The sequence below is a fragment of the Burkholderia sp. BE17 genome (genome assembly GCF_009362305.1).
Classification (GTDB): Bacteria; Pseudomonadota; Gammaproteobacteria; order Burkholderiales; family Burkholderiaceae; genus Burkholderia; species Burkholderia pyrrocinia_C.
Window position 1 is genome coordinate 57,672 of the sequence record NZ_WHNU01000014.1, and the last position, 104,351, is coordinate 162,022.

The 104,351-nt window shown below is 67.1% G+C and carries 95 protein-coding genes, 3 tRNA genes and 1 pseudogene (1 of these 99 only partly in view); 42 read left to right on the forward strand and 57 right to left on the reverse strand.

Annotated features, from left to right (window positions below):
* Together GD429_RS14160 and GD429_RS40440 are read right to left on the reverse strand one after the other, a co-directional pair.
* Positions 1 to 1,057, reverse strand: the 5' portion of a protein-coding gene (locus GD429_RS14160; protein ID WP_321574601.1) for an ATP-NAD kinase family protein. Its footprint begins 2 nt before the window's first position; the window shows 1,057 of its 1,059 coding nt (coding positions 1-1,057); the start codon lies at positions 1,055 to 1,057; only part of the stop codon is in view: it crosses the left edge, with 1 base visible at position 1.
* Positions 1,054 to 1,347 (reverse strand): hypothetical protein, encoded by a 294-nt coding sequence (locus GD429_RS40440; RefSeq protein ID WP_193727110.1) that lies wholly within the window; start codon positions 1,345 to 1,347, stop codon positions 1,054 to 1,056. Before GD429_RS40440 ends, GD429_RS14160 begins: the two co-directional genes overlap by 4 nt.
* 235 nt (positions 1,348 to 1,582) lie before the next feature.
* Between GD429_RS40440 and GD429_RS14165 the strand changes: the two genes are divergently transcribed.
* Positions 1,583 to 3,499: a sigma-54-dependent Fis family transcriptional regulator gene (locus GD429_RS14165; protein ID WP_152857482.1), complete on the forward strand. Its 1,917-nt coding sequence runs from the start codon at positions 1,583 to 1,585 to the stop codon at positions 3,497 to 3,499.
* A 19-nt stretch (positions 3,500 to 3,518) separates the two neighbouring features.
* Here GD429_RS14165 and GD429_RS14170 read toward each other — a convergent pair whose 3' ends face one another.
* Entirely contained in the window at positions 3,519 to 3,953 is a 435-nt protein-coding gene (locus tag GD429_RS14170; protein ID WP_152857483.1) for a carboxymuconolactone decarboxylase family protein, read from the reverse strand.
* On the reverse strand, positions 3,937 to 4,398 hold the full coding sequence (locus GD429_RS14175; RefSeq protein WP_152857484.1) for a MerR family transcriptional regulator: 462 nt from the start codon (positions 4,396 to 4,398) through the stop codon (positions 3,937 to 3,939). Before GD429_RS14175 ends, GD429_RS14170 begins: the two co-directional genes overlap by 17 nt.
* 285 nt (positions 4,399 to 4,683) lie before the next feature.
* Between GD429_RS14175 and GD429_RS14180 the strand changes: the two genes are divergently transcribed.
* Together GD429_RS14180 and GD429_RS14185 are read left to right on the forward strand one after the other, a co-directional pair.
* Positions 4,684 to 5,295, forward strand: coding sequence for a ComEA family DNA-binding protein (locus tag GD429_RS14180; protein ID WP_152857485.1), 612 nt, complete (start codon positions 4,684 to 4,686; stop codon positions 5,293 to 5,295).
* Positions 5,296 to 5,383: 88 nt separating this feature from the next.
* Positions 5,384 to 5,821 (forward strand): YidB family protein, encoded by a 438-nt coding sequence (locus tag GD429_RS14185; RefSeq protein WP_152857486.1) that lies wholly within the window; start codon positions 5,384 to 5,386, stop codon positions 5,819 to 5,821.
* A 129-nt stretch (positions 5,822 to 5,950) separates the two neighbouring features.
* On the opposite strand, the gene clpB is transcribed toward GD429_RS14185, so the two are convergent.
* Both clpB and GD429_RS14195 read right to left on the reverse strand, forming a co-directional pair.
* Positions 5,951 to 8,548, reverse strand: a complete 2,598-nt coding sequence (gene clpB / locus GD429_RS14190; protein ID WP_152857487.1) for an ATP-dependent chaperone ClpB — start codon at positions 8,546 to 8,548, stop codon at positions 5,951 to 5,953.
* A 147-nt stretch (positions 8,549 to 8,695) separates the two neighbouring features.
* A complete protein-coding gene (locus tag GD429_RS14195; protein WP_152857488.1) occupies positions 8,696 to 9,214 on the reverse strand; it encodes an Rrf2 family transcriptional regulator in 519 nt (172 codons plus the stop codon).
* A gap of 252 nt (positions 9,215 to 9,466) precedes the next feature.
* Between GD429_RS14195 and GD429_RS14200 the strand changes: the two genes are divergently transcribed.
* Positions 9,467 to 10,027 carry a group III truncated hemoglobin gene (locus tag GD429_RS14200; protein ID WP_152857489.1) on the forward strand — a complete coding sequence of 187 codons (561 nt, stop codon included), beginning with the start codon at positions 9,467 to 9,469 and terminating at the stop codon, positions 10,025 to 10,027.
* 66 nt (positions 10,028 to 10,093) lie between these two features.
* Here GD429_RS14200 and GD429_RS14205 read toward each other — a convergent pair whose 3' ends face one another.
* The 6 genes from GD429_RS14205 to GD429_RS14235 form a co-directional block, all read right to left on the reverse strand.
* Entirely contained in the window at positions 10,094 to 10,570 is a 477-nt protein-coding gene (locus GD429_RS14205; RefSeq protein WP_152857490.1) for a molybdenum cofactor biosynthesis protein MoaE, read from the reverse strand.
* Between the two features lie 108 nt (positions 10,571 to 10,678).
* Positions 10,679 to 10,936, reverse strand: coding sequence for a molybdopterin converting factor subunit 1 (gene moaD, locus GD429_RS14215; protein WP_011352296.1), 258 nt, complete (start codon positions 10,934 to 10,936; stop codon positions 10,679 to 10,681).
* Positions 10,937 to 10,955: 19 nt separating this feature from the next.
* Positions 10,956 to 12,203: a gephyrin-like molybdotransferase Glp gene (glp, locus tag GD429_RS14220; protein ID WP_152857491.1), complete on the reverse strand. Its 1,248-nt coding sequence runs from the start codon at positions 12,201 to 12,203 to the stop codon at positions 10,956 to 10,958.
* A 291-nt stretch (positions 12,204 to 12,494) separates the two neighbouring features.
* A complete protein-coding gene (thrC, locus tag GD429_RS14225; protein WP_152857492.1) occupies positions 12,495 to 13,946 on the reverse strand; it encodes a threonine synthase in 1,452 nt (483 codons plus the stop codon).
* A 14-nt stretch (positions 13,947 to 13,960) separates the two neighbouring features.
* Positions 13,961 to 15,289 (reverse strand): homoserine dehydrogenase, encoded by a 1,329-nt coding sequence (locus tag GD429_RS14230; RefSeq protein WP_152857493.1) that lies wholly within the window; start codon positions 15,287 to 15,289, stop codon positions 13,961 to 13,963.
* Positions 15,290 to 15,342: 53 nt separating this feature from the next.
* Complete coding sequence (locus GD429_RS14235) at positions 15,343 to 16,581, reverse strand: pyridoxal phosphate-dependent aminotransferase (RefSeq protein ID WP_321574602.1); 1,239 nt, start codon at positions 16,579 to 16,581, stop codon at positions 15,343 to 15,345.
* Positions 16,582 to 16,897: 316 nt separating this feature from the next.
* On the opposite strand from GD429_RS14235, the gene GD429_RS14240 reads away from it, so the two are divergent.
* The 9 genes from GD429_RS14240 to GD429_RS14280 all read left to right on the forward strand — a co-directional run bounded on the left by GD429_RS14240 (position 16,898) and on the right by GD429_RS14280 (position 25,259).
* Positions 16,898 to 17,272: an Mth938-like domain-containing protein gene (locus GD429_RS14240; protein ID WP_034181247.1), complete on the forward strand. Its 375-nt coding sequence runs from the start codon at positions 16,898 to 16,900 to the stop codon at positions 17,270 to 17,272.
* Positions 17,273 to 17,395: 123 nt separating this feature from the next.
* The gene (locus tag GD429_RS14245; protein WP_152857494.1) at positions 17,396 to 19,072 is read left to right on the forward strand and encodes a glycosyltransferase family 39 protein; all 1,677 of its coding nucleotides are present in this window, start codon (positions 17,396 to 17,398) and stop codon (positions 19,070 to 19,072) included.
* Positions 19,073 to 19,085: 13 nt separating this feature from the next.
* Positions 19,086 to 19,457, forward strand: coding sequence for an SMR family transporter (locus GD429_RS14250; RefSeq protein WP_034181245.1), 372 nt, complete (start codon positions 19,086 to 19,088; stop codon positions 19,455 to 19,457).
* A gap of 130 nt (positions 19,458 to 19,587) precedes the next feature.
* Positions 19,588 to 20,739: a DegT/DnrJ/EryC1/StrS family aminotransferase gene (locus GD429_RS14255; protein WP_034181244.1), complete on the forward strand. Its 1,152-nt coding sequence runs from the start codon at positions 19,588 to 19,590 to the stop codon at positions 20,737 to 20,739.
* 6 nt (positions 20,740 to 20,745) lie between these two features.
* Positions 20,746 to 21,783 carry a glycosyltransferase gene (locus GD429_RS14260; protein WP_152857495.1) on the forward strand — a complete coding sequence of 346 codons (1,038 nt, stop codon included), beginning with the start codon at positions 20,746 to 20,748 and terminating at the stop codon, positions 21,781 to 21,783.
* On the forward strand, positions 21,780 to 22,727 hold the full coding sequence (locus tag GD429_RS14265) for a formyltransferase (RefSeq protein WP_152857496.1): 948 nt from the start codon (positions 21,780 to 21,782) through the stop codon (positions 22,725 to 22,727). The genes GD429_RS14260 and GD429_RS14265 overlap by 4 nt, the downstream gene beginning before the upstream one ends.
* Positions 22,724 to 23,779 (forward strand): bifunctional UDP-4-keto-pentose/UDP-xylose synthase, encoded by a 1,056-nt coding sequence (locus tag GD429_RS14270; protein ID WP_152857497.1) that lies wholly within the window; start codon positions 22,724 to 22,726, stop codon positions 23,777 to 23,779. Before GD429_RS14265 ends, GD429_RS14270 begins: the two co-directional genes overlap by 4 nt.
* Before the next feature lie 13 nt (positions 23,780 to 23,792).
* Positions 23,793 to 24,689: a polysaccharide deacetylase family protein gene (locus GD429_RS14275; RefSeq protein WP_152857498.1), complete on the forward strand. Its 897-nt coding sequence runs from the start codon at positions 23,793 to 23,795 to the stop codon at positions 24,687 to 24,689.
* Positions 24,690 to 24,797: 108 nt separating this feature from the next.
* On the forward strand, positions 24,798 to 25,259 hold the full coding sequence (locus GD429_RS14280; protein WP_321574604.1) for a peroxiredoxin: 462 nt from the start codon (positions 24,798 to 24,800) through the stop codon (positions 25,257 to 25,259).
* A gap of 192 nt (positions 25,260 to 25,451) precedes the next feature.
* On the opposite strand, the pseudogene GD429_RS41830 reads toward GD429_RS14280, so the two are convergent.
* Positions 25,452 to 25,696 (reverse strand): annotated as a pseudogene (locus tag GD429_RS41830) (hypothetical protein); the annotation flags it as partial.
* Here GD429_RS41830 and GD429_RS14290 point away from each other — a divergent pair.
* Complete coding sequence (locus tag GD429_RS14290) at positions 25,592 to 27,394, forward strand: PhoH family protein (RefSeq protein WP_152857499.1); 1,803 nt, start codon at positions 25,592 to 25,594, stop codon at positions 27,392 to 27,394. The pseudogene GD429_RS41830 and the gene GD429_RS14290 overlap by 105 nt on opposite strands.
* A gap of 232 nt (positions 27,395 to 27,626) precedes the next feature.
* The gene (locus GD429_RS14295) at positions 27,627 to 28,715 is read left to right on the forward strand and encodes a C40 family peptidase (RefSeq protein WP_152857500.1); all 1,089 of its coding nucleotides are present in this window, start codon (positions 27,627 to 27,629) and stop codon (positions 28,713 to 28,715) included.
* Between the two features lie 150 nt (positions 28,716 to 28,865).
* Here GD429_RS14295 and GD429_RS14300 read toward each other — a convergent pair whose 3' ends face one another.
* The 10 genes from GD429_RS14300 to GD429_RS14345 form a co-directional block, all read right to left on the reverse strand.
* A complete protein-coding gene (locus GD429_RS14300; RefSeq protein WP_047900879.1) occupies positions 28,866 to 29,876 on the reverse strand; it encodes an inorganic phosphate transporter in 1,011 nt (336 codons plus the stop codon).
* Between the two features lie 10 nt (positions 29,877 to 29,886).
* Entirely contained in the window at positions 29,887 to 30,513 is a 627-nt protein-coding gene (locus GD429_RS14305; protein ID WP_034181237.1) for a DUF47 domain-containing protein, read from the reverse strand.
* 138 nt (positions 30,514 to 30,651) lie between these two features.
* Entirely contained in the window at positions 30,652 to 32,034 is a 1,383-nt protein-coding gene (locus GD429_RS14310; RefSeq protein WP_072437193.1) for a replicative DNA helicase, read from the reverse strand.
* A 139-nt stretch (positions 32,035 to 32,173) separates the two neighbouring features.
* Positions 32,174 to 32,626, reverse strand: coding sequence for a 50S ribosomal protein L9 (rplI, locus tag GD429_RS14315; protein WP_152857501.1), 453 nt, complete (start codon positions 32,624 to 32,626; stop codon positions 32,174 to 32,176).
* Positions 32,627 to 32,653: 27 nt separating this feature from the next.
* The gene (gene rpsR / locus GD429_RS14320) at positions 32,654 to 32,929 is read right to left on the reverse strand and encodes a 30S ribosomal protein S18 (protein WP_034181234.1); all 276 of its coding nucleotides are present in this window, start codon (positions 32,927 to 32,929) and stop codon (positions 32,654 to 32,656) included.
* A 4-nt stretch (positions 32,930 to 32,933) separates the two neighbouring features.
* Positions 32,934 to 33,233: a primosomal replication protein N gene (gene priB, locus GD429_RS14325; protein ID WP_011657069.1), complete on the reverse strand. Its 300-nt coding sequence runs from the start codon at positions 33,231 to 33,233 to the stop codon at positions 32,934 to 32,936.
* Between the two features lie 40 nt (positions 33,234 to 33,273).
* Positions 33,274 to 33,648: a 30S ribosomal protein S6 gene (gene rpsF / locus GD429_RS14330; protein WP_004193673.1), complete on the reverse strand. Its 375-nt coding sequence runs from the start codon at positions 33,646 to 33,648 to the stop codon at positions 33,274 to 33,276.
* A gap of 249 nt (positions 33,649 to 33,897) precedes the next feature.
* A complete protein-coding gene (locus GD429_RS14335; RefSeq protein ID WP_152857502.1) occupies positions 33,898 to 34,779 on the reverse strand; it encodes an anti-sigma factor family protein in 882 nt (293 codons plus the stop codon).
* Positions 34,769 to 35,410: an RNA polymerase sigma factor gene (locus GD429_RS14340; protein WP_321574607.1), complete on the reverse strand. Its 642-nt coding sequence runs from the start codon at positions 35,408 to 35,410 to the stop codon at positions 34,769 to 34,771. Before GD429_RS14340 ends, GD429_RS14335 begins: the two co-directional genes overlap by 11 nt.
* A gap of 177 nt (positions 35,411 to 35,587) precedes the next feature.
* Positions 35,588 to 36,499: a LysR family transcriptional regulator gene (locus GD429_RS14345; protein ID WP_152857503.1), complete on the reverse strand. Its 912-nt coding sequence runs from the start codon at positions 36,497 to 36,499 to the stop codon at positions 35,588 to 35,590.
* A 166-nt stretch (positions 36,500 to 36,665) separates the two neighbouring features.
* On the opposite strand from GD429_RS14345, the gene gcl reads away from it, so the two are divergent.
* The 4 genes from gcl (at position 36,666) to lysM (ending at position 41,158) form a co-directional block, all read left to right on the forward strand.
* Positions 36,666 to 38,441, forward strand: a complete 1,776-nt coding sequence (gcl, locus tag GD429_RS14350; protein ID WP_152857504.1) for a glyoxylate carboligase — start codon at positions 36,666 to 36,668, stop codon at positions 38,439 to 38,441.
* A 43-nt stretch (positions 38,442 to 38,484) separates the two neighbouring features.
* Positions 38,485 to 39,294 (forward strand): hydroxypyruvate isomerase, encoded by an 810-nt coding sequence (hyi, locus tag GD429_RS14355; RefSeq protein ID WP_152857505.1) that lies wholly within the window; start codon positions 38,485 to 38,487, stop codon positions 39,292 to 39,294.
* A 25-nt stretch (positions 39,295 to 39,319) separates the two neighbouring features.
* The gene (locus GD429_RS14360; RefSeq protein ID WP_321574618.1) at positions 39,320 to 40,228 is read left to right on the forward strand and encodes a 2-hydroxy-3-oxopropionate reductase; all 909 of its coding nucleotides are present in this window, start codon (positions 39,320 to 39,322) and stop codon (positions 40,226 to 40,228) included.
* Between the two features lie 459 nt (positions 40,229 to 40,687).
* Complete coding sequence (gene lysM, locus GD429_RS14365) at positions 40,688 to 41,158, forward strand: peptidoglycan-binding protein LysM (RefSeq protein WP_152857507.1); 471 nt, start codon at positions 40,688 to 40,690, stop codon at positions 41,156 to 41,158.
* 97 nt (positions 41,159 to 41,255) lie between these two features.
* Here lysM and GD429_RS14370 read toward each other — a convergent pair whose 3' ends face one another.
* Positions 41,256 to 42,278, reverse strand: coding sequence for an asparaginase (locus GD429_RS14370; protein ID WP_152857508.1), 1,023 nt, complete (start codon positions 42,276 to 42,278; stop codon positions 41,256 to 41,258).
* Positions 42,279 to 42,549: 271 nt separating this feature from the next.
* Here GD429_RS14370 and GD429_RS14375 point away from each other — a divergent pair, with 271 nt between their 5' ends.
* The 3 genes from GD429_RS14375 to GD429_RS14385 all read left to right on the forward strand — a co-directional run bounded on the left by GD429_RS14375 (position 42,550) and on the right by GD429_RS14385 (position 44,448).
* Positions 42,550 to 42,840, forward strand: coding sequence for a PsiF family protein (locus tag GD429_RS14375; RefSeq protein ID WP_034181226.1), 291 nt, complete (start codon positions 42,550 to 42,552; stop codon positions 42,838 to 42,840).
* Between the two features lie 329 nt (positions 42,841 to 43,169).
* Positions 43,170 to 43,619 (forward strand): hypothetical protein, encoded by a 450-nt coding sequence (locus GD429_RS14380; RefSeq protein WP_050013249.1) that lies wholly within the window; start codon positions 43,170 to 43,172, stop codon positions 43,617 to 43,619.
* Positions 43,620 to 43,860: 241 nt separating this feature from the next.
* Positions 43,861 to 44,448: a YSC84-related protein gene (locus tag GD429_RS14385; protein ID WP_152857509.1), complete on the forward strand. Its 588-nt coding sequence runs from the start codon at positions 43,861 to 43,863 to the stop codon at positions 44,446 to 44,448.
* Between the two features lie 97 nt (positions 44,449 to 44,545).
* Here the strand turns inward: GD429_RS14385 and GD429_RS14390 are convergent, their stop codons facing one another.
* The 9 genes from GD429_RS14390 to mltG form a co-directional block, all read right to left on the reverse strand.
* Positions 44,546 to 45,610 (reverse strand): glycosyltransferase family 4 protein, encoded by a 1,065-nt coding sequence (locus tag GD429_RS14390; protein ID WP_152857510.1) that lies wholly within the window; start codon positions 45,608 to 45,610, stop codon positions 44,546 to 44,548.
* Positions 45,611 to 45,890: 280 nt separating this feature from the next.
* On the reverse strand, positions 45,891 to 47,066 hold the full coding sequence (locus GD429_RS14395; protein WP_152857511.1) for an AAA family ATPase: 1,176 nt from the start codon (positions 47,064 to 47,066) through the stop codon (positions 45,891 to 45,893).
* A gap of 33 nt (positions 47,067 to 47,099) precedes the next feature.
* Entirely contained in the window at positions 47,100 to 48,272 is a 1,173-nt protein-coding gene (locus GD429_RS14400; protein ID WP_152857512.1) for a mechanosensitive ion channel family protein, read from the reverse strand.
* 96 nt (positions 48,273 to 48,368) lie between these two features.
* Entirely contained in the window at positions 48,369 to 48,725 is a 357-nt protein-coding gene (locus tag GD429_RS14405) for a Rap1a/Tai family immunity protein (RefSeq protein WP_011885036.1), read from the reverse strand.
* A gap of 130 nt (positions 48,726 to 48,855) precedes the next feature.
* Positions 48,856 to 49,563, reverse strand: a complete 708-nt coding sequence (locus GD429_RS14410) for an ankyrin repeat domain-containing protein (RefSeq protein ID WP_152857513.1) — start codon at positions 49,561 to 49,563, stop codon at positions 48,856 to 48,858.
* 41 nt (positions 49,564 to 49,604) lie between these two features.
* Positions 49,605 to 50,384 carry a TatD family hydrolase gene (locus tag GD429_RS14415; protein ID WP_152857514.1) on the reverse strand — a complete coding sequence of 260 codons (780 nt, stop codon included), beginning with the start codon at positions 50,382 to 50,384 and terminating at the stop codon, positions 49,605 to 49,607.
* Positions 50,385 to 50,525: 141 nt separating this feature from the next.
* On the reverse strand, positions 50,526 to 51,554 hold the full coding sequence (locus tag GD429_RS14420; protein WP_152857515.1) for a DNA polymerase III subunit delta': 1,029 nt from the start codon (positions 51,552 to 51,554) through the stop codon (positions 50,526 to 50,528).
* Between the two features lie 19 nt (positions 51,555 to 51,573).
* The gene (gene tmk, locus GD429_RS14425; protein ID WP_047900899.1) at positions 51,574 to 52,194 is read right to left on the reverse strand and encodes a dTMP kinase; all 621 of its coding nucleotides are present in this window, start codon (positions 52,192 to 52,194) and stop codon (positions 51,574 to 51,576) included.
* Positions 52,194 to 53,213 carry an endolytic transglycosylase MltG gene (mltG, locus tag GD429_RS14430; protein ID WP_152857516.1) on the reverse strand — a complete coding sequence of 340 codons (1,020 nt, stop codon included), beginning with the start codon at positions 53,211 to 53,213 and terminating at the stop codon, positions 52,194 to 52,196. The genes tmk and mltG overlap by 1 nt, the downstream gene beginning before the upstream one ends.
* A gap of 77 nt (positions 53,214 to 53,290) precedes the next feature.
* On the opposite strand from mltG, the gene GD429_RS14435 reads away from it, so the two are divergent.
* Complete coding sequence (locus GD429_RS14435) at positions 53,291 to 54,325, forward strand: YgfZ/GcvT domain-containing protein (protein WP_152857517.1); 1,035 nt, start codon at positions 53,291 to 53,293, stop codon at positions 54,323 to 54,325.
* A 76-nt stretch (positions 54,326 to 54,401) separates the two neighbouring features.
* Positions 54,402 to 55,247, forward strand: coding sequence for an NRDE family protein (locus GD429_RS14440; protein ID WP_152857518.1), 846 nt, complete (start codon positions 54,402 to 54,404; stop codon positions 55,245 to 55,247).
* Between the two features lie 16 nt (positions 55,248 to 55,263).
* Here GD429_RS14440 and GD429_RS14445 read toward each other — a convergent pair whose 3' ends face one another.
* The 4 genes from GD429_RS14445 to GD429_RS14460 form a co-directional block, all read right to left on the reverse strand.
* Positions 55,264 to 55,704 carry a GNAT family N-acetyltransferase gene (locus tag GD429_RS14445; RefSeq protein WP_152857519.1) on the reverse strand — a complete coding sequence of 147 codons (441 nt, stop codon included), beginning with the start codon at positions 55,702 to 55,704 and terminating at the stop codon, positions 55,264 to 55,266.
* Positions 55,705 to 55,747: 43 nt separating this feature from the next.
* Positions 55,748 to 56,707, reverse strand: a complete 960-nt coding sequence (locus tag GD429_RS14450) for an alpha/beta hydrolase (protein ID WP_152857551.1) — start codon at positions 56,705 to 56,707, stop codon at positions 55,748 to 55,750.
* A gap of 199 nt (positions 56,708 to 56,906) precedes the next feature.
* On the reverse strand, positions 56,907 to 57,386 hold the full coding sequence (locus GD429_RS14455) for a PaaI family thioesterase (RefSeq protein ID WP_152857520.1): 480 nt from the start codon (positions 57,384 to 57,386) through the stop codon (positions 56,907 to 56,909).
* Positions 57,383 to 57,697, reverse strand: a complete 315-nt coding sequence (locus GD429_RS14460; RefSeq protein WP_321574611.1) for a Dabb family protein — start codon at positions 57,695 to 57,697, stop codon at positions 57,383 to 57,385. Before GD429_RS14460 ends, GD429_RS14455 begins: the two co-directional genes overlap by 4 nt.
* Positions 57,698 to 58,648: 951 nt before the next feature.
* On the opposite strand from GD429_RS14460, the gene GD429_RS14465 reads away from it, so the two are divergent.
* Entirely contained in the window at positions 58,649 to 60,790 is a 2,142-nt protein-coding gene (locus tag GD429_RS14465) for a hypothetical protein (RefSeq protein ID WP_152857521.1), read from the forward strand.
* 159 nt (positions 60,791 to 60,949) lie between these two features.
* Here the strand turns inward: GD429_RS14465 and GD429_RS14470 are convergent, their stop codons facing one another.
* From GD429_RS14470 to GD429_RS14495, 5 genes are all read right to left on the reverse strand, one after another.
* On the reverse strand, positions 60,950 to 62,350 hold the full coding sequence (locus GD429_RS14470) for a GGDEF domain-containing protein (RefSeq protein WP_152857522.1): 1,401 nt from the start codon (positions 62,348 to 62,350) through the stop codon (positions 60,950 to 60,952).
* Between the two features lie 265 nt (positions 62,351 to 62,615).
* Positions 62,616 to 63,794 carry an acetyl-CoA C-acyltransferase gene (locus tag GD429_RS14475; protein WP_152857523.1) on the reverse strand — a complete coding sequence of 393 codons (1,179 nt, stop codon included), beginning with the start codon at positions 63,792 to 63,794 and terminating at the stop codon, positions 62,616 to 62,618.
* Positions 63,795 to 63,840: 46 nt separating this feature from the next.
* The gene (gene pncA / locus GD429_RS14480; protein WP_152857524.1) at positions 63,841 to 64,473 is read right to left on the reverse strand and encodes a bifunctional nicotinamidase/pyrazinamidase; all 633 of its coding nucleotides are present in this window, start codon (positions 64,471 to 64,473) and stop codon (positions 63,841 to 63,843) included.
* A gap of 129 nt (positions 64,474 to 64,602) precedes the next feature.
* Positions 64,603 to 66,687 carry a 3-hydroxyacyl-CoA dehydrogenase NAD-binding domain-containing protein gene (locus GD429_RS14485; RefSeq protein WP_152857525.1) on the reverse strand — a complete coding sequence of 695 codons (2,085 nt, stop codon included), beginning with the start codon at positions 66,685 to 66,687 and terminating at the stop codon, positions 64,603 to 64,605.
* A 229-nt stretch (positions 66,688 to 66,916) separates the two neighbouring features.
* Positions 66,917 to 68,560, reverse strand: a complete 1,644-nt coding sequence (locus tag GD429_RS14495; RefSeq protein ID WP_152857527.1) for a 3-(methylthio)propionyl-CoA ligase — start codon at positions 68,558 to 68,560, stop codon at positions 66,917 to 66,919.
* Between the two features lie 193 nt (positions 68,561 to 68,753).
* Here GD429_RS14495 and GD429_RS14500 point away from each other — a divergent pair, with 193 nt between their 5' ends.
* The 5 genes from GD429_RS14500 (at position 68,754) to GD429_RS14520 (ending at position 72,584) form a co-directional block, all read left to right on the forward strand.
* Positions 68,754 to 70,322 (forward strand): protein adenylyltransferase SelO, encoded by a 1,569-nt coding sequence (locus GD429_RS14500; protein ID WP_152857528.1) that lies wholly within the window; start codon positions 68,754 to 68,756, stop codon positions 70,320 to 70,322.
* Between the two features lie 46 nt (positions 70,323 to 70,368).
* On the forward strand, positions 70,369 to 70,800 hold the full coding sequence (gene msrB / locus GD429_RS14505; protein ID WP_152857529.1) for a peptide-methionine (R)-S-oxide reductase MsrB: 432 nt from the start codon (positions 70,369 to 70,371) through the stop codon (positions 70,798 to 70,800).
* Positions 70,801 to 70,942: 142 nt separating this feature from the next.
* Positions 70,943 to 71,473, forward strand: a complete 531-nt coding sequence (locus tag GD429_RS14510; protein ID WP_069745154.1) for a septation protein A — start codon at positions 70,943 to 70,945, stop codon at positions 71,471 to 71,473.
* A gap of 1 nt (position 71,474) precedes the next feature.
* Entirely contained in the window at positions 71,475 to 71,783 is a 309-nt protein-coding gene (locus tag GD429_RS14515) for a BolA family protein (protein WP_047900921.1), read from the forward strand.
* 18 nt (positions 71,784 to 71,801) lie between these two features.
* Positions 71,802 to 72,584, forward strand: coding sequence for a peptidylprolyl isomerase (locus GD429_RS14520; protein ID WP_034181200.1), 783 nt, complete (start codon positions 71,802 to 71,804; stop codon positions 72,582 to 72,584).
* Positions 72,585 to 72,748: 164 nt separating this feature from the next.
* Here the strand turns inward: GD429_RS14520 and GD429_RS14525 are convergent, their stop codons facing one another.
* Both GD429_RS14525 and purL read right to left on the reverse strand, forming a co-directional pair.
* Positions 72,749 to 73,294: a GNAT family N-acetyltransferase gene (locus GD429_RS14525; RefSeq protein ID WP_152857530.1), complete on the reverse strand. Its 546-nt coding sequence runs from the start codon at positions 73,292 to 73,294 to the stop codon at positions 72,749 to 72,751.
* Between the two features lie 5 nt (positions 73,295 to 73,299).
* Positions 73,300 to 77,364 (reverse strand): phosphoribosylformylglycinamidine synthase, encoded by a 4,065-nt coding sequence (gene purL, locus GD429_RS14530; protein WP_152857531.1) that lies wholly within the window; start codon positions 77,362 to 77,364, stop codon positions 73,300 to 73,302.
* Positions 77,365 to 77,692: 328 nt separating this feature from the next.
* Between purL and GD429_RS14535 the strand changes: the two genes are divergently transcribed.
* The 3 genes from GD429_RS14535 (at position 77,693) to pgi (ending at position 82,329) form a co-directional block, all read left to right on the forward strand.
* Complete coding sequence (locus GD429_RS14535) at positions 77,693 to 78,994, forward strand: FAD-dependent oxidoreductase (RefSeq protein ID WP_152857532.1); 1,302 nt, start codon at positions 77,693 to 77,695, stop codon at positions 78,992 to 78,994.
* Positions 78,995 to 79,047: 53 nt separating this feature from the next.
* On the forward strand, positions 79,048 to 80,595 hold the full coding sequence (locus GD429_RS14540; RefSeq protein ID WP_152857533.1) for an NAD(P)H-hydrate dehydratase: 1,548 nt from the start codon (positions 79,048 to 79,050) through the stop codon (positions 80,593 to 80,595).
* 111 nt (positions 80,596 to 80,706) lie between these two features.
* On the forward strand, positions 80,707 to 82,329 hold the full coding sequence (pgi, locus tag GD429_RS14545; protein WP_152857534.1) for a glucose-6-phosphate isomerase: 1,623 nt from the start codon (positions 80,707 to 80,709) through the stop codon (positions 82,327 to 82,329).
* 60 nt (positions 82,330 to 82,389) lie between these two features.
* Here pgi and GD429_RS14550 read toward each other — a convergent pair whose 3' ends face one another.
* The gene (locus GD429_RS14550) at positions 82,390 to 83,103 is read right to left on the reverse strand and encodes an ABC transporter ATP-binding protein (RefSeq protein WP_152857535.1); all 714 of its coding nucleotides are present in this window, start codon (positions 83,101 to 83,103) and stop codon (positions 82,390 to 82,392) included.
* On the opposite strand from GD429_RS14550, the gene GD429_RS14555 reads away from it, so the two are divergent.
* The gene (locus GD429_RS14555; protein ID WP_152857536.1) at positions 83,102 to 83,776 is read left to right on the forward strand and encodes an arylesterase; all 675 of its coding nucleotides are present in this window, start codon (positions 83,102 to 83,104) and stop codon (positions 83,774 to 83,776) included. The two genes, GD429_RS14550 and GD429_RS14555, sit on opposite strands and share 2 nt — an antisense overlap.
* 75 nt (positions 83,777 to 83,851) lie before the next feature.
* Here the strand turns inward: GD429_RS14555 and GD429_RS14560 are convergent, their stop codons facing one another.
* The 7 genes from GD429_RS14560 to tig form a co-directional block, all read right to left on the reverse strand.
* Positions 83,852 to 85,786 (reverse strand): SurA N-terminal domain-containing protein, encoded by a 1,935-nt coding sequence (locus GD429_RS14560; RefSeq protein ID WP_152857537.1) that lies wholly within the window; start codon positions 85,784 to 85,786, stop codon positions 83,852 to 83,854.
* Between the two features lie 137 nt (positions 85,787 to 85,923).
* Positions 85,924 to 86,000: transfer RNA gene (locus GD429_RS14565), tRNA-Asp, on the reverse strand.
* A gap of 23 nt (positions 86,001 to 86,023) precedes the next feature.
* Positions 86,024 to 86,099 (reverse strand) — tRNA-Val (locus GD429_RS14570).
* A gap of 207 nt (positions 86,100 to 86,306) precedes the next feature.
* On the reverse strand, positions 86,307 to 88,730 hold the full coding sequence (gene lon / locus GD429_RS14575) for an endopeptidase La (protein ID WP_152857538.1): 2,424 nt from the start codon (positions 88,728 to 88,730) through the stop codon (positions 86,307 to 86,309).
* Positions 88,731 to 88,927: 197 nt separating this feature from the next.
* Positions 88,928 to 90,199, reverse strand: coding sequence for an ATP-dependent Clp protease ATP-binding subunit ClpX (gene clpX, locus GD429_RS14580; protein ID WP_006489345.1), 1,272 nt, complete (start codon positions 90,197 to 90,199; stop codon positions 88,928 to 88,930).
* 166 nt (positions 90,200 to 90,365) lie between these two features.
* Entirely contained in the window at positions 90,366 to 91,019 is a 654-nt protein-coding gene (clpP, locus tag GD429_RS14585; RefSeq protein ID WP_010092137.1) for an ATP-dependent Clp endopeptidase proteolytic subunit ClpP, read from the reverse strand.
* A 140-nt stretch (positions 91,020 to 91,159) separates the two neighbouring features.
* Entirely contained in the window at positions 91,160 to 92,506 is a 1,347-nt protein-coding gene (gene tig / locus GD429_RS14590; RefSeq protein ID WP_034181190.1) for a trigger factor, read from the reverse strand.
* 386 nt (positions 92,507 to 92,892) lie between these two features.
* Here tig and GD429_RS14595 point away from each other — a divergent pair, with 386 nt between their 5' ends.
* Positions 92,893 to 94,038 carry a glycerate kinase gene (locus GD429_RS14595; RefSeq protein WP_152857539.1) on the forward strand — a complete coding sequence of 382 codons (1,146 nt, stop codon included), beginning with the start codon at positions 92,893 to 92,895 and terminating at the stop codon, positions 94,036 to 94,038.
* A gap of 62 nt (positions 94,039 to 94,100) precedes the next feature.
* On the forward strand, positions 94,101 to 94,550 hold the full coding sequence (locus GD429_RS14600) for a MarR family winged helix-turn-helix transcriptional regulator (RefSeq protein ID WP_129512350.1): 450 nt from the start codon (positions 94,101 to 94,103) through the stop codon (positions 94,548 to 94,550).
* 193 nt (positions 94,551 to 94,743) lie between these two features.
* Here the strand turns inward: GD429_RS14600 and GD429_RS14605 are convergent, their stop codons facing one another.
* Positions 94,744 to 95,742 carry a 2-dehydropantoate 2-reductase gene (locus tag GD429_RS14605; protein WP_152857540.1) on the reverse strand — a complete coding sequence of 333 codons (999 nt, stop codon included), beginning with the start codon at positions 95,740 to 95,742 and terminating at the stop codon, positions 94,744 to 94,746.
* Positions 95,743 to 95,840: 98 nt separating this feature from the next.
* The gene (locus GD429_RS14610) at positions 95,841 to 96,986 is read right to left on the reverse strand and encodes a helix-turn-helix transcriptional regulator (RefSeq protein WP_321574614.1); all 1,146 of its coding nucleotides are present in this window, start codon (positions 96,984 to 96,986) and stop codon (positions 95,841 to 95,843) included.
* A gap of 302 nt (positions 96,987 to 97,288) precedes the next feature.
* On the opposite strand from GD429_RS14610, the gene GD429_RS14615 reads away from it, so the two are divergent.
* From GD429_RS14615 to GD429_RS14630, 4 genes are all read left to right on the forward strand, one after another.
* A complete protein-coding gene (locus tag GD429_RS14615) occupies positions 97,289 to 98,335 on the forward strand; it encodes a porin (RefSeq protein WP_321574615.1) in 1,047 nt (348 codons plus the stop codon).
* Between the two features lie 21 nt (positions 98,336 to 98,356).
* Complete coding sequence (locus GD429_RS14620) at positions 98,357 to 99,565, forward strand: MFS transporter (RefSeq protein ID WP_152857541.1); 1,209 nt, start codon at positions 98,357 to 98,359, stop codon at positions 99,563 to 99,565.
* Positions 99,566 to 99,581: 16 nt separating this feature from the next.
* Positions 99,582 to 100,691 (forward strand): class II histone deacetylase, encoded by a 1,110-nt coding sequence (locus tag GD429_RS14625; RefSeq protein WP_152857542.1) that lies wholly within the window; start codon positions 99,582 to 99,584, stop codon positions 100,689 to 100,691.
* Positions 100,692 to 100,809: 118 nt separating this feature from the next.
* Complete coding sequence (locus GD429_RS14630; RefSeq protein ID WP_152857543.1) at positions 100,810 to 101,040, forward strand: hypothetical protein; 231 nt, start codon at positions 100,810 to 100,812, stop codon at positions 101,038 to 101,040.
* 527 nt (positions 101,041 to 101,567) lie between these two features.
* Here GD429_RS14630 and GD429_RS14640 read toward each other — a convergent pair.
* Positions 101,568 to 101,810: a hypothetical protein gene (locus GD429_RS14640; RefSeq protein WP_321574617.1), complete on the reverse strand. Its 243-nt coding sequence runs from the start codon at positions 101,808 to 101,810 to the stop codon at positions 101,568 to 101,570.
* A 227-nt stretch (positions 101,811 to 102,037) separates the two neighbouring features.
* Here GD429_RS14640 and GD429_RS14645 point away from each other — a divergent pair, with 227 nt between their 5' ends.
* On the forward strand, positions 102,038 to 102,307 hold the full coding sequence (locus tag GD429_RS14645) for a hypothetical protein (protein WP_060050907.1): 270 nt from the start codon (positions 102,038 to 102,040) through the stop codon (positions 102,305 to 102,307).
* Positions 102,307 to 102,627, forward strand: a complete 321-nt coding sequence (locus GD429_RS14650) for a hypothetical protein (protein ID WP_152857544.1) — start codon at positions 102,307 to 102,309, stop codon at positions 102,625 to 102,627. The genes GD429_RS14645 and GD429_RS14650 overlap by 1 nt, the downstream gene beginning before the upstream one ends.
* A gap of 233 nt (positions 102,628 to 102,860) precedes the next feature.
* Here GD429_RS14650 and GD429_RS14660 read toward each other — a convergent pair whose 3' ends face one another.
* Together GD429_RS14660 and GD429_RS14665 are read right to left on the reverse strand one after the other, a co-directional pair.
* Positions 102,861 to 103,877 (reverse strand): tyrosine-type recombinase/integrase, encoded by a 1,017-nt coding sequence (locus GD429_RS14660; protein ID WP_152857546.1) that lies wholly within the window; start codon positions 103,875 to 103,877, stop codon positions 102,861 to 102,863.
* Between the two features lie 161 nt (positions 103,878 to 104,038).
* Positions 104,039 to 104,125: transfer RNA gene (locus tag GD429_RS14665), tRNA-Leu, on the reverse strand.
* Between the last annotated feature and the right edge of the window lie 226 nt (positions 104,126 to 104,351).

Here is a 104,351-nt window from a genome sequence, read left to right on the forward strand (position 1 = left end):
AGTCACGCCACGCGCCGGCGTCGCGCAGCAATTGCCGCGAAGACGCGTAGCGCAGCGTGCGGCCGACGTCGACGGTAAGCGGCCCGCGCCAGTCGAGCGAAATCTCATAGCGATCGCCGCGCGCCACCTCGATCTCGCGCTCGCCGTCGAACGCGAGCGTGCCGCGCTCGAACGGGATCGTCTGCCATGCGCCCGGTTCGAGCCGCTCGCAACTGCGCATCACGACGCGGTCGACGCGGCCCGGCGCAATCGGCGCGACGAGCGGCGTGCCGGCCGTCTTGCCTTCGTCCGCGAAGCGCATTGCAAGCCCGTGCGGCGCGCTGCGCTCGAGCGGCGCCCATGCGCCGCCGAGCGCGGACAAACCGATGCCGTCCGGTTCCGCGAACGTCAGGTAGAGCGAGTCGATATCGTCGGGCCCCGAAATCGCGCGGGCGCCGATGAAGCGCTGTCGCGCCGCGCACACGTCGACGAGCGCAATTTCTTCGCGCCCCGGCTGTGCGCCCGCCACGCAGCGCACGACGAGTCGCTTGTTGCGCGTGAACGCGACCTCGGCCGGCACTGCGCCGGTCGCGGCGAGTCCTGCCGCGACGCCTGCGACGGTCGCCTCGCGATGTTCGGGAAATGCGTTGTTGGTGCCGGTGGACAGCGCGACGAGCGGCGTCGCGCCGCAAAACGCGGCAACCGCGCGATGGGTGCCGTCGCCGCCGAGCACGACGATCAGCGCGACTTCCATCCGGTGCAGGTACGCGCCGCCGGCCTGCGTGTCGGCGACGGTATCGGTGATCGGCAGGTCGACGAACTCGACCTCGGGCCAGCGCTCGTGCGGCGCGACCGCGCGATGCGTGTCGAGCGCGCGCAGCAGCAGCGTCGCGATGCCCGTCCGGTCGCGCAGCGTCAGCACGCGCTCGATGCCCATCGCGCCGAGGCCGGCCAGCAGGCGCACGATCATGTTCGCCTTCTCCGCCGTCGGAAACACGGATGCATGCGTCGTGAGGCGGCGGATGTCGCGCCCCGAAGCGGGGTTCGCGATCACACCGACGGTAACTGGCGTCGTCACGGGTTTGTCTCCATCCAGTTGACCGGCACCGGCGCATTGGCGCCCGCTCCGGCCCTGCCTGTTTCGTCCGCGGCCATCGACGGGCTGCGGATCGTCGTCGCCGACGCGACCGCGCCGGACTTGCCCGTGATCTCTGCAAGCGGCGTGCCACCGTGCGCGCGATGACCGCGAAACCCGCGCCCGCGCTGGCGCGGCGGGCATGCCCGTGTTCCGGATTCGCGGCCGTGACGACGCAGCGCGCGGCGAATCTGCCCGCGCGTCTCACGTCGTCGATGCGACGACGCGCTCATCGCGGCGACTGCCCAAGCGCGCCGCGCTGCCTGCAAACCCTGCGTTGACGCGGCGTGGCGCATGCCGCGACAAGCCGAACGCCACGCTGTGGGCGTCTCAACTGCGCGAGACCGGACGAGAGACACATGAGACGAACGTCTCACGCCTGCCGCGTGCTGCGATGCAATGTGATCCGCCGGACCGGATGTGCTACAAGAGCATCGAATTCCCCGCCGTACGGAACCGGAGCCGACCATGCCCTACGCCGTCCCCCAGGCCCAGCACGCCGACCGTGTACTCGGCGCGCTCGCCGGACGCCTGCCCGCGCCGGCCGATTCCGCGCGCCTCGTGTCGTCGTGGCAACGTTCGCTGGAGCGCTACTGTCTCGACCCCGCTTCGTCGATCGGCCCGCGCGTGCTGACCGCGTCCGAGCTGCGCGAAGTGCGCGACAAGGAGGAAGCCTTCCTGCGTGCGTCGGGCCAGTGCCTGACGCGGCTGCACGACATGATCCGCGTCGCCGACTACTGCGTGATGCTGACCGACGCGCACGGCGTGACGATCGACTACCGGATCGACCGCGAGCGCCGCAACGACTTCCGCCATGCGGGGTTGCACATCGGCTCGTGCTGGTCCGAAAGCGAGGAAGGAACGTGCGGCGTCGCGAGCGTGCTGACCGATCTCGCACCGATCACCGTGCACAAGACCGATCACTTTCGCGCGGCGTTCACGACGCTCACCTGCAGCGCGGCGCCGATCTTCTCGCCCGGCGGCGAGCTGATCGGCGTGCTCGACGCGTCGGCCGTCCATTCGCCCGACGGCCGCGACAGCCAGCGCCTCGTCTACCAGCTCGTGCGGCAAAGCGCGGCGCTGATCGAGGACGGCTACTTCGTGCACAGCACCGCGCAGCACTGGATATTGTTCGGGCATCCGAACCGTCACTACGTCGAAGCGCAACCCGAGTGGCTGATCGCGTTCGACGAATGCGGCAATATCGTCGCCGCGAACCGGCAGGCGCGCGATGCGCTGCCGGCGCTGCGCGAACCGCGCCATATCGACGAGATCTTCGACGCAACCGAGATGCCGCTGCGCGATGCCGCGCGGCTCGATACGATCGTCGCGCTGCGGCTGCGCGCGACCGGCGCACCGCTCTATGCGCGGCTGCGTGCGCCGCTACGACGCGCCGGCCGCGAGCCCGGCACGGTATCGCGGCGCGCGGGCACCGCGACGCGCCACGTCGGCGCGCTGACGCCGTTCCTGCACAGCAGCGACACGCACATCGCGCAACAGGCGGAGCTCGCGCTGCGGGTCGCGAGCAAGCGGCTGCCGATTCTCGTGCTCGGCGAAACCGGTGCGGGCAAGGAAGTGTTCGCGCGCGCGATCCACGATGCCGGTGCGCGGCGCGCGCGGCCGTTCGTTGCCGTCAACTGCGGCGCGCTGCCGGAAGCGTTGATCGAGAGCGAACTGTTCGGCTATGCGGCCGGCGCGTTCACCGGTGCGCGCAAGCACGGCGCGCGCGGCAAGATCGCGCTCGCCGACGGCGGCACGCTGTTTCTCGACGAAATCGGCGACATGCCGCTCGCGCTGCAGACACGCCTGTTGCGCGTGCTCGCCGACGGCGAGGTCGTGCCGCTCGGCAGCGATACGCCCGTGCGCGTCGATCTCGACGTGATCTGCGCGACGCACCGCGATCTCGCGCGCATGGTGGCCGACGGCACGTTCCGCGAAGATCTGTACTACCGGCTGAGCGGCGCGACGTTCGAACTGCCGCCGCTGCGCGAGCGCGCGGACGTGCGCGACGTGATTGCCGCCGTATTCGCCGAGGAAGCGCAGGCGACCGGCCACGTGCTCATGCTCGACGCGACGCTCGCCGAACAGCTCGCCGCCTATCCGTGGCCCGGCAACGTACGGCAACTGCGCAACGTGCTGCGTTATGCGTGCGCGGTGTGCGACACAGCGCGCGTGACTCGACGCGACCTGCCTGCCGACATCGCCGCCCAGCTCGGCGCCGCGCCGGCCGGCGCGCTGCCCGACGACGAGCGCGGCCGCATCGTCGCGGCGCTCACCGCGCACCGCTGGCGGCCCGACGCGGCCGCGCAGGCGCTCGGCATCTCGCGCGCGACGCTGTACCGGCGAATCGCGAAACACCGGATCGTCGCGCCGCACCGCGCGTGACGAGCCGGCGCGACCACCATCACGCGGCCTGCGCGGCCGCTTCGCTTGCTTTCCCGGCCTCACCGGCCGCTTCGTCGCGCCGCACGAACACCTCGTGCGCGGCGAACAGCGCGTTCAGCGCGGCCGGGAAACCCGCGTAGACGGCCATCTGCATGAACACCTCGACGATCTCGTCGCGCGTGCAGCCGACGTTCAGCGCAGCCTCGATATGCACCTTCAATTGCGGCTGTGCGTTGCCGAGCGCGGCCAACGCCGCGATCGTCGCGATCTCGCGTGCTTTCAGGTCGAGTTGCGGCCGGCTGTAGATGTCGCCGAAACTGAACTCGACCAGGAGCCGCCCGAAATCCGGTGCGATCGGTGCAAGCGCCGCGATCACGCGTTCGCCCACTTCGCCGTCGATTTCCTTCAGTTTGTTCCAGCCGCGCGTATAACGATCTTCAACGAGTTGTTCCATTGTGTCCGCCCTGTTCCGATTGAGAGTGAGAAAGTGTCGCCCGTCGTTCCGTTTCGCGTTCCTGTGCCTCGTAGTACGCGATCTTGTCGCCGATCGCGTCGAGGCTCGCCTGCAGCTCCGCGATATGCGCGCGCACCGCGTCGCGATGCGCGACCAGCAATCGGCGCCGCGCGCCGAACGTCGGCTCGCCTTGCGCGCGCAGCGCCGCGAACTCCTGCATCTGCGCGATCGGCATGCCGGTCGCCTTCAGGCGCATCACGAAGGCCAGCCAGTCAAGGTCGGCCGGCGCATAGAGCCGGTGCCCGGCCGCCGTGCGCGAAATCGCACGCAGCAGGCCGGCCTGCTCGTAATACCGCAACGTATGCGTCGACACGCCGGTCAGCTCGGCGACTTGCCCGATCGTCAGCGGACCGGCGGCGGAAGGTTTGGATACGGTTTTCGACATGGCAGGAACAAGGTTAGGAGTTAGAGCTAACTCTAAGTCAAGCACTATCGAACGGCCAGCGCGACGACAACCCGCGATGCCCCGCGACACCGTAAAGAATGGTCAAAATCGCCGCCCGGCGCAGCTTTCGGCCTTTACAGCGACGCAAGCCTTCCGCAAGATTCGGTCAGCCTGTCTTAAAAAGGGCACGCATTTGTCCTATGCTTAACGGCGACGTCCGGCCGCGTGCCGCCCCGCCGTCCGTTGCAACAGCCATTCATCCGTCAGAACCAGGGAGCCCTTGCCATGCTGAAAAAGCTGCTGATGCTGTTCGTCGCGCTATCGCTGTCGCTCGCCGCGGGCCTTGCCGCGGCCGTCGAAGTCAACACGGCCGACCAGGCCACGCTCGAATCCGTGAAGGGTCTCGGGCCCGTGAAGTCGAAGGCGATCATCGACGAACGCACCAAGAACGGCCCGTTCAAGGACGCCGACGATCTGGCGAACCGCGTGAAGGGCCTCGGCACGAAATCGGTCGGGCATCTCGAGGAGAACGGCCTGACGATCGGCGGCTCGGCGACGCCGCCGAAGGGCGTGAAGCTGTCGAAGCCGGCCGCGACCGAGCCGGCCACCACGCCGGCAACGACGTCGGCAGGCACCGCGTCGACGTCCACGACCGCGACGGCCGGCACGACGGCCACGGCGCCGGCCCCGGCGGCAAGCGCACCGGATGCGGCCACGAAGCCGGCCAAGGCCAAGCGCGCATCGAAGAAGGAAAAGGCGGCAGCGGCCGCAGCGGCATCCGCCGACGCGGGTGCGAGCGCACCGGCCGCAGCGTCGTCCGCGAAGGCGACGAAGGGTTCGAAGAAAAAGAGCAAGAAGGACAAGGCAGCCTCCGCCGCCGCGGCGTCGGGCGCCTGATATGCGCCGCGCGCGCGACGGCGTGCGCGCGGCATTCGTTCAACGGGCGCCCTTATTGCGGCGCCCTTATCGGTAAAGGTGAAGAACCATGGGTCTCCTCGACATCGTCGGCGGTCTGATCGGCGGCCAGTCCGGCGGCAACTCGCAAAGCGCACTGATCACGACCGCGCTCGAATTCATCAACAATCAGCCGGGCGGCCTGAACGGCCTGATCGAAAAGTTCAAGGCAGGCGGCGCCGGCGACATCATCGGCTCGTGGGTCGGCACCGGCCAGAACCAGCCGATCTCGCCGGATGCGCTGCAGAACGTGCTCGGCTCGGACGCGATCGGCGCGCTGGCAAGCAAGTTCGGCGTCGACCCGTCGATGGCCTCGACCGTCCTCGCGCAGGTGCTGCCGCACGTCGTCAACCACGCGACGCCGGACGGCGCGGTGCCGGCCGATGGCCAGGCCCAGGTCGACCCGTCGAACGTGCTCGGCTCGCTGTCGCAGCTCGCCGGCATGTTCGGCGGCAACAAGCAGGGCTGAGCCCACGCCGCTTCATAGTCCCCGCTTCATGGCCCAATCGGGCCGCTCCATATGCAAACACCCCGCCGAGGCGGGGTGTTTGTTTTTGCGCGCCCGGCGCGAACCGGGCGTGCGGCCGGCGGCCGGCGTTCAGTGAACGACACGGTCGAACACGAACTTGCCGTCGTTGACGTCGACCGGAATCACGTCCTTCGGACCGAAGCGGCCCGCGAGGATGAGCTTCGCGACCGGGTTCTCGATCTCCTGCTGGATCGCGCGCTTCAGCGGCCGCGCGCCGAACACCGGATCGTAGCCGACCTTCGCGATCTGCTCGAGCGCCGCTTCCGACACGTCGAGCGCCATGTCGAGCTTTGCGAGCCGGTCGTGCAGGCGCGCCAGCTGGATCTTCGCGATCGACTCGATGTTGCTGCGGTCGAGCGCATGGAACACAACGACGTCGTCGATCCGGTTCAGGAACTCGGGGCGGAAGTGCTGCTTCACCTCGAGCCACACGGCGTCCTTGATCTCGTCCTGCGGCGCCCCGGTCATCGCCTGGATCACCTGCGAGCCGAGGTTCGACGTCATCACGATCACCGTGTTCTTGAAGTCGACCGTGCGCCCCTGCCCGTCCGTCATGCGGCCGTCGTCGAGCACCTGCAGCAGCACGTTGAACACGTCCGGATGGGCCTTCTCGATCTCGTCGAGCAGGATCACGCTGTACGGCTTGCGGCGCACGGCTTCCGTCAGGTAGCCGCCTTCCTCGTAGCCGACATAACCCGGCGGCGCGCCGATCAGCCGCGCGACGCTGTGCTTCTCCATGAACTCGCTCATGTCGATGCGGATCAGGTGCTCTTCCGAATCGAACAGGAACGACGCCAGCGCCTTGCACAGCTCGGTCTTGCCGACACCCGTCGGGCCGAGGAACAGGAACGAGCCGTACGGACGGTTCGGATCGGCGAGACCCGCGCGCGAACGGCGGATCGCGTCGGCCACCGCGCCGATCGCCTCATGCTGGCCGACCACGCGCTCATGCAGCTTTTCCTCGATGTGCAGCAGCTTCTCGCGTTCGCCCTGCATCATCCGCGACACGGGAATCCCCGTCGAACGCGACACGACTTCCGCGATTTCCTCGGCGCCGACCTGCGTGCGCAGCAGGCGCGGACGCGTCGGGTTGTGCTGCTCCTGCTCTTCGGCCTGCGTGACCTGCTTCAGTTGCGCCTCGAGCTGCGGCAGCTTGCCGTACTGCAGCTCGGCGACCTTCTCCAGCTTGCCGTCACGCTGCAGCCGTGCGATGTCCGCCCGCGCCTTCTCGATCTCTTCCTTGAGCTGCGCGCTGCCCTGCACCGCGGCCTTCTCGACGGTCCAGATCTCCTCGAGGTCCGCATATTCGCGGCCGAGGCGGTCAATCTCTTCCTCGATCAGCTGCAGGCGCTTCTGCGACGCTTCGTCCTGCTCCTTCTTCACGGCTTCGCGCTCGATCTTCAGCTGGATCAGCCGGCGGTCGAGCTTGTCCATCTCTTCGGGCTTCGAATCGATTTCCATCTTGATCTTCGAAGCAGCCTCGTCGATCAGGTCGATCGCCTTGTCGGGCAAGAAGCGATCGGTGATGTAGCGATGCGACAGCTCGGCCGCTGCAACGATCGCCGGGTCGGTAATGTCGACGCCGTGGTGCAGTTCGTACTTCTCCTGCAGCCCGCGCAGGATCGCGATCGTCGCCTCGACGCTCGGCTCGTCGACGAGCACCTTCTGGAAGCGGCGTTCCAGCGCGGCATCCTTCTCGATGTACTTGCGGTATTCGTCGAGCGTGGTCGCGCCGATGCAGTGCAGCTCGCCGCGCGACAGCGCGGGCTTCAGCATGTTGCCCGCATCCATCGCGCCTTCTGCCTTGCCGGCACCGACCATCGTATGGATCTCGTCGATGAAGACGATCGTCTGGCCTTCGTCCTTCGCGATGTCGTTGAGCACGGCCTTCAGGCGCTCCTCGAACTCGCCGCGATACTTCGCGCCGGCGAGCAGCGCGGCCATGTCGAGCGACAGCACGCGCTTGCCCTTCAGCGTCTCGGGCACTTCGCCGTTGACGATCCGCTGCGCGAGCCCTTCGACGATCGCGGTCTTGCCGACGCCCGGCTCGCCGATCAGCACCGGGTTGTTCTTCGTGCGGCGCTGCAGGATCTGGATCGAGCGGCGGATTTCGTCGTCGCGGCCGATCACCGGATCGAGCTTGCCCGAACGCGCGCGCTCGGTCAGGTCGACCGTGTACTTCTTCAGCGCCTCGCGCTGGCTTTCGGCATCCTGGCTGTGCACCTGCGAGCCGCCGCGCACCGCGGCGATCGCGGCTTCGAGCGCCTTGCGCGTGAGGCCGTGCTGACGCGCGAGCTTGCCGGCGTCACCCTTGTCGTCGGACACGGCGAGCAGGAACATCTCGCTCGCGATGAACGTGTCGTTGAGCTTCTGCGCTTCCTTGTCGGCCTGGTTCAGCAACCCGGCCAACTCGCGGCCGATCTGGATATCGCCGCCCGTGCCCGTGACTTGCGGCAGGCGCGAGATCGCTTCGTTCAGCGCGCCTTGCAGCGCCTGCACGTGAACGCCCGCGCGGGACATCAGCGAGCGTGCGGAACCGTCGTGCTGTGCGACCAGCGCCGCCAGTACGTGAACGGGTTCGATGTATTGATTGTCGCGGCCTGCCGCAAGGCTTTGTGCGTCCGCGAGTGCTTCCTGGAACTTGGTGGTGAGCTTGTCGATTCTCATTTTGTCGAGACCTCCAATTTTCGATTAACACCAAGATGAGGATGGTTATGCGCCTTTCAAGCGAAATTCGGGTTGATTCAGCGCAAAAAGTCGCTGGATGGCAATGCCGCGGCCGAGAGGCGGATCGCGGGACGCGGCGCCCGCGTGTCAGCCGGCCGTAGACGGCGGCTCGACGGGCGCGGGCGATTCGTCCGGTGACGGCGCGGCGCGCACGAGCGCGACCGGACGGATGCCGAGCAATGCCATGAGCGGCGACGCGGGTTCGATCAGTTCGCCGAGCGTGTGACGGTCGAGTTCGGCGAAGAACGCATCGCGCGCGGCCGCCAGCACCCCCTTCAGGCGACACTGCGGCTCGATCACGCAGCCGCGCGATTCGCCGCCGTCGGCCGAAAAGCAGCCGACCAGCGCGAAGTCGCTCTCGGTCGCGCGCACGACCTGGCCGACCGTCAGCTGCAGTGATTCGGGGAACAGCCGCAGCCCGCCATTGCGGCCGCGAACCGTGTCGACCCATCCGAGCTCGCCGAGCTGCTGCACGACTTTCATCAGATGGTTCTTCGAGATGCCGTAGGCGTCCGAGATCTCCTGGATCGTCGCGAGCCCCTCGCCGCGCACGGCAAGGTACAGCATCACGCGCAGCGAATAGTCGGTGTAGTCGGTGAGTCTCATGGGCGAATACGGAAAAGATCGATCGTGCCCCGATTACGCGGGCCGGGCCGGTCGGGACGCGCGCCGGGCCGGCTGACGGTCCCGTTCCGCGGCCCCGGGTTGCCCGGATGGCGTGCGCGCAATAAGATGTATGGCGTTCGCACGTTTTCCAGGGGTTGTTGGACGCTATTTTGCGTCAAAATCCTGCCGGCGTCCTGCGCGTTGCCCGCGCCGTCGCTCCGTCGTTGCCTCGATCTCCCGGCCCTTTTTGCCATGACCGACCTGCCCGCCTCGCCCGAAACCGCCCCGGCCCACCCTCGCGATGCCGAGCCGACCGCAGACAACATCCGCGATCTCGTCTACGCGTTTTACGACCGCGTGCGCGCCGATCCGCTGCTCGGGCCCGTGTTCGATGCGAAACTGGCCGGCCGCTGGGACGACCATCTGCCGAAGATGGTCACGTTCTGGTCGAGCCTCGTGCTCGGCACCAAGGGCTATCGCGGCAACGTGCAGCAGGCGCACCAGCCGCTCGACGGGATCGAGCCGGCCCATTTCAGCCGCTGGCTGTCGCTGTTCCTGAAGACCGTCGAGGCGCGCTACGCGCCGCCCGCGGCGATCCGCTTCATGGAACCCGCGCTGCGGATCGCGCAGAGCCTGCAGTTGAGCCGGTTCGGCTGGGATTACCGGATTCCGCCCGAGCAGCAGGCGCTGCTCGATGCGATCGCGCCGCGCCGCCGCGATGCGGGCGACGATCCGCACGCATTGCCGTCGCGCGCCCGCGGCGAGCCGTTTCCGACGAAGATCATCGGGCGCAGCGCAGATCCGGACGCGTAACGCGTACACATCGCGCGCGACGATTGCGCACATGCGGCACATCGCCGCATCGCGCTGACGTGGCGCTCAGCGCGGCGTGTTGCCCGATTCGACGCCCCAGCGCGCGAGCGCCGCGTCGTCGGTGCTGCGCGCATCGACCCAGCGCTCGCCGTCCGGCGTCGTTTCCTTCTTCCAGAACGGCGCTTCGGTCTTCAGGTAGTCCATCACGAATTCGCACGACGCGAACGCATCGCCGCGATGCGCGGCAACCGTCGCCACCATCACGATCTGGTCGAGCGGCAGGAGCCTGCCGACCCGATGCACGATCGCGACGTCGATGCCCGGCCAGCGCCGGCCTGCCTCGGCGGCGATCTTCTCGAGCGCCTTCTCGGTCATCCCCGGATAGTGCTCGAGCTCCATCGCGGCGACCGAATCGCCTTCGTTCAGGTCGCGCACCGTGCCGACGAAGCACGCGATCGCGCCGATCTTCGGGTTGCGCGCGCGCAATGCCGCGACTTCGGCGTTCAGATCGAAGTCGTCGGTCTGGATTCGTATCGTTGCCATCGTCTGCCTCTGTCGACCAGAGTTAGCGCTTCAGCGCTTACTCTGGTCCCATGCTTCGCGGTCGACCGGAGTTGGTACTTCAGCGCTTACTCCGGTCCCATGCAAAGCTCAACCGCCCGTCACCGGTGGAAAGAACGCGACCTCGCAGCCCTCGGTGAGCCGCGTGTCGGGATCGGTCATCTCGTGGTTGCACGCCATGCGCAATGCGCGCCCTTCGGCGAGCGTCTCGGCCCACGCACCGCCGCGCACGCGCAGCCACGCGCGCACGTCGCCGACGGTCGTTACGCTGTCCGGCACGTCGGCCTGCTCGTCGGCGACGCCCAGCGCTTCTCGTACGCTTGCAAAAAATTTCAGTTGAATCTTCATGGTTCGGGAAGCCGCCGCGTTACGACAGCAGTTCGGAAAACGGAATGAAACGCACGGTCTCGCCGGCGCTGATCGCGTGCTGCGGCGGATTGTCGATCAGGCCGTCGCCCCAGACCGTCGACGTCAGCACCGCCGAGCTCTGGTTCGGGAACAGATCGAGGCCGCCGGCCGCATTGACGCGTGCGCGCAGGAATTCGTTGCGCCGGTCGCCCTTGCGTTGCGAAAAGTCGGCACGCAGCGACAGCGCGCGCGGCGCGACGTCGCGCACGCCGGACAGGCGCAGCAGGAACGGCCGCACGAACAGCAGGAACGTGACGAAACTCGATACCGGGTTGCCAGGCAGCCCGATGAAGTGCGCATCGGGGCGATCGTCGCCGCGCCGCACCGCGCCGTACGCGAGCGGCTTGCCGGGCTTCATCGCGATTTGCCACAGCGCGAGCCGCCCTTCGGCCTCGACGGCAGGCTTCACGTGATCCTCGTCGCCGACCGACACGCCGCCGCTCGTCAGGATCACGTCGTGATCGCGCGCGGCCTCGCGCAGCGTGTCGCGCGTCGCGGCGAGCGAGTCGGGCACGATCCCGTAGTCGGTCACATGGCAGCCGAGCCGCTCCAGCAACCCGCGCAGCGTGAAGCGGTTCGAGTTGTAGATCGCGCCGGGCTTCAGCGGCTCGCCCGGCATCGTCAGCTCGTCGCCGGTGAAGAACACCGCGACGCGAAGCCGCCGAGCAACCGACAGTTGCGCGCAGCCGACCGACGCGGCAAGGCCGAGCGCCTGCGGCGTGAGCCGCGTGCCGGCCGGCAGGATCACCGCGCCCTGCCGGATGTCCGCGCCCTGCGCGGTGATCCATTCACCGGCCTTCGGCGTATGCAGGATCTCGACCGCATCGCCGTCGGCCGCCGCCTGCTCCTGCATCACGACGGCGTCGGCGCCGGCCGGCACCGTCGCGCCGGTGAAGATCCGCGCGGCCGTGCCGGCCGCGAGCGGCGCGGCCGGATGACCGGCCGGAATCCGCTGCGACACCGGCAAACGCCGCTCGCCGTGCAGCAGGTCGGCGACGCGCACCGCATAACCGTCCATCGCGCTCGTATGCATCGGCGGCACGTCGAGCGGCGAGCTCACGTCGGCCGCCAGCACGCGGCCGAGCGCGTCGAGCGTGACGACGGTTTCGGTGCCGGGCAGCGGCTTCGCGGCATCGAGCAGCGCGGCGAGCGCCTCGGCGGTCGACAGCATCGGCGCGCGCGGCGCCGCGGGATTCGGGTTCGACATCGATGGAATCGGGGATCGTTGGAGTCAATACGTCATTGTAGCGACGCCGTCGCGCGGGCGCGCGATATGGCCGACATGCGAAAACCGTGATCGGCGCGCACGCGCGGGTCTGGCACCTGTTTCGCGCGACGCTCGACCGCAGACGCGCGGCGGGCTGCAGAACGCCTGCTTATCGCTGCACCGTTGCACCGTTGCACCGCGCCGCCAAACGAAACGGCCGGAACCCCGATCCGTTCGACGAATCGGCATTCCGGCCGTCCTGCGCTGCCGGGCCCGCGGCCCGGCCAGCCGTTACGCGCCCGTATGCGCGACGATGAAGTCCTTCACCTGCTGCGCGTCGGCCTTCACGACTTCGAAGCGCTGCGGCAGCGCCTCGAGCCCGTCGAATGCGGCCGGCCGCTCGGCTTCGCGATCGAGCGCTTCACGGATCGTCTCGCCGAACTTGATCGGCTGCGCCGTCTCGAGCACGACCATCGGCACGCCTGCGTCGAGATGCTCGCGCGCAACCTTCACGCCGTCGGCCGTATGCGTATCGATCATCGTGTCGTAGCGCGAGAACACGTCGCGGATCGTCGCGATGCGGTCCGTGTGGCTGCTGCGGCCCGACACGAAGCCGAACTCGGCAACGCGCGCGAAATCGCCGCTCGCCGCGAGATCGAAACCGCCCTTCTCCTCGACGTCGCGGAACAGCTGCATCACGCGCGCCGGATCGCGGCCGAGCAGGTCGAACACGAAGCGCTCGAAGTTCGACGCCTTCGAGATGTCCATGCTCGGGCTGCTCGTGTGATACGTGTTCTCGGCGCTGCGCACGCGATACGCGCCCGTGCGGAAGAACTCGTCGAGCACGTCGTTCTCGTTGGTCGCGACCACGAGCTTCGCGATCGGCAGCCCCATCATCCGCGCGATGTGGCCCGCGCACACGTTGCCGAAGTTGCCCGACGGCACCGTGAACGACACGCGCTCGTCGTTGGATTGCGTCGCCGCGAAGTAGCCCTTGAAGTAGTACACGACCTGTGCGACGACGCGCGCCCAGTTGATCGAGTTGACCGTGCCGATCTTCTGCTGCGCCTTGAACGCGTGATCGTTCGACACGGCCTTCACGATGTCCTGGCAGTCGTCGAACACACCCTCGACCGCGAGATTGAAGATGTTCGGATCCTGCAGGCTGAACATCTGGGCCGTCTGGAACGCGCTCATCTTCTTGTGCGGCGACAGCATGAACACGCGCACGCCGGCCTTGCCGCGCATCGCGTATTCGGCCGCGCTGCCCGTGTCGCCCGACGTCGCGCCGAGGATGTTCAGCGCTTCGCCGTGCTTCGCGAGCGTGTACTCGAACAGGTTGCCGAGCAGCTGCATCGCCATGTCCTTGAACGCGAGCGTCGGGCCGTTCGACAGTTCGAGCAGCGACAACGCCGCGCCGTTCTCGGTGCCGAGCGTCCTCAGCGGCGTGATGTCGGCTGCGTTCTCGCCGTGGCGCGTGTTGCTGTACACGTCGGCCGTGTACGTGCGGCGCGTGATCGCACGCAGGTCGTCGGCCGGCACGTCGTCGCAGAATTTCGACAGGATCTCGAACGCGAGATCCGCGTACGGCAGCCCGCGCCAGCGCGCGAGCTCGTCGGCGGACACCTTCGGATACTCGGCCGGCAGGTAGAGCCCGCCGTCCTTCGCGAGACCGCCGAGCAGGATGTCGGAAAACGTGTGGCGCTCGCCGATGCCGGCGCCGCGCGTGGAGATGTAGTTCATGTCGTCGTCGATCCTCAGTTCAGCGCTTCCATGCGCAGCTTCGTGACCTTCGACACGACCGTCGCGAGGCTCTCGATCTGCGCGATCGCCGCGTTGACGTTCTTCTCGAGCGTCTCGTGGGTGATCAGAATGATGTCGGTCTCGCCGTTCGCGCCGTCGACCTGTTCCGACTCCTTCTGCAGCAGCGCGTCGATCGAGATGCCCGATTCGGCGAGGATACGCGTGATGGCGGCGAGCACGCCGGTCTGGTCGGCCACCCGCAGGCGCAGGTAGTAGCCGCTCGTGACTTCCTCGATCGGCAAAATCGGCGTGTTCGACAGGCTGTCGGGCTGGAACGCGAGGTGCGGCACGCGATGCTCGGGATCGGCCGTGTGCAGGCGCGTGACGTCGACGAGATCCGCGACCACCGCCGACGCGGTCGGCTCCGCACCCGCGCCCTTGCCGTAGTACAGCGTGGTGCCGACCGCGTCGCCGTGCACGACGACCGCGTTCATCGCACCCTCGACGTTCGCGAGCAGGCGCTTCTCCGGGATCAGCGTCGGGTGCACGCGCAGCTCGATGCCGTTTTCGGCGCGGCGCGCGATGCCGAGCAGCTTGATCCGGTAGCCGAGTTCTTCCGCGTAGCGGATGTCGGTTGCGTCGAGCTTGCTGATGCCCTCGACGTACGCGCGGTCGAACTGCACCGGCACGCCGAACGCGATCGCGCTCATGATCGTCGCCTTGTGCGCGGCGTCGACGCCTTCGATGTCGAAGGTCGGATCGGCTTCCGCGTAGCCGAGTTCCTGCGCGGCCTTCAGCGCGGTCGCGAAGTCGAGCCCGCGGTCGCGCATTTCCGACAGGATGTAGTTCGTCGTGCCGTTGATGATGCCCGCGATGTACTGGATGCGGTTCGCGGTCAGGCCTTCGCGCAGCGCCTTGATGATCGGGATGCCGCCGGCGACGGCCGCCTCGAATGCGACCATCACGCCCTTCGCGCGCGCGGCCTCGAAAATCTCGGTGCCGTGCACCGCGAGCAGCGCCTTGTTCGCCGTCACGACGTGCTTGCCGTTCGCGATCGCGCGCAGCACAAGCTCGCGCGCGATGCCCGTGCCGCCGATCATCTCGGCGATGATCGCGATCGACGGATCGTCGACGACCGAATTGAAATCGTCGGTGATCTGCGCGGCGCCGGCGTCGCCGCCGAGCGCAGCCTGCGCCTTGGCCGGGTTGCGCACGGCAATGCGCGTCACCTCGATGCCGCGCCCCGCGCGTCGCTTGATTTCTTCCTGGTTGCGGCGCAGCACCGTGAAGGTGCCGCTGCCTACCGTGCCGAAGCCCAACAGGCCAACTTTGATCGGTTCCATGCTGCGTGTGATCGATGAGTAAGAAGTAATGGGTTCCGTGTGGTCCTGTCCGCTCAGGCCGAATGGCGCTTGCGGTAGCCGTCGAGGAAGCGTGCGATCCGGTTGATCGAATCGGTCAGGTCGTCGAGGTTCGGCAGGAAGACCACGCGGAAGTGGTCCGGCGTCGCCCAGTTGAAACCCGTGCCCTGCACGAGCAGCACGCGCTCCTCGAGCAGCAGGTCGAGTATGAACTGCTGGTCGTTCTGGATCGGATAGATTTTCGGATCGAGGCGCGGAAACATGTACAGCGCGGCCTGCGGCTTCACGCAGGTCACGCCCGGGATCGACGTGAGCATGTCGTACGCGAGCTCGCGCTGCTTGTACAGGCGCCCGCTCGGCACGATCAGCTCGTTGATGCTCTGGTAGCCGCCGAGCGCCGTCTGGATCGCGAACTGCCCCGGCACGTTCGCGCACAGGCGCATCGACGACAGGATGCCGAGCCCCTCGAGGTAGTCGTTCGCGCGCCGGCGGTTGTCGCCGCCGAGGCCCGACACGGCCATCCAGCCCGCGCGGTAGCCGCACGAGCGATAGCTCTTCGACAGGCTGTTGAACGTGACGGTGATCACGTCCTCCGACAGCGAGCCCATCGCCGTGTGCTCGAGGCCGTCGTAGACGATCTTGTCGTAGACCTCGTCGGCAAACACGATCAGCCCGTGCTGGCGCGCGATCTCGATCAGCTCCAGCAGCAATTCGTCGGAATAAAGCGCGCCCGTCGGGTTGTTCGGGTTGATGACGACGATCGCCTTCGTGTTCGGCGTGATCTTGCGGCGGATGTCGTCGAGATCGGGCATCCACGCGTTCTGCTCGTCGCACACGTAGTGCACGGGCGTGCCGCCCGACAGGCTCACGGCGGCCGTCCACAGCGGGTAGTCGGGTGCGGGCAGCAGCACTTCGTCGCCGTCGTTCAGCAGCCCCTGGGTCGCCATCACGATCAGCTCGGACGCGCCGTTGCCGATGTAGATGTCGTCGAGGCCGACGCCCACGACGCCCTTTTCCTGCGTGTAGTGCATCACGGCCTTGCGGGCCGAGAACACGCCCTTCGAATCCGAATAGCCCGACGACGTCGGCAGGTTGCGGATCATGTCCTGGATGATCTCGTCCGGCGCGTCGAAGCCGAACGGCGCGAGGTTGCCGATGTTCAGCTTGATGATGCGGTGGCCTTCTTCCTCGAGGCGCTTCGCGTGCTCGAGCACCGGGCCACGGATGTCGTAGCAGACGTTGAGCAGCTTGTTCGACTTCTGAATCGGTTTCACGACGACACGGTTCCTGGGTTGGCCTTGCAGCCGGGGGGACGGGATCAAAACTGGAAAGCGGCCGGTCTGTGCGCGCTGTCTAGACTGGGGAAAAGCGGGCGATCGCGCACGACTTGTGGCAGCGCGCGATGCAAGTGGCGCCCGGGGGCGACCAAAAAGTTATAATTTAGCGGATTTTGGCCGACTTTCGCAATGCACCATAGCCGCACCGGGCCGCGCCGTCAGGCGTCCAGCGTGCACCGGGCGCGCGAAACCGGCCGCCCCGGGCCCGTGCGGCCCTGCAACACATTCCCCTACGGAACCGCGGAATACCGATTTGAAACTGCACCAGGACGCGAGCGGCGCGCTCAACACCGTCACCGGCTACGGCCCCGATTATGTCGACGTCAATCTCGAACGCCATGAAACGAGCGTCATCGTGCTGCCCGGCGCGCCGGTCCAGGCATGGCCCGTGTCGTCGTTCGACGCGCTCGCGCCCGAGCATTTCGCGATGCTGCTCGACCCGACGCCCGAACTCGTGATCTTCGGCAGCGGCGCGCGGCTGCGCTTCCCGCACCCGCGGCTGGTCGCCGCGCTCACGGCCAGGCGGATCGGCGTCGAGACGATGGATTTCCAGGCCGCCTGCCGCACCTACAACATCCTGATGGCCGAGGGCCGCAAAGTCGCCGCCGCGCTCTTAATTGAACGTTAATCCCCGATGCGGTAAAACTCGGGCCGGCGCAGCGGGTCGATCCCCGGATCGCCCCGGCCAGGCCGCCCGCCCCCGGCGCAACCCGCCGGCGGCCCGTCACAACAACCAACAGGCTGAAAACCCATGAACGATACGCCGTCGAGGCTACCGCTCAATCGCATCACGCTCGTCCTCCTGCTCGTCGCGCTCGCGATCGTCTGGTTCGCGCCGCTCGGGCTGCGCCACCTGATCCCGAGCGACGAAGGCCGCTACGCGGAGATGGCGCGCGAGATGTTCGTCACCGGCGACTGGATCACGCCGCGCTACAACGGCTACAAGTACTTCGAGAAGCCGCCGCTGCAGACCTGGCTGAACGCGCTGACGTTCGCGTGGTTCGGCATCGGCGAATGGCAGGCGCGCCTCTACACCGCCGTCGTGAGCTTCGCCGGCGTGCTGCTCGTCGGCTTCACCGGCGCGCGCCTGTTCAACCCGCTGTCGGGCTTCCTCGCGGCCGTCGTGCTCGCATGCTCGCCGTACTGGAACCTGATGGGCCACTTCAACGCGCTCGACATGGGGCTCGCGTTCTGGATGGCGCTGTCGCTCTGCTCGCTGCTGCTCGCGCAGCGGCCCGGGCTGCGCCCGGCCGCGGTACGCGGCTGGATGTGGGCGTGCTGGGCCGCGATGGCGTTCGCGGTGCTGTCGAAGGGCCTCGTCGGCGTGATCCTGCCCGGCGCCGTGCTCGTGCTCTACACGCTGATCGCGCGCGACTGGGCGCTGTGGAAGCGCCTGTACCTGGTCAGCGGCCTCGTGATCTTCTTCGCGATCGTCACGCCGTGGTTCGTGCTCGTCCAGCAGCGCAACCCCGAATTCTTCAACTTCTTCTTCATCGTCCAGCAGTTCCGCCGCTACCTGACCCCGGAACAAAACCGCCCCGGCCCGTTGTACTACTTCGTGCCGGTGCTGCTGGTCGGCTTCCTGCCATGGCTGTCGGTCGCGTGGCAGAGCATCCGTCATGCGCTGCGGATGCCGCGCCAGCCGAACGGCTTCGCGCCGATGCTCGTGCTGCTGATCTGGAGCGCATTCATCTTCCTGTTCTTCAGCGCGTCGCATTCGAAGCTGATCTCGTACGTGCTGCCGGTCGCGCCGGCGCTCGCGCTGATCATCGGCGCGTACCTGCCGCTGATGTCGGCCGACCGGTTCCGCCGCCACCTGCTCGGCTATCTCGTGTTCTTCGTCGTCGCGGCATTCGGGATCATCTTCCTCGCGTACCAGGGTGACGCTCGCACGCCGAACGCGCAGTACCGCGCGTTCCAGATGTGGCTGTACGCGGGCCTCGCGGTCTCGGCCGCGCTGACGCTCGCGGCCGCATGGCTGAACCGCCGCGCGGGCGTCGCGGCCGCGATCACCGCATTCGGCGCCGCATGGCTCGCGTTCGGCACGATCGGCGGCACCGGGCACGACGAGTTCGGACGCTACAGCTCGGGCGCGCTGCTCGCGCCCGCCGTGCGCGCCGAACTGGCGAAGCTGCCGCCCGACACGCCGTTCTACTCGATCGAGATGCTCGATCACACGTTCCCGTTCTATATGGGCCACACGACGATCATGGTCCAGCGCCAGGACGAGCTCGCGTTCGGGATCTCGGTCGAGCCGAACAAGTGGATCCCGACCGTCGACGAATGGATCACGCGCTGGAAGCAGGAAACCCAGGCGCTCGCGATCTTGCCGCCCGGCCAGTACGACACGCTGGTCAAGCGAGGCGTGCCGATGCGCGTCATTGCGCGCGACAGCCGCCGCGTGATCGTCGAGAAACCGCAATCCTAAGGACGCCCACCGCATGAATCCCGTTTCGTTCGTCTGCATCATCACCGGCGTGATGCTCAACGCCTGTGCTCAACTTCTGCTGAAAGCCGGCGTCAACGCCGTTGGACACTTCGAATTCAGCCGTGCGAACATCATCCCGGTCGGCCTGAAGATCGCGACCCAGTTGCCGATCATCGGCGGCCTGAGCTGCTACGTGCTGAGCGTCGTCGTCTGGATCCTCGGGCTGTCGCGGGTCGACGTGTCGATCGCGTACCCGATGCTGTCGCTCGGTTACGTCGTCAACGCATTCGCGGCCTGGTACCTGTTCGGCGAGGTGTTGTCGGTCCAGCGGCTCGTCGGCATCGGCATCATCTTGATCGGGGTACTCGTGCTTGCACGAAGCTGAGCATGCCTCGCGGCGTTAAGCGTCCGCCTACAAAAAATCACGGTACGAATCCGCCAACCGGTGTTTAATGCCGGTTTCGGACGGGATTGCCCGACCCTTTTATTACACGCCATTACAGGCCAAAGCGTTCATGAGCCAGACTACCGCTCCGTTTCTGCCGTTCACCCGCCCCGAGATCGATGAGGAAACCATCCAGGGCGTCGTCGAAGTGCTGCGCTCGGGCTGGATCACCACCGGCCCGCAGTGCCAGAAATTCGAAGCGGCGCTGTCCGAATACTGCGGCGGCCGTCCGGTCCGCGCGTTCAACTCGGGCACCTGCACGCTCGAGATCGGCCTGCGCATCGCGGGCGTCGGCGCCGGCGACGAGGTGATCACGACGCCGGCGTCGTGGGTCTCGACCAGCAACGTGATCCTCGAGACGGGCGCGACGCCCGTATTCGCCGACATCGATCCCGTCACGCGCAACATCGACCTCGACAAGCTCGAGCAGGCGATCACGCCGCGCACGAAGGCGATCATCCCCGTCTACCTGGCTGGCCTGCCGGTCGACATGGACCGCCTGTACGCGATCGCGCGCGCGCACAACCTGCGCGTGATCGAAGATGCGGCGCAGGCGCTCGGCTCGACGTGGAACGGCAAGCGCATCGGCGCGTTCGGCGACATCGTGTCGTTCAGCTTCCACGCGAACAAGAACCTGACGACGATCGAAGGCGGCGCGCTCGTGCTGAACAACGAGGACGAAGCGACGCTCGCGCAGAAGTACCGGCTGCAGGGCATCACGCGCACGGGCTTCGACGGGATGGACTGCGACGTGCTCGGCGGCAAGTACAACCTGACCGACGTCGCCGCGCGCGTCGGCCTCGGCCAGCTGCCGCACCTCGAGCGCTTCACCGCGCAGCGCCGTGCGCTGGCGCGCGCGTATTTCGCCGCGTTCGACGGCGGCCCGGCCGCGAAGCTCGGCGTCGGCCTGCCGGTCGCCGAATTCGAGAACGGCAACTGGCACATGTTCCAGATCACGCTGCCGCTCGAGCGGCTGTCGATCCCGCGCGCCGAGTTCATGGCGCAGATGAAGGAACGCGGCATCGGCACGGGCATCCACTACCCGGCGATCCATCTTTTCACGCTGTACCGTGCGCGCGGCTTCAAGGAGGGCATGTTCCCCCACGCCGAACGGTACGGCGCGTCGACCGTCACGCTGCCTCTGTTCACGCAGATGACGGAGGGCGACGTGCGTCGCGTGGTCGACGCCATCAACCAGATTTGCGAACAATACGGAAAATAAGCGTACATGAGTCACCTTGAAGCACGCGCCGGGCATCCGGGCGCCGGGCACCTGGACGCCGGCCGGCCCGAAGTATCGGTCATCATCCCCGTGTACAACGAGGAAGACGGCCTCGCCGCGCTGTTCGCGCGGCTGTATCCGGCGCTCGACGCACTCGACACGTCATACGAAGTGATCCTGATCAACGACGGCAGCCGCGACCGCTCGGCCGCGATGCTCGCCGACCAGTTCCACGTGCGCCCCGACACGACGCGCGTCGTGCTGCTCAACGGCAACTACGGCCAGCACATGGCGATCCTCGCGGGCTTCGCGCAATCGCGCGGCGAGATCGTCATCACGCTCGACGCCGACCTGCAGAACCCGCCCGAGGAAATCGGCAAGCTGATCGCGAAGATGCGCGAGGGCTACGACTACGTCGGCTCGATCCGCAAGCAGCGCCAGGACAGCCTGTGGCGACGCAAGGCATCGCAGATGATGAACCGGCTGCGCGAGCGCATCACGCGCATCAAGATGACCGACCAGGGCTGCATGCTGCGCGCGTACAGCCGCCGCATCATCGACACGATCAACGTGTGCGGCGAAGTCAACACGTTCATCCCCGCGCTGGCCTATACGTTCGCGCAGAAGCCGACCGAAATCGAGGTCGCGCACGAGGAGCGCTTCGCGGGCGAGTCGAAGTACTCGCTGTACAGCCTGATCCGGCTGAACTTCGACCTCGTGACGGGCTTCTCGGTCGTGCCGCTGCAGTGGCTGTCGTTCATCGGCGTGATCCTGTCGCTCGGCTCCGCCGCGCTGTTCGTGCTGCTGCTCGTGCGGCGCTTCATCGTCGGCGCGGAAGTGCAAGGCGTGTTCACGCTGTTCGCGATCACGTTCTTCCTGCTCGGCGTGATCATCTTCGCGCTCGGCCTGCTCGGCGAATACGTCGGCCGCATCTACCAGCAGGTGCGCGCACGGCCGCGCTACCTGATCCAGGCCGTGCTCGAGCAGCACGACGGCATGCCGGCGGTGCCGGCCGGCGCGAACCGCGCGGGAGCCGCGCAATGAAGCCGCGCGCGGTCGTCTTCGCGTATCACAACGTCGGCGTGCGGTGCCTGCAGGTGCTGCTCGCGCGCGGCGTCGACGTCGCGCTCGTCGTCACCCACGAGGACAACCCGAACGAGAACATCTGGTTCGGCAGCGTCGCGTCCGTCGCCGCCGAGCACGGCATTCCGGTCGTCACGCCGGCCGATCCCGCCGATCCGGCACTGCGCCGCGCGGTATCGGATGCGCAGCCGGATTTCATCTTCTCGTTCTACTACCGGCACATGCTGCCGGTGGACCTGCTCGCGATCGCGCCGCGCGGTGCGTACAACATGCACGGTTCGCTGCTGCCGAAATACCGGGGTCGGGTACCGACCAACTGGGCCGTGCTGAACGGCGAGACCGAAACCGGCGCGACGCTGCACGAGATGGCCGCGAAGCCCGACGCGGGCGCGATCATCGGCCAGACCGCGGTGCCGATCCTGCCGGACGACACGGCCACGCAGGTGTTCGACAAGGTCACGGTGGCCGCCGAGCAGACGCTCTGGCGCGTGCTGCCCGCGCTGCTCGCAGGCGAGGCGGCGCACCTGCCGAACGAACTCGCGACCGGCAGCTACTTCGGCGGGCGCAAGCCCGAGGACGGCCGCGTCGACTGGTCGAAGCCGGCCGCGCAGCTCTACAACCTGGTGCGCGCGGTCGCGCCGCCCTATCCGGGCGCGTTCACGGACGTCGGAGGCACGCGTTTCGTAATCGCGCGCGCGCGTCTCGCGGCGCCCGGCAGCGCGGCAGCGGCCGCCGCGGCAGATTTGCCGCCCGGCCTGCACGTAAGCGATAATGCGCTATTCGGCGTCTGCGGCGACAGCCGCGCCCTATCCATTCTCGAGCTGTGGCAGCAGCGCGACGGCAGCGAAACCGTCGTGACGCCCGCGGAATTCGCGCAGTTCATTCATTCTTCCCGTCATTCATGAAAGCAAAAAAAGTCCTGATCCTGGGTGTGAACGGCTTCATCGGCCATCACCTGTCGAAGCGCATTCTTGAAACCACCGATTGGGAAGTGTTCGGCATGGACATGCAGACCGATCGGCTTGGCGACCTCGTCAACCACGAGCGGATGCATTTCTTCGAAGGCGACATCACGATCAACAAGGAGTGGGTCGAGTATCACGTGAAGAAGTGCGACGTGATCCTGCCGCTCGTCGCGATCGCGACGCCCGCCACCTATGTCCAGCAGCCGCTGCGCGTGTTCGAACTCGACTTCGAGGCGAACCTGCCGATCGTGCGTTCGGCCGTCAAGTACGGCAAGCACCTCGTGTTCCCGTCGACCTCCGAGGTCTACGGCATGTGCTCGGACGAGCAGTTCGACCCGGACGCGTCCGCCCTCACCTACGGCCCGATCAACAAGCCGCGCTGGATCTACGCGTGCTCGAAGCAGTTGATGGACCGCGTGATCTGGGGCTACGGGATGGAAGGCCTGAACTTCACGCTGTTCCGCCCGTTCAACTGGATCGGCCCGGGCCTCGACTCGATCTACACGCCGAAGGAAGGCAGCTCGCGCGTCGTCACGCAGTTCCTCGGCCACATCGTGCGCGGCGAGAACATCAGCCTCGTCGACGGCGGCTCGCAAAAGCGCGCGTTCACCGACATCGGCGACGGCATCAGCGCGCTGATGAAGATCATCGAGAACGCGAACGGCGTCGCATCGGGCAAGATCTACAACATCGGGAATCCGAAGAACAACTTCTCGGTTCGCGAGCTCGCGCACAAGATGCTCGAACTGGCGGCGGAATTCCCCGAGTATGCCGATTCGGCCAAGCAGGTGAAGCTCGTCGAAACGACGTCCGGCGCCTACTACGGCAACGGCTACCAGGACGTGCAGAACCGCGTGCCGAAGATCGACAACACGATGCAGGAGCTCGGCTGGGCGCCGCAAGCGACGTTCGACGACGCGCTGCGCAACATCTTCGAAGCGTATCGCGGCCACGTCGCCGACGCGCGCGCGCTCGTCGAACAGCAAGGCTGATCGGGACGCTCGCTTGGCTCGCATCGTCCTCAAGATCGACGTCGACACGCTGCGCGGCACGCGCGAAGGCGTGCCGAACCTCGCGCGCATCTTCGACCGCTTCAGTGCGCGCGCGACCTTCCTCTTCAGCCTCGGGCCCGATCACACGGGCTGGGCGCTGCGGCGCATGTTCCGCCCCGGCTTCCTGAAGAAAGTGTCGCGCACGTCGGTGGTCGAACACTACGGCGTGAAGCAGCTGATGTACGGCGTGCTGCTGCCGGGCCCCGACATCGGCCGCCGTGCGATCTCCGACATGCGCGCGATCCACGAGGCCGGCTTCGAATGCGGGATCCACACGTGGGATCACGTGTACTGGCAGGACAACGTCCGCGCGCGCGATCGCGACTGGACCGCGCGTGAAATGCAGAAGAGCCACGCGCGCTTCATCGAGATCTTCGGCACGCCACCCGTCACGCACGGCGCGGCCGGCTGGCAGATGAACGACTCCGCGTTCGAGCAGATCGACGCATGGGGGATGCGCTACGCATCCGACGGCCGCGGCCACTCGCCGTACCTGCCTGTCGTCGGCGGCCGCACGCTGTCGCACGTGCAGATGCCGACGACGCTGCCCACGCTCGACGAAGTGCTCGGCATCGACGGCGTCGACACGCACAACGTCGCCGCGCACATCCTCAGGTTCACCGAAACCAATCCGCACGACCAGGTGTTCACGCTGCATGCGGAACTGGAAGGCCAGAAGCTCGCGCCCGTGTTCGAGCAACTGCTCGCCGGCTGGCGCGCGCAAGGCCACACGTTTGCGACGATGGGCGACTACCACGCGACGCTGGACCGCGACTCGCTGCCATCGTACCCTGTCACGTGGGGCGAAATCCCCGGCCGCTCCGGCGAACTGATCGTCCAGCCCGACTGAGTTCGCACGCGAGCCGGCGTCGCCCGCAGCGCCCTTGCGGCGCTGCGGCGACGCCCGGCCGAACCGCGCCGCCGCAGCGACGCCTTTCCATAACAACAGGAGAAACACGTGTCCGTCGAAGTTGACCGTCAAGTTCCCGATTTCACTGCACCGGCCACGGGCGGCGACATTTCACTGTCCGACCTGAAGGGCAAGAAGCTCGTGCTGTACTTCTATCCGAAGGACAACACGCCGGGCTGCACGACCGAAGGGCTGCAGTTCCGCGATCTCTATCCGAAGTTCAAGAAAGCCGGTGCCGAAGTCATCGGCGTGTCGCGCGACAGCCTGCGCTCGCATGACAATTTCAAGGCAAAGCTCGAACTGCCGTTCCCGCTGATCTCCGATACCGACGAAGCGCTGTGCGCGCTGTTCGATGTCATCAAGATGAAGAAAATGTATGGCAAGGAAGTGCGTGGAATCGAGCGCTCGACGTTCCTGATCGACGCTGACGGCGTGCTCCGTCAGGCATGGCGCGGCATCAAGGTGCCGGGGCATGTCGACGACGTGCTAAGTGCTGTACAAGCGCTTTGAGGCGCGTTATATTGGGCCGCAATGAATGCCAGTTCGCCCCATATTTCTCGTAGCTGCGCCGGTGCTCGATGCGATGCTTCCCGGCACCTGACGCGCATCACGACGGTATCAGCCGAGCCGCATGTCCCTGTCGACGGGGCAGCGGCTTTTTTTATGGATTGCGCGCCGACCCTCGGGCCGGCCCTCACCCCGTCAAGGAGCTGATCGACACTTAGGCGAACCGGCTAGACGAAATTCCTGTGCGCCACCGCGCGCAAACTGCATGCGTCTACGTCACGCAGGATGCGATCAGCGGCGCACGCCTTGCGACACGATTCCTCCCGAGGGACACCATGCCTTTGCCTACTCCCCCCAGCAAGCTCGGCAGCCTGCTGCCGCCCGACGAATACAAGGCGAAAGCGCGGCCCGCGAAAGCCGCGAAGAAATCCGCCGAAGGGGACGCATCCACAGCCGGTGACTATGGTCCGGCCAGCGTGGCCCAACCGATGATCGAAGCCGCGAACACGGCCGCGCCGCTGCGCGCCGTCGCGTCTTCGGCGCAAGATGCCGCGAGCGCACCCGCACGCGGCCGCAAGACCAGACAGACGGCCGCACTGTTGCAACCGATGCAGGCGCCCGCCGCACCCGCGGCGCCGGTCGTCGCGCGCCACGACAAGCCGGCCGCCGACAAACCGGCCGCGGCTCCCGCGCGCGATGCCGGCGCGGCGACGAAATCGCGTAGCCGCAAGCCCGCCGAAGCCGAACTGCAGAAACTGTTCGTGCTCGACACCAACGTGCTGATGCACGACCCGAGCAGCCTCTTCCGCTTCGAGGAACACGACGTCTATCTGCCGATGATGACGCTCGAGGAACTCGACAACCACAAGAAGGGGATGTCCGAAGTCGCGCGCAACGCACGCCAGGTCAGCCGCACGCTCGACGCGCTCGTCGCCGACGCAGGCGCGATCACGGCCGGCATCCCGCTGTCGCGCCTCGGCAGCCGCGAGGCGCTCGGTCGCCTGTACTTCCAGACGAAGCTCGCCGACATCGCGCCCGTCGAAGGCTTGCCCTCAGGCAAGGCCGACAACCAGATCCTCGGCGTCGTGCGCGCGCTGCAGCGCGACCGGCCCGACCGCCAGGTCGTGCTGGTGTCGAAAGACATCAACATGCGGATCAAGGCGCACGCGCTCGGCCTGCCCGCGGAAGACTACTTCAACGACCAGGTGCTCGAGGATTCCGATCTCCTCTACAGCGGCGTGCGCGAACTGCCGCAGGACTTCTGGACCAAGCACGCGAAGGGCATGGAGAGCTGGCAGGACACGAAGACGGGCACCACGTACTACCGCGTGACGGGCCCGCTCGTCGCATCGATGCTCGTCAACGAGTTCGTCTATCTCGAGCCGCAGAACGGCGAGCCGACGTTCCACGCGATCGTCCGCGAGCTGAACGGCAAGACGGCGCTGCTGCAGACGCTGCGCGACTACAGCCACCACAAGAACAACGTGTGGGGCATCACCGCGCGCAACCGCGAGCAGAACTTCGCGCTGAACCTGCTGATGAACCCCGAGATCGACTTCGTCACGCTGCTCGGCCAGGCCGGCACCGGCAAGACGCTCGTCGCGCTCGCGGCCGGCCTCGCGCAGGTGCTCGACGACAAGCGCTACAACGAGATCATCGTGACGCGCGCGACCGTGCCCGTCGGCGAGGACATCGGTTTCCTGCCCGGTACCGAGGAAGAGAAGATGCAGCCGTGGATGGGCGCATTCGACGACAACCTCGAAGTGCTGCAGAAGACCGACGACGCTGCCGGCGAATGGGGACGTGCCGCGACGCAGGAACTGATCCGTTCGCGCCTGAAGGTGAAGAGCATGAACTTCATGCGCGGCCGCACGTTCGTCGACAAGTACCTGATCATCGACGAGGCGCAGAACCTGACGCCGAAGCAGATGAAGACACTCGTCACGCGCGCGGGCCCCGGCACGAAGATCGTGTGCCTCGGCAACATCGCGCAGATCGACACGCCCTACCTGACCGAAGGCAGCTCGGGCCTGACCTACGTCGTCGACCGCTTCAAGGGCTGGGGCCACAGCGGCCATGTGACGCTCGCGCGCGGCGAACGCTCGCGGCTCGCCGACTACGCGTCGGACATCCTGTAACGCGGCAGGCCGGCCCGCCGGCTTTCGACGCATCGCGGCGCTCCGTTTCCGGAGCGCCGTTTTTATTTGGGGTCGAAAACGCTGTAACGCAGCGTCACGCAAAAGCCCCATTTACGCGCGAAACTTCAAGTAAATTCTCAAGAATGGTTGCTTAAGCCCCGCTGGAGCGTCTACCATCGGGTCTGTCTGTTGTCATACGATTCGCGAGCGCGCCGCGCTCGCCCGCCTTGCCATGCTTCGAATCTGTGTTCCCGTCGCCGTCGTTTCGCTGCTTGCGGCCTGCTCCAGCCTGCCGCCGCAGTCGGCATCGCGTGAGCCGGGAATGAAGATCACGACGCCGCGCGCATTCCCGGCCCCTGCCAATTTCCCTAAATTCGTCGATCACAGCGTCGGCCAGGAAGAAATCTCGATCCAGGCGATGAGCCTGGTCGGCGTCCCGTATCGCTGGGGCGGCAATACGCCGACGAGCGGCTTCGACTGCAGCGGGCTCGTGCGCTACGTGATCGGCCGCGCGGCCGACGTGAACCTGCCGCGCACGACCGCCGACATGAGCGGCCGCGGCGTATCGATCGACCCCGACCAGATCGCGCCGGGCGACCTGATCTTCTTCAATACGACCGGGCGGCCGCACTCGCACGTCGGCATCTATGTCGGCAAGCTGCGCTTCGTCAACGCACCGTCGACGGGCGGCACCGTGCGGCTCGACTACCTGACGAACCCGTACTGGGCCAAGCGTTTCGACGGCATTCGCCGCGTCGCGCCACCACGCGCGACGCCCACGCCGTTCGATGCGCCGACCTACGAAGCGAAGCGCGACGAGCCGCGCAGCCCGCCGGTGGTTGCGCCCGCCCCCGTCATGACTGCCGCCGCGCTGCGGCCGCCTGCCTATGCTTCGTCGCAAGCCGGGGCGACGCAGTCGCCCGCTCCGGCCATGCCGGCCGCGCGGGCCGTGACGACCGCCGCGGTTGCGCCTGCGGCCGCGTCCGCCGATCCGTACGAACCGCCGCTGCCGCGCGTGCAGGCAGCCCGGCAACAGGCAACGTCGGCGAATGGCGATGGCGGCCTGACCGCGATGACCGCGAATGCAGCGCCGGCCGGCCCGGCCGAAGTCGGCACGCAGATTCCGACGACGGCACTGACCGCCGCCCAGGCCGCCGCGTTCGATGCGGAACCGCCGCCCGCAGCAGCCGCGACGACATCGCGCGACACCGACCCCGCGCCCGTGCAGGTGCTGCGTGCGTCGACGCAATCCGCACCCGTCAGCCCGCGCACCGGCACCGTGGACGATCCGATTGCACGGTTCGCGAACGGCAGTTACTAGCCCGCTGCTCGAACCTCGACGGTAACCTCGCCGGCAGCCTGCATCCGTCGCAGCCCCGCCGTTCGTCGCAAACTTCCTCGCCTCCAAAGAAAATGCGCCGCAGCCTTTCGGCGTGCGGCGCATTTCATGTCGAACCGACAGCGTTGGTGATCAGAAGATCCGGTGTCCGAGCCACCATCCGCCGGCCGCGATCAGCGCGGACGCCGGGATCGTCAGCACCCACGCCCACACGATGTTGCCGGCGACGCCCCAGCGCACGGCCGACAGCTTCTGCGTCGCGCCGACGCCGACGATCGCGCCGGTGATCGTATGCGTGGTCGATACGGGGATGCCGAGGAACGACGCGATGAACAACGTGATCGCGCCGCCGCTTTCGGCACAGAAACCGCCGACCGGCTTGAGCTTCGTGATCTTCTGGCCCATCGTGCGCACGATGCGCCAGCCGCCGAACAGCGTGCCGAGGCCCATCGACAGGTAGCACGCACCGATCACCCACGCGGGCGGCGCATCGGACGTCGCCGACGCATAGCCCGACGCGATCAGCAGCATCCAGATGATGCCGATCGTCTTCTGCGCGTCGTTGCCGCCGTGGCCCAGGCTGTACAGGCCGGCCGACAGCAGCTGGAGCCTGCGGAACCGCCGGTCGACCTTGCTGGGCGCGGTACGGAAATACAGCCACGACACGCCGAGCATGAACAGCGAACCGAGGATGAAGCCGAGCAGCGGCGAAATGAAGATGAACGCGACGGTCTTCATCAGCCCGTCGATGTTCAGCGAGCTCCAGCCCGACTTCGCGAGCGCCGAGCCGACGAGGCCGCCGATCAGCGCGTGCGACGAGCTCGACGGGATCCCGTAGTACCAGGTGATCACGTTCCAGCCGATCGCACCGACCAGCGCGCCGAACACGACATAGTGGTCGACGATCTCGGGATCGATCGTGCCTCTACCGACGGTCTGCGCGACTTTCAGGTGGAAGATGAAATACGCGATGACGTTGAACGCCGCCGCGAACACCACGGCCTGCTGGGGTTTCAGCACCCCGGTGGACACGACGGTGGCGATCGAGTTCGCCGCGTCGTGGAAGCCGTTCATGAAGTCGAATACGAGCGCGACGAGCACCAGCGTCGCGACCATCCATAGGGCGAGTTGTATCGAATGCATCGTGGTCCGCTCAGGCGTTTTCCAGCACGATGCCTTCGATGATGTTCGCGACGTCCTCGCACTTGTCGGTGATCTCCTCGAGCAGCTCGTAGATCGCCTTCAGCTTGATGAGCGTCTTCACGTCGTCTTCTTCGCGGAACAGCTTCGACATCGCGGCGCGCAGCACGCGATCGGCCTCCGACTCCCAGCGGTCGATCTCCTCGCACTGCTTGAGGATCTGCGCCGACTGCTTCATGTCGGACAGCATCCCGACCGCCTGCTGCACGTGCTGGGCCGACTGCGTGACGATGTGCGCGAGCTGGCTCGCCTCGGACGTGACGGCCTGCACGTCGTACAGCGACACGGCCGTCGCGACGTCTTCCATCAGGTCGAGGATGTCGTCCATCGTCGTGATCAGCTTGTGGATCTCGTCGCGATCGAGCGGCGTGATGAAAGTCTTGTGCAGCAGATCGATCGCTTCGTGCGTGAGCTTGTCGGCGGCCTTCTCGGCCGTCTGCACGTTTTGCTTGTGAATCTCGGCGTCGGCGAGATTGTCGATCAGCAGTTCGAGTTCGCGTCCGCCGGCAACGATGTGCTTCGCGTGCGCGTTGAAGAGTTCAAAGAACTTGCCCTCGGTGGGCATGAATCGACCGAACATGGGATTCCTGAGAGATTGTCAAACTACTGTCACGAAAACGGGCGACATTGTACCGTTTCCGATCGCGCCGCGCCGCGCGCATATGCGCACGGCGGGATTGGATACAACGCTTGGCGAAATAAGAGTTTACATCCGGCGTTACTCGCCGTAGAAGTTCTGCGCCCCCGCAAAGTTGTCGAACTTCGTGTATTGACCCAGGAACGTGAGCCGAACGGGACCGATCGGACCGTTACGCTGCTTGCCGATGATGATTTCGGCCGTGCCCTTGTCCGGGCTGTCCGGGTTGTAAACTTCGTCGCGGTAAATGAACAGGATCACGTCCGCGTCCTGTTCGATTGCGCCCGATTCGCGCAAATCGGACATCACCGGACGCTTGTTCGGACGCTGTTCGAGGCCGCGGTTCAGCTGCGACAGCGCGATCACCGGCACGTCGAGTTCCTTCGCGAGGCTCTTCAGCGATCGCGAGATTTCCGAGATTTCGGTCGCGCGGTTCTCGCCCTGCGACGAACCCGACATCAGCTGCAAGTAGTCGACGATGATCAGGCCGAGCTTGCCGCATTGCCGCGAGAGACGCCGCGCGCGCGAGCGCAACTCCATCGGGTTCAGGCCGCCCGTCTCGTCGATGAAGATTTGCGCCTCGCTCATCTTCTGCACCGCGTGCGTCAGTTTCGGCCAGTCCTCGTCCGTCAGGCGGCCCGTACGCATCCGGTGCTGGTCGAGCCGGCCGATCGAGCCGAGCATACGCATCACGAGCTGGGTGCCCGGCATTTCCATCGAGAACACTGCGACCGGCAGCCCGTACTCGACCGCGACGTACTCGCCGATGTTCATCGAGAAGGCGGTCTTACCCATCGACGGGCGCCCCGCCACGATGATCAGTTCGCCGCCGTGCATCCCGGAGGTCATCCGGTCGAGGTCGACGAAGCCCGTCGGCGTACCGGTGACGTCGCTCGGGTTCGCGGTGTGGTACAGCGTGTCGATGCGCTCGACGACCTGCGTGAGCAGCGGGCCGATCTCGAGGAAGCCCTGGTTGCCGCGCGCGCCCTCTTCGGCGATCGAGAACACCTTCGACTCGGCCTCGTCGAGCAGCTGGCGGACTTCCTTGCCCTGCGGATTGAACGCGTCGGCCGAGATTTCGTCGGCGACCGACACGAGCCGGCGCAGCACCGCACGGTCGCGCACGATTTCCGCGTAGCGGCGGATGTTCGCCGCGCTCGGCGTGTTCTGCGCGAGTGCGTTCAGGTACGCGAGCCCGCCGACGTCGTCGGCCTTGCCGGACGTGGTCATCGCTTCGTACACGGTGACGACGTCAGCCGGGCGCGTCGACGCGATCAACCGGCCGATGTGCTCGTAGATGATCCGGTGGTCGTAGCGATAGAAATCGCCCTGCGACAGGAAGTCGGCAATCCGGTCCCATGCCGCGTTGTCGAGCAACAGGCCGCCGAGCACCGACTGCTCGGCTTCGACCGAATGCGGCGGGACTTTCAGCGATTCGATTTGAGGATCTTGCGGCGCGTTCATGGGTTGGGATTATCGCGAATTACACAGGACGACGCCATACCGGCCGCCAGTGATGCGGCAATAAAAAAGGCAGGCCCCGGTTGCCCGGGCGCCTGCCCTTGTCCGGACAGCGGAGGCCGCCCGGAAAGCTTGCATACGCTTACGCGTGGTCGCCGATCACGTTGACCGTGACGTCGACGACGACGTCCGTGTGCAGTGCGACCTGGACGCTGTGCTCGCCGATCATCTTCAGCGGGCCTTCCGGCATGCGAACTTGCAGCTTCTCGACTTCGAAACCTGCCTTCTTCAGCAGTTCCGCGACGTCGCCGTTCGTGACCGAGCCGAACAGACGGCCGTCAACACCCGACTTCTGCGTGATTTCGAACGCCTGGCCGTTCAGCTTCTCGCCGACTGCCTGCGACGCTGCCAGCTTTTCAGCGGCGATCTTTTCGAGTTCAGCGCGGCGCACTTCGAATTCGGCGATCGCTTCCTTCGTTGCACGGCGAGCCTTGCGGTTCGGGATCAGGAAGTTGCGAGCGTAACCGTCCTTGACCTTGACGATGTCGCCGAGGTTGCCCAGATTGGCGACTTTTTCCAACAGAATGATTTGCATTCGAATTCTCCTTATGGCGTCGCCGAGTTACGCCTTGTGCTGATCGGTGTACGGCAGCAGCGCGAGGAAACGCGCACGCTTGATTGCCGTGTCGAGCTGACGCTGATAGTGCGACTTCGTACCCGTCAGACGAGCCGGCGTGATCTTGCCGTTTTCGCCGATGAAGTCCTTCAGCGTTTCCGTGTCCTTGTAGTCGATCTGATCGACGCCGGCGGCCGTGAAACGGCAGAACTTCTTGCGCTTGAAGAGCGGGTTTTGTTGCTGACGACGCTTGTCGAATTTTTTACCAGTCGGGCGGGCCATGATTTCAGTCCTTTCCAATGTCCTGCAATGCAGTGATGTGAAACACCAAGGTTCTCGCGTTGCGGCTTTTCTTTGCCAGGAAGCCCGTGAACAGCGTCTCGACGCCCATTTCACGGCTTTCCAGCCTGCCGCTCGCCTCACCGGCCGCCACCGCCTCGATCGTCATTTCGACCTGACGGGGAATGCCTGCTTCGACGACTTCCGTGCGGTGATGCAATGTGGCGCTTGCGATCGGAACACCTGCCGGCGTATATCGCACCGGTGCGCGTTCGACGACGCTCGCCGTCAATTGCAACCTGTTCACGTGAGTGGCGCGCTCCTTGATGGCTTAATGAATGACGAACTTAAGCCTGCGCTTCGGTCGGCTGAGCTGCAGCCGCCTTCTTGGCTTCTTCGCGCTGAACTTCCTTCATCATCGGCGACGGGCCGGTTTCGGCCTTCTTCATCTTGACGATGAGGTGGCGCAGCACGGCGTCGTTGAACTTGAACGCGTGTTCGAGTTCGTCGAGCGTCGTCTGGTCGCACTCGATGTTCATGCAGACGTAGTGAGCCTTCGCGAGTTTCTCGATCATGTAGGCCAGTTGGCGACGGCCCCAGTCTTCGACACGGTGGATCTGGCCGCCGTGCGACGTGATCGTGGACTTGTAACGCTCGATCATCGCGGGCACTTGCTCGCTTTGATCGGGGTGCACGATGAATACGATTTCGTAATGACGCATTACACACTCCTTGTGGATTAAAGCCACCCGGGCGTCTGAACCGGTGTGGCAAGTGAGAAGCCGAAGATTCTAACCCGGATACGGGGCGCATGCAAGGCCGTTCGACGATTCGCGGCTGGATTCGGCCGTGTTTTCAAAGACTTGAAAGGCCAGGCCGGTGCAAGCGGCCACCCGTCGGCTTTTTTGCGACCGGGGTCGGAATACAAGCGCACCGGGTACAAGCGTACCGGGCCGCGGCCCGGTGCGCCGTCACTCGCTGCGCGTGCCGGTGAGCCGTGCGTCGAGCGCCGTCCTGAAGGCCGCGAGCGCCGACGGCTCCGCGTCGGTCACGGCCCACCACGTCATCCCGGCCGCGTCCCAGCGGTCGAGCGCATAGCCCTGCGACACGGTCGCGTACGGGGCCGCCGGCCCAACGCCTGCCGGCCGCACGTAGACGTCGATCACGTGCTGCCGGTAACGGTAGACGAGCACCGCGACGCGGCGCCGCCCGACGTAGTCGAGCCGGCCGCCGACCAGCGCGAAGCCGCTCGCCGCGAGATCCTCGACCGGCGGCGCATAGTCGAGCCGGCCGTTGAACCACGGCTTGACCGTATGCCGGTCGGTCGAGATCACGTCGATGTCGCGCGCCGACAGGTCGGCCCGCACGTGGCTCGCGACGAGTTCGTCGACCGTGCGGTCGGTGTCGGCGTGGTGCGCGGACAACGCCATCCCGGCCGCCGCGGCAAGCGCGACCAGCAGCGCGACGCCCCAGCCGAGCCCGGGCAGCGCGGCGACGCGCGGCCCCGGGCCCGCCGGCGCCGGGCGTGCCGATACACCGCCGCCCAGCCAGGTGAACCAGCGACGGCCACGCGGGCGCGGCTGCGATCGCGGCTCGGGCTCGGCCCGGGATTGCCCGCGGGCCCGCCCGTCCCCCGCTGCCGGCAGGCTCGCGAGGATGCTCGCCCGCAGCGCCTCCGGCGCGCGGTGATAGTCGGCCTGCCGCACGGCCTGCACCAGCGTGACGATCCGCGCGCGATCGCGGCGGCACGCGTCGCACCCTTCGACATGCTGCTGGACCCGCAACGCATCGGGCGCCGACAGCTCGCGGTCGACGTCCGCGTCCAGCAACGCTCGCGCTTCGTTACAGTCCATCGATAGCCTCCGATGCGGTTCCGCCTGCCGGCGTACGGCCCGGCCTGCCTTTGGCCGCCGGCTCGGGCTCGCCGCCCAGCAGCACGGCGAGCCTGCGACGGCCGCGCGCGAGCCGCGACATCACCGTGCCGACCGGCACGTCCGCGATCGCCGCGATCTCGCGGTAACTCAGGTCCTCCATCTCGCGCAGCACGAGCACCTCGCGGTATTCGGGCGGCAGCTTCGCGAGCGCCGCATTCACGAGCCGCACGTTCTCGCCGCGCAGCAACTGCGCGAGCGGATCCTCGGTCGCCGGCTGCCAGTCGTCGGGAACGTCGGTGTCGTCGAGCGTGTCGGGCAGCGCGACCTCGTGCGCGTGCGTACGGCGCCGCCACTCGGTGTACCAGGTGTGGCGCACGATCGTCAGCAGCCACGGCCGCGCGTTGTCGCCGCGACACGAATCGACGAAGCGCAGTGCGCGCATGCACGCGTCCTGGACGACGTCGTCCGCATCGCTGGCGTTGCCGCTCAGCCAGCGCGCGAGGTTGTACGCGGCATCGAGATGCGGCAGCACGAGGGTACGAAACCGCTCGCCGCGCACTATCGCATCGCCCTCCGCCCGCTCATCGACCGCCTGTCCGGCTTGCCCCACATGGCCTCCCTGGTCCCGGCGGCCGAAACCGCGCCCGTTCCGCGCATGGCGCCCGGACAGACCGGCAACGTGCGCGCTCGATGACCTTACCGTCGCTGCGTCGAGTTTATTCCCGCGCAACGCACATGAAGCGTAAAAAATCCATGGTCAGCCCTGTGGCCGGGCCGCCCGCCGCCGTTACGGCGTGGTGCTCCAGTAGCCGGGGCGCGCGTACGCGTCGCGCAGGTAGTCGATGAAATAGCGCACGCGCGCCGGCACGTAGCGCTGCTGCGGGTAGACCGCGAGGATGTCGTAGTCGGGCAGCGCATACTCGTCGAGCACGGTCTCGAGTTCGCCCGTTTCGAGTTGCGCGGCGATTTCCCATGTCGAGCGCCAGCCGAGCCCGAGGCCTTCGGCCACCCAGCGGTGCAGCAGTTCGCCGTCGTTGCAGTCGAGGTTGCCCGCGACGCGCATCGTCGCGATCTTGCCGTGGCGCTGGAAATACCAGCCGCGGTTCTGCCCGCCCTGCAGGTTGAACGCGAGGCAGTTGTGCTTCAGCAGGTCGTCGAGCGACTTCGGCCGGCCGTGCCGGCGGAAATAGTCGGGCGTGCCGCACACGACGCGCCGGTTCGACGCGAGCTTCACCGCGACGAAGTTCGGGTCGACGGCGCCGCCGATCCGGATCGACAGGTCGTAGCCTTCGCGCACGAGATCGACGACCCGGTCGGTCAGGTTGAACGACAGCTGCATCTCGGGCTTGTCGGCCAGGAAGCCCGGCGCGTGCGGCGCGACGTGCTTGCGCCCGAACGCGGCCGGCGCGGACACGATCAGGTGACCGCTGACCGCGCGCCGCCCGGCGGCCAGCTCGTTCTCGGCCTGGTCCCATTCGGACAGCAGCCCGCGGCAGCGTTCGAGGAACGCGGCGCCGTCCTCGCTGACCACCAGCCGCCGCGTCGAGCGGTACATCAGCTTCACGCCGAGGCGCTTCTCGAGCGCGTCGATGCGCCGCCCGAGCACCACCGGCGACACGCCCTCCTCGAGCGCCGCCGCCGCGAGGCTGCCGGCATCGGCAACCCGCACGAACGTCTCGATCTGCTTGAAGCGATCCATCTCCCGTCTCCGTTCCGACACCGGCGGGAAGCCCCGTCCGGCCGTCATTCCATACTTTTAGTTTCGAAATAAGCGACTCGAGCTGATCTTATCAAACCTTTCCTGCATCCCTACAGTGTCCCCAACAGACCGATTCGCACGATCCGCCACATTCAAGGAGACATTCATGGCCAAGATGAGAGCCGTCGACGCAGCAGTGCTCGTGCTCGAGAAGGAAGGCATCCAGACCGCGTTCGGCGTGCCGGGTGCAGCCATCAACCCGTTCTACTCCGCCATGCGCAAGTCGGGTGGCATCAGCCACGTGCTGGCTCGCCACGTCGAGGGCGCATCGCACATGGCCGAAGGCTTCACGCGTGCCGCCCCGGGCAACATCGGCGTATGCATCGGCACGTCGGGCCCCGCGGGCACCGACATGATCACCGGCCTGTACTCCGCATCGGCCGACTCGATTCCGATCCTCGCTATCACGGGCCAGGCACCGCGTGCGCGCCTGTACAAGGAAGACTTCCAGGCCGTCGACATCGAGTCGATCGCAAAGCCCGTCACCAAGTGGGCCGTCACCGTGCGCGAGCCGGCGCTCGTGCCGCGCGTGTTCCAGCAGGCGTTCCATCTGATGCGCTCGGGCCGTCCGGGCCCGGTGCTGGTCGACCTTCCGATCGACGTGCAGCTCGCCGAAATCGAGTTCGACATCGACACGTATGAACCGCTGCCGGTCTACAAGCCCGCGGCCACCCGCGCGCAGATCGAGAAGGCGCTCGCGATGCTCAACGACGCGGACAAGCCGCTGATCGTGTCGGGCGGCGGCGTGCTCAACGCCGCGGCCGAAGACTTGCTCGTCCGGTTCGCCGAAACGATCGGCGTACCGGTGATCCCGACGCTGATGTCGTGGGGCGCGATTCCGGACGACCACCCGCTGATGGCCGGCATGGTCGGCCTGCAGACGTCGCACCGCTACGGCAACGCGACGATGCTCGCGTCCGACTTCGTGCTCGGCATCGGCAACCGCTGGGCGAACCGCCACACGGGCAGCGTCGAGGTCTACACGAAGGGCCGCAAGTTCGTGCACGTCGACATCGAGCCGACGCAGATCGGCCGCGTGTTCGGCCCGGATCTCGGCATCGTGTCCGACGCCAAGGCCGCGCTGGAACTGTTCGTCGCCGTCGCGCAGGAATGGAAGGCGGCCGGCAAGCTGAAGGACCGCGGCGCATGGGTCGCGGAATGCCAGGAACGCAAGCGCACGCTGCAGCGCAAGACGCACTTCGACAACGTGCCGGTCAAGCCGCAGCGCGTGTACGAAGAGATGAACAAGGTGTTCGGCCGCGATACGTGCTACGTCAGCACGATCGGCCTGTCGCAGATCGCCGCCGCGCAGTTCCTGCACGTGTTCAAGGCTCGCAACTGGATCAACTGCGGCCAGGCCGGCCCGCTCGGCTGGACGATTCCCGCCGCGCTCGGCGTGCGTGCGGCCGACCCGAGCCGCCCGATCGTCGCGCTGTCCGGCGACTACGACTTCCAGTTCATGATCGAGGAGCTGGCGGCCGGCGCGCAATTCAAGCTGCCGTACGTGCACGTCGTCGTGAACAACTCGTACCTCGGGCTGATCCGCCAGGCACAGCGCGCGTTCGACATGGACTACTGCGTGCAGCTCGCGTTCGACAACGTGAACGCCCCGGAACTGAACGGCTATGGCGTCGACCACGTGACCGTTGCCGAAGGTCTCGGCTGCAAGGCGCTGCGCGTGTTCAAGCCGGAAGAGATCGAACCGGCGCTGCGGCAGGCGCAATCGCTCGCGGAAGAGTTCAGCGTGCCGGTGGTCGTCGAAGTGATCCTCGAGCGCGTGACGAACATCTCGATGGGCACCGAAATCGACGCGATCAACGAATTCGAGGATCTCGCCGAAAAGGCCGAGCACGCACCGACCGCAATCTCGATGCTCGACTGATCCGCAGGACATTTTTGACTGACCGACCGAAGAGGCTTAGCTCATGCCGAAGTTTGCTGCAAACCTGACCATGCTGTTCAACGAAGTGCCGTTCCTCGACCGCTTCAAGGCGGCCGCGGACGCGGGCTTCGACGCCGTCGAGTTCCTGTTCCCGTATCCCTACGCGAAAGAAGAACTCGCCGAGCGGCTCGAAACGCGCCGCCTGCGCCTCGTGCTGCACAACCTGCCCGCCGGCAACTGGGACCAGGGCGAGCGCGGCATCGCGTGCCTGCCCGATCGCGTCGGCGAGTTCCAGGAAGGTGTCGGCCGTGCGATCGAGTACGCGAAGGCACTGAAGGTGCCGCAACTGAACTGCCTCGTCGGCATCCCGTCGGCCAGCACCGCGCGCGACAAGACCTTCGTCACGATCGTCGACAACCTGCGCTTTGCGGCCGATGCGCTGAAGCGCGAAGGCATCCGCCTGCTCGTCGAGCCGTGCAACGGCTTCGACATCCCGGGCTTCGCGCTGAACCGCTCGGCCGAAGGGCTCGACGTGATCCGCGCGGTCGGCTCGGACAACCTGTTCCTGCAGTACGACATCTATCACATGCAGCGCATGGAAGGCGAACTGGCCGCGACGATCGAACGCAACCTCGCGTCGATCGGCCACGTCCAGCTCGCGGACAACCCGGGCCGCAACGAGCCGGGCACGGGCGAGATCAACTACGCGTTCCTGTTCGCACTGCTCGACCGGCTCGGCTACGACGGCTACGTCGGCTGCGAATACAAGCCTCGCACCACCACGACGGAAGGCCTCGGCTGGCTGCAAAGCGTCGCCGGCTGCGCACCGGGCTCGGCGCGCCGCGCCGCCTGAGATCCATCCTTCCCGCTTTCGCCCTATAGGAGACTTTCACATGGCAACCATCGGATTCATCGGCCTCGGCATCATGGGCGCGCACATGGCGCGCAACCTGCTCAAGGGCGATCATCAGCTCGTCGTGAACGGTGCGTTCCCGATCCCGGACGACCTGCGCGCGAGCGCCAAGGTCGTCGCGAACTCGACCGAAGTCGCGCAGAACGCGGACATCATCATCTCGATGGTGCCCGACACGCCCGACGTGCGTAACGTGCTGTTCGCCGACGACGGCGTCGCGAAGGGCCTGACGGCCGGCAAGCTCGTGATCGACATGAGCTCGATCTCGCCGCTCGACACGCAGGAATTCGCGAAGCAGATAAACGCGCTCGGCTGCGACTACCTCGACGCGCCGGTGTCCGGCGGCGAAGTCGGCGCACGCGAAGCGACGCTGACGATCATGGTCGGCGGTCCTGAACAGGCATTCGAGCGCGCCAGGCCGCTGTTCGAGAAGATGGGCAAGAACATCACGCTCGTCGGCGACAACGGCGCGGGCCAGACCTGCAAGGTCGCGAACCAGATCATCGTCGCACTGAACATCGAAGCCGTCGGCGAAGCGTTGCTGTTCGCCGCACGCTCGGGCGCCGATCCGGAGCGCGTTCGCCAGGCACTGATGGGCGGCTTCGCCGCCTCGCGCATCCTCGAAGTGCATGGCGCGCGGATGACGAAGCGCACGTTCGATCCAGGCTTCCGCATCGAGCTGCACCAGAAGGACCTGAACCTCGCGCTCGACGGCGCACGCAAGCTCGGCCTCGCCCTGCCGCATACCGCGAGCGCGCAGCAACTGTTCAGCGTGTGCGCATCGCACGGCGGCAAGGCATGGGATCACTCGGCACTCGTGCGCGCGCTCGAGATCATGTCGAACTTCGAGATCGGCCAGACGCCGGACGCGTAACGCGGACGCAAGAACGCGCGGTTCCGCTGCAATGGCGGACACGCGCGAAGAACACGCGCGATCCGGCCGCGGCCGGTCGCATCGATGCGCGACGCACGCGCGCATCACGGTGGGGCGCCCCGCCGCGCATCGCTAACGGCATGCGCGACGGGGCGAAAAACGCCGCTCTGGGCTGAGAGCGGCGTGGTGGGGTCCGCAGCGGCACCCGGCGGCGCCGGGGAAGCCTTGGTCGGTCAGACGTCGTCGTCGGGTGTCCGCCTGTCGGATTTCGCGTATTACATTTCTTTACGTTCAAGCTTGCGATTTTTCATGCAATCGTCGCGCTGAACGCCTACACTTTCGCCACGCCTTTCGAGAAAACCGCCGCGCTTGCGTTCACTCCGGTGAATGCGCCCAGCGCGGTGTTTTTTTCGCCACTTCACGGCGCGTTTTCTTTTCAACCACCTAGGGAGTGCAGCGATGGGTCTTCTTTCGTTTATCAAAGAGGCGGGTGAAAAACTGCTGGGTCACGCCGATGCGCAAGCAGCGGAAGATCCGAATGCCGCGAACCAGACCGCGGCCGATGCGATCAAGAACTACATCAACACGCAAGGTCTCGACACGTCGAACCTGACGGTCGCGTTCGACGGCGCATCGCGCACCGTCACGCTGTCGGGCAGCGTCGCCGATCTCGACACGAAGGCGAAGGTCAAGGTCGCGGCCGGCAACGTGCAAGGCGTCGCGGGCGTCAACGACGACGATCTGCAGCCGGACGATCCGGAAGTGCAATACCACGACGTGAAGCCGGGCGACACGCTGTCGGCGATCGCCAAGGAAGTGTATGGCGACGCGAACAAGTACCCGGCGATTTTCGAGGCGAACAAGCCGATGCTGTCGAGCCCGGACAAGATCTACCCGGGCCAGAAGCTCGTGATTCCGCCGCAGTCCTGAGCATTCGCTGCAGAATCGAAAAACGGAAAAGGCAGGCCATCTGGCCTGCCTTTTTCTTTGGCGACGCCGCGCCGCACGAGCGGCGGGCGGACATCGGTCAGAACGTATCGAATACGCGCTGCAGTTCGTCGCCCGCCCGGATGCCGTTCGCCAGCGCGAGCATCAGCAGCACGCGCGCCTTGAACGGATTCAGCGAGCCCGCGCTGACGAAGCCGAGCACATCGTCGTTGGCCGCGCCGTTGCGCATCACATGCCCCGAGCCGACGCGCGACGCACGGACCACGGCAACGCCCGCGTTCACCGCATCGGCGAGCGCCGCCTGCAGCGTCGCATGGATCGACCCGTTGCCGGTACCGGCCACGACGAGCCCGCGCACGCCAGCCGCCACCAGCGCATCGACAGTCGTGCGCGTCACGCCCGCGTAGCTCGTGACGACTTCGACCGGCGGCCACGCGCCGGCGATCGCCAGTTGCGCATCGCGCGAGCGCGTGACGCGGCGCGCGAATTCGACGCGGCCGTCCTGCACCCAGCCGAGTGCGCCGAGTTCCGGCGACTGGAATGCGTCGACCGCATAGGTGCTCGTCTTCACGACGTCGCGCGCGCCGTGGATCCGGTTGTTGAACGCGACCAGCACGCCCTGCCCGCGCGCGGCCGGATGCGCGGCCACCGTCACCGCGTTCAGCAGGTTCAGCGGGCCGTCGGACGACAGCGCGGTCGCCGGCCGCATCGCGGCCGTCAGCACGACCGGCTTGTCGCCCTTCACGACCAGGTGAAGTGCATACGCGGTTTCCTCGAGCGTGTCGGTGCCGTGCGTGATCACGATGCCGTCGATCGCCGGATCGGCCATCAGCGCGTCGATCCGCGCGGCGAGCGTGTTCCACAGCGGCAGCGCGAGATCCTTGCTGTCGATGCTGGCGATCTGCTCGGCGTCGATGCGCGCGACCGACGCGAGCGCCGGCACCGCGTCGACCAGGAAATTGACGCCGAGCGCGCCGGCCTGGTAGCCGGCCGTGCTGGCCGCGTCGGGCGCGGCACCGGCGATCGTGCCGCCGGTGGCGAGCACGGCGATGCGCGGCAGGGCCGCCGCGGACGGGGGGGATGCAGGATTCGGAGTATTCATGGCCGCGATTGTAATGGCTCGAGGCCGGGATCCGGCAGGTTCCGGCGCCATGGCCGATGCCGGCCGCCGTGTGTCATGGTTTGTCCCGATCGCGCGGTGGCGCGCGTCGTCAACGGCCGCGGCGCCCGCAACGTTATAGGAAGTGCCGTTTAGGTGTTTTCACATTGATTTGCCATAATCGGAGCGCGCGGTGCGATGCGGCCCTATCCTCATCGCGACGTGCATCGTGACGGCGTCGATAACACGCAATTCACCCCATGGGAGTGTCGAAATGAAAATCCAATCGCTCGTAGCCGCGGTGCTTCTCGGCGGCATGCTGGCTTCCCCCGCGTTCGCGGCGAACAGCCAGCAGGACAAGATGAAGGCCTGCAACACCCAGGCAGCCGGCAAGACAGGCGACGAACGCAAGGCGTTCATGAAGGACTGCCTGTCGGCAAAGCCCGCGAAGGCGATGACGCAGCAGGAAAAGATGAAGGCCTGCAACACGCAGGCCACCGGCAAGAAGGGCGACGACCGCAAGGCGTTCATGAAGAGCTGCCTGAGCAGCCAGCCGGCCGCCTGAGTTCCGGCGCTCCCGCCTCGAATGCCGCGCACCGCTTCTGCGGGCGCGGCATTTTTGTTTTCGTTGCATGCGCATCGACGCGTACGCACCTGAAGCGCGTGCAGCACGTGTTTCGCACCTCGACCTGCCGCGCGCGTTGCGCCGCCGTCGTTCGACCGCCCGCCTCCGCCCGTCCCGCTTTCCGGGCCCGCCGTACCGGCGCCGACACATGGTGCGGCAATTCGCCGCGTTTTCTTCTATGATGGCTGCAACGCGGCCCACCCAAGTACAAGAAGCGCCATCGGGCCGCCCTCGAGACAGACGCGCACGCGCGTCAAACGGAGGCATGGATGGCATGGAGACAACACCGCTGGTTCCGCCGCTGGCTGATCGTGATCGTGTTCTGGGCCGTGCCCGTCGCGATCGTCGCCGTGCGCGAGATCCGCGAGGAAATGGCCTACAACAAGGCGGACCTGCAGCTCGCGCTGACCACCTGGCAGCTCACCGACGCGCAGCAGGCAGCCGGCGCCGCCGCGAAGTGCCACGGGGATCCTGACGAGGCGCGCGCGGCCGGCTGCCCGGCCGACGTGCTCGCCGCCAACGCGCCGCGCCAGCAGGCGGCTCGCGACGAATACGTGGTGCGCCGCAATACGCTCGCAGGCTATTTGTGGCACGCGTTCGTCGGCTACTGGGTCGTACCGGCCGCGTTCCTGTTCGCCTGCGGCGTCGTGATCGCACTGATCCGCCGCGCGCTGCGCCGCCCGCCGATCAAGCCGCCCGTCCCGCCGGTCACACACTGACACGCCCGCAAACGCCGTCGCCGTCCAATCTACGTCGTGTTCTCCGCATGCCGCCGCGACGCGGGACGCGTCGGCGCGCGTGCGCCGATCCGTCCGTTGGCGCGCCGCGACACCGCCAACGCGATTTGACGCTCTTTCATGCGCGAACGAAAAGGAGTTGTAATCCGCTGTGATATAACTGCCGACGTGATCCGCTCCTTGAGCGAGACTCACTCCGAACGTCATCCGATGGAGAAGAACGATGCAAAAACGGAATCTTGTGCTGAAAGCGGCCGCTGCGCTCATCGTCGGTAGCCTCGCGCTCACCGGTTGCACCACCACCCCGGACAAGCCGGACAACGCCGCGACCAACGCATCGAAGCGCCAGGCGATCGACGCGAGTGTCGATGGGACGCTGTCGCGCCTGTATTCCACGGTCAAGGGTTCGCGTGAACTCGCCGCGAAATCGCGCGGCGTGCTGGTCTTCCCTGACGTGCTCCAGGCCGGCTTCATCGTCGGCGGCCAATCCGGCAACGGTGCGCTGCGCGTCGGCGGCAGCACGGTCGGCTACTACAACACGTCGTCGCTGTCGGTCGGCCTGCAAGCCGGTGCGCAATCGAAGGCGATCGTGTTCCTGTTCATGACGCAGCAAGCGCTCGACGAATTCCGCGGCTCGGACGGCTGGGCAGCCGGCGCCGGCGCATCGGTCGCGCTCGTGAAGATGGGCGCGAACGGCGCGATCGACACGACCACGGCCACCGCACCGGTCCAGGTCGTCGTGCTGACGAACGCGGGCCTGATGGGCGACGTGTCGATCAACGGCACGAAGGTCACGAAGCTCAAGATCTGACGCTCGCACACCGCCCCGTGCGCACCGCGCGCGGGCCATGCGCAAACGGCGATGTCCTCGCGGGCATCGCCGTTTTTTTATCCGCCCGCGCCCTGCGTCAGGTCGTCGAGTCGATCACCTTGAAGCGCGAGCGCTTCTGCGCGCGGATCACCGACTGGTAGACGTCGACGTACTGCTGCGCCATCCGGCGCGACGTGAAGCGCTCCTCGAAGCGCCGCCGCACGCGCGCACGCGGCAGCAGGTGCAGCCGGTTCACGGCGGCCACCGCGCTGATTTCATCCTCGACGATGAAACCCGACACCCCCTCGTCCAGCACCTCGGGCACCGCGCCGCGATTGAACGCGATCACCGGCGTGCCGCACGACATCGCCTCGATCATCACGAGGCCGAACGGCTCCGGCCAGTCGATCGGGAACAGCAGCGCATGTGCGCCCGACAGGAATTCGGCCTTCTGGTGATCGGCGATCTCGCCGATGTATTCGACGTGCGGCAACGCGAAGAGCGGCTTGATCTCGCGGTCGAAATATTCCTGGTCGGCCGCATCGATCTTCGCGGCGATCCGGATCGGCAGCCCGCACTGGCGTGCGATGCTGATCGCCGTGTCGACGCGCTTCTCCGGCGAGATGCGGCCGAGGAACGCGAGATAGCGCGGCTCGACGGGCTGCGGCATGTACAGCGTATCGGGCAACCCGTGGTAGACAGTCGTCAGCCATTTCGCCTGCGGCAGCGGCTGGCGCTGCGAATTCGAGATCGAGATCACCGGCGCCGTGTTGAACGTGTCGAATACCGGCTGCTGCTCGGGCAGGTCGAGCCGGCCGTGCAGCGTCGTCACGTAAGGCGTTTCCTGCCGGTTGAAGACCGAGAACGAGTAGTAGTCCATGTGGAAATGGAGCACGTCGAAGTCCTTCGCGCGGCGCGCGACCGTCTCCATCAGCAGCATGTGCGGCGCGACGCGGTCGCGGATCGACGTGTCGAGCCGCAGCGCGCGCGGCCAGACCGGCTCGAGCTTCGCCCGTGTCGTCGAGTCGCCGCTCGCGAACAGCGTCACATCATGGCCGAGATCGACGAGCGCCTCGGTGATGTAGGACACGACGCGCTCCGTGCCGCCGTACAGCTTCGGCGGCACGGATTCGGTCAGCGGGGCGATCTGGGCAATTCTCATGGTCCACGTCTCCTGTGTCCTGTCCCGTGCTGCGCGGCTGGCGGGAGTGTGCGTCGTTCGCGCCCCCGCCCCGTGCAGCGCTGGCCGGCATGGCGCCAGCCGGATATCCCGTCATTATTCGCGATCCCGATGCCCGGAACCGCCTGTCTTGCATTTTATGGGCGTTGTTACAGACAGGATACATTCATCCGGTCCGGCCCGATCGCACCGCATCGGGCACAGTCGGACCATACACCCGATCCGGGCGCCGATTGCGGCCAAGCGCACGCCGCCGTGCCCGTCAACGCGGCGGCCACTTCCACGCCGGCAGGTCGCGCGTGTCCGCATCGACGAGCGCGGTCGCGCCGAGTTGTTTGTCGAGCACCAGCGATTCGCAGCCGGCCTCGCGCTCGAGCGTCGCGATGAGCCGCGCCGCATGCGACACGACCAGCACCTGCGAGCGCCGCGCGGCCTGCGCGATCAGGCGGCCGAGCGCCGGCAGCAGGTCGGGATGCAGGCTCGTCTCCGGTTCGTTCAGCACCATCAGCGCCGGCGGCCGCGGCGTCAGCAGCGCGGCCGCGAGCAGCAGGTAGCGCAGCGTGCCGTCGGACAGCTCGGCCGCCGCGAGCGGCCGCAGCAGCCCCGGCTGGCGCATCAGCACGTCGAAGCGGCCGCGGCCGCCCGGATTGTCGATCTCGACCGACACGCCGGGAAACGCGTCGTCGAGCGCCGCATCGAGTGCCGCGCCGTCGCCGATTTCGCGGATCGTCTGCAGCGCGGCGGCAAGGTCGGCACCGTCGTCCGCCAGCACCGGCGTATGGGTGCCGATGTGCGACTGCCGTGCCGGCGCCTGCGCATCGGTCCGGAAATGGTCGTAGAAGCGCCACGAGCGGATCCGCTCGCGCACCGCGATCATCTCGGGCGCGCCGGTCGGATCGGCGAACTCGGTCATCATGCTGTCGAAGCTCGCGACCTGCTGCGGAATCGTCTGCCAGTCGCCCGATGCGGTGCGTGCGCGGATCTGCGCCCCCTGCCGGTCGACCAGCAGCGTCGACGGGCGCGGCAGCGCGCCGCCCCAGATGCATTCGCGCTTGACCACCGGATCGAGCGCGAACTGCGAGTTGCTCCGGACCGGCAGGCCGAGATCGATCGAATAACCGAAATCGTCGCACGCGAAGCCGAGCTTCAGGCTCACCGGCTCCTTGCGCACCGTGCCCGTTACCGGCTCGTCGCCGTTCAGCATCGCCCGCGAAAAGCGCTCGGGGCCGGCCCACAGCGCCGACGGCAGCCCGCCCTCGCGCGCGAGCGACGGGATTACGCGGCCCTGCGCGGTGTCGGCGAGCAGCCGCAGTGCGCGGTACACGCTCGACTTGCCGCTGCCGTTCGGCCCCGTGACGACGTTGAGCGCCGCGAGTGGCACGATCAGCTCGCGCAGCGAGCGGTAATTGGCGATGGCGAGCGTGTTCAGCGCGGTCATGACAATGAATGGCGGGCAGGCACCGGGCCGCGTTCAGCGGCCTTCGACGGCCTGCGGATCGGCTGCGGTGTTGGCCGCCGTGCTGGCGGCAGGCGCCCGCGCGTGCGGCCGTTCGGGATTCGGCGCGTCCGGCGCGGAATCATGCGGATACAGTTCCATCCGGCTGCGCGGCAGGCATTGCGGATAGCGGTCCTGCAGGTACGCGATCAACCCTTCGCGCACGCGGCAGCGCAGATCCCAGCACGACGACGAATCGGCCGCGCTGACGAGCGCGCGCAACTGCATCGTGCGCTCCGTCGCATCGGTCACCTGCAGCACCTGCACGCGGCCGTCCCACTCGGGCGCCGCGTGGACGAGCCGCGCGAGCTCCTCGCGCAGCGGCGCGAGCGGCGTGCGGTAATCGACCGACAGGTAGACCGTGCCGATGATTTCCGCGCTGTTGCGCGTCCAGTTCGTGAACGGGTTCTCGATGATCCACTGCAGCGGCACGACGAGGCGCCGCTGGTCCCACAACCGTACCGACACGAACGAACCGGTGATTTCCTCGATGCGCCCCCACTCGCCCTGGATCACGACCACGTCGTCGAGCCGGATCGGCTGCGTGAGCGCGATCTGCAGCCCGGCAATCAGGTTGCCGAGCACCGGCCGCGCGGCGATACCGGCGACCAGGCCCGCGACGCCGGCCGACGCCAGCAGGCTCGCGCCCACCTGGCGCACGTTCGGGAACGTCATCAGCGCGGCGCCGGTGCCGATGATCACGATCAGCACCATCACGGTCCGCACGAGCACCTTGGCCTGCGTATGGATGCGCCGCGCCTGGAGGTTGTCGGCCGTATCGAGCGGATGCGCCTGGATGATCGCGTCGCCGACGCCCGCCGCGAGCCGCACCAGCAGCCACGTGAGCGACACGATGGAGCCGACCGCCGCCGCGGTGCGCATGCCGCGCACGAACGACATGCCGTCGTCGGCCTGGACCCACAGGAATTCGAGCGCCAGCAGTGCGAGCACGACGAGCGACGGCTTGTCGATGTAGCGCAGGATCGCACTCATCAGCGGATACGGCTGCGCGATGCGCTTGACGATGCGTGCGCCGAGACGGTGCACGATCGTGACGACGAGTACGACGATGACCGACACGGCCAGCGTGCCGAGCCACGAATGCAGCGGCGCATCGGCGATGCGCTGCAGTTCCTCGATTGAAATCATCGGCGCCCGGGATGCTTCGGTTATGAGGCGCGCACGCCTCGTCCTGGATGCGTCGGCGACGTCCGGGCAACGCTCGCGCCCGGACACGGCGTCAGATCAGTTGCCGCCCCTGCAGGGAAACGCCTTGCCGAGGCCGAGCGACACCGCGGTGCTCGCGTTGTAGTCGGCCAGCTTCGGATTTTCCGCGATGTACTTGCGCACCGCATCGGTCATCTGCTGCGCCCGGATGTCGGGCGGCAGGCAGAAATACTGGCCGACACGCGGCCCCGTGGTGCCGCCGATCGCGTCGATGGTGTTGTAGACGCCGTCGGCGGCGCCTTCGATGTAGGCCGCGCACGACGCCCGCGACTTGACGTCCGTCTTCGCGCACAGCCGGTCGAGATCCGCGCCCGTGAAAGCCGCCGCCGACAACGGCACGGCAAACGCCGCGGCACAAAACATTGCGCGCAACATGGTGTTCCTTATGTCAATGCGGCCCGAGACCGCCTGCTGCGTTGGCCGGCGCGACGCCGGACATCCTTCTCCGGCCGGAATCCGTCCGGCCGGTCGCGCACCGCCGTGCTGGCCGGTGCACCGAAAACCGTCATTTTGCACTCTTTTGCGTATCTGCCGGCGCCGACGCACCGATACGCACCGTCCGCTTGCTCAGGATGTCGATCGCGTCCGGCGCCTTGTAATGCTTCGCGAACTCGAGCGCGGTGATGCCGAGCTGGTTCTTCACCTGCGGATCGGCACCCTGGTCGAGCAGCAGCGTGACCGTCGACGCATGGTTGCCGCGCGCGGCCATCATCAGCGGCGTCGTGCCGTTCGGCGAAGCCGTGTCGATATATGCGTCGTGGTCGAGCAGCACCTTGACGACCGCGTCCTGGCCGTTGGTCGCCGCGTAGTGCAGCGGCGCCCAGCCCTTCTTGCTGACTTCCGCGCCCTTGTCGATCAGCAGCTTGACGAGGCCGACGTCGCCGTTCAGCGACGCGAGCATCAGCGCGTTCTCGCCGGCCTTGTCTTCCTTCTCGAGGTCGACGTTCGGCGTCGCGGCGAGCGCTGCCGCGACCTTGTCGGATTTCTCGCGCGCGGCGATCACCAGCAGCGGGTCGCCGTTCGGCGCGAGCGTGTTCGGATCGAGGCCGTTCTTGAGCTGCTTGCCGATGTCGGCGATGTCGTCGAACTTGACCGCCTTGACGATCGCGTCGAGCGACTCGGCATGCGCGCCGGCTGCAGCGAACAGGCCGCTCGCGACCAGCGCGGCGGCGACGAGTGCGCGTTTGGTCAGATGGTTGGTCGGCTTCGTCATTGTTGTGGGCTCCTTCCCTGGGTTGTCGGCTGCGCGCGTCGTTAGCGGGCGATCTTGAACAGCCGGAAAAAGTTCTGCGTCGTCGCATCGGCCAGCGCCTCGACGGCGATCCCGCGCTCGGATGCGATAAAGCGTCCGACATGGCTGACGTACGCAGGTTCATTCGGCTTGCCGCGATACGGCACCGGCGCGAGGTACGGCGAGTCGGTCTCGATCAGCAGCCGGTCGAGCGGCACGCGCCGCGCGACGTCCTGCACGTCGGTCGCGTTCTTGAACGTGACGATGCCCGACAGCGAGATATGGAAGTTCTGCGCGAGCGCCTGCTCGGCGACGGGCCAGGGCTCGGTGAAGCAGTGCATCACGCCGCCCGGCACGTCCGCGCGCTCCTCGGCCATGATCCGCAGCGTGTCCTCCGACGACGACCGCGTGTGGACGATCAGCGGCTTCATCGTCGCGGTCGCCGCGCGGATGTGCGTGCGAAAGCGTTCGCGCTGCCATTCCATGTCGGCGATCGAGCGGCCCTCGAGACGGTAGTAGTCGAGGCCCGTTTCGCCGATCGCGACGACCTTCGGGTGCGCGGCCAGCTCGACGAGTTCCGCGAGGGTCGGCTCGCGCGCGTCCTCGTGATCGGGATGCACGCCGACCGACGCGTAGACGTTGTCGTACGCGTCCGCGATCGCGAGGACTTCGGGCAGCGTCTCGAAATCGACGGACACGCACAGCGCGTGCGTGACGTCGTGCTCGCGCATGTTCTCGAGAACGGCCGGCAGGCGGTCGGCCAAGCCCTTGAAATTGATGTGGCAGTGAGAGTCGACGAACATCGTGTTTCCTGAATACGTAAGGCGGGCGCTCAAGCGCTCGCCGGCGTGCGGCAGCGGGCGGCGTTCGCAGGCCGGCCGGCCACGGTCGCGTCGCCGAGTAAGCCGCGCATCGTTTCGCAACCCATCAGAAACAATGCCGGGTCACGCGAACATTTCCCGATACCCGAGAAACAATTCCTCGAATACGAGCCGCGCGTTCAGCGGATGGTTCTCGACCGTCCGCTGCCGCGTCACGGCCTTCATGAAGCGCGCGAACGCGTTCGCGTCGACCGATTCCGCGCAGCGCGCGAGCGCCGCCGCGTGCATCGGGAAGTAGCGCGGCGCGCCCGCCATCCGCTGCGCGAGCAGATCGTACAGCCAGCGCTGCAGCCAGCCGAGCACCAGCGGCACCGGCAGCTTCTGCAGCGTCTCGCCGCACGCGAACGGGTCGCATGCCGCACCGGCCGCGAGCTGCCCGAGCGTGTAGTCGCGCAGCGGGCGGTTCTCGTCGCTCGCGAGCGCCAGCGCGGCGAGCGGCGCGCCGCCGGCTTCGGCGAGCAGCGCGCTCGCATGGTCGACGCCCTGCGCCGCGAGCCAGGCCGCGGCCGCGTCGGGCGTCGGCACGGTCATCGGCCACTGCCGACAGCGGCTGATGATCGTCGGCAACAGGCGGTCGATGCGCGCCGACGCGAGCAGGAACACGACGCCGGACGGCGGTTCCTCCAGCGTTTTCAGCAGCGCGTTCGACGCGGCGACGTTGAGCGCCTCGGCCGGATACAGCACGACGACGCGCGCGCCGCCGCGGTGCGAGCCGACCCCGCAGAAGTCGAGCAGCGCGCGCACCTGCTCGATCTTGATTTCCTTGCTCGGCGCGCGCGTCTTCTTGCCGCCTTCGTCCGCGTCGGCCGGCTTCGCGTCGTCAGCGGCGCCCGGCGCTTCGCCGGCCAGCACCTCGGGCAGCACGATCCGGTAGTCCGGGTGGTTGCCCTGCGAGAACCAGGTGCAGGCCGCGCAGGTGCCGCACGGCTCGCCGTTCGGCAGCGGCGATTCGCACAGGAAGCCCTGCGCGAGATGCTGCGCGAACTGCAGCTTGCCGATCCCGGCCTGGCCGTGCAGCAGCAGCGCATGCGGCCATTGCGCGCGCAGTTGCTGCAGGCGGTTCCAGTCGTCGGTCTGCCACGGATAGATCATGTGGTGCGTTCCTTGCGGGTTACAGCGCGGCGAGCACGCGTTCGAGCTGCTGCCGGATCTCGGGAATCGACTGCGTCGCGTCGACGATCGCGAAGCGGTGCGGCGCCTCTTCCGCGCGCCGCAGGTACTCGCCGCGCGTGCGTGCGAAGAACGCGTCGGACTCGCTTTCGAACTTGTCGGGCATCCGAGCCGCGCCGCGGCGCTCGCTCGCGACCTGCGGCGCGACGTCGAACAGCACCGTGAGGTCGGGCTGGAAACCGCCCTGCACCCAGCGCTCGAGCGTCTCGAGCTTGTCGCGCGGCAGCCCGCGACCGCCGCCCTGGTACGCGAACGTCGCGTCGGTGAAGCGATCGGAGACGACCCAGTCGCCGCGCGCGAGCGCCGGCTCGATCACGAGCGCAAGATGCTCGCGGCGCGCGGCGAACATCAGCAGCGCTTCCGTCTCGAGATCCATCGGCTGGTTCAGCAGGATCTCGCGCAGTTTCTCGCCGAGCTGCGTGCCGCCAGGCTCGCGGGTGACGACGACCTGCCGGCCGGCCGCGGCCAGCTTGCCCTGGAGGCGTTCGCAGAACCATTGCAGGTGGGTGGTCTTCCCCGCCCCGTCGATGCCCTCGAACGTGATGAATTTACCGCTCGCCATTATTGACCTCGTATGTACTTGTCCACGGCCTTGTTGTGGTCGCCGAGGGTATCCGAGAACACGCTCGTGCCGTCGCCCTTCGCGACGAAATAGAGCGCGCTCGTCTGTGCCGGATTGATCGCCGCCTGCAGTGCGGCGACGCCCGGCAACGCAATCGGCGTCGGCGGCAGGCCGCGTCGCGTGTAGGTATTGTAAGGAGTGTCGGCCTGCAGGTCGCGCTTGCGCAAGCGGCCGTCGTACGCGTCGCCGAGCCCGTAGATCACCGACGGATCGGTCTGCAGCGGCATGCCGATGCGCAACCGGTTCGCGAACACGGCCGCGACGAACGCGCGGTCGGCCGCGTGGCCCGTTTCCTTCTCGACGATCGACGCGATCGTCAGCATTTCGTAAGACGACTTGTACGGCAGCCCCGGCGCGCGCGCGGCCCAGGCCTCGTCGAGGCGAGTCTGCATCAGGTGGTACGCGCGCCGATAGATGTTCAGGTCGCTCGTGCCCTTGTCGAACAGGTAGGTATCCGGGAAGAACAGCCCCTCGCCGCTGCCGCGCTGCACCGCGCTGTCCGACGCGCCGATCGCGCGCAGCAGCTCGGCGTCGCTCATGCCGGCCGTCGCGTGCGCAAGGTCGGGATTCGTGTCGAGTTCCGCGCGCATCCGCTTGAAGGTCCAGCCTTCGATGACCGTCGCGACGTACTCGTTCACGTCGCCGCGCGCGATCTTCTGCAGGACTTCATAAGGCGTGATGCCCGTCTTGAATTCGTAGTTGCCGGACTTGAGCCGGCTCGACAGCCCGAGCACGCGCGTCATCGCGACGAAACCGAACGGCTCGACCGGCACGCCGCCGCGCTTGAGCTGCAGCGCGACGCTCTTCACGCTGCTGCGCGGCTTGATCGTGACGTCGAGCGATGTCGAACCCAGCAGCAACGGCCGGGTTGCCCAGTAATACCCGCCGCCCGCGCCGGCAGCGGCCACAACGACGGCCAGCGCCACGATCGTCGCGGCGCATTTCTTCAGTAGGGACATGGAAACGTGACTCAGGTAAGACCCATATAATACTTGCTCGCCTCCGTCAAAGTCAGGGTTGACTGTTCCCTCATTCCATGAGCACACCGTTCGCTTCACCGGCTGCCCAGGCCGCATCCGCCTCGCTCCCCGTTTTCCCCCGCCCGTCCGCCGCCGATTTCGATGCGCCGGGCGCCTGCATGCCGCTGCCGCAGTTCGGCGTGATCGACGTGGCCGGCGACGACGCCGCGACGTTCCTGCACAGCCAGCTGACCAACGACATCGAGCATCTCGATGCCGCGAGCGCGCGGCTGTCCGGCTATTGCTCGCCGAAGGGGCGCCTCCTCGGGTCGTTCCTCGCATGGCGTGCCGGCCACGGCGTGCGCCTGCTGGTGTCGAAGGACGTGCAGCCCGCCGTGCAGAAGCGGCTGTCGATGTTCGTGCTGCGCGCAAAGGCGAAGCTCACGGATGCGAGCGACGCGCTCGCGGTGGTCGGTTTCGCGGGCGACGTGCGCCACGCGCTGTCGGGCATCTTCGATGCGCTGCCGGACGGTGTGCACGTGAAGGTCGACGGGCCGGCCGGCACGCTGATTCGCGTGCCCGATGCGGCCGGCCGCAAGCGCTATCTGTGGATCGGCCCGCGCGCGGAAGTCGAGGCACGCATCGCCGCGCTCGCCGGCACGCTGCCGGTCGTGTCGCCGGCCGTGTGGGACTGGCTCGACGTTCGCGCGGGCGAGCCGCGCATCACGCAGCCGGCCGTCGAACAGTTCGTGCCGCAGATGGTCAACTTCGACGTGATCGGCGCCGTTAACTTCCGCAAGGGGTGCTACCCGGGCCAGGAAGTCGTCGCGCGCAGCCAGTACCGCGGCACCATCAAGCGCCGCACCGCGCTCGCGCATGTCGCCGGCGAGACCGATACCGTGCATGCCGGCGTCGAGCTGTTCCACAGCGACGATCCCGGCCAGCCGTGCGGGATGATCGTCAACGCGGCGGCCGCACCCGCGGGCGGCGTCGACGCGCTCGTCGAGATCAAGCTCGCCGCGCTCGACAGCGGCACCGTGCACGTCGGTTCGACCGACGGCCCGGCGCTCGCGTTCGACGCGCTCCCGTACGCGTGGCCGACGGAAGCGTGACGCGCTGACAACCCGTTCGCGCGCCGGCTCGCGAGTCGCGGCCGGCGCCCGACGTTTCCTGTGAGAGATTCGCCCGATGTGCCTGATTGCCTTCGACTGGCAGCCTGATGCCGCCGCCGGTCCCGTCTTTACCCTCATTGCCAACCGCGACGAGTTCTTTCGCCGCACGAGCGCGCCGCTCACCTGGTGGGAGGATGTACCGGGCGTGCTGGCCGGCCGCGATCTCGAAGCCGGCGGCACGTGGCTCGGCGTAACACGCGACGGTCGCTTCGCGGCGCTGACGAACTACCGCGCGCCATTCGACATCCGCGCGGGCGCGCCGACCCGCGGCAAGCTCGTGTCCGATTTCCTTCGCGGCCCGTCCGTCGCGCCGCTCGACTATCTCGGGCAGCTTGCCGAGCATGCGGCCGTCTACAACGGCTTCAACCTGCTCGTCGGCGACTGGAAGCGGCGCGAACTCGCGTGGTTCTGCAACCGTGCGCCCGAGGGCCAAAGCGCCGTCGCCGCGCCTGTCGCGATCGCGCCGGGCGTGCACGCGCTGTCCAATGCGCGGCTCGATACGCCCTGGCCGAAAGTGGTGCGCAAGCGCGCGGAGCTCGGCACGCTGCTCACCGACAATCCGATCCCGTCGCTCGACGAGCTGATCGACCTGATGCGCGACCCGCATGTCGCGGACGACGACGCGCTGCCGCACACGGGCATTCCGATCGAGCGCGAGCGCGCGCTGTCGGCCGCGTTCATCGAGACGCCCGAGTACGGCACACGCGGCACGACCGCGCTGCGCGTCACGATGAAGGAAGGCGTGCGACTGACGGTCGAGATCAAGGAGCGCTGCGACGACGACGGTTCGCACCGCACCGTCCGCCCGGGTGCGTTCGAGCGCGCGTTCACGTTCGACATCGACGCGACGCGGCCGCGCTGAACGCGCATTGCCCGCGCTACGGCGCGCGTGCCATCTCGACGTGCGGCACACCGGCTTCGACGAACGGTTCGCCGACCGCCGCGAAGCCGTGCCGCACATAGAACGACACCGCCGAATCCTGCGCGTAGAGCCGCACGACGGGTTCGCCGCGGCGCCGCGCGGCGCCGAGCAGTGCGTTCAGCACGGCCGACCCGACGCCCTGCCCGCGCGCGTCGGCCAGCACGGCGACGCGGCCGATCGTGCCGGACGGCAACAGCCTCCCCGTCGCGACCGCGCGACGTATTCCCGTCGCCGCGTCGATCCGGTACGCGACCGCATGGAGCGATAGCGGATCGTCGTCGTCGAGCTCCCATTCCGGCGGAATCTGCTGCTCGCGCACGAATACGGCGTCGCGAATCCGCGCAGCGTCGCCACCCAGTACCGTCCAGTCGCCCGTTTCCACTACGCCGTCCGTCATCGCAGCTCTCCATGCGGCGCGCGCGCCGTCGAACGCCCGCCCGTCAAACTTCGTCGAATGCGGCCTTCAGCGCCGCGACCGCATCGGCATGCGCAGCCCGCACCTCGGGCACGTAGCCGCCCATCTTGAAGAATTCGTGGATCATCCCCGGATAACAGACCAGCGTAACCGCGTTGCCGGCCGCGCGCAGCTTGTCCGCGTACGCGGCGCCCTCGTCGCTCAGCGGATCGTATTCGGCCGTCGCGATCCACGCCGGCGCGACGGCCGCGAACGACGGCGCGTCGCGCGTGCCGTCGAGCGGCGCGAAGCGCCAGTCGTCGCGGTCCGCCTGATCGCGCACGTATTGCGTGAAGAACCACTGGATCGTGTCCTGCGACAGCAGGTAGCCGTTCGCGAGCCGCGCGTGCGATTCCGTTTCCTGATGACCCGTCACGCCCGGATAGATCAGCATCTGAAGCGCCAGGCGAATGCCTGCGTCGCGCGCAAGCACCGCGCAAACGGTCGCGAGCGTGCCGCCCGCGCTATCGCCGCCGACCGCCAGCCGCGCGGCGTCGATGCCGAACGCGGCGGCCTCGCGATGCAGCCAGCGCAACGCGTCGTCGGCGTCGTTCACCGCGGTCGGGAACCGGTGTTCGGGCGCGAGCCGGTAGCCGACCGACAGCACCGCGCATTGCGCACCGTGCGCGAACATCCGGCACAGCGCATCGTGCGTGTCGACGCTGCCCACGGTGAAGCCGCCGCCATGGTAGTAGACGAGCGCGGGCAACGGCTCCGCGAGGCTCGGCTCGACCGGCAGGTACAGCCGCGCGCCGATCGTGCGGCCGTCGCGCGTCGGCACGATGCATTCCTCGACAGAATGCATCGGCGCCGGCGCGACGTCGAGGATCGGCGCGCTCTTCTCGTACGCGGCGCGCGCCTGCTGCGCCGTCTGATGGTGATAGGACGGACGTTTCGCTCGCTCGATCATGTCGAGCACCTGGGCGATCTTCGGATTCAGCGGCATCGGAGAGAACGGCGCCTGCGCGGCGCCGTGAACGGACAAGCGTCACATGATGCCATGCCCGCATCAGGCCGGCGCCACGTGCACTGCACATCGAAATTCCGGCCCTTCGGCGTCCAGTGAAACGCGTCCGGCACGCAATCCCGCGCCGCCAAACAAAACGGCCCTGCCTGTGAAAAGGCAGGGCCGTGCGTCCGGGCGCCTACGCGTCGCTCGGGCCGGGCTGCGCGTCCGGCGCCGTGCGCGAGCGTTGCCGCTTGATGTCGCGGCCCACCGCGAGCCGCCGCATGTACTTGAACGTACCGAGCGCCTTCGCGACGAAGTTGCCGTCGCTGTCGCGCACTTCGCCTTCGCAGTAGGCCATCGTCGTCGAGCGATGCATCACGCGGCCGTACGCACGCAACTCGCCGCGCCCCGGCTGCATGAAATTCACCTTCATCTCGACCGTGACGACGCCGACGCCATCGTCGGTCAGGCTGCGCGCCGCCATCGCGAGCGCGATATCCGCGAGCGTCATCGTCACGCCGCCGTGCGCGATGCCCCACGTGTTCATGTGCCGCTCATCGAGCGGCAGCACGATCTCGCTCGCGCCATCCTTCGCGGACACGAGCCGCACGCCGAGCAGGTCGACGAACGGGCTTTCGATCGACGGGACGTCCGCCGGAGATGCCGCGTCGCTCATCGCGCGCCGTCGACGACGTAGTCGACGCACTCGCGCGATTCGGCCACCGCGACGACGAATTTCTTCACTTCCTGGTGAACCGGGTGCACCTGGTATGCGTCGAGCGCGGCCTTGTCCGCGAAATCGGACACGAGCACGATGTCGGAGGTCGCGTCGAGGCCGGGCGTCGCCAAGCCGACGTCGATTTGCAGGATGCCCGGCACGAGATCGCGGCAGCCTTCGAGCTTTTCCTTCAGCTTCAGCGCGTTCTGCGCGCGCGTCGCGCCTTCCGCCGATTCCTTCAACTTCCACATCACAATATGTCTGATCACTTCGTTCGCTCCTGTCGTTCGTTAGGGTTCACGATGCGGGCGCGGCTCGCATCGCGGCGGCCAGTCGTCTGCCCGCCTCGCTTGCACACGATCGCGGGCAACCGGGAAAAAAGCGCGTATCGAATCGGCTGTCGTCCGACCTTTCCGGCGACGATACGCACTTTTTCACCGCGTCGACACTCGACGGTGCGATCCGTGCAAACGGCGGCAGGCACCAAGCCTACCAAACTTGACGCCTCCGATGGAACGATCGCACGGTTCGCGGCCCGAACCGGTGCCGATCACTTGACGGCCGACCACGGGGCCGGTTACCCGAATCGCGCTTCTGAGCCGGGAACGGAGTCCGTCTTCCGCTGAATCGCAGGAATGCGGATTGCTGGGGTTTCGCGCGCTTCGTCTTCCGCGCCTTCCGGCATTGCCCGACAACAGACGGCACAACCGCGACGATTCAATCCCCGTCCGGCATCAATCGCCGGATTGAAACGTCATTATCAATTGTTTCACCACCGAATATCCGGATTCCATTATTCATTTTCACTAAATCGCATATTTTACCGACTCGGCGGGTAATAATTGCGATCGCCTTTTCAATCGAATATCGAAAAACAGCGAAAACATTATTGACTTCAACTTTCCCGTAAATTTAGAATCCCCTACGACGGCTTACGTTTCATTTTCTCCCGCCGCACACGAGTTGCCATTCGCTCGCGCGAAGGCTACCCCTGAGCCTTTTCCCGTGCCGTGCCGGGGCGACGCCATCTGCCATTTCCGCTTTCGGCACCAATCAGTCATTCACTTATTTGTCGCGCAATTCTCTTATTTCAGAAGCACCGCATCCCGATTAATTCCAGGCATTCGCCCGAGTTTCCGCAGCACTGAACGAAACGGACAGAAGATCCGTTCATTCGACTATTCCGATAAAAATCGCCAGTCACCAGGAGGGACATCAACATGCATCGTCTTGCGAAGTCGCTGTGTCTCGGGTTCGTCTGCGCCGGCCTGCTCGCGGCCTGCAACGACGACGACGTCCGGTCGAGCAACGCACCGTCGAACAACGCCGCGCTGTCGTTCCGCATGGACACCGGCGGCCAGATCAATGCGTTCTACCGGCAGGACAAGGTGGCCGCGCACCTGCTGGCACGCTCGTCGACGAAACCGCGCCTGCTCGTGGTCTTCCCCGCCGGCAACAGCGGCACGGGGCTGTGGTTCGACGACACCGCGCAGCCGGTGAACTGGAGTCTCGACACGCCGCCGTCCGCGCTGTCGGCCCCCGACACGCACGGCCGCCCGCTGTACGGGATCGGCGCCGACGTGTCGGTGGACACCGACACGCTGACGATCCGCCAGGGGGTGCTCAGCAACGTACGCTTCCTGCGCGACTTCAACGGCGGCGCAACGATTCCGCAACAGATCGTCACGGCGCCGGCGATCCAGGGCGGCACAGCGCAATGGCAACGCGACCGGATCGACGGTGCGCCCGGCTACGCGCTGCGCATCACGCTGCGCGATGGCGGCAGCATCGCGCCGGCAGCGGGCGGCAAGCTCGTGCTGCGCGCACCGGCGGGCTCGCACACGCTGAAGTTGCATGTCGATGCGCTATCGGGCGAGACGCCGCTATCGCCGATCACGCGCGCCGATCTGCTCGCGCCGTCCGTGAACCCCGACCCGGTCAGCCAGAACGTGCTCGAATTCCTGAGCTTCCACGACAAGCTGCTGGCCGGCTCGTGGCAGTACGACACCTACTTCGGCCGCGACACGCTGATCTCGGTCCGCATGCTGATGCCCGTGCTCGAACCGGCGGCGATCGAGGCCGGCTTGTCGTCGGTGCTGGGCCGCCTGTCGGCCGACGGCAAGGTCGCGCACGAGGAAGGCATCGGCGAATTCGCGCTGGTCGACAACCAGAAGAACGGACGGCCGAACGATCCGACGCCGACCTACGACTACAAGATGATCGACAGCGACTACCTGCTCGCGCCGATCGCGGCCGCGTGGCTGATCGACGATACGCGCGGCCAGGCCCGCGCGGCCGCCTATCTGGCGCAGCGCGGCAGCGACGGGCAGACCAACGGCAGCCGCCTGGTCGTCAACCTGCTGCACGTCGCGACGACCGCGCAGCCGTTCGCGCAGCAGCCGTCGGTCGCGAACCTGATCCACCTGCGGCCCGGCGAGATCGTCGGCAACTGGCGCGACAGCACCGACGGGCTGGGCGGCGGCGTCTACCCGTACGACGTGAACGCGGTGCTCGTGCCGGCCGCGTTGCGCGCGGCGAATGCGTTCCTCGCGCGCGGCCTGCTCGATCCGTACCTCGACGCCGCGCAGCGCGCGACGCTCGCCAACACGGCGAACCAAGCCGCCACGTGGGAAACACAGGCGCCGCCGCTGTTCCAGGTCGGCGTGCCGGCCGCGCAGGCGGCCACCGACGTGTCGGCCTATGCGCCGTCCGCCGGCGTGCCGGCCGGCGCCGCGCCGAGTGCACCGCTGTCGTTCTACGCACTGTCGCTCGATCAGCAGGGCAACCCGATTCCGGTAATGAATTCCGACGGCGGCTTCGCGCTGCTGTTCGGCACGCCGCCGGACGACGAGCTCCAGCGGATCGTCACCGACGTCACGCGGCCGTTCCCGACCGGGCTCGTGACCGATGCCGGCATGCTGATCGCGAACCCGGCGTATGCGAACCGGTCGCTGTGGCCGAAGTTCACGAGCTCCGCGTATCACGGCACGGTGATCTGGTCGTGGCAGCAGGCTATGTGGGTGGCCGGGCTCGACCGCCAGCTCGCGCGCCAGGACCTGTCGGCCGCGACACGCACGCTGCTCGCGCAGGCGCGGCAGACGATCTGGCAGGTGATCTCGAACGGACGCGACATGCGCACGTCGGAGATGTGGACGTGGTCCTACGTGAACGGCCAGTACCGGACCGATGCGTTCGGCACGCGCAGCGCGGACGCGACCGAAGCCAACGCGGCGCAGCTCTGGAGTGCGACGTATCTTGCGATCCGCGATCCGCAGCAGCGCGCGGGCAAATACTGGTGGCAGGCGTCGCAGCGGATGCTGGAGGTGCAGCCGAAAAACGCAGCGGTCGTGGCATCGCGCTAGCGCATTGCCCATCGCGCGCCAACCGAGCATGCAGAAGCCCCGGGGGTGTTTCCGCCCCCAGGGCTTCGGCAGGTCTGCATCGATCATCGCTTCCGCACAACCGCGTTGCCGAACGCTCCGCACTCGCTCAACGGCGCCGGCGTGCCGCTCGAACCCGCGTCACCGCGACACGACCCGGTTCCGCCCTTCCCGCTTCGCCTGGTACAGCCGCTCGTCGACCACCCGCAGCAGCGCATCGACCGTGCTGCCGTCGACCCCGTATTGCGCGACGCCGACACTCACCGTCACCTGCACGCGCTTGAAGTCCAGCCCGAACGGCGAACTCGCGATCGACGAGCGCACGCGCTCGGCCGTCATCCGCGCGCCCTCGAGCGGCATCTCCGGCAGCAGCGCCATGAACTCCTCGCCGCCGACTCGCGCGAGCCCGCCCGCCGGGCGGATCGCCTCGAGGCACTGGCGTACGACGCCGCGCAGCACCTCGTCGCCGATCTGGTGCCCGTACGCATCGTTGATGTTCTTGAAATTGTCGAGATCGAGCGCGAGCAGGCAAAACGGCGTGCCGTCGCGCTCGGCCCGCACCATCTCGCGCTCGACCTGCGCGATGAACTGCCGGCGGTTCGATGCGCCCGTCATCGGATCGGTCGCGGCCATGTACTCGAGCTTCTGGTTCGTGCGCCGCAGTTCCTGCAGCGCACTCTCGGCGCGCGCCATCGACTCCGACAGCCGGCTCATCAGGTCTTCCTGGCTGTAGATCGCCGAGAACGAGCGCGTCGTCTGCAACGCCTGCACGACGCCGTAGCTGAGCAGGAAGAACCCGCCCGCGAAGATCGCATGTGCGAGCCACCACATGTGATTCCACGGCTTGCCGAGAATGAACGCGAGCGACGACAGCGCGAACGCCATGATCGACACGCCGTAGATCACCATCAGCGGCGAGCGAATCCGCCGCGCGAGCAGCACGCCGACGTTCAGCAGCGAGAACACGAGCGCGCCGCCCTCCATCGACAGCCGCGTACCCAGTGCGCCCGCAACCGGCGAATACGCGATGTACGCAACGGCCACGTTGACGATCACGAAGAACATGATCCACGGCAGCCACGTCCGCACGCTCGTGCGCTTCTCGATGCGATCGGGCGGACGCGAATAGGACATCAGGCCCGTGAGCAGCAGGATCGACATCACGAGCCGCGACGCGGGCCCGTACAGCAGGAACAGCCAGATATTGTGGTGCGCCATCCCGGTGAACGCACCGTGCAGCGAATAGATCATCGCGAAGCCGAGAAAGCCGAGCGTCAGCCAGCGCAGCAGCGGCTCGCCGGACGACCGGTAGCACACCCACGTCACGTAGGTGACGAACGCGCCCTCGAGGGTCGCCGCCGCAATCGCGATTTCATGGAACGCGTGGCTCTCGAACACGACGTGCGGGTCGCTGAAGAACCACAGATAGGCGATCAGATAGGCAGGCAGCAACGCGAATCCGACCAGCAGGCATTTCGCGTAGAGCCTCGCGGCCGCGCTGACGACGCGCGGCGGTTCCCCGGCTGCATAGGTCGTACTCATTCGGTCCCCGGTCGGTCTGCTGCGTTGGTTCAAGCTTCGCGGCACGTATCGCGCGACGTACGATCCGGCCCATCGTGCCGAAAGGCAAATGTCAGAGCAAGTATAGGTGGGGCAATTCGTTTGACAAGTAAGGGGAAACGGCATTGCCGGGAGCACGTTTTTTGCCTCCCGATCGTTTCGAATGGCAATCCTGCCGCGCCGATTCGCGTCGCATCGCGGCCGCCGGCCTCGCCGAAGCGAAACCGCGGCCGCCACCAGCCAAAAATCAGATGATTTCGAACAGGCCGGCCGCGCCCTGCCCGCCGCCGATGCACATCGTGACGACCACGTATTTCACGCCGCGGCGCTTGCCTTCGATCAGCGCATGGCCCGTCAGGCGCGCGCCCGACACGCCGTACGGATGGCCGACGGCGATCGCGCCGCCGTTCACGTTCAGGCGATCCTCGGGAATCCCGAGCGTGTCGCGACAGTACAGCACCTGCACCGCGAACGCCTCGTTCAGTTCCCACAAGCCGATGTCGTCGACCTTCAGCCCCGCCTGCTTCAGCAGCTTGGGCACCGCGAACACGGGGCCGATGCCCATCTCGTCCGGCTCGCAGCCGGCCACCGCGAAGCCGCGGAACACGCCCAGCGGCTGCAGCCCTTCGCGCCGCGCTACATCGGCGCTCATCACGACGCACGCCGACGCGCCATCCGAGAACTGGCTCGCATTGCCGGCGGTGATCACGCCGCCCGGCACGGCCGAACGGATCTTCGACACGCCTTCGAGCGTCGTGTCGGGACGGATGCCTTCGTCGGCCGATACGGTCACTTCCTTCGTGAACAGGCGGCCCGTCGCCTTGTCGGCGATACCCGCGAGCACGGTGATCGGCACGATCTCGTCGCGGAAAAGACCGGCTTCCTGGGCGGCCGCGGCCCGCAGCTGCGACTGCACGCCATACTCGTCCTGCCGCTCCTTCGAGATCCCGTAGCGCTTCGCGACATTCTCGGCCGTCTGCAGCATGTTCCAGTAGATCTCGGGCTTGTGCTCGACGAGCCAACCCTCCTGGACCATGTGCCGGTTCATCTCGTTCTGCACGCACGAGATCGATTCGACGCCGCCCGCGACATACACGTCGCCTTCGCCCGCGATGATCCGCTGTGCGGCCAGCGCGATGGTCTGCAGCCCCGACGAGCAGAAACGGTTCACCGTCATCCCCGGCACGGTCACCGGCAGCCCCGCGCGCAGCGCGATCTGCCGCGCGATGTTCGCGCCGGTCGCGCCTTCGGGGTTCGCGCAGCCCATGATCACGTCCTCGACGCGCGCCGGGTCGAGCTTCGCGCGTTCGAGCGCGGCCGCGACCACGTGGCCGCCGAGCGTCGCGCCGTGCGTCATGTTGAAGGCGCCGCGCCAGGATTTCGCGAGCGGCGTGCGTGCGGTCGATACGATTACGGCTTCGGTCATGCGAGTCTCCTTCGGTCCTGCTTCATGTCCTGAAATGGGGAATGCGCTACGCCGCCGGGCGCGCGCCCGCGGACGTCACATGCGCGACGCCCGCTGCCTGCATCTGCTGCCATGCGTGCGCGAGCGACCCGTCCAGGTCGATCGCGCGGCACGCATCGTTGATCACCGCGGCTTCGAAACCGGCCGCGCGCGCATCGAGCGCCGACCATGCGACGCAATAGTCGGTCGCGAGCCCGCAGCACCACACGCGCTTCGCGCCGAGCTCGCGCAGATAACCCGCGAGCCCCGTGCGCGTCGTGCGGTCGGCCTCGACGAACGCGGAATAGCTGTCGACCTGCGCGTCGCCGCCCTTGCGGATCACGAGCCGCGCCTGCGGGATGTCGAGGTCGCGATGCAGCGCCGCGCCTTCGGTGTCCTGCACGCAGTGCACGGGCCACAGCACCTGCTCGCCGTACGGCAGCGCAAGCGTCGAGAACGGCTCGCGGCCAGCGTGGTTCGCCGCGAACGACACGTGCTCGCGCGGGTGCCAGTCCTGCGTCAGCACGACCTGGTCGAAGCGTCGCGCGAGCGCGTTGATCACCGGCACGACCGCGTCGCCGTCCGGCACCGCGAGCGCGCCGCCCGGCATGAAGTCGTATTGCACGTCGATCACGAGCAGTACGTCGTCGGTGCGTTTCATTGCGTTTCTCCGTGTGTCGACCAGAGTTAGCGCTTCAGCGCTTACTCTGGTCCCATGCCTTGCGCGGTCGACCAGAGCTGGCGCGTCGGCGCTTGCTCTGATCCCGTGTCCTTCGCGCCGCCGCGCGCGTCAGCCGTTGAACCCGCGGCCGGCCTTCGCAAGCTCCACGATCGACGGCGCAAGCTGCCACGCGTCGCCGTTCGGCGCGGCCGCGTAGCGGCGAATCGCGCGCTCGACGTTGTAGAGGCCGACCACGTCCGCGTACAGCATCGGACCGCCGCGCCACAGCGGGAAGCCATAGCCGGTCAGGTAGACCATGTCGATGTCGGACGCCTTCGACGCGATCTTCTCTTCGAGGATCTTCGCGCCTTCGTTGACGAGCGCGAACACCAGCCGCTCGACGATCTCGTCGTCGCCGATCTTGCGCCGCTCGACGCCGCGCTCCTTCGAATACGCGACGACCATCTCGTCGACCAGCGACGACGGCTTCGCCTTGCGCTCGCCCGGCACGTAGTCGTACCAGCCGGCGCCCGTCTTCTGGCCGAAGCGGCCCTGCTCGCACAGGCGGTCGGCGATCTTCGAGTACTGCAGATCGGGCTTCTCGATATAACGACGCTTGCGGATCGCCCAGCCGATATCGTTGCCGGCGAGGTCGCTCATCCGGAACGGCCCCATCGCGAAGCCGAACTTCTCGATCGCGCGATCGACCTGCGCGGGCAGCGCGCCTTCCTCGAGCATGAAGAGCGCCTGGCGGATGTACTGCTCGATCATCCGGTTGCCGATGAAGCCGTCGCACACGCCCGACACGACCGCCGTCTTGCGGATCTTCTTCGCGACGGCCATCACGGTCGCGAGCACGTCCTTCGCGGTCTGCGCGCCGCGCACGACCTCGAGCAGCTTCATCACGTTCGCCGGGCTGAAGAAGTGCATGCCGACGACGTCCTGAGGACGCTTCGTGAATGCCGCGATCCTGTCGACGTCGAGCGTCGACGTGTTCGACGCGAGGATCGCGCCCGGCTTCGCGACTTCGTCGAGCTTCCTGAACACCTGCTCCTTCACGCCGAGTTCCTCGAACACGGCCTCGACGATCAGGTCCGCATCCTTCAGGTCGTCATAGGACAGCGTCGGCGTGATCAGCGCCATGCGCGCGTCGAGCTTCTCCTGCGTGAGCTTGCCCTTCTTCACCTGCGCGTCGTAGTTCTTGCGGATCGTCGCGACGCCGCGCTCGAGCGCCTCCTGTTTCGTCTCGAGCAGCGTGACGGGCAGGCCCGCATTGACGAAGTTCATCGCGATCCCGCCGCCCATCGTGCCCGCGCCGATCACGCCGACGCGGCGGATCTCGCGCAGCGGCGTATCGGCCGGCACGTCGGGAATCTTGCTCGCCGCGCGCTCGCCGAAGAACGCATGGCGCAGCGCGCGGCTTTCCGGCGTCATTATCAGCGCGACGAAACCCTCGCGCTCGGCGATGCTGCCCTTGTCGAACCCGTTCAGCACGCCGGCCTCGATCGCGTCGATGCACTTGTGCGGCGCGGGGAAATTCGGCGCGGCGGCCCGCGCGGAATTGCGCGCGAACTGGATGAAGCCCGCGGCGTTCTCGTGGACGATCTTGCGATCGCGCACGCGCGAATACGGCCCCTTCTGCGCACCGACCTTGCGCGCGAACGCGACGGCCGCGTCGAGCAGGTCGCCGTCGGCCATTTCGTCGAACAGCCCGCTCTTCGCGAGCTGCTCCGACGGCACGGGCGCGCCCGACACGATCATGTTCAGCGCGGTTTCGAGCCCGACCGCGCGCGGCAGACGCTGTGTGCCGCCCGCGCCCGGCAGCAGGCCGAGCTTCACTTCGGGCAGCGCGACCTGCGTGCCGGGCGCCGCGACGCGGTAGTGCGCGCCGAGCGCGAGCTCGAGGCCACCGCCCATCACGACGCTGTGCAGCGCCGCGACGACGGGCTTCGCGCTCGCCTCCACCGCACGGATCACAGTGTGCAGCGTCGGCTCCTGCAGCGCCTTCGGCGTATTGAATTCGGTGATGTCGGCACCGCCCGAGAACGCGCGCCCCGCACCGGTCAGCACGATGGCCGTGACCGACGGGTCCTGAGCGGCGCGATCGAGCGCGTCCATGACGCCCTGGCGGGTCGACAGGCCGAGCCCGTTGACGGGCGGATTGTTGAGCGTAAGGACGGCCACGCCGTCGCGAGTCGAGTAATCCACTGCCATCTGCCTGCCTCCATGCATCGCGCGCCGGGGTGGCTGCGCTTCATTGTGCGCGGTCGAACAGCCGCATGTCCGGATCGAACGGAGGCAGCATACAACGGAAAAGCACGGTCGTTCAATTTGAATTTTCATCCCGACCCGGGGACGGATCGGGCGACCGGATCGCGGGCCGTCGCCGGCCCGGGTCTGGACTTAAGGCGCCTTATGGCGCCTTATGGCGCCTTATCGCGCCTTACGGCTCGCAAACCGCCGTCGGCAACACGTAGTCGCGGAACGTCTCGCGCAGCTTCAGCTTCTGCAGCTTGCCGGTCGCGGTGTGCGGCAACGATTCGACGAACACGACGTCGTCCGGGATCCACCATTTCGCGACCTTGCCCTCATAGAACGCGAGCAGCGCGTCGCGGCTCAGGTTCGCGCCTTCGCGCGGCACCACGACGAGCAGTGGGCGCTCGGTCCATTTCGGGTGCGCGCATGCGATGCAGGCTGCTTCGGCCACGCCCGGGTGCGCGATCGCGACGTTCTCGATGTCGATCGAACTGATCCACTCGCCGCCCGACTTGATCACATCCTTGCTGCGGTCGGTGATCTGCAGGAAGCCGTCGGGGTCGATCGTCGCGACGTCGCCGGTCGGGAACCAGCCGTCCGACAGCGGCGACGTGTCGCCGCGGAAGTAGTGGTCGATCACCCATGGCCCGCGCACCTGCAGTTCGCCGAACGCGACGCCGTCCCACGGCAGTTCATGTCCGTCCTCGCCGACGATGCGCATGTCGACGCCGCAGATCACGCGCCCCTGTTTCTCGAGCAGCCGGCGCTGCGCGTCGAGCGGACGCTGCGACTGCGCCCAGTTGAGCTTCGCGAGCGTGCCGAGCGGCGACAGTTCGGTCATCCCCCACGCATGAATCACGCGCACGCCGTATTCGTCCTCGAACGTGCGCAGCATCGCGGGCGGGCACGCGGAGCCGCCGATCACCGTGCGGTTCAGCGTCGAGAAGCGCACGCCGGCTTCGCGCATGTAGTTCAGCAGGCCGAGCCACACGGTCGGCACGCCCGCGGAGAACGTCACGCGCTCGGCCTCCATCAGCTCGTACAGCGATTTCCCGTCGAGATCCTTGCCGGGCAGCACCAGCTTGCCGCCCGTGAGCGGCACCGCGTACGGCAGCCCCCACGCGTTGACGTGGAACATCGGCACGACGGGCAGCACGGCGTCCATCGCGGACAGGTTCATCGCGTCGGGCAGCGCGGCGCCGTACGCGTGCAGCACCGTCGAGCGGTGCGAATACAGCACGCCTTTCGGATTGCCGGTCGTGCCCGACGTGTAGCAGAGCCCCGACGCCTGCTGCTCGTCGAGGCGCGGCCAGTCGTAACGGCCGTCCTCCGCTTCGACGAGCGTTTCGTAGCAGAGCAACGGCGTCGTGCAGGACGGCAGGTGCGCGGCGTCCGTCATCGCGACCCAGCCCTTCACATGCGGGCATTGCGGCGCGATCGCGTCGACCAGCGGCGCGAAATTGATGTCGAACAGGACGTAGCGGTCTTCCGCATGATTGACGATGTACGCGATCTGCTCGGGGAAGAGGCGCGGGTTGATCGTATGGCATACCGCCCCCATCCCGCCGATCCCGTAATACGCCTCGAGATGCCGGTAGCCGTTCCACGCCAGCGTGCCGATGCGATCGCCGGTTTCGACGCCGAGCCGCGCGAGCGCCTGCGCAAGCTGCTTCGCGCGGCGTTCGCAATCGCGGTACGTGTAGCGATGCACATCGCCCTCGATGCGCTTCGACACGATCTCGGTGTCGCCCGCGTGACGCGCGGCATGCGCGATCAGCGAGGACACCAGCAACGGCATGTCCATCATCTGGCCCAGCAACGGCTTACCCATCGTCTTGTTCTCCCGGAAGGACGCGAATCGGTGACCAGCCCGGCGGCTGTTTCCATCAGGAACACGCATGCGTTGTCATGAGACCGGCGCGCGCCCGTCAGCGGCCCGGACGGGCGCGGCGCACGGTGCGCGGGCCGCCATGCGGGCGGCGCGGCGCCGCCTTACAATATCGGCTTACCCAGAGGCGCTCAACATGTCGTTTTCCCGAAGCGCAGCCGATCCGGCTGACACCCTGCCCGACCTCGCCGCCACGCTCGGCGCGCCCGCCGAAGGCGCGTTCGTCACGCTCGGCGACGCGTTTCATACGCGGCTGCCGGCCGCGCCGCTTGCCGCGCCGTACGTCGTCGGCTTTTCCGACGAAGTCGCGCAATTGCTCGACCTGCCGGCGTCGCTCGCCGCGCAGCCCGGCTTCGCCGAGCTGTTCGCCGGCAACCCGACGCGCGACTGGCCCACGCACGCGATGCCGTACGCATCGGTGTACTCCGGCCACCAGTTCGGCGTGTGGGCCGGCCAGCTCGGCGACGGCCGCGCGCTGACGATCGGCGAGCGTACCGGCACGGACGGCCGCCGCTACGAGCTGCAACTGAAAGGCAGCGGCCGCACGCCGTACTCGCGGATGGGCGACGGCCGCGCGGTGCTGCGCTCGTCGATCCGCGAATTCCTGTGCTCGGAAGCGATGCATCACCTCGGCATCGCGACCACGCGCGCGCTGACGGTGATCGGCTCCGACCAGCCGGTGGTCCGCGAGGAGATCGAGACGTCGGCCGTCGTCACGCGCGTGTCGGAAAGCTTCGTGCGCTTCGGCCACTTCGAGCACTTCTTCTCGAACGATCACCCCGACCTGCTGCGCGAGCTCGCCGATCACGTGATCGACCGTTTCTATCCGGATTGCCGCGACGCGGACGATCCGTACCTCGCGCTGCTCGAAGCCGCGACGCTGCGCACGGCCGACCTCGTCGCACAGTGGCAGGCCGTCGGCTTCTGCCACGGCGTGATGAACACGGACAACATGTCGATCCTCGGCGTGACGATCGACTACGGCCCGTTCGGCTTCGTCGACGCGTTCGACGCGAACCACATCTGCAACCACTCCGACAACAGCGGCCGCTACGCATACCGGATGCAGCCGCGCATCGCGCACTGGAACTGCTACTGCCTTGCGCAGGCACTGCTGCCGCTGATCGGGCTGCAGCACGGCATCGCCGATGACGATGCGCGCGCCGAGCGCGCGGTGGACGACGCGCAGGCCGTGCTTGCGAAATTTCCGGAACGCTTCGGCCCCGCGCTCGAACGCGCGATGCGCGCGAAGCTCGGCCTCGAGCTCGAACGCGAGAACGATGCCGAACTCGCGAACAAGCTGCTCGAGACGATGCATGCGAGCCACGCGGATTTCACGCTGACGTTCCGCCGCCTCGCGCAACTGTCGAAACACGACGCGAGCCGCGACGCGCCCGTGCGCGACCTGTTCATCGACCGCGACGCGTTCGACGCCTGGGCGAACCTCTACCGCGCACGGCTGTCGGAGGAAACGCGCGACGACGCGGCACGTGCGGCCGCGATGAACCGCGTGAACCCGAAATACGTATTGCGCAACCATCTGGCCGAAGTCGCGATCCGGCGCGCGAAGGATAAGGATTTTTCGGAGGTCGAGCGGCTTGCGCAGATCCTGCGCCGGCCGTTCGACGAACAACCGGAGCATGAAGCGTACGCCGCGTTGCCGCCCGACTGGGCCGGGTCGCTCGAAGTGAGCTGCTCGTCCTGAAGTACCCAACCCGCGCGTATCGACCGACCGATCAGGAGAACCCCATATGTCCCACGATTCCGACGACAAGACCTTCCCGTACGAGAAGGACGACGCCGAACTGCGCCGCCGGCTCACGCCGATGCAGTACGAGGTCACGCAGCATGCGGCGACCGAGCGCGCATTCACCGGCGAATACACCGACACCGAAGACGCCGGCATCTACAAGTGCATCGTCTGCAGCACGCCGCTGTTCGAATCCGGTTCCAAGTTCCACTCGGGCTGCGGCTGGCCCAGCTACTTCAAGCCGCTCAACGGCGAGGTGATCGACGAGAAGGTCGACTACTCGCACGGCATGGTGCGCGTCGAGGTCCGCTGCAACAATTGCGGCGCGCATCTCGGCCACGTCTTCGAGGACGGCCCGCGCGACAAGACCGGTTTGCGGTACTGCATCAATTCGGCTGCGTTAAACTTCGAGTCCCGACCCGAAAACGAATGAGCGGCGCCGGGCGGATCGGCGGGGCGACCTCGCCGCGCGGCTACCCTCGGGCTGGCCGTCCCGATCCGCAACGGCGGTGCCTGGCGGGTCCCTACAACGGTGAAAGGCCGCGCAAGCGGCCTTTCACGCAGCTGCGAGCGCCATGAAATTCCTGTTCGATCTGTTTCCGATCATCCTGTTTTTTGCCGCCTTCAAGGTCTGGGGCATCTTCACCGCAACCGCCGTCGCGATCGTCGCGACGCTGGCCCAGGTCGCGTGGGTCGCCTTCCGGCACCGGAAGGTCGACACGATGCTGTGGGTCAGCCTCGGCGTGATCGTCGTCTTCGGCGGCGCCACCCTCGTCCTGCATGACGAGAAATTCATTCAATGGAAACCGACTGTGCTGTATTGGCTGTTTGCGGTCGGGCTGCTTGCCGCGCGTTATGCGTTCGGCAACAACCTGATCGAGAAGATGATGGGCAAGCAGCTCACGCTGCCGCACCCCGTGTGGGACAAGCTGAACGTCGCATGGGCGCTGTTCTTCGCGGTGCTCGGCGTCGCGAACCTGTACGTGGTGCACAACTTCACCGAATCGCAATGGGTGAACTTCAAGCTGTTCGGCACGACGGGTGCGATGGTCGTGTTCATCATCCTGCAGAGCCTGTGGCTCACGAAATACCTGAAGGACGAATGACATGACGGACGCCTTTCTCCACGCGTCGCCCGACGAACGCATCGCGCTGATCGAAGCGCGCCTCACCGCGTCGCTCGCACCCGTGTCGCTCGCCGTGCGCGACGACAGCGCGCAGCACGCGGGCCACGCCGGCGCGGCCTCCGGCGGCCACTACACGGTCACGATCGTGTCGGCCGCATTCGCGGGCAAGCCGCGCGTCGCACGGCACCGGCTGGTGTATGATGCGCTCGCTGATGCGATGCAGCGCGGCATTCACGCGCTCGCGATCGTGGCTTACACGCCCGAAGAATTCAACGAATCTTCAATCTAGTCTCATTAGGAATTCCCGATGATCCTGAAATCCCCTCGCCTGTGGGTCGCGGCGGCTGCATTCGCAGCGGCACCGGCATTCGCCCAGAACATCGCCGTCGTGAACGGCACGCCGATTCCGAAGTCGCGCGCCGACGCGATGGTCGCGCAACTCGTCCAGCAAGGCCAGACCGACAGCCCGCAACTGCAGCAGGCCGTGCGCCAGGAACTCGTGAACCGCGAAATCCTGATGCAGGAAGCGATCCGCGAAGGCATCCCGAACCGTCCGGACGTGAAGGCGCAGGTCGCCGTCGCGCAGCAGACCGTCGTGCTGCGCTCGATGATCGAGAGCTTCCTGAAGAAGAACCAGCCGACCGACGCCGAAGTGAAGGCGCGCTACGACGAACTCGTCAAGGGCGCCGGCGGCAACCGCGAATATCACCTGCACCACATCCTCGTCGACAACGAGCAGCAGGCCAAGGACCTGATCGCGAAGATCAAGGCCGGCGCGAAGTTCGAGGATCTCGCGAAGCAATACTCGAAGGATCCGGGCTCGGGCAAGAACGGCGGCGACCTCGACTGGTCCGACCCGAAGGCGTACGTGCCGGAATTCTCGGCGGCCGCGCAGAAGCTGCAGAAAGGCCAGATGACCGACGCGCCGGTGAAGACGCAGTTCGGCTGGCACATCATCCGCGTCGACGACATCCGCGACATCGCGCCGCCGCCGTTCGACCAGGTAAAGGCGCAGATCGCGCAACAGCTCGTGCAGCAGAAGCTGCAGGCGTTCGAGGAAGGTCTGCGCCAGCAGGCAAAGATCCAGTAACGCAGGCGCCCGTGCATCGAAAAGCCGCTCTTCGGAGCGGCTTTTTCATTTGGCGCGCGGGATCGCACGCATCGTGAGGCTCCGGCAGTCTGTCGACGCGCGATAAAAAGACCGCTCCGAAGAGCGGCCTCTCGTGCCGGACATCACCCGCGCCGCAGCGTTCGCTACGCGGGATGGAACACGTCGTGATAGCGCACTTCGCCCGACGGCAGCGGCGCCGCTGCGTCGAACGACAGCGCGAGGAAATACTCGGGCGGCACGCCGGGAAACGCGATGCGGCCGGACGGCTCGAACCCGAAGCGCGCGTAGTACGCGGGATCGCCGAGCACGACGCAGCCGCGCGCGCCGAGCCGGCGCAACGCATCGAGCCCCGCGCGCACGAGCCCCGCGCCGATGCTCTGCCGCTGGCAGTCGGGCAGCACCGCGAGCGGCGCAAGCCCGTACCATTGCTGCCGATCCGCCGGCTCACCACCGATCGCGACCGGCGAGAACGCGACGTGGCCGATGATGCGGCCGTCACGCTCCGCGACGAGCGACACGCTCAGCGCGCCGTCCGCGCGCAGCGCGTCGACGATCCGCCGCTCGAACTGCCCGCCCTGCGGTTCGCCCGCGAACGCCGCGCCAATCACGCGACCGATCGCATCGACCTCGCTCGCGCGCTCGTCGCGCAGCGTGACGACCTCGACCGGCGCGTTCGGGGCGAACATCATCCGGATCAGCCGATCCAGCGGCGCGCGTTGCGGAACACACGCATCCACGGGCTCGCTTCACCCCAGCCTTCCGGGTGCCAGCTCATCGCGACCGTACGGTGCACGCGCTCCATGTGCGGCATCAGCACCGAGAAGCGACCGTCGGCCGTCGTCACCGACGTGATGCCGGCCGGCGAGCCGTTCGGGTTGAACGGATAGCGCTCGGTCGCTTCGCCGCGGTGGTCGACGAAACGCATCGCGACTGCAACGCGGTCGATGTCGCCCTGCTGCGAGAAGTCCGCATAACCTTCGCCGTGCGCGACCGCGACCGGAATCCGCGAGCCTTCCATCCCCGCGAAGAAGATCGACGGCGACTTCTCCACTTCGACGAACGAGAAGCGCGCCTCGAACTGCTCGGACTTGTTGCGCGTGAACTTCGGCCATGCTTCGGCGCCCGGAATCATCGACGCGAGGCTCGACAGCATCTGGCAGCCGTTGCAGATGCCGAGCGCGAACGTGTCGGGACGCGCGAAGAACGCCGAGAACATGTCGGCGAGGTTCGCGTTGAAACGGATCGTCTTCGCCCAGCCTTCGCCCGCACCGAGCACGTCGCCGTACGAGAAGCCGCCGCACGCGACCGCACCCGCGAAATCGGCGAGCGTCGCGCGGCCCGCGAGCAGGTCGCTCATGTGCACGTCGTGCGCGTCGAAGCCCGCGCGGTCGAACGCGTAGGCCGTTTCCAGATGCGAGTTCACGCCCTGCTCGCGCAGGATCGCGACGCGCGGTCGCGCGCCGGTCGCGATGAACGGCGCGGCGATGTCGTCGGCCGGATCGAAGCTCAGCACCGGTGTGATGCCCGGATCGGCCGCGTCGAGCAGCGCGTCGTATTCGGCATCCGCGCATGCGGGGTTGTCGCGCAGGCGCGCGATACGCCAGCTCACTTCGCCCCATGCGCGATGGAGTTCGGTGCGCGGCGCGTCGAAGATCTTCTTCGCGTCGCGGTACACCTCGATCACGTCGCGGTCGTTGACCGAGCCGATCACGTGCGAGCACGTCGACAGGCCGAATTCGCGCAGCGCGCCGAGCACCGCGTCGCGGTCGGCCGTGCGCACCTGCACGACGGCGCCGAGCTCCTCGGAGAACAGCGCGCGCAGCGTGCGATCGTCGCGGCGGCCGCTCGTCTGCTTCGCCCAGTCCTTCGCGTCGCCGTAGTCGGATTCGTGATGCGGGTCGAGCGTCAGCATGTCGACGTTCAGCGACACGCCCGCGTGGCCCGCGAACGCCATTTCGCACACCGTCGCCCACAGGCCGCCGTCCGAGCGGTCGTGGTACGCGAGCAGCTTGCCCTGCGCATTGAGCGACTGGATCGCGTTGAAGAAGCGCTTCAGGTCTTCCGCATCGTCGACGTCCGGCGTCGTGTCGCCGACCTGCTGCGTGACCTGCGCGAAGATGCTGCCGCCCATCCGGTTCTTGCCGCGGCCGAGATCGATCGCGATCAGCACGCTGTCGCCCGCGTCGGCGACGCGGCGCAGTTGCGGCGTCAGGTGGAGCCGCACGTCCTCGACCGGCGCGAACGCGGAGATGATCAGCGACACCGGCGAGACAACTTCCTTCGCGACGCCCTGCTCGTCCCACTTCGTCTTCATCGACAGCGAGTCCTTGCCGACCGGGATGCCGATCCCGAGCGCCGGGCACAGCTCCATGCCGATCGCCTTGACCGTGTCGAACAGCGCGGCGTCCTCGCCGGCCGTGCCGCACGCGGCCATCCAGTTCGCCGACAGCTTCAGCTTGTCGAGCGACGCGATCGGCGCGCTCGCGATGTTCGTGATCGCTTCGCCGACGGCCATGCGGCCGGATGCCGGCGCGTCGATCACCGCGAGCGGCGTGCGTTCGGCCATCGTCATCGCCTCGCCCTTGAAGCCCGCATAGTCGAGCGCGGTGACCGCGCAGTCGGCCACCGGCACCTGCCACGGGCCGACCATCTGGTCGCGCACCGACGTGCCGCCGACCGAACGGTCGCCGATCGTGATCAGGAACGACTTGCTGCCGACCGTCGGGTGCTTCAGCACGTCGACCGCGACTTCCGACAGCGCGATGCCCGTCACGTCGACCGGCGCGCGCTCGGTCGCCACGCGTGCGACGTCGCGGTGCATGCGCGGCGGCTTGCCGAGCAGCACTTCCATCGGCATGTCGACCGGGTATTCGTCGGCACCCGTCGCTTCGGCGTCGACGAGTTGCAGCTGGCGCTCGTCGGTTGCAACGCCGACCACCGCGAACGGGCAGCGCTCGCGCGCGCAGATCGCCTCGAAGCGCGGCAGGTCGGCCGGCGCGATCGCGAGCACGTAGCGCTCCTGCGCTTCGTTCGACCAGATCTCGCGCGGCGACAGGCCCGATTCCTCGAGCGCGACCTTGCGCAGTTCGAAGCGCGCGCCCTTGCCCGCGCCGTCGACGATCTCGGGGAACGCGTTCGACAGGCCGCCCGCGCCGACGTCGTGGATGCTCAGGATCGGGTTTTCCGCGCCGAGCTGCCAGCAGCCGTTGATCACTTCCTGCGCGCGACGCTCGATTTCGGGGTTGCCGCGCTGCACCGAGTCGAAGTCGAGTTCGGCCGTGTTCGCGCCGGTCGCCATCGAGCTCGCCGCGCCGCCGCCCATGCCGATCCGCATGCCGGGGCCGCCGATCTGGATCAGCAGGGAGCCGGCCGGCACGTCGTGCTTGTGCGTGTGTTGATCCGCGATGTTGCCGAGGCCGCCCGCGATCATGATCGGCTTGTGATAGCCGTGCACCTTCCCGCCGACGTTCTGCTCGTACACGCGGAAGTAGCCGCCGAGGTTCGGGCGGCCGAATTCGTTGTTGAACGCGGCGCCGCCGAGCGGGCCGTCGATCATGATCTGCAGCGGCGACGCGATGCGGTCCGGGCGACCGTACGGGCCGGGCGCATCGTTCGGGTTGCGCTCGCCGACCGGCTGCGCCGCGTCGCGCGCGTTTTCCCACGACTGGCGTGCATCGGGCAGGTCGAGGTTCGACACGGTGAAGCCCGTGAGGCCGGCCTTCGGACGCGCACCGCGGCCCGTCGCGCCTTCGTCGCGGATCTCGCCGCCCGCGCCGGTCGCCGCACCCGGGAACGGCGAGATCGCCGTCGGGTGGTTGTGCGTCTCGACCTTCATCAGCGTGTGCGTGAGCTCGGTGTGGCGGCCATAACGCTCGCCGGGCTCGCCGGCCGCGCCCGCGTTGCGCGGGAACCAGCGCTCGGCCTCGGCGCCGACCATGATCGACGAGTTGTCGGAATACGCGACGATCGTGCCCTGCGGGTTCAGCTTCTCGGTGTTGCGGATCATCGCGAACAGCGACATGTCCTGCGCTTCGCCGTCGATCGTCCACTGCGCGTTGAAGATCTTGTGGCGGCAGTGCTCGCTGTTCGCCTGCGCGAACATCATCAGTTCGACGTCGGTCGGATTGCGTTCGAGCTTGCGGAATGCGTCGACCAGGTAGTCGATCTCGTCGTCGGCGAGCGCGAGGCCCAGCTCGACGTTCGCGCGCTCGAGCGCGCCGCGGCCGACGCCCAGCACGTCGACGCTCGCGAGCGGCTTGGCCGGCAGTTCGTCGAACAGGTGCTTCGCGTCGTCGCGCGCGGCAACCACGCTTTCGGTCATCCGGTCATGCAGCGCAGCGGCGACGGCTGCACGCGCGTCGTCGGACAGCACCTTCTTGCCGCCGAGCAGGCCCGACTTCAGCGTGACCGTGAATTCGACGCCGCGCTCGATGCGGCGCACCTGCGTGAGGCCGCAGTGCTGCGCGATGTCGGTCGCCTTGCTCGCCCACGGCGAGACCGTGCCGAAGCGCGGCAGCACGACGAAGGTCTCGGCCGCGCCCTTCTCGGCGGCCGGCTCGAACGGCGCGCCATAGTGCATCAGCGCGTCGATGCGCGCGCTGTCGTCGGCCGACAGCGGCTCGGCCGCATTGACGAAGTGCAGGAACTGGCCGCGCACCGCGACGATGTTGGCGTCGATTTGCCTGAGCGTGTCGAGCAGACGGGTTTGACGGAAATCGGAGAGGGCCGAAGCGCCGGGAAAACACGAGAAGTGAGCCATGGGCTGGACTGACGTCGATGAGTCGCGCGAGGTGGCGACGTGGGGCGAAAGGAAGGCCGTAATTATACCCGGAAGTCGGTCGCCCCAAACCGGCCGATCGGTAGTCCGCGTGCACCGCATCGGTGCCGCGGCGCGCGCCGTGCACGGCCGCCCGCCGGGCCGGCCCGCGCGGGCGCGGCAGCCGGCGGCCGCGGCGGCGCCGCACGGTACTCGCTCGCCCGACGCCGGCTCCCGCGATTTTGGCGCTATCATTCCGGGTTCACCGGGCCGGAGCCCTCAGCAAATTCTCACCGGGCGGCGTGCGCGCCACCCGTCATCGAAGCAATCCATGGATGTCATCGTCATCGGCGGCGGAATCAGCGGCGTCGCCACCGCCTACCAGTTGCGCGCGGCCGGCCATCGCGTGTGCGTGGTCGAACGCCACGCGACCGTCGCGCAGGGCGCGACCTACGGCGACGGCGGCGCGCTGCTGCCGAGCCCGCTCGACGTCTGGTTCGGCCCGACCTTCATGCGCCAGCGCCAGCCGCGCGACAGCGGCATCGTCTACAAGCCGGGCTTCAACGGCGGTGTGCGCCGCTTCGTCAAGCAGCTCGGCGCGCTGCGCGAGCCCGATGCGTTCGCCGCGCAGTACGCGCTGCTGCGCCCGCTGATCGACGCGTCGCGCGACACGCTCGCCGACATCGAGGCCCGCCTCGAACTCGAATTCGAACAGAAGCCCGGCATCCTGCACGTGGTGCGCGATCCGCGCGACTGGGAAGCGATGCAGCCCGCGCTCGACCTGCTGCGCACGCTCGACCAGCCGTACCGCACGTTGAGCGCCGAAGAATGCGCGGCGCTCGAACCGTCGGTGCCGGCCGAGCCCGGCTTCGCCGGCGGCGTGCTGCTCGAGACCGAGCGCACCGGGAACTGCCCGCTGTTCGCGAAACTGGTCAAGCAGACGCTCGACGAGCACGGCGTGCAGTTCCGCTTCGGCGCGGACGTCGCCGCGATCCGCGTCGACACCGGCCGCACCGCCGTAGAACTCGTACCGTCCGGCCACCCAAACGGGGTGAAGGCGCGCGAGGTCGACGTGATTTCCGCCGACACGATCGTGATCGCCGCCGGCGCCGGCAGCCTGCCGCTGCTCGACCGGCTCGGCTGGCGCCTGCCGCTGCACCCGGTGCGGGTCCACACGCTCACCGCGCCGGTCGCGTATGAGGAGCATGCGCCGCACCTGAGCGTCGTCGATTCGATCAAGCGCATCTCGATCACGCGCACCCATCAGCGGCTGCGCATCGGCGGCGGCGCCGTGCTGCAGAGCCTGACCGACACCGCGAAGCCGCTTGCCGAGCCGCTGTCCGAGGCCGCGCTCGCGCTGCTCGGCCAGGCCGTCCACGACTGGGTGCCCGGTGCCGCCAGGATCTCGGCCGCGCTGTCGTGGCAAGGCACGCAACTGCTGTCGCCGGACGGTCTACCCGTCGTGGGTCCGACCCCGCATCCGCGCGTGTTCGTCAATTTCGGGCACGGCCCGACCGGCTGGGGGCTCGCGTGCGGGTCTGCTAAAGTGGTGGCCGACTACCTGGGCGGCGACGTGCAGCACTGGCCCGCCGACACGCTCGCCGCACTGCGCGCCGGGCGCTTCACGACCTGACCGCCGCGGGACCGTCCCGTGGCCGCATCCTTGCCAGCCGCCACGATCCCGCGATGACTACCGCTACCCACCCGCTCCCCGATTCCGATCCGATCGCCCTGCTGCGCGTCGCCGACTTGCGCGCGGCCGAAGCCGACGCAGCCGCGGCGCTGCCGCCGCACACGCTGATGGGCCGCGCTGGCGCCGCCGCCGCGCGCTGGCTGTCCGAGCGCATCGCCGGCGACGACCGCCCCGTGTGGTTCGCGGTCGGCCCCGGCAACAACGGCGGCGACGCGCTGATTGCCGCCGCGCAGCTCCAGCAACTCGGCGTCGCGACGCAGGCGTGGATGCCGGTGCCGGTCAAGCCGGACGACGCGCAATGGGCACTCGGCCTCGCGCGCGCGGCCGGCGTCCCGCTGTCGGCCACGCCGCCCGCGTCGCTGGACGGTTACGCCTGGGTCGTCGACGGACTGTTCGGCATCGGTCTCGGCCGCGCGCTCGACGGCGCGTTCGCCGAGCAGGCCGCGCGCATTGCCGCGCATGCACGGCGCGGCGGTCGTGTGCTCGCACTCGACGTGCCGAGCGGGCTTGACAGCGATACGGGCCGGATCGTCGGCGAGGGCGTCGCCGTTGCGGCCACGGATACGCTCACCTTCATCGGCGCGAAGCCGGGCCTCTACACGGGCGACGGCCGCGACCTCGCCGGCGAGATCGACGTCGCGTCGCTCGACGTCGCGCCGCCCGCCGCGCCGACCATCGTGCTGAATGCGCCCGCGCGATTCGCCGCGGCGCTGCCCGCGCGCGCGTTCGCGTCCCACAAGGGCACCTTCGGCAGCCTCGCGGTGCTCGGCGGCGACACCGGCATGTGCGGCGCGCCGATCCTGGCCGCGCGCGCCGCGCTGTTCGCCGGCGCCGGCAAGGTGCACGTCGGCTTCCTCGGCGCCGGCGCGCCGCCGTACGACCCGCCGTTCCCCGAACTGATGCTGCATCCGGTCGACGGACTCGACCTCGGCGCGATGACCGCGATCGCGGCCGGCTGCGGCCTCGGCACGCGCGAGGCCGCGGCAACGCTCGTGCGCGACGTGCTCGCCCACGACGCCGCGACGCTGCTCGATGCCGACGCGCTGAACCTCGTCGCGACGCACGCGGACCTCGCGGCCGCCGTCGCCACGCGCGGCGCGCGCGGCAATCCCTGCGTGCTGACCCCACACCCGCTCGAGGCCGCGCGGCTGCTCGGCAGCGACACGGCGACGGTGCAGCGCGACCGCGTCGCTGCCGCGCAGGCGCTCGCCGCGCGCCATGCAGCCGTCGTCGTGCTGAAAGGCTCGGGCACGGTGATTGCGGCACCCGACGGCCGCGTGACGATCAATCCGACCGGCAACGCGGCGCTCGCCACCGGCGGCACCGGCGACGTGCTCGGCGGCCTGATCGGCGCGCTGCTCGCGCAGCGCGTCACGCCGGTCGAAGCGGCGCTCGCGGGCGTCTACCTGCACGGCCTCGCGGCCGATACGCTGACCGCGCACGGCACCGGCCCGGCCGGGCTCACGGCCGGCGAAATCGCACCGATGGTGCGCACGCTGATCAATCGCCTTTTTTATCCGTCGCCGCGCGCCGGCACATAACGCCGCTATACTGACTGCCCCGCCGCACGGCGGGCCCTCTCGTCCGCCGGCCTCCCGATCCCGATGAGCCGGCGCGGCATTCCTCCCGATTCACGCTTCACTCGAACCGCCATGACGCTGAATTCGCTCCCCGCCTGGACTGCCCTTCAATCCCACTTCGAACAGATCCGCCACGCCCGGCTGCGCGACTGGTTCGCGCCGGAAAACGACCGCGCGCCGACCCGCGCCGAACGCTTCACGATCCCGGGCGCCGGTCTCGCGGCCGATTTCTCGAAGAACCGCATCAACGACGAAACGCTGCGCCTGCTCGTGCAGCTCGCGCGCGATGCGGGCGTCGAGACGCGCCGCGACGCGATGTTCGCGGGTGAGATCGTCAACCCGACCGAAGGCCGCGCCGCGCTGCACACCGCGTTGCGCGCGACCGACCCGCAAGCGCCGTTCCACGCGCAGGTGAGCGCCGAGCGCGCGAAGATGGCGACCTTCGCGCGCGCCGTGCGCAGCGGCACGTGGACGGGCTACACGGGCAAGCGCATCCGCCATGTGATCAACATCGGCATCGGCGGCTCCGATCTCGGGCCGAAGATGGTCGTGCATGCGCTGCATCACGTCGCGACGCCCGACATCTCGACCCACTTCGTGTCGAACGTCGACGGCGCCGATCTCGCGCGCGTGCTCGAACAGGTCGATCCCGAGGAAACGCTCGCGATCATCGTGTCGAAGACCTTCACGACGCTCGAGACGATGACGAACGCACGCTCGCTGCGTGACTGGTTCGTCGCGCGCGGCTGCCCCGAGGACGCGCTCGCGAAGCACTTCGTCGGCGTGTCGGCGAACCCGGCCGAAGTCGTGAAGTTCGGCATCGCCGCGGACAACGTGTTCGAAATGTGGGACTGGGTCGGCGGGCGCTATTCGCTGTGGTCGGCGGTCGGCCTGTCGATCATGATCGCGATCGGCCCCGAGCAGTTCGACGAACTGCTGGCCGGCGCGAACGACATGGACCGCCATTTCCGCGAAGCGCCGCTCGAACGCAACCTGCCGGTGCTGCTCGGCCTGATCGGCATCTGGTATCGGAATTTCTTCGGCTCGCAGAGCTATCTCGTCGCGCCGTATTCGGAAGCGCTGCACTACCTGCCGTCGTACCTGCAGCAGCTCGAAATGGAGAGCAACGGCAAATCCGCGCGCCTGGACGGCACCTTCGTCGATTACCCGACGTCGGCCGTCACGTGGGGCGAGCCGGGCACCAACGGTCAGCACGCGTTCTTCCAGATGCTGCACCAGGGGCCGACGATCGTGCCGATCGACTTCATCGCGGTGCTGACGCCCGAGCATCCGCTCGCGAGCCATCATCCGAAGCTGCTCGCGAACTGCTTCGCGCAGAGCGAGGCGCTGATGCTCGGCCGCACGCTCGACGAAGCGCGCAAGGTCGCCGGGCCCGGCAAGGAAGCGCTCGCGCCGCACCTGACGTTCCCCGGCAACCGCCCGACGACGACGCTGCTCGTCGATGCGCTGACGCCGCGCACGCTCGGCGCGCTGATCGCGCTTTACGAGCACAAGGTGCTCGTGCAGGCGACGGTGTGGGACATCAATCCGTTCGACCAGTGGGGAGTCGAGCTCGGCAAGATTCTCGGCAAGGTCGTCGAAGCCGACCTGTCGGCCGAGTCGGTCGATCCCGCGAAGCACGACTCGTCGACCACGGCGCTGATCGAACGCGCCCGCGCGGCGCTCAAGCGCTGACGCGACGGCGTCATGCGCACGCCGGCCGCGCAGTGCGCCCCGCGCGGCTGGCAGGAAAATTCAGGCGCCGCGCTGCGCCGCGCGCGGCTCGACAATGCGTCCGGTGTCGAGCGTCACGGTCGTCGCGCAGCGGCGCGCGAGTTCCGCATCGTGCGTGACGAGCACGAGCGTTGCGCCGTGCGTGCGGTTCAGTTCGAACATCAGGTCGATGACCGCGTGGCCCGTCGCCGCGTCGAGGCTGCCGGTCGGCTCGTCGGCAAACAGGATCGCCGGGCGCGTGACGAACGCGCGCGCAAGCGCGACGCGCTGCTGCTCGCCACCCGACAGCAGCTTCGGATAATGCGCGGTGCGTTCGCCGAGGCCGACCTGCATGAGTAGCGCCCGTGCGCGATCGGCCGCATCGCGCGCGCTGATGCCGCCCCGCAGTTCGAGCGGCAGCATCACGTTCTCGAGCGCCGTCAGGTGCGGCATCAACTGGAACGACTGGAATACGAACCCGACTGCGCCGTTGCGCAGCGCGGCGCGCTCGTCCTCGTCGAGCTGGTCGAGCGCACGGCCGAGCAGGCGAACCGTGCCGCTCGTCGCGCTGTCCAACCCCGCAAGCAGGCCGAGCAATGTCGACTTGCCCGACCCCGACGCGCCGACGATCGCGAGGCTGCTGCCCGGCCGCACGGCGAGCGTGATGCCGTCGAGGATCGTCAGCTCGCCCGTTGCGTCGGCGACCCGCTTGCATACGTCATGGACTTCGATGATCGGATCGGTAATCTTGAACATGGACACGACATTTCGCTGGAAAAGACGCGCGGCGCTCGCCGCGCTGCTGGGCACGCTGCTGGCCGCAAGCGCGCCCGCACGCACCGCGACGGCGCCGGCCCCGACATCGGGCCAGCCGGTGATCGTCGTGCTCGGCGACAGCCTGTCGGCCGAATACGGGCTGCCGCGCGACACGGGCTGGGTTGCGCTGCTGCGGCAGCGGCTCACCACCGAGCGAATCGATTATAGCGTCGCGAACGCCAGCGTCAGCGGCGACACCACGAGCGGCGGCCGCGCGCGGCTGCCCGCGGTGCTGCAGCGGCTCAAGCCTTCGATCGTCGTCGTCGAGCTCGGTTCGAACGATGCGCTGCGCGGCGTGCCGCTCGCGACGACCGAGCAGAACCTGCGCGACATCATCGCCGGCGCACGGCACGCACAGGCAAAGGTCGTGCTGGTCGGCATGTACGTGCCGCCCAATTACGGCCCCGACTACACGCAGAAGTTCCATGCCGTCTATACGCGGCTGTCGAAGGATCTCGGCGTGCCGCTCGTGCCGTTCCTGCTGGCCGGCATCGAGAACAAGCCCGAGATGTTCCAGGCCGACCAGATGCATCCCGCGCAGCAGGCGCAGGGCATTCTGCTCGACAACGTGTGGCCGGCACTGAAGCCGCTGCTCGGCCAGCCGCGCGGCTGACGACATACCGCCCCGCCGGAAAACAAAAAGCCCCGCTCGAAGCGGGGCTTTTTGTCGTTGCGTACGAAACGATGCTCAGTTGCCGCCGTCCTGCGACTGGCTGGTCGTCGTCCCGTACTGCTTCACTTTCGAGCGATCACGCAGCGCGGCAAGATACGCTTCGCCTTCGCTTTGCGCGTCGACCTGCGCCATCTGCTGCTGCGCGGCCGCCAGTTGCTGCGGATCGACGGCCGTGCCCGGGATCACCGCGTTCACGCGGTAGATCGCGTAGCCGTCCGCGCCGAGATCGACACCGACGTAGGCCGGCAGCGTCTTCGCATCGACCTTGTAGACGGCGCTCAGCGCGGCCGGCGTGAAGCCCTGCGACTGCGTGCGCGACACCTTCTGCACGGCCGCGAACCCGTCGGTCGACTTGGACTTCTGCAGCTCGGCGAGCTTCGCCGCACCGTCCTTCTTCGCGAGTTCCGCGGCCTGCTCGGCGACGACCTTCTGGCGCACGACGTCCTTGACCGCGTCGAGCGCGGGCACGGCGGCCGGCTTGTAGTCGGTTACGCGCGCCGAGATCAGCGTGTTGTTGCCGACGTCGATCGCCTGCGTGTTGTTCTGGTTCTTCACCGAGTCGTTCGCGAACACGGCGGCCAGGAACTTCGGATTGTTCAGCGGGCTCGTCGGCGGCAGTTGCGGATTCGGCGTCGGCGTGACGGTGGCCGTCTGGATCGTCAGCTTGTACTTGTCCGCGGCCGGTTGCAGCGTCTTCGCCTTTTCGTAGACGGTCGACGTGAAGCCTTCCGCGTTGTCCGTGAACGCCTTCGATGCGTACTGCTGCTTCAGGTCGGTCGCGATCTGGTCCTTCACTTCCGCGAACGGCTTGACGGCCGCCGGCTTCACTTCGGTCGCCTTCAGGATGTGGAAGCCGAGATCCGACTGCACGACACCGCTCACGTCGCCCTGCTTGAGCGCGAACGCGGCATCGTCGAATGCCTTGCCGCCCGCCGTCGAGCCGCGCGTGATGAAGCCGAGGTCGCCGCCCTTCGCGGCCGACGGCGCGTCCTGCGAGCCCTTCTGCGCGATCTGCGCGAACTGGTCCGGATGTGTCTTCACGTCGGCGAGCAGTTGCTCGGCCTTCGTCTTCGCGGCCGCCTTGTCGGCCGCGCTTGCGCTGCTTGCCGCGGCGATGAAGATGTGGCTCACGCGCACCTGCGCTTCGGTGCGGAAGTGCGTCGGGTTGTCGTCGTAGAACTTCTTGACGTCCGCATCGGTCGGCTGCGCGCTTGCAGCGGCCGCGGCCGGCGAATAGACGAGGTACTGGATCGTCGCGGTCTCGGGCGTCGCGAAGCTCTGCTTGTGCGCGTCGTAGTATGCGGCGAGCTGCGCGTCGGTCGGCTGGACCTTCGATGCGAAGTCGCTCGTCTTCAGCACGAGCGCCTGCACTTCACGCTGCTGCGCGGCGAGTTCGGACAGGCGTTGCGCGAGGCTCTTCGGCGTGAACGCGCTCGACACGATGCTGGCCGGAATCTGCTGCAGCGCGAGGCTGTAGCGCACGCGCTCCTGGTACTGCTCGGGCGTCATCCCCTGGAACGACAGCAGTTGCGCATAACGCTCGACGTCGATCGAACCGTCGGGCTTCTTCAGCGACGCGATCATCGGGTCGCTCATCAGCGCGTCGCGTACCGCATTGTCGGACGCGGTCAGGTGCAGACGTTGCGTCTCATCGGCCAGCACGCGCTGCTGGATCAGGCCGTCGAGCACCTGCTTGCGATGCTCGGGCGTATCGAACATCTTGATATCGAACTGCCCACCGAGCGCCTGGCGCGCCTGGTCGATCTGCTGGCGGAACGCGCCGTCGAATTCGACCCGCGTGATCTTGTGCCCGTTGACCGCCGCGACGTTCGCACTGTCGTCGAAGAAGCCGCGGAAGCCTTGGATCCCGACGAAACCCAGCCCCGGCAACACGATCAGGAGCAGGAGCGCCATCATCAGGCGCTGGTGATTACGGAAGAAATCGAGCATGCGTGACGGGAAAATTGGACAAAACGACCGATATTACAACATACGGGGTGGGACGGGAGAAAAGCAGACGTGCAGCGAGCGAACGCAACCGGAAACGCAAATGAAAAAGCCCGCACAAGGCGGGCTTCTTCATTTTCTGGCGGAGCGGACGGGACTCGAACCCGCGACCCCCGGCGTGACAGGCCGGTATTCTAACCGACTGAACTACCGCTCCTTGGTCTGGCTGAATCAGGAAACTGGTGGGTGCTGAGGGGTTCGAACCCCCGACCTACGCCTTGTAAGGGCGCCGCTCTACCAGCTGAGCTAAGCACCCGTTTCCGATTCGTTCTGGCTGCGATCTGCGTTTCGGCATCAACAACCAGCGAGCCCGCAAGTTTAATTCATACCCGATCATTTTGCCAAGCCCGGACGCGATTTTTTTTCTGCCACGCCCGCTCATGATTCCGGCATACATAAAAAAAACCCGCGGACACGCCGCGGGTTTCGTGAACAACCGTCAGCAACGACGGCGCTCAGCGTCTCAGTGCTTGACGACTTCCGTCGAGCCGGCATCCTTCGCCGCGTCGCCTACCGGTGCTGCTGCCTTCGCTTCTTCTTCCGGCGGCAGCGGAGTCGGCGAACGCTCGAGCGCAAGCTCCAGCACCTTGTCGATCCAGCGGACCGGCACGATCTCGATCGCGTTCTTCACGTTGTCCGGAATGTCCGCGAGATCCTTCACGTTCTCTTCCGGAATCAGCACGAGCTTGATGCCGCCGCGATGCGCAGCCAGCAGCTTTTCCTTCAGCCCGCCGATCGGCAGCACTTCGCCACGCAACGTGATTTCGCCCGTCATCGCGACATCGGCACGCACGGGGATACCCGTCAGCACCGACACCAGCGCGGTCGTCATCGCACCGCCGGCGGACGGACCGTCCTTCGGCGTCGCGCCTTCCGGCACGTGGATGTGGATGTCCTGCTTCTCGAACGCTTCGTCCTTGATGCCCAGACGACGCGACCGCGAGCGCACGACCGAACGCGCCGCCTCGACCGACTCCTTCATCACGTCGCCGAGCGAACCCGTGCGGATCACGTTGCCCTTGCCCGGCATCACCGCGGCTTCGATCGTCAGCAGGTCGCCGCCGACTTCCGTCCACGCGAGGCCCGTCACCTGACCGACCTGGTTTTCCTTCGCCGCGAGGCCGAAGTCGTACTTGCGCACGCCGAGGAATGTATCGAGGTTTTCGCCATCGACCTTGACCGCGCCCGATGCCTTCTTCAGCAGCAGCATCTTCACGACCTTGCGGCAGATCTTCGACACTTCCCGCTCGAGCGAACGCACACCGGCTTCGCGCGTGTAGTAGCGGATGATGTCGCGGATCGCCTGCTCGGCAACGTCGATCTCGCCTTCCTTCAGCCCGTTGTTCTTCTTCTGCTTCGGCAGCAGGTAACGCTGCGCGATGCTGACCTTCTCGTCTTCCGTGTAGCCCGACAGACGGATCACTTCCATCCGGTCGAGCAGCGGCGGCGGGATGTTCAGCGAGTTCGACGTCGCGACGAACATCACGTCCGACAGGTCGAAGTCGACCTCGATGTAGTGGTCGGCGAACGTGTGGTTCTGTTCGGGATCGAGCACTTCGAGCAGCGCCGACGACGGATCACCGCGGAAATCCATGCCCATCTTGTCGACTTCGTCGAGCAGGAAGAGCGGATTGCGCACGCCGACCTTCGTGAGGCTCTGCAGGATCTTGCCCGGCATCGAACCGATATACGTACGGCGGTGGCCGCGGATCTCGGCTTCGTCACGCACGCCGCCGAGCGCCATCCGGACGAACTTGCGGTTCGTCGCACGGGCGATCGACTGGCCGAGCGAGGTCTTGCCGACGCCCGGGGGCCCGACGAGGCACAGGATCGGTGCCTTGACCTTGTCGACGCGCTGTTGCACCGCGAGATACTCGAGAATCCGTTCCTTGACCTTCTCGAGGCCGAAGTGATCCTCGTCGAGCACCTGCTCGGCGTTCGACAGGTCGTTGTTGACCTTGCTCTTCTTGCGCCACGGCAGGCCGATCAGCGTGTCGATGTAGTTGCGCACGACGGTCGCTTCCGCCGACATCGGCGACATCAGCTTCAGCTTCTTCAGCTCGGCATCGGCCTTCTTCTTGGCTTCCTTCGGCATGCGCGCGGCGTTGATGCGCTTCTCGAGTTCCTCGAGATCGGCACCCTCTTCGCCTTCGCCCAGTTCCTTCTGGATCGCCTTGACCTGCTCGTTCAGGTAGTACTCGCGCTGACTCTTTTCCATCTGGCGCTTCACGCGCCCGCGGATGCGCTTTTCGACCTGCAGGATGTCGATCTCGGCTTCGAGCTGCGCGAGCAGGTGCTCGAGGCGCTCGATGACCGGGAACATCTCGAGGATGTGCTGCTTCTGGTCAAGCTTCAGCGGCAGGCGCTCGGCGATCATGTCGGCGAGGCGGCCTGCTTCGTCGATGCCCGACAGCGACGTGAGGATCTCCGGCGGGATCTTCTTGTTCAGCTTCACGTACTGGTCGAACTGCGACACGATCGCGCGGCGCAACGCTTCCGTTTCGGCGCTGTCGGCATGATCCGGCTCGAGCGGCATCACGTCGCAGGAGAACTGCGTCTCCTGTTCTTCGATCGACAACGCCTTCGCGCGCTGCAGGCCCTCGACGAGCACCTTCACGGTGCCGTCCGGCAGCTTCAGCATCTGCAGGATGTTGGCGATACAACCGACCTCGTACATGTCCTTTTCGGTCGGTTCGTCCTTGGCCGCGGTTTTCTGGGCGACGAGCATGATGTGCTTGCCGCCTTCCATCGCTGCTTCGAGGGCCTTGATCGATTTCGGCCGGCCCACGAAGAGCGGAATCACCATGTGCGGGAAAACGACGACATCCCGCAGCGGCAGCAGCGGGAGCGTGATGCGTTCCGGCGGGAGAAGTTGGGTGCCTGACATTTCATTTCCCCATGAGTGGAATCAATTGTTCGGTAATTGAGGCCGCCACAACGAATTGCAAGCCTTCAAGTGCGGGAAATATTCGGTAAGAAAGTAACCACCGCGTGTCGAGTCAGAGTTACCCACAAGATAAACGAAAAAAAGCCGCCCACGGTCTCATGAACGGCCTTTTTCGCAGAACATCGTCGGCAAGCCGGTCAGTTCGAACCCGCCACCTTCGGCGTGTCCTCGTAGATCAGCAAAGGCTTGCCGTCCCCATCGATGACGTTCTCGTCGATGATGACCTTGCTGACCCCTTTCATCGTCGGCAGTTCGTACATCACGTCGAGCAACGCCTGTTCGATGATCGAACGCAAACCGCGCGCGCCGGTCTTGCGGCGGATCGCCTTGCGGGCGACTGCCTGCAGTGCGCCCGGCCGGATCTCCAGCTCGACGCGCTCCATCGCGAACAGCTTGTGATACTGCTTGACGAGCGCATTCTTCGGCTCGACCAGGATCTTCATCAGCGCGGCTTCATCGAGCTTGCCGAGCGTCGCGACCACCGGCAGGCGGCCGATCAATTCGGGGATCAGACCGAATTTGATCAGGTCTTCCGGTTCCGTTTCGCGCAGCACTTCGCCCGCGTCGCGCTCCTGCTTGCTCTTGACCGTCGCGCCGAAGCCGATACCGGTTTTCTCGGTGCGATCGGTGATCACCTTCTCGAGACCGTCGAACGCGCCGCCGCAGATGAACAGGATGTTGGTCGTGTCGACCTGGATGAAATCCTGGTTCGGGTGCTTGCGGCCGCCCTGCGGCGGCACCGACGCCATCGTGCCCTCGACGAGCTTCAGCAGCGCCTGTTGGACGCCCTCGCCCGACACGTCGCGCGTGATCGACGGGTTGTCCGACTTGCGGCTGATCTTGTCGATTTCGTCGATGTAGACGATCCCGCGCTGGGCCTTGTCGACCTCGTAGTTGCAGTTCTGCAACAGCTTCTGGATGATGTTCTCGACGTCCTCGCCGACGTAGCCGGCTTCGGTCAGCGTCGTCGCATCGGCGATCACGAACGGCACGTTCAGCAACCGCGCGAGCGTCTGCGCGAGCAGCGTCTTGCCGGAGCCCGTCGGGCCGATCAGCAGGATGTTGCTCTTCGACAGCTCGACGTCGTCCTTCTTGTCGAGATGCTTCAGGCGTTTGTAGTGGTTGTACACGGCCACCGCGAGGATCTTCTTCGCGCGCTCCTGGCCGATCACGTACTGATCGAGGATGTCGCGAATTTCCTGCGGGCTCGGCAGATCCGACCGGGACAGGCTGGCCTCGACGCCGGCGGCAGCCGCCTCGTCGCGAATGATTTCGTTGCAGAGGTCGATACATTCATCACAGATGAACACCGACGGGCCCGCGATGAGTTTTTTCACCTCATGCTGGCTCTTTCCGCAAAACGAGCAATACAACAGCTTCTCGCTGTTCGAACCTTTTTTGTCCGCCATGAATGTAGAGCCTCCGGACAGGTAAATGACATGATACGCCGAATGCTCCGAACGCCGCGCCTAGGGCGCGACCGGAGCCGGCCGGATGCGCTTGCCGCAGAGGCTCGGGGCGTGCGGAACATCGCAGGGGCGCCGCGCGAATCGGGGCGGCACCCCACTTAAAAGTTTACGGGCGCTTCAGCAGCACCTGGTCGATCAGCCCGTACGCCTTCGCGTCTTCGCTCGACATGAAGTTATCACGGTCGGTGTCGCGCGCGATGCGCTCGACGTCCTGGCCCGTGTGCTGCGCGAGCAACTGGTTCAGCCGCTCCTTCAGGTAGAGGATTTCGCGCGCCTGGATCTCGATGTCGGATGCCTGACCGCGTGCGCCGCCGAGCGGCTGGTGGATCATCACGCGCGAATTCGGCAGCGCGAAGCGCTTGCCCTTCGCGCCCGACGCCAGCAGGAACGCGCCCATGCTGGCCGCGAGGCCCATGCATAGCGTCGATACGTCCGGCTTGATGAACTGCATCGTGTCGTAGATCGCCATGCCGGCCGACACCGACCCGCCCGGGCTGTTGATGTACAGGCTGATGTCCTTGTCGGGATTCTCGCTCTCGAGGAACAACAACTGCGCGACCACGAGGTTCGCGGTCTGGTCGTTCACTTCGCCGACCATGAACACCAGGCGCTCCTTCAGGAGACGCGAGTAGATATCGTACGAACGCTCGCCGCGGCCGCTCGTTTCGACGACGATCGGCACCAGCCCCAGTGCTTGCGCCTCGAAACCCTGCGGCGCGTTCGAAGCAAGCATGTCCAGCAATTCAGCGCGAGTGATCATTCAATGAACCTTGTTCGAATGGAAAATTGAACGGAAGGAAGCCGCCCGCTCAATCGCCATATTAATGGCAACCGTGCGCTTGACGTAAAAACGGCGTGCAGGCCGTCGCTCCGACAGCCGGCACGCCGCTAGAGCGACACTTACGCTTGCGCCGATGCGCTCGCGAGTGCCTCGAAGCTCACTTCCTTGTCCGTCACCTTTGCCTTGCCCAGCACGAAATCGACGACGTTGCTTTCAACGACGAACGCTTCCATCTCGGCGAGGCGCTGCTGGTTGGAATAATACCAGCGGACCACTTCCTTCGGGTCTTCGTAGCTCTTCGCGAACTCGTCGACTTCCGCGCGGATCTGTTCCGGCTTCGCCTCGAGGCTGTTCGACTTCACGAGCTCGGCCAGCACGAGGCCCAGCTTCACGCGACGCTCGGCCTGCTCGGCGAACATCTCGGCCGGGATCGGTGCGTCCTTCGCGTTCGGCACGCCGCGCTGCGCCAGATCCTGACGAGCCATTTCGACGAGACGCTGCTGGTCCTGCTCGATCAGCGCCTTCGGCACGTCGAGTTCGGAAATCTTCAGCAGCGCGTCCATCACCTGGTTCTTGACGATCGACTGCGTGCGGCGCTTCGCTTCGCGCTCGAGGTTTTCCTTGATCTCGCCGCGCATCTTCGTGAGGTCGCCGTCTTCGATGCCGAGCGACTTCGCGAATTCGCCGTCGATTTCCGGCAGGTGCGGCCACTCGATCTTCTTCATCGTGACCGTGAATTGCGCGGTCTTGCCCGCGACGTCGGCACCGTGGTAGTCGTCCGGGAACTTCAGGTCGAACGTGCGCGATTCGCCGGCCTTCAGGCCCAGCGCCGCGGTTTCGAATTCCGGCAGCATGCGGCCTTCGCCGAGCACGAACGGGAAGTCTTCGGCCGTGCCGCCCTGGAACGCGACGTCGTCGATCTTGCCGACGAAGTCGACCGTCACGCGGTCGCCGTTCTTGGCTGCGGTGTCCGCGCCGCCGTCGCCGTGCTCGCCGGCTTCGCCGCGTGCATGGTAGTGCACGCGCTGCTTGCGCAGGATGTCCAGCGTGCGGTCGATTTCGGCGTCGCCGATCGACGTCGTCGAGCGCTCGACTTCAGCCGTCGCCAGATCGCCGATCTTCACTTCCGGATAGACCTCGAACGTCGCGTCGAACGCGTACGCATCTTCGGCTTGCTCCTGCTTCGGCTCGAAGCTCGGCTGGCCGGCGACGCGCAGGTTTTCCGCGCGGCTGATCGTGAAGAACTCCTGGCCGATCTTGTCGCTCAGCACTTCCGCCTCGACCTGACCCGAGTACTGCTGCGCGACCATCTTCAGCGGCACCTTGCCCGGGCGGAAACCCGGCATGCGCACGTTCTTCGCGAGTTTCTGGATACGGGCGTCGATTTCCTTCTGCACGGTGTCTTTCGGCAGGGAAATCGTCACGCGGCGTTCAAGCTTGCCGAGGTTCTCAACAACGTTAGCCATGGCTTCAATCGTCCTAAAATTATTCGAGCGAATCGGGTTTTCCTTGCCGTGCCTGCCTGCGGCGCTACTGCGACACGCATACACGCCGCGCCGGAGCGCCACGCCATCCCTGCACGCGCCGGATGGCTAGCGCAAGCGGCTCGGAGCACGGCTTTGGCCGGAAGAATCGACTATTCTAGCAAACAATTTTCCTCGCACCTCCAGTTCGGCGCGACGCGCATGCGTCTGCGCCATATCGGCAGCCCCTTGCACGGCAATGCGCGCGGATCGCCGCTATGCCGTACGCCGTATCCACCGCGGGCCCGCCATCCTGTAAGCTCCGATTGAGGGTGCGCCGCCGTCGCGCCCCATTATTCTTCACACCAATCACGCCTTCCGGAGACACCATGCCGCAACACCCGTCCGCGCCTGTCGTCGTCATCGCGCCCGATTCGTTCAAAGGCTCGCTTTCCGCCGAGCAGGTCGCGGACGCGATCGCCACCGGCATTCGCCGCGCGCGCCCCGACGCGGTCGTGCGCTGCTGCCCGATGGCCGACGGCGGCGAAGGCACGCTCGACGCGATGCTGGCCGGCGGCGGCACGCGGCGCTCGCTGCGGGTGGCCGGCGCGTCGCTCGCGGCACGCGACGCGGCGGTCGGCGTGATCGACGCGCGCACCGCGATCGTCGAGACGGCCGAGATCGTCGGCATTACGGATCCGGTCGGCATGAGCGTGCCGGTCGACGCGCGCAGCACGCGCGGGATGGGCGAGGCGATCCGCATGATGCTCGACGACGGCGTGCGCCGCTTCTTCGTCGCGCTCGGCGGCAGCAGCACCAACGACGCGGGCGCCGGGCTGCTCGCGGGCCTCGGCCTGCAGTGCTTCGACGCGGCCGGCCAGCCGGTCGAGCCCGTGCCGTCGCGGCTCGCCGACATCGCGCGCATCGACGCGTCGGCGCTCGACCCGCGCCTGAAGGAAACGGAATTCGTCGGCATGTCCGACGTCGACAATCCGCTGACGGGCGCGCACGGCGCGACCGCCGTGTTCGGCCCGCAAAAAGGCGTGACATCCGCGCAGGTTGCGACCGTCGACGCCGCGCTCGGCCATTTCGCCGACCTGCTCGAAGCCGCGCTCGACCGACGCGCCCGCGACCTGCCCGGCGCCGGCGCCGCGGGCGGCCTCGGTTTCGCGCTGCACATGCTCGGCGCGCAGTTCGAAGCCGGCGCCGAAGTGGTCGCGCGGCAGGTCGGGCTCGACGCGGCGCTCGCCGGCGCCGGCTGGCTGATCACCGGCGAAGGCCGCTCCGACGTGCAGACGCTGCACGGCAAGGCGCCGTTCATCGCGTGCCGGCACGCGCAGGCCGCCGGCGTGCCGGCGTCGCTGCTGTCGGGCGCGGTCGACCCGGCCGCGCTGCCGCGCCTGTCCGAACATTTTTCCGGCTGCTTCTCGCCGACTCCCGGGCCGATCACGCTCGACGTCGCGATCCGCGACGCGGCGAACCTGCTCGCGAACGAAGCGGAGCAATTGACGCGCCTGAAATACGGCGCACACTGACCGTTGACCCGAGCGCGCGATACAGGAACAATCGGGCCCGCCCTTTTTCTTCAGGATTCGACATGAAAGGCCGTCAAGCCGGGCTCGATCAGTTTCTGACCTATCGCCTCCACGCGCTCACGAAGCGATCCGACCGCGGGATCGGCGAGGTGTACCGGCACAAGCTCGACATCTCGCTGCCCGAGGCACGCGTGATCGCCGCCGTCGGCGCGTTCGGTCCGTTCTCGATCATGGATCTCGCGCGCCACACCAATCTCGACAAGAGCCAGGCGAGCCGCGCGGCCGAAGCGCTGCTGCGCCAGGGGCTGCTCGAGCGCAGCGCGAGCGACGAGGACGGCCGGATCGTGCTGATCGCGCTGACCGCCGACGGCCGCGCGCTGCATCGCAAGATCATGCCGATCGTGCGCAAGTGGAACGACGGGTTGCTCGCATGCCTGTCCGACAGCGAACGCCAGACGTTCGAGCGGCTGCTCGACAAGGTCGTCGCGCACGCAACCGAGCGGGACGACTAAGCTGCGTGACGGGCTCGGCGTCGCCAGACGGTCGAGCCCTGCCGGCAACATTGATCAGACGAATTCGACGGGCCGCCCGGGCCGCGTAACCAGCGACTCGGCCGGCCCGTTTTGCATCGGGCGGCGCGGCACCCGGCAAGGATCGCGCTTCGCCGCGTTGCCCGCGACCGCGAATCCATCAGCCTCGCAGACGCTACAGCCCGCTGTTGGCCGCGCGCTGGCGCAGCAGCCCGAGCACCGCGTCGCAATACGGGGTCGGCACGTCGAGCTTGCGCCCGAGTTCCGGAAACACGCCGAGGATCGGCCCGATCTCGAGCGGCCGCCCCGCTTCGAAATCCTGCAGCATCGATGTCCTGAACGCGCCGAGCTTGCGCGTGACCGCGATCCGTTCGGGCCCGCTCATCCCCGTCGACAAACCGAGCTTCGCGCCGATCGCGGTAGCCTCCTCCATCATTCGCAGCGCGAGATCCCGCGTGAACGGATCGTCGAGCAACTGCTCGGCCGTCGACCCCGTCAGCGCGCTCAGCGGATTCATGTTCATGTTGCCCCACAGCTTCGCCCAGATCTCGGTCCGGATCGCGGGCGTCGACTCGACGTCGAAACCGCCCGCCGCGAGCGCCGCAGCGAACTGTGCGGTGGCCGTGTCGAGCCGCGGATCGGGTGCGCCGACGATCAGCCGGTTGCCGCGCCCGCGACGCACGATGCCCGGCGCGTCGGTGCTCGACGACAGGTGCACGACGCAGCCGATCGCCTGCGCGGGCGGCAGCGCCGCCGACACCGCGCCGGCCGGATCGACCGCGTCGAGCGGCACGCCGTCGATCGGCCCTTCGAGCCCGTGCGTGAACCACCACGGCAGCCCGTTCATCGCCGCGACGATCACGGTGTCCGGCCCGACCAGCGGCGCGATGCGCGCGGCCAGCGCCGGCAGCGCCTGCGCCTTCAGCGCGATCACCAGGTAGTCCTGCACGCCCAGCGCGGCCGCATCGTCGCTCGCGCGCACCGGCACCGACGACGTGACGCCCGCCTCGTCGATCACGCGCACGCCGTGCGCGTTCAACGCGTCGAGCGTCGCGCCGCGTGCATACGCGCTGACGGTCATGCCGGCCCGCGACAGCGCGGCCGCGAGCAATCCGCCGATCGCGCCGACACCGACCACCGCCGCGCGCACCGACCCTGAATTCGTGTCGTTCATGATGGAATTCCGTCTCCTGGGAGCTGACGAGCATAACGCTCAATGGTTGCGGACACAACCATTCCAGCGGTAACGTGCAACGCGCGCGTTCGAGCGATTCAACGCGGCTCGCCGCCGGCTTCCACCGGTTCGTCGTCGGTCGCGCCGCCCGTCGCGCCGAGCACGCCAGCGATCTGGCTCTTGTCGTGCATGCCGAGCTTGCGGTACGCACAGCGCAGGTAGTGGCGCACGGTCGTCGGCGAAATCGCCATCTGTTGCGCGACTTCCTTGTGTGAACGGCCGGCGCCGTAATAACGGATCGCGGCCAGTTCGCGCGGGCTCAACCGGTCGAGCAGCGAGCGCGGCCGCGCTTCGATCTGGAACAGTCCCGCGACGGGCACGCACTGGATGCGCAGCGCATCGCCTACGAACGGCTGGCCCGACTGGCGCCGCAGGTGCGCGACGAGTGGCTCCGGCACGCGCGCGCCGGCCCACGCCGGCCATTCGGCACGCAGCACGTCGTCGAAGCCATCATCGGCGTGATGGAGCACCCCGAAGTTGTCGCACAGCGCGCGTGCGGCCGGCGCGACCGTATCGCCGCGCTCGCGCGTGAGCTGCGTGGCGCGATTGATCGTGAGCGCGGCCGCGAGATGCGGAATCACTTCCTCGAAACGGCGCGCATCATCGTCGCTGAACGGGCGATTCAGGCCCTGGCGGTAGATCGACATGAACGTCGTCAGGCCGAAGCGGCGATCGAGCGTGCACACGAACATCAGTTGCGCGAGCCCGTACTTCACGCACCAGTCGCGAAACCGCGCATCGAGCCCCGGCTCGACGACCGACAGCCGCACCGCGCGTCCGTGCGCACCGCGCAGCGTGCGGTGCGCGAACGGGTCGCAATCGCGCACGCGCTTCCAGTCGCCGAAGAACGCGTGCGGCAGGCGGTACAGGAAGCTGTTGTGCATCACGGGGCCGGTGGACGCTTGCGTCGCGACGCCCGTCCATGCGGCGTCGAACGGGACGAGCGCCTGCAGCAGCGTAAAGAAGCGGTATTCGAATTCGCCGATGCCGGACTGCGCGGCGACCGCGTACAGGTCGAGCAGCATCAGCCCGAGTTCGCGCTGCGATGCGTCGCCGCGTGTGACACCGTCGAAATCGGCACGACGCGAAGGCAGCGGCGGCCACGCGAATTCGTCGAGCACGATGGCGGCCGGCACGTCGCGCAGCGCTTCGAGATCCTGCCCGGTATCCGTCGTGATCCTCACCTTCCGCTCCCTTGCCCGATCGGGCCGCTGACGCGCGCAACGCAGACCGCCGATTATAGCGAGCGGCTTTTTTGGCGGGTCACGGTGCAGGAACCGGCGGCAACCCCATCCATTTGAACGGTGTGCGGCACGTTGCTGCTCCGCAGCACACCGCGCCGCTGCATCGCGCGGCGTGCACGCCGCGCACCGCGGGTTTTCCGCACCGTTCATCTGTACGACTGTTCGAAGGTTTTCCCGCTGCGGACACTGCGTCGCGACTACACCAACGACAAACCGATGCAGGACGGTATGGAGAACCCCACGTGACGAAACCCGGCTTCATCCGCACGGCCGCGGCCGCCGCAATGCTCGCCGCGTGCAGCGCCGCCGCGCACGCGCAGTCGGCCCTCACGCTGTACGGCGCGCTCGACGCCGGCGTGCAATACCTGACGCACGCCGACGGGCGCCACTCGGCCGTGCAGTTGCAGAACTACGGCATCCTGCCTTCGCAGATCGGGCTGAAGGGCAACGAGGATCTCGGCGGCGGCTGGCGTGCGCTGTTCAAGCTCGAACAGGGCCTCAACCTCAACGACGGCACCGCGACCGTGCCCGGCTACGCGTTCTTTCGCGGCGCGTACATGGGCATCGCGGGGCCGGTCGGCACCGTCACGTTCGGCCGGCAGTTCAGCGTGCTGTTCGACAAGACGCTGTTCTACGACCCGCTCTGGTACGCGTCGTACAGCGGCCAGGGCGTGATCGTGCCGATGAACGCGAACTTCGTCGACCACTCGATCAAGTACCAGTCGCCGACGTTCGCCGGTTTCGACGTCGAGGCGCTCGCCGCGACGACCGGCGTCGCCGGCAATACGCGCGCCGGACGCGTGCTCGAACTCGGCGGCCAGTACACGAGCAACGGCCTGTCGGTCAGCGCGGTGCTGCATCAGGCGCACGGCGATGTGTCGGCGGCCGACGACGCGTCGGCGCGCCGCCGCGAGCTCGGCACGCTCGCCGCGCGCTATGCGTTCGCGACACTGCCGCTCACCGTCTACGCCGGCGTCGAACGCCTGACGGGCGACCTCGACGCGGCGCGCACGATCGTCTGGGGCGGCGCGCGCTACCTGAGCTCGAACGGGATCGGCCTGAACGCGGGCGTCTACCACACCGACTCGCGCACGCCGGCGATCGGCCACCCGACGCTGTTCATCGCGAGCACCACGTACGCGCTGTCGAAACGCACCGTCGCGTACGTGAACCTCGGTTATGCGCGCAACAGCGACCAGAGTTCGCAGACCGTCTACGAATACGACCCGACGCCGCTCGCCGGTGCGTCGCAGTTCGGCGCGATGGTCGGCATGTACCACCTGTTCTGATTCCCGCAACGAGATCCCGCCATGAAAACCCTGTCTCCGGATGCCGCACGCTCGCCCGACGGCCGCGCGTCGACGTTCGCGCGCTCGACGCTCGTCGCGCTCGTCGTGTTCGCGGCCATCACGCCGCTGCTGCTGCTCGTGGCGCCGGCCGTCGCCGGCCAGCTCGCGACGCAGCTCGGGCTATCTGCATCGCAGATCGGCAGCTACTTCTTCGTCGAACTCGGTGCGTTCAGCCTCGCGACCGTGCCGTCATACCTGTGGCTCGGCCGTGTCGACGCGCGTCGCGTCGCCGCGCTCGCGATCGCGCTGTTCGGCGCGGGCAACCTGCTGACCGCGCTGTGGATGCCGGGCTTCGCCGCGCTGCTCGCGCTGCGCGCCATCACCGCGCTCGGCGGCGGCTCGCTGATGGTGCTCTGCATGACGAGCGCGGCGACGAGCAGCAACAGCGACCGCGTGTACGGGCTGTGGGTCGTCGGCCAGTTGATCGCGGGCGCGATCGGCCTGTTCGTGCTGCCGCACGTGTTCGTCGCGTTCGGGCTGCGCGCGCTGTACATCGCGCTCGCCGCGCTCGCGCTGCTCGCGGCACCGCTGTCGCGCGGCTTTCCGTCGTTGCTCGGCACGCGGACGACACCTGTGCAAACCGCGCGCGGCGCTGCGACGCATACGCCGCGAAGCTTCGTCGTGCTCGCAACCGGTGCCGTACTGACGTTCTATCTCGCGATCGGCAGCGTATGGACCTTCGCGAGCCGCGCGGCGGCGGAGTCCGGGCTCGATCCGCAGTCGACCGGCAACGTGCTCGCGATCGCGAGCGTGATGGGCATCGCCGGCGCGGCGCTCGCGTCGTGCGCCGGTGGACGGCTCGCGCGGCGCGCGATGCTGGCCGCGGGCTACGCGCTGCTCTCGGCCTCGCTCGTCGCACTCGCCGCGATGCGGTACGCGGGCGGCTACAGCTCTGCGATCTTTGCGTTCAAGTTCGCGTGGACCTTCGTGCTGCCGTTCATCCTCGCGACCGTCGCGCAGATCGACACGTCGGGCCGCCTCGTCGCGACGCTCAATTTCGTGATCGGCGCCGGCCTCGCGGCCGGCCCGCTGCTCGCCGGGTTGATGCTCGACGCCGGCGGCACGATGCGCGCGCTGTTCGCGGCCGCGACGGCCGTCGCGATCGCTTCGTTCGTCGCGCTGCGCCATATCGATCGCAGCGCACGCCCAGCCGTTTCCTCCCAACCGTGACAGGTCACGCACATCCATGAATCGCACTGCCTTCTTCACCGACGAACGTACTTTCTGGCACACCGGCGGCACGCACGCGCTGCTCTTCCCGGTCGGCGGCTGGGTCCAGCCGCCGTCGAGCGCGGGCTACGCGGAATCGCCCGATTCGAAGCGCCGCTTCCTGTCGCTCGTACAGGCGTCGGGCCTTGCCGCGCAGCTCGACCTGCGCAGCGCCGGCCCGGCCACGACCGCCGACCTGCTGCGCATTCATCCGGCGCATTATCTCGACGCGTTCCGCGCACTCAGCGACGCGAACGGCGGCGACCTCGGCGATCTCGCGCCGTTCGGCAAAGGCAGCTACGAGATCGCCGCGCTGTCCGCCGGCCTCGCGATCGCGGCCGTCGACATGGTCGTCGGCGAGCGCGCGGCCAATGCCTTCTCGCTGTCGCGGCCGCCCGGCCATCACTGCCTGCGCGATCGCCCGATGGGCTTCTGCATGTTGGCGAACATCCCGATCGCGATCGAGGCCGCGCGCGCGAAACACGGCGTCGAGCGCGTCGCGGTGATCGACTGGGACGTGCATCACGGCAACGGCACGCAGTCGATCTACTACGACGATCCGGACACGCTGACGATCTCGCTGCACCAGGACCGCTGCTTTCCGCCCGGCTATAGCGGCGCGGACGATCGCGGCGAAGGCGCGGGTGTCGGTGCGAACCTGAACGTGCCGCTGCTCGCGGGCAGCGGCGACGACACGTATCGCTACGCATTCGAGCGGATCGTGCTGCCGGCGCTGGAACGTTTCCGGCCCGAGCTGATCGTCGTTGCGAGCGGCCTCGACGCGAGCGCGGTCGATCCGCTCGCACGCATGCAATTGCATACCGACAGCTACCGGTTCATGACGCGCGCGGTGAAGGATGCCGCGCAGCGCCATTGCGGCGGGCGGCTCGTGATCGTTCACGAAGGCGGTTATTCGGAGGCGTACGTGCCGTTCTGCGGGCTCGCGATCGTCGAGGAGCTGGCCGGCATTCGCACCGACGTCGCCGATCCGATGCTCGACCTCGCGATCGCGCAGCAGCCCGGCGAGCGGTTCGTCGCGTTCCAGCGCGAACTGCTCGACGAACTGGCTGCGTCGTTCGGGTTGTAACTTGTAACGCTCGGGAATGAACATGACGGGGCCGGCATACGCCGGCCCTTGCGCGATCCGTGCGGATGGGGTTTCCTGTGCTTTTACCCCTGTTTCGGCCCGAAGCCGCACTCTTCCGATGAAATCGTCCCCGCGCGATAACAACGACAATGCCAAGACGCGCCGCCAACCTTCGAAGCTGGTGCTGAACATCGCCGCCGTGGCAGTCGGCCTCATCACGTTCGCGATCGGCGCGGCGTGGGTGATCTATAGCTGGGTCGTCGATCGCGAAGCGCAGTATTTCGCGATCCCGCTGGTGTTCTCGGTTCCGGTGATCGTGGCGGTCGCGATCCGAAGCTTCTGGGAGTAAGCACGCTTGAAACGACAAAGCGCCGCGGTCGGGCGACGCGCGGCGCTTGCTTATCGAAACGGACGGAAACAAAAAAGCGCTGCGGTCAGCCGACCGGCAGCGCTTTTTCGGGAACGGCACCCTGACGGGTGCGTCCGACTTCTGGTGCTGAGGCCGGACTCGAACCGGCCTTCTACACCGGATTCTTGCCTCACTTGGTGTAATTTTGGTGTACGGCCAGCACCCTATCAATCTCCTCCACTGGAACCATCCCTGCGTGGTTCCTCCCCACTCTGGCATCCGTCAGGATGCGTCGCGCAGTCGGTCGCGAGACCCCCAGCATTTCGGCGGCTTGCGTAATCGTCACGTGTGACGGGCGCGGGTGTCTTTGGGAGACGCTGTGGCACCGATCCGAACGCGGCCGGTGCCGACACGATTCCAATAGTCTGTCGGCGACTCGCCCACTCGTACACCGCCATACTGTGAACACTCTTGGTAATGGCCGCCATTCGTACCTTTGCACTCGTCGCACACGTACTTATTCCTCGTCACCCGTACTTCCTCCTCATCTTTTTCAGCTTCTTCGCGAGACGCTTTCCAAACCGCTCCGGATCAATCGTCCCGCGTTCCTGCATCACCAAAAGAAAAGCCGCCAAGTCGGCGGCCTCGTCAGTCAATTTCCGTCTGCCCCAATCACTCCGGGCGTTCTTCATCGCGGCTTGCGTGAACTCCGCCGCTTCCTCTGCTGCGTGAATAAGTAGTGGCTTCATCGGCGTAGGAATGGAATCCACGCAGCCACTCGCTACGGGCGAGCGTGCCGCGATCAAAAGGAACGTCCGCAACGTCGAATCCCTCCGACGCTGCGATACGCCCGCAGTGATAGAACGTTGGAACGTGTGAGGTCATCAGCTAACCAACAGGTTCGCCTTGTGCTGCTTCGAATTGACCGTGAGGCGGCCACGGCTCACTTGCACTTCCTCGTCATCGACGGGACTGGCCTCATCTAACAACGGAGCAAATGGGAATTTTTCAAGAGGCGGCCGACAGCGCCGCCGCATCAGCCGGTAAGGTCACAGTCACGACCGGCACGGCCTTATACGGCATCACAACCCTACCCCTCAGCAGCTACGCGGCGGCCCTCTCGATCGTTCTTTCGGTCTGCTATATCTGGGGCGCTCTGCCCCGCGTGGCACGTACTGCGGTGGCGCTCAAGCGCGGCTTGATCGATAAGGATTGGTCCCTGTGGCGAAAGCTGGGCGACCAACCGACGCCAAAGAAAGACGACTAATGCGGGCGATTGATCAGATTCTCGCGGCGCTGTTCCTGGTCGCAGCAATCGGTGCGGCCGGAGCGGGACTCTACGCGAAGCACGAACACAACCGGGCCAAGGAACTAGAGAACAAGGTCGCGGATGTCAAACGGGAGCGAGACGGATACGCCCGTGCGCTCAACGCCCAGAAGGCAGCGGAAGAAAAGGCCCGGAAACGCCAGGAGGCGGCCTCTGAGCGGCTGCGGCATGCAATCAAGGACAACCCCACAGTAGCGGATACGGTCGTTCCTGATGCGGTATGGGACGCTATCTACGGGGATTCAAATGAAAGGAATTAACGCGGGAGTGGCCGTGGTGGTCGCGGCACTGTTGGCGGGGTGTGCTTCGAGGGGTTCGGGAGGGATTCCGGACGCGTACTTGCAGGACTGCGCCCATGCGCCACGACCGATAGGTAAGACGGTCGCGGACTTGGCTCAAGCGTTGATCGACGAGCGGGCCGCGATGGAGGCCTGTGACTGGCGGGATAAGGCCGCCCTCCGTGCGTGGAAGGCAGCGACTAAGGAATAGATACCTAAATCGTTGCGAGTCGGCCCGCGATGCTCTCGGGGGTCTCACGGTAGTACACGCGAGCCAGCATCTTCAAATCGGCATGACCCGATATCTTCGATAGCGTCAGTACATCGACCTTGCGCGCGAGCCGTGTTAGAGCAGATGCTCTAGAGTCGTGAAACGTGAACCCGGACAACCCGCAACGCTCACGCGCTCTCCGGAACAGGGCGTCGCGGGTTGAGTCCGCCACAGTGAAAAATTGTTCGCGGTCAAGCACCGGGCCTAACAGCCGCAAAACATGGCGGCTCAGCGGGATCGCTCTCGGCTTGCCGGTCAGATGCTGAGTTTTATGAGACACGCGAGCTACGCGACGCTCAATGTCCACGGTCCGCTTACCCAACTGCAGAATTTCACCGGAACGCATACCGGACCTCAGTGCAATCAAGAACGCGAGGGCAACCTCTTGACTGAGGGATTCCGGAGCCTTTCCGGTGGTATACGAAAGCGCCCGCAGGACAGGCCTCACCTCTTTCCACGGATCAATCAAACGGTCACGCGGCGGCGAGTCTTTGGGTGGCCGCAGGCTTTCGAACGGGTTGTTTTTCGTCCACTTCCACTCCAGCCGCGCGATAGTCCAAGCATCCCGGTAAATCGAAAGCTCGCGTAGTACCGTGGAACCTTTCACGGACTTTAGGCGGTCGTCCCGCCATTCCGCCAAGTGCGGTGTATCGAACTCCTCAAGCGTCATGTCTGCCAACAGCGGGTAGTCCCTCATGAACGCATTGATTCGGTCGGTCTCATGCCGCTCAGTCGCCTTGTTCGGCGTAATCTTGTCGCGGTACTCCGTAAGCAATTCGCGGACTGTGTAGCTCTTGCCCGTCTCAACATCAGCACCGGTAAGTTCCGCCTCCCGCGTTCGCCCCCAAGCGACTGCATCAGCACGAAGCTTGAAAGTCGCCCCGTCTCGGACGCCCTTGACGCAGACCTGAACGCGATACGACGTGCCGGTTTTTCCCTTGCGTTTTGTGATTGTCGGCATGGTGTAAATCCTTGCTGCCCGTGGTGTAAAACGGTGTAAAGGATACTCCGAAACTTGCCGTTTGGTGTAAGGGCCGCTCGTACGAAAGCGCCCAATATGCCGGATAAGCGATTGATTTTTCTAGATTTTTCCGCTTATCGGAAAGGTACGAAAAAGTCTGTTGGTGCGTGAGGCCGGACTCGAACCGGCACACCCTTGCGGGCGTCAGGACCTAAACCTGGTGCGTCTACCAATTTCGCCACTCACGCGTATTTTCTGTCTCTGTCGCCTGATCGCGCGGCACGCAAGATGCGTTCTCCACGCACCCGGCACTTCCCGCCGGCCCGAAAACCGGCACGCCCGATCAGGCGAGCGCGAGATTCTACCCGATCCGTGCGGCCTTGTCTCGCCCTGCCGGCACCCGTCGTGCAGCGGTGCTAGAATGCCGCGCTCGACGTTTCGGCAACGCGCCGCCGCGCGTCCCCCGAACCCGCC

Coding starts and splice junctions, on each gene's coding strand:
- GD429_RS14650 (WP_152857544.1), top strand. CDS start 102,307: ATGCGGGCGATTGATCAGATTCTCGCGGCGCTGTTCCTGGTCGCAGCA.
- GD429_RS14245 (WP_152857494.1), top strand. CDS start 17,396: ATGAACGATACGCCGTCGAGGCTACCGCTCAATCGCATCACGCTCGTC.
- GD429_RS14400 (WP_152857512.1), bottom strand. CDS start 48,272: ATGATTTCAATCGAGGAACTGCAGCGCATCGCCGATGCGCCGCTGCAT.
- clpX (WP_006489345.1), bottom strand. CDS start 90,199: ATGGCGGACAAAAAAGGTTCGAACAGCGAGAAGCTGTTGTATTGCTCG.
- GD429_RS14515 (WP_047900921.1), top strand. CDS start 71,475: ATGACGGACGCCTTTCTCCACGCGTCGCCCGACGAACGCATCGCGCTG.
- GD429_RS14630 (WP_152857543.1), top strand. CDS start 100,810: ATGAAATCGTCCCCGCGCGATAACAACGACAATGCCAAGACGCGCCGC.
- GD429_RS14185 (WP_152857486.1), top strand. CDS start 5,384: ATGGGTCTCCTCGACATCGTCGGCGGTCTGATCGGCGGCCAGTCCGGC.
- GD429_RS14420 (WP_152857515.1), bottom strand. CDS start 51,554: ATGATCTATCCGTGGCAGACCGACGACTGGAACCGCCTGCAGCAACTG.
- moaD (WP_011352296.1), bottom strand. CDS start 10,936: ATGAAGATTCAACTGAAATTTTTTGCAAGCGTACGAGAAGCGCTGGGC.
- GD429_RS14260 (WP_152857495.1), top strand. CDS start 20,746: ATGAGTCACCTTGAAGCACGCGCCGGGCATCCGGGCGCCGGGCACCTG.
- GD429_RS14455 (WP_152857520.1), bottom strand. CDS start 57,386: ATGAGCGACGCGGCATCTCCGGCGGACGTCCCGTCGATCGAAAGCCCG.
- GD429_RS14165 (WP_152857482.1), top strand. CDS start 1,583: ATGCCCTACGCCGTCCCCCAGGCCCAGCACGCCGACCGTGTACTCGGC.
- GD429_RS14485 (WP_152857525.1), bottom strand. CDS start 66,687: ATGGCAGTGGATTACTCGACTCGCGACGGCGTGGCCGTCCTTACGCTC.
- purL (WP_152857531.1), bottom strand. CDS start 77,364: ATGGCTCACTTCTCGTGTTTTCCCGGCGCTTCGGCCCTCTCCGATTTC.
- GD429_RS40440 (WP_193727110.1), bottom strand. CDS start 1,347: ATGAGCGCGTCGTCGCATCGACGACGTGAGACGCGCGGGCAGATTCGC.
- GD429_RS14465 (WP_152857521.1), top strand. CDS start 58,649: ATGCATCGTCTTGCGAAGTCGCTGTGTCTCGGGTTCGTCTGCGCCGGC.
- GD429_RS14270 (WP_152857497.1), top strand. CDS start 22,724: ATGAAAGCAAAAAAAGTCCTGATCCTGGGTGTGAACGGCTTCATCGGC.
- GD429_RS14300 (WP_047900879.1), bottom strand. CDS start 29,876: ATGCATTCGATACAACTCGCCCTATGGATGGTCGCGACGCTGGTGCTC.
- GD429_RS14625 (WP_152857542.1), top strand. CDS start 99,582: ATGAATCGCACTGCCTTCTTCACCGACGAACGTACTTTCTGGCACACC.
- hyi (WP_152857505.1), top strand. CDS start 38,485: ATGCCGAAGTTTGCTGCAAACCTGACCATGCTGTTCAACGAAGTGCCG.
- GD429_RS14645 (WP_060050907.1), top strand. CDS start 102,038: ATGGGAATTTTTCAAGAGGCGGCCGACAGCGCCGCCGCATCAGCCGGT.
- rpsF (WP_004193673.1), bottom strand. CDS start 33,648: ATGCGTCATTACGAAATCGTATTCATCGTGCACCCCGATCAAAGCGAG.
- GD429_RS14345 (WP_152857503.1), bottom strand. CDS start 36,499: ATGGATCGCTTCAAGCAGATCGAGACGTTCGTGCGGGTTGCCGATGCC.
- GD429_RS14435 (WP_152857517.1), top strand. CDS start 53,291: ATGAGCACACCGTTCGCTTCACCGGCTGCCCAGGCCGCATCCGCCTCG.
- GD429_RS14495 (WP_152857527.1), bottom strand. CDS start 68,560: ATGGGTAAGCCGTTGCTGGGCCAGATGATGGACATGCCGTTGCTGGTG.
- thrC (WP_152857492.1), bottom strand. CDS start 13,946: ATGAACTACATCTCCACGCGCGGCGCCGGCATCGGCGAGCGCCACACG.
- GD429_RS14600 (WP_129512350.1), top strand. CDS start 94,101: ATGAAAGGCCGTCAAGCCGGGCTCGATCAGTTTCTGACCTATCGCCTC.
- GD429_RS14250 (WP_034181245.1), top strand. CDS start 19,086: ATGAATCCCGTTTCGTTCGTCTGCATCATCACCGGCGTGATGCTCAAC.
- GD429_RS14255 (WP_034181244.1), top strand. CDS start 19,588: ATGAGCCAGACTACCGCTCCGTTTCTGCCGTTCACCCGCCCCGAGATC.
- lon (WP_152857538.1), bottom strand. CDS start 88,730: ATGTCAGGCACCCAACTTCTCCCGCCGGAACGCATCACGCTCCCGCTG.
- GD429_RS14595 (WP_152857539.1), top strand. CDS start 92,893: ATGCCGCAACACCCGTCCGCGCCTGTCGTCGTCATCGCGCCCGATTCG.
- clpB (WP_152857487.1), bottom strand. CDS start 8,548: ATGAGAATCGACAAGCTCACCACCAAGTTCCAGGAAGCACTCGCGGAC.
- GD429_RS14200 (WP_152857489.1), top strand. CDS start 9,467: ATGACCGACCTGCCCGCCTCGCCCGAAACCGCCCCGGCCCACCCTCGC.
- msrB (WP_152857529.1), top strand. CDS start 70,369: ATGTCCCACGATTCCGACGACAAGACCTTCCCGTACGAGAAGGACGAC.
- GD429_RS14605 (WP_152857540.1), bottom strand. CDS start 95,742: ATGAACGACACGAATTCAGGGTCGGTGCGCGCGGCGGTGGTCGGTGTC.
- GD429_RS14560 (WP_152857537.1), bottom strand. CDS start 85,786: ATGCTCGATTTCTTCCGTAATCACCAGCGCCTGATGATGGCGCTCCTG.
- rpsR (WP_034181234.1), bottom strand. CDS start 32,929: ATGGCCCGCCCGACTGGTAAAAAATTCGACAAGCGTCGTCAGCAACAA.
- lysM (WP_152857507.1), top strand. CDS start 40,688: ATGGGTCTTCTTTCGTTTATCAAAGAGGCGGGTGAAAAACTGCTGGGT.
- GD429_RS14410 (WP_152857513.1), bottom strand. CDS start 49,563: ATGACGAAGCCGACCAACCATCTGACCAAACGCGCACTCGTCGCCGCC.
- GD429_RS14405 (WP_011885036.1), bottom strand. CDS start 48,725: ATGTTGCGCGCAATGTTTTGTGCCGCGGCGTTTGCCGTGCCGTTGTCG.
- pncA (WP_152857524.1), bottom strand. CDS start 64,473: ATGAAACGCACCGACGACGTACTGCTCGTGATCGACGTGCAATACGAC.
- GD429_RS14550 (WP_152857535.1), bottom strand. CDS start 83,103: ATGTTCAAGATTACCGATCCGATCATCGAAGTCCATGACGTATGCAAG.
- tig (WP_034181190.1), bottom strand. CDS start 92,506: ATGGCTAACGTTGTTGAGAACCTCGGCAAGCTTGAACGCCGCGTGACG.
- pgi (WP_152857534.1), top strand. CDS start 80,707: ATGACGCTGAATTCGCTCCCCGCCTGGACTGCCCTTCAATCCCACTTC.
- rplI (WP_152857501.1), bottom strand. CDS start 32,626: ATGCAAATCATTCTGTTGGAAAAAGTCGCCAATCTGGGCAACCTCGGC.
- GD429_RS14470 (WP_152857522.1), bottom strand. CDS start 62,350: ATGAGTACGACCTATGCAGCCGGGGAACCGCCGCGCGTCGTCAGCGCG.
- GD429_RS14510 (WP_069745154.1), top strand. CDS start 70,943: ATGAAATTCCTGTTCGATCTGTTTCCGATCATCCTGTTTTTTGCCGCC.
- GD429_RS14230 (WP_152857493.1), bottom strand. CDS start 15,289: ATGGAACCGATCAAAGTTGGCCTGTTGGGCTTCGGCACGGTAGGCAGC.
- GD429_RS14170 (WP_152857483.1), bottom strand. CDS start 3,953: ATGGAACAACTCGTTGAAGATCGTTATACGCGCGGCTGGAACAAACTG.
- GD429_RS14310 (WP_072437193.1), bottom strand. CDS start 32,034: ATGAACGCGCCGCAAGATCCTCAAATCGAATCGCTGAAAGTCCCGCCG.
- tmk (WP_047900899.1), bottom strand. CDS start 52,194: ATGGCGAGCGGTAAATTCATCACGTTCGAGGGCATCGACGGGGCGGGG.
- GD429_RS14525 (WP_152857530.1), bottom strand. CDS start 73,294: ATGATGTTCGCCCCGAACGCGCCGGTCGAGGTCGTCACGCTGCGCGAC.
- clpP (WP_010092137.1), bottom strand. CDS start 91,019: ATGATCACTCGCGCTGAATTGCTGGACATGCTTGCTTCGAACGCGCCG.
- GD429_RS14395 (WP_152857511.1), bottom strand. CDS start 47,066: ATGACCGCGCTGAACACGCTCGCCATCGCCAATTACCGCTCGCTGCGC.
- GD429_RS14205 (WP_152857490.1), bottom strand. CDS start 10,570: ATGGCAACGATACGAATCCAGACCGACGACTTCGATCTGAACGCCGAA.
- GD429_RS14440 (WP_152857518.1), top strand. CDS start 54,402: ATGTGCCTGATTGCCTTCGACTGGCAGCCTGATGCCGCCGCCGGTCCC.
- GD429_RS14385 (WP_152857509.1), top strand. CDS start 43,861: ATGCAAAAACGGAATCTTGTGCTGAAAGCGGCCGCTGCGCTCATCGTC.
- GD429_RS14175 (WP_152857484.1), bottom strand. CDS start 4,398: ATGTCGAAAACCGTATCCAAACCTTCCGCCGCCGGTCCGCTGACGATC.
- GD429_RS14620 (WP_152857541.1), top strand. CDS start 98,357: ATGAAAACCCTGTCTCCGGATGCCGCACGCTCGCCCGACGGCCGCGCG.
- GD429_RS14535 (WP_152857532.1), top strand. CDS start 77,693: ATGGATGTCATCGTCATCGGCGGCGGAATCAGCGGCGTCGCCACCGCC.
- GD429_RS14390 (WP_152857510.1), bottom strand. CDS start 45,610: ATGAGAATTGCCCAGATCGCCCCGCTGACCGAATCCGTGCCGCCGAAG.
- GD429_RS14415 (WP_152857514.1), bottom strand. CDS start 50,384: ATGTTCGTCGACTCTCACTGCCACATCAATTTCAAGGGCTTGGCCGAC.
- GD429_RS14520 (WP_034181200.1), top strand. CDS start 71,802: ATGATCCTGAAATCCCCTCGCCTGTGGGTCGCGGCGGCTGCATTCGCA.
- GD429_RS14370 (WP_152857508.1), bottom strand. CDS start 42,278: ATGAATACTCCGAATCCTGCATCCCCCCCGTCCGCGGCGGCCCTGCCG.
- GD429_RS14500 (WP_152857528.1), top strand. CDS start 68,754: ATGTCGTTTTCCCGAAGCGCAGCCGATCCGGCTGACACCCTGCCCGAC.
- GD429_RS14475 (WP_152857523.1), bottom strand. CDS start 63,794: ATGACCGAAGCCGTAATCGTATCGACCGCACGCACGCCGCTCGCGAAA.
- GD429_RS14450 (WP_152857551.1), bottom strand. CDS start 56,707: ATGCCGCTGAATCCGAAGATCGCCCAGGTGCTCGACATGATCGAGCGA.
- glp (WP_152857491.1), bottom strand. CDS start 12,203: ATGTCGAACCCGAATCCCGCGGCGCCGCGCGCGCCGATGCTGTCGACC.
- GD429_RS14555 (WP_152857536.1), top strand. CDS start 83,102: ATGGACACGACATTTCGCTGGAAAAGACGCGCGGCGCTCGCCGCGCTG.
- GD429_RS14660 (WP_152857546.1), bottom strand. CDS start 103,877: ATGCCGACAATCACAAAACGCAAGGGAAAAACCGGCACGTCGTATCGC.
- GD429_RS14335 (WP_152857502.1), bottom strand. CDS start 34,779: ATGGACTGTAACGAAGCGCGAGCGTTGCTGGACGCGGACGTCGACCGC.
- GD429_RS14375 (WP_034181226.1), top strand. CDS start 42,550: ATGAAAATCCAATCGCTCGTAGCCGCGGTGCTTCTCGGCGGCATGCTG.
- GD429_RS14380 (WP_050013249.1), top strand. CDS start 43,170: ATGGCATGGAGACAACACCGCTGGTTCCGCCGCTGGCTGATCGTGATC.
- GD429_RS14295 (WP_152857500.1), top strand. CDS start 27,627: ATGCTTCGAATCTGTGTTCCCGTCGCCGTCGTTTCGCTGCTTGCGGCC.
- GD429_RS14195 (WP_152857488.1), bottom strand. CDS start 9,214: ATGAGACTCACCGACTACACCGACTATTCGCTGCGCGTGATGCTGTAC.
- GD429_RS14540 (WP_152857533.1), top strand. CDS start 79,048: ATGACTACCGCTACCCACCCGCTCCCCGATTCCGATCCGATCGCCCTG.
- GD429_RS14445 (WP_152857519.1), bottom strand. CDS start 55,704: ATGACGGACGGCGTAGTGGAAACGGGCGACTGGACGGTACTGGGTGGC.
- GD429_RS14290 (WP_152857499.1), top strand. CDS start 25,592: ATGCCTTTGCCTACTCCCCCCAGCAAGCTCGGCAGCCTGCTGCCGCCC.
- GD429_RS14265 (WP_152857496.1), top strand. CDS start 21,780: ATGAAGCCGCGCGCGGTCGTCTTCGCGTATCACAACGTCGGCGTGCGG.
- GD429_RS14180 (WP_152857485.1), top strand. CDS start 4,684: ATGCTGAAAAAGCTGCTGATGCTGTTCGTCGCGCTATCGCTGTCGCTC.
- GD429_RS14305 (WP_034181237.1), bottom strand. CDS start 30,513: ATGTTCGGTCGATTCATGCCCACCGAGGGCAAGTTCTTTGAACTCTTC.
- gcl (WP_152857504.1), top strand. CDS start 36,666: ATGGCCAAGATGAGAGCCGTCGACGCAGCAGTGCTCGTGCTCGAGAAG.
- mltG (WP_152857516.1), bottom strand. CDS start 53,213: ATGTCCCTACTGAAGAAATGCGCCGCGACGATCGTGGCGCTGGCCGTC.